The sequence below is a fragment of the Companilactobacillus metriopterae genome (assembly GCF_002762335.1).
Lineage (GTDB): Bacteria > Bacillota > Bacilli > Lactobacillales > Lactobacillaceae > Companilactobacillus > Companilactobacillus metriopterae.
The window spans coordinates 865071-980413 of the sequence record NZ_CP024610.1 but is presented as its reverse complement, the minus strand read 5'-3'; the positions used below and the strand labels follow the sequence as shown (position 1 = coordinate 980413).

General features: G+C 32.8%; 118 protein-coding genes, 1 pseudogene and 2 riboswitches (2 of these 121 cut by a window edge). Of the genes and pseudogenes, 15 read left to right on the top strand and 104 right to left on the bottom strand.

Annotated features, from left to right (window positions below; all coding sequences use genetic code 11):
• The 5 genes from ylqF to CS873_RS04800 form a co-directional block, all read right to left on the bottom strand.
• Positions 1-48 carry the 5' end (the start) of a ribosome biogenesis GTPase YlqF gene (gene ylqF, locus CS873_RS04820; RefSeq protein ID WP_099974742.1) on the bottom strand. Its footprint begins 807 nt before the window's first position, so 48 of the gene's 855 nt are visible here — the first part of the coding sequence; the start codon lies at positions 46-48; its stop codon lies off the left edge, out of view.
• 107 nt (positions 49-155) lie between these two features.
• The gene (locus CS873_RS04815; RefSeq protein ID WP_099974741.1) at positions 156-380 is read right to left on the bottom strand and encodes a YozE family protein; all 225 of its coding nucleotides are present in this window, start codon (positions 378-380) and stop codon (positions 156-158) included.
• 8 nt (positions 381-388) lie between these two features.
• The gene (locus CS873_RS04810) at positions 389-982 is read right to left on the bottom strand and encodes a YpmS family protein (RefSeq protein ID WP_099974740.1); all 594 of its coding nucleotides are present in this window, start codon (positions 980-982) and stop codon (positions 389-391) included.
• Positions 983-1837 (bottom strand): DUF459 domain-containing protein, encoded by an 855-nt coding sequence (locus CS873_RS04805; RefSeq protein WP_099974739.1) that lies wholly within the window; start codon positions 1835-1837, stop codon positions 983-985.
• Positions 1838-1882: 45 nt separating this feature from the next.
• Positions 1883-2725: a fatty acid kinase binding subunit FakB gene (locus CS873_RS04800; RefSeq protein ID WP_099974738.1), complete on the bottom strand. Its 843-nt coding sequence runs from the start codon at positions 2723-2725 to the stop codon at positions 1883-1885.
• A 124-nt stretch (positions 2726-2849) separates the two neighbouring features.
• Here CS873_RS04800 and trhA point away from each other — a divergent pair, with 124 nt between their 5' ends.
• Complete coding sequence (gene trhA / locus CS873_RS04795) at positions 2850-3527, top strand: PAQR family membrane homeostasis protein TrhA (RefSeq protein WP_245823044.1); 678 nt, start codon at positions 2850-2852, stop codon at positions 3525-3527.
• Here the strand turns inward: trhA and CS873_RS04790 are convergent.
• The 20 genes from CS873_RS04790 to dnaE form a co-directional block, all read right to left on the bottom strand.
• Positions 3520-4011 (bottom strand): dihydrofolate reductase, encoded by a 492-nt coding sequence (locus CS873_RS04790; RefSeq protein WP_099974737.1) that lies wholly within the window; start codon positions 4009-4011, stop codon positions 3520-3522. The two genes, trhA and CS873_RS04790, sit on opposite strands and share 8 nt — an antisense overlap.
• An 11-nt stretch (positions 4012-4022) precedes the next feature.
• Positions 4023-4973, bottom strand: a complete 951-nt coding sequence (locus CS873_RS04785; RefSeq protein WP_099974736.1) for a thymidylate synthase — start codon at positions 4971-4973, stop codon at positions 4023-4025.
• 9 nt (positions 4974-4982) lie between these two features.
• Positions 4983-6863, bottom strand: a complete 1881-nt coding sequence (locus tag CS873_RS04780; RefSeq protein WP_099974735.1) for an ABC-F family ATP-binding cassette domain-containing protein — start codon at positions 6861-6863, stop codon at positions 4983-4985.
• 82 nt (positions 6864-6945) lie between these two features.
• Positions 6946-7410 (bottom strand): hypothetical protein, encoded by a 465-nt coding sequence (locus CS873_RS04775; RefSeq protein WP_099974734.1) that lies wholly within the window; start codon positions 7408-7410, stop codon positions 6946-6948.
• A 65-nt stretch (positions 7411-7475) separates the two neighbouring features.
• On the bottom strand, positions 7476-8678 hold the full coding sequence (locus tag CS873_RS04770; protein WP_099974733.1) for a CCA tRNA nucleotidyltransferase: 1203 nt from the start codon (positions 8676-8678) through the stop codon (positions 7476-7478).
• Positions 8679-8693: 15 nt separating this feature from the next.
• Positions 8694-9941 carry a tetratricopeptide repeat protein gene (locus CS873_RS04765; protein WP_099974732.1) on the bottom strand — a complete coding sequence of 416 codons (1248 nt, stop codon included), beginning with the start codon at positions 9939-9941 and terminating at the stop codon, positions 8694-8696.
• Positions 9942-10005: 64 nt separating this feature from the next.
• Positions 10006-10281 (bottom strand): non-specific DNA-binding protein Hbs, encoded by a 276-nt coding sequence (locus CS873_RS04760; RefSeq protein ID WP_099974731.1) that lies wholly within the window; start codon positions 10279-10281, stop codon positions 10006-10008.
• Positions 10282-10466: 185 nt separating this feature from the next.
• Entirely contained in the window at positions 10467-11780 is a 1314-nt protein-coding gene (gene der, locus CS873_RS04755) for a ribosome biogenesis GTPase Der (RefSeq protein WP_099974730.1), read from the bottom strand.
• A gap of 11 nt (positions 11781-11791) precedes the next feature.
• The gene (cmk, locus tag CS873_RS04750; protein WP_099974729.1) at positions 11792-12451 is read right to left on the bottom strand and encodes a (d)CMP kinase; all 660 of its coding nucleotides are present in this window, start codon (positions 12449-12451) and stop codon (positions 11792-11794) included.
• A gap of 71 nt (positions 12452-12522) precedes the next feature.
• Positions 12523-13449 (bottom strand): LysM peptidoglycan-binding domain-containing protein, encoded by a 927-nt coding sequence (locus CS873_RS04745; RefSeq protein ID WP_099974728.1) that lies wholly within the window; start codon positions 13447-13449, stop codon positions 12523-12525.
• Between the two features lie 100 nt (positions 13450-13549).
• Complete coding sequence (locus CS873_RS04740; RefSeq protein WP_099974727.1) at positions 13550-14107, bottom strand: ECF transporter S component; 558 nt, start codon at positions 14105-14107, stop codon at positions 13550-13552.
• Between the two features lie 67 nt (positions 14108-14174).
• Positions 14175-14295, bottom strand: a riboswitch (FMN riboswitch).
• Between the two features lie 30 nt (positions 14296-14325).
• On the bottom strand, positions 14326-15051 hold the full coding sequence (locus tag CS873_RS04735) for a pseudouridine synthase (protein ID WP_099974726.1): 726 nt from the start codon (positions 15049-15051) through the stop codon (positions 14326-14328).
• Positions 15038-15595, bottom strand: a complete 558-nt coding sequence (scpB, locus tag CS873_RS04730; RefSeq protein WP_099974725.1) for an SMC-Scp complex subunit ScpB — start codon at positions 15593-15595, stop codon at positions 15038-15040. The genes CS873_RS04735 and scpB overlap by 14 nt, the downstream gene beginning before the upstream one ends.
• A gap of 2 nt (positions 15596-15597) precedes the next feature.
• Positions 15598-16320 carry a segregation and condensation protein A gene (locus tag CS873_RS04725; protein WP_099974724.1) on the bottom strand — a complete coding sequence of 241 codons (723 nt, stop codon included), beginning with the start codon at positions 16318-16320 and terminating at the stop codon, positions 15598-15600.
• On the bottom strand, positions 16320-16706 hold the full coding sequence (locus CS873_RS04720; RefSeq protein ID WP_099974723.1) for a RibT protein: 387 nt from the start codon (positions 16704-16706) through the stop codon (positions 16320-16322). The genes CS873_RS04725 and CS873_RS04720 overlap by 1 nt, the downstream gene beginning before the upstream one ends.
• Before the next feature lie 12 nt (positions 16707-16718).
• Positions 16719-17606, bottom strand: coding sequence for a site-specific tyrosine recombinase XerD (gene xerD / locus CS873_RS04715; RefSeq protein WP_099975344.1), 888 nt, complete (start codon positions 17604-17606; stop codon positions 16719-16721).
• A gap of 45 nt (positions 17607-17651) precedes the next feature.
• Positions 17652-18512: a CvfB family protein gene (locus CS873_RS04710; protein ID WP_099974722.1), complete on the bottom strand. Its 861-nt coding sequence runs from the start codon at positions 18510-18512 to the stop codon at positions 17652-17654.
• Between the two features lie 140 nt (positions 18513-18652).
• Positions 18653-20422: a pyruvate kinase gene (gene pyk / locus CS873_RS04705; RefSeq protein ID WP_099974721.1), complete on the bottom strand. Its 1770-nt coding sequence runs from the start codon at positions 20420-20422 to the stop codon at positions 18653-18655.
• Between the two features lie 30 nt (positions 20423-20452).
• Positions 20453-21412, bottom strand: a complete 960-nt coding sequence (gene pfkA, locus CS873_RS04700) for a 6-phosphofructokinase (RefSeq protein ID WP_099974720.1) — start codon at positions 21410-21412, stop codon at positions 20453-20455.
• Positions 21413-21510: 98 nt separating this feature from the next.
• A complete protein-coding gene (dnaE, locus tag CS873_RS04695; protein WP_099974719.1) occupies positions 21511-24840 on the bottom strand; it encodes a DNA polymerase III subunit alpha in 3330 nt (1109 codons plus the stop codon).
• Positions 24841-24948: 108 nt separating this feature from the next.
• Between dnaE and CS873_RS04690 the strand changes: the two genes are divergently transcribed.
• Positions 24949-25128, top strand: coding sequence for a YjzD family protein (locus CS873_RS04690; RefSeq protein ID WP_099974718.1), 180 nt, complete (start codon positions 24949-24951; stop codon positions 25126-25128).
• Between the two features lie 27 nt (positions 25129-25155).
• Here the strand turns inward: CS873_RS04690 and CS873_RS04685 are convergent, their stop codons facing one another.
• The 7 genes from CS873_RS04685 to obgE all read right to left on the bottom strand — a co-directional run bounded on the left by CS873_RS04685 (position 25156) and on the right by obgE (position 31528).
• A complete protein-coding gene (locus tag CS873_RS04685; protein WP_099974717.1) occupies positions 25156-25881 on the bottom strand; it encodes a hypothetical protein in 726 nt (241 codons plus the stop codon).
• Positions 25882-25939: 58 nt separating this feature from the next.
• A complete protein-coding gene (rpmF, locus tag CS873_RS04680; protein ID WP_099974716.1) occupies positions 25940-26122 on the bottom strand; it encodes a 50S ribosomal protein L32 in 183 nt (60 codons plus the stop codon).
• 104 nt (positions 26123-26226) lie between these two features.
• On the bottom strand, positions 26227-26565 hold the full coding sequence (locus tag CS873_RS04675; protein ID WP_099974715.1) for a LapA family protein: 339 nt from the start codon (positions 26563-26565) through the stop codon (positions 26227-26229).
• A gap of 12 nt (positions 26566-26577) precedes the next feature.
• A complete protein-coding gene (locus tag CS873_RS04670; RefSeq protein ID WP_099974714.1) occupies positions 26578-27375 on the bottom strand; it encodes an SDR family NAD(P)-dependent oxidoreductase in 798 nt (265 codons plus the stop codon).
• A gap of 9 nt (positions 27376-27384) precedes the next feature.
• Positions 27385-28311, bottom strand: a complete 927-nt coding sequence (gene rnz, locus CS873_RS04665) for a ribonuclease Z (protein ID WP_099974713.1) — start codon at positions 28309-28311, stop codon at positions 27385-27387.
• Positions 28312-28323: 12 nt separating this feature from the next.
• Entirely contained in the window at positions 28324-30237 is a 1914-nt protein-coding gene (locus CS873_RS04660; RefSeq protein ID WP_099974712.1) for an acyltransferase family protein, read from the bottom strand.
• 13 nt (positions 30238-30250) lie between these two features.
• Positions 30251-31528: a GTPase ObgE gene (obgE, locus tag CS873_RS04655; protein ID WP_099974711.1), complete on the bottom strand. Its 1278-nt coding sequence runs from the start codon at positions 31526-31528 to the stop codon at positions 30251-30253.
• Positions 31529-31707: 179 nt separating this feature from the next.
• On the opposite strand from obgE, the gene CS873_RS04650 reads away from it, so the two are divergent.
• From CS873_RS04650 to CS873_RS04640, 3 genes are read left to right on the top strand one after another with little or no spacing between them, the layout of a single operon-like run.
• A complete protein-coding gene (locus CS873_RS04650) occupies positions 31708-32460 on the top strand; it encodes a DeoR/GlpR family DNA-binding transcription regulator (protein WP_099974710.1) in 753 nt (250 codons plus the stop codon).
• A 1-nt stretch (position 32461) separates the two neighbouring features.
• Complete coding sequence (gene pfkB, locus CS873_RS04645; RefSeq protein WP_099974709.1) at positions 32462-33385, top strand: 1-phosphofructokinase; 924 nt, start codon at positions 32462-32464, stop codon at positions 33383-33385.
• An 11-nt stretch (positions 33386-33396) separates the two neighbouring features.
• On the top strand, positions 33397-35322 hold the full coding sequence (locus CS873_RS04640) for a PTS fructose transporter subunit IIABC (protein ID WP_099974708.1): 1926 nt from the start codon (positions 33397-33399) through the stop codon (positions 35320-35322).
• A 372-nt stretch (positions 35323-35694) separates the two neighbouring features.
• Here CS873_RS04640 and CS873_RS04635 read toward each other — a convergent pair whose 3' ends face one another.
• Positions 35695-35895 carry a TMEM175 family protein gene (locus tag CS873_RS04635; RefSeq protein ID WP_099974707.1) on the bottom strand — a complete coding sequence of 67 codons (201 nt, stop codon included), beginning with the start codon at positions 35893-35895 and terminating at the stop codon, positions 35695-35697.
• 10 nt (positions 35896-35905) lie between these two features.
• Positions 35906-37723: an excinuclease ABC subunit UvrC gene (uvrC, locus tag CS873_RS04630; RefSeq protein ID WP_099974706.1), complete on the bottom strand. Its 1818-nt coding sequence runs from the start codon at positions 37721-37723 to the stop codon at positions 35906-35908.
• A gap of 138 nt (positions 37724-37861) precedes the next feature.
• Between uvrC and CS873_RS08125 the strand changes: the two genes are divergently transcribed.
• Positions 37862-38014, top strand: a complete 153-nt coding sequence (locus CS873_RS08125; protein WP_169922452.1) for an SPJ_0845 family protein — start codon at positions 37862-37864, stop codon at positions 38012-38014.
• A 53-nt stretch (positions 38015-38067) separates the two neighbouring features.
• Here the strand turns inward: CS873_RS08125 and CS873_RS04625 are convergent, their stop codons facing one another.
• The 3 genes from CS873_RS04625 to CS873_RS04615 all read right to left on the bottom strand — a co-directional run bounded on the left by CS873_RS04625 (position 38068) and on the right by CS873_RS04615 (position 39789).
• Entirely contained in the window at positions 38068-38517 is a 450-nt protein-coding gene (locus tag CS873_RS04625) for a low molecular weight protein-tyrosine-phosphatase (protein WP_099974705.1), read from the bottom strand.
• 1 nt (position 38518) lies between these two features.
• On the bottom strand, positions 38519-38827 hold the full coding sequence (locus tag CS873_RS04620) for a helix-turn-helix domain-containing protein (RefSeq protein ID WP_099974704.1): 309 nt from the start codon (positions 38825-38827) through the stop codon (positions 38519-38521).
• An 89-nt stretch (positions 38828-38916) separates the two neighbouring features.
• On the bottom strand, positions 38917-39789 hold the full coding sequence (locus CS873_RS04615) for a LysR family transcriptional regulator (RefSeq protein ID WP_099974703.1): 873 nt from the start codon (positions 39787-39789) through the stop codon (positions 38917-38919).
• Positions 39790-39887: 98 nt separating this feature from the next.
• On the opposite strand from CS873_RS04615, the gene CS873_RS04610 reads away from it, so the two are divergent.
• The 3 genes from CS873_RS04610 (at position 39888) to CS873_RS04600 (ending at position 43298) form a co-directional block, all read left to right on the top strand.
• Positions 39888-41510: a malolactic enzyme gene (locus CS873_RS04610; protein WP_099974702.1), complete on the top strand. Its 1623-nt coding sequence runs from the start codon at positions 39888-39890 to the stop codon at positions 41508-41510.
• Between the two features lie 21 nt (positions 41511-41531).
• A complete protein-coding gene (locus CS873_RS04605; protein ID WP_099974701.1) occupies positions 41532-42494 on the top strand; it encodes an AEC family transporter in 963 nt (320 codons plus the stop codon).
• Between the two features lie 75 nt (positions 42495-42569).
• Positions 42570-43298, top strand: coding sequence for an alpha/beta hydrolase (locus CS873_RS04600; protein ID WP_099974700.1), 729 nt, complete (start codon positions 42570-42572; stop codon positions 43296-43298).
• A gap of 38 nt (positions 43299-43336) precedes the next feature.
• Here the strand turns inward: CS873_RS04600 and CS873_RS04595 are convergent, their stop codons facing one another.
• The 18 genes from CS873_RS04595 to rpsO form a co-directional block, all read right to left on the bottom strand.
• Complete coding sequence (locus CS873_RS04595) at positions 43337-44539, bottom strand: NupC/NupG family nucleoside CNT transporter (RefSeq protein WP_099974699.1); 1203 nt, start codon at positions 44537-44539, stop codon at positions 43337-43339.
• Between the two features lie 236 nt (positions 44540-44775).
• Entirely contained in the window at positions 44776-46074 is a 1299-nt protein-coding gene (locus tag CS873_RS04590; RefSeq protein WP_169922451.1) for a 3-phosphoshikimate 1-carboxyvinyltransferase, read from the bottom strand.
• Positions 46075-46182: 108 nt separating this feature from the next.
• Positions 46183-47691, bottom strand: coding sequence for a YfcC family protein (locus CS873_RS04585; protein ID WP_099974697.1), 1509 nt, complete (start codon positions 47689-47691; stop codon positions 46183-46185).
• 62 nt (positions 47692-47753) lie between these two features.
• Entirely contained in the window at positions 47754-48248 is a 495-nt protein-coding gene (locus CS873_RS04580) for an acyl-CoA thioesterase (RefSeq protein ID WP_099974696.1), read from the bottom strand.
• Positions 48241-49626, bottom strand: a complete 1386-nt coding sequence (gene nhaC, locus CS873_RS04575) for a Na+/H+ antiporter NhaC (protein ID WP_099974695.1) — start codon at positions 49624-49626, stop codon at positions 48241-48243. The genes CS873_RS04580 and nhaC overlap by 8 nt, the downstream gene beginning before the upstream one ends.
• Before the next feature lie 19 nt (positions 49627-49645).
• On the bottom strand, positions 49646-50890 hold the full coding sequence (gene tyrS, locus CS873_RS04570; RefSeq protein ID WP_099974694.1) for a tyrosine--tRNA ligase: 1245 nt from the start codon (positions 50888-50890) through the stop codon (positions 49646-49648).
• A gap of 292 nt (positions 50891-51182) precedes the next feature.
• Entirely contained in the window at positions 51183-51767 is a 585-nt protein-coding gene (gene yihA / locus CS873_RS04565; protein WP_099974693.1) for a ribosome biogenesis GTP-binding protein YihA/YsxC, read from the bottom strand.
• A 57-nt stretch (positions 51768-51824) separates the two neighbouring features.
• The gene (locus tag CS873_RS04560) at positions 51825-52823 is read right to left on the bottom strand and encodes a quinone-dependent dihydroorotate dehydrogenase (RefSeq protein WP_099974692.1); all 999 of its coding nucleotides are present in this window, start codon (positions 52821-52823) and stop codon (positions 51825-51827) included.
• Complete coding sequence (gene pyrE / locus CS873_RS04555; RefSeq protein WP_099974691.1) at positions 52820-53461, bottom strand: orotate phosphoribosyltransferase; 642 nt, start codon at positions 53459-53461, stop codon at positions 52820-52822. Before pyrE ends, CS873_RS04560 begins: the two co-directional genes overlap by 4 nt.
• Entirely contained in the window at positions 53454-54158 is a 705-nt protein-coding gene (gene pyrF, locus CS873_RS04550; RefSeq protein WP_099974690.1) for an orotidine-5'-phosphate decarboxylase, read from the bottom strand. Before pyrF ends, pyrE begins: the two co-directional genes overlap by 8 nt.
• Complete coding sequence (locus CS873_RS04545) at positions 54151-55368, bottom strand: dihydroorotase (RefSeq protein WP_099974689.1); 1218 nt, start codon at positions 55366-55368, stop codon at positions 54151-54153. The genes pyrF and CS873_RS04545 overlap by 8 nt, the downstream gene beginning before the upstream one ends.
• Entirely contained in the window at positions 55328-56269 is a 942-nt protein-coding gene (locus CS873_RS04540; RefSeq protein ID WP_099974688.1) for an aspartate carbamoyltransferase catalytic subunit, read from the bottom strand. The genes CS873_RS04545 and CS873_RS04540 overlap by 41 nt, the downstream gene beginning before the upstream one ends.
• Before the next feature lie 287 nt (positions 56270-56556).
• Positions 56557-57801, bottom strand: coding sequence for an ATP-dependent Clp protease ATP-binding subunit ClpX (gene clpX, locus CS873_RS04535; RefSeq protein ID WP_099974687.1), 1245 nt, complete (start codon positions 57799-57801; stop codon positions 56557-56559).
• 109 nt (positions 57802-57910) lie between these two features.
• Complete coding sequence (gene tig, locus CS873_RS04530) at positions 57911-59197, bottom strand: trigger factor (protein WP_099974686.1); 1287 nt, start codon at positions 59195-59197, stop codon at positions 57911-57913.
• A 150-nt stretch (positions 59198-59347) separates the two neighbouring features.
• Positions 59348-60538: an elongation factor Tu gene (gene tuf, locus CS873_RS04525; protein WP_099974685.1), complete on the bottom strand. Its 1191-nt coding sequence runs from the start codon at positions 60536-60538 to the stop codon at positions 59348-59350.
• Positions 60539-60737: 199 nt separating this feature from the next.
• Positions 60738-61685 (bottom strand): tetratricopeptide repeat protein, encoded by a 948-nt coding sequence (locus CS873_RS04520; protein WP_099974684.1) that lies wholly within the window; start codon positions 61683-61685, stop codon positions 60738-60740.
• A 22-nt stretch (positions 61686-61707) separates the two neighbouring features.
• The gene (locus tag CS873_RS04515) at positions 61708-63405 is read right to left on the bottom strand and encodes a ribonuclease J (RefSeq protein ID WP_099974683.1); all 1698 of its coding nucleotides are present in this window, start codon (positions 63403-63405) and stop codon (positions 61708-61710) included.
• A gap of 181 nt (positions 63406-63586) precedes the next feature.
• Positions 63587-63856 carry a 30S ribosomal protein S15 gene (gene rpsO, locus CS873_RS04510; RefSeq protein WP_099974682.1) on the bottom strand — a complete coding sequence of 90 codons (270 nt, stop codon included), beginning with the start codon at positions 63854-63856 and terminating at the stop codon, positions 63587-63589.
• Between the two features lie 215 nt (positions 63857-64071).
• Between rpsO and rpsT the strand changes: the two genes are divergently transcribed.
• Positions 64072-64320: a 30S ribosomal protein S20 gene (gene rpsT, locus CS873_RS04505; protein ID WP_099974681.1), complete on the top strand. Its 249-nt coding sequence runs from the start codon at positions 64072-64074 to the stop codon at positions 64318-64320.
• 69 nt (positions 64321-64389) lie between these two features.
• Here the strand turns inward: rpsT and holA are convergent, their stop codons facing one another.
• From holA to CS873_RS04410, 18 genes and pseudogenes are all read right to left on the bottom strand, one after another.
• Complete coding sequence (gene holA / locus CS873_RS04500; protein ID WP_099974680.1) at positions 64390-65403, bottom strand: DNA polymerase III subunit delta; 1014 nt, start codon at positions 65401-65403, stop codon at positions 64390-64392.
• A gap of 4 nt (positions 65404-65407) precedes the next feature.
• Positions 65408-67555, bottom strand: a complete 2148-nt coding sequence (locus CS873_RS04495; RefSeq protein WP_169922450.1) for a DNA internalization-related competence protein ComEC/Rec2 — start codon at positions 67553-67555, stop codon at positions 65408-65410.
• Between the two features lie 80 nt (positions 67556-67635).
• Positions 67636-68250 (bottom strand): annotated as a pseudogene (locus tag CS873_RS04485) (ComEA family DNA-binding protein).
• A 48-nt stretch (positions 68251-68298) separates the two neighbouring features.
• On the bottom strand, positions 68299-69345 hold the full coding sequence (locus CS873_RS04480; protein ID WP_099974676.1) for a SepM family pheromone-processing serine protease: 1047 nt from the start codon (positions 69343-69345) through the stop codon (positions 68299-68301).
• Complete coding sequence (gene coaD, locus CS873_RS04475; protein WP_099974675.1) at positions 69335-69838, bottom strand: pantetheine-phosphate adenylyltransferase; 504 nt, start codon at positions 69836-69838, stop codon at positions 69335-69337. Before coaD ends, CS873_RS04480 begins: the two co-directional genes overlap by 11 nt.
• A 6-nt stretch (positions 69839-69844) precedes the next feature.
• Positions 69845-70396 (bottom strand): 16S rRNA (guanine(966)-N(2))-methyltransferase RsmD, encoded by a 552-nt coding sequence (rsmD, locus tag CS873_RS04470; RefSeq protein WP_099974674.1) that lies wholly within the window; start codon positions 70394-70396, stop codon positions 69845-69847.
• A gap of 2 nt (positions 70397-70398) precedes the next feature.
• The gene (locus CS873_RS04465) at positions 70399-70665 is read right to left on the bottom strand and encodes a DUF2129 domain-containing protein (RefSeq protein ID WP_099974673.1); all 267 of its coding nucleotides are present in this window, start codon (positions 70663-70665) and stop codon (positions 70399-70401) included.
• Positions 70666-70673: 8 nt separating this feature from the next.
• Complete coding sequence (locus CS873_RS04460; RefSeq protein ID WP_099974672.1) at positions 70674-71840, bottom strand: FtsW/RodA/SpoVE family cell cycle protein; 1167 nt, start codon at positions 71838-71840, stop codon at positions 70674-70676.
• Between the two features lie 102 nt (positions 71841-71942).
• Positions 71943-73784, bottom strand: coding sequence for a translational GTPase TypA (gene typA / locus CS873_RS04455; protein ID WP_099974671.1), 1842 nt, complete (start codon positions 73782-73784; stop codon positions 71943-71945).
• Between the two features lie 64 nt (positions 73785-73848).
• The gene (locus CS873_RS04450; RefSeq protein WP_099974670.1) at positions 73849-74631 is read right to left on the bottom strand and encodes an inositol monophosphatase family protein; all 783 of its coding nucleotides are present in this window, start codon (positions 74629-74631) and stop codon (positions 73849-73851) included.
• Positions 74631-74909: a UPF0223 family protein gene (locus CS873_RS04445; RefSeq protein ID WP_099974669.1), complete on the bottom strand. Its 279-nt coding sequence runs from the start codon at positions 74907-74909 to the stop codon at positions 74631-74633. The genes CS873_RS04450 and CS873_RS04445 overlap by 1 nt, the downstream gene beginning before the upstream one ends.
• Before the next feature lie 70 nt (positions 74910-74979).
• Positions 74980-76407 carry a dihydrolipoyl dehydrogenase gene (gene lpdA / locus CS873_RS04440; RefSeq protein WP_099974668.1) on the bottom strand — a complete coding sequence of 476 codons (1428 nt, stop codon included), beginning with the start codon at positions 76405-76407 and terminating at the stop codon, positions 74980-74982.
• A 7-nt stretch (positions 76408-76414) separates the two neighbouring features.
• The gene (locus tag CS873_RS04435) at positions 76415-77704 is read right to left on the bottom strand and encodes a 2-oxo acid dehydrogenase subunit E2 (protein ID WP_099974667.1); all 1290 of its coding nucleotides are present in this window, start codon (positions 77702-77704) and stop codon (positions 76415-76417) included.
• Positions 77705-77736: 32 nt separating this feature from the next.
• Entirely contained in the window at positions 77737-78714 is a 978-nt protein-coding gene (locus tag CS873_RS04430; protein ID WP_099974666.1) for an alpha-ketoacid dehydrogenase subunit beta, read from the bottom strand.
• A gap of 2 nt (positions 78715-78716) precedes the next feature.
• Positions 78717-79817 carry a pyruvate dehydrogenase (acetyl-transferring) E1 component subunit alpha gene (pdhA, locus tag CS873_RS04425; protein WP_099974665.1) on the bottom strand — a complete coding sequence of 367 codons (1101 nt, stop codon included), beginning with the start codon at positions 79815-79817 and terminating at the stop codon, positions 78717-78719.
• 154 nt (positions 79818-79971) lie between these two features.
• A complete protein-coding gene (locus tag CS873_RS04420; protein ID WP_099974664.1) occupies positions 79972-80964 on the bottom strand; it encodes a D-2-hydroxyacid dehydrogenase in 993 nt (330 codons plus the stop codon).
• A gap of 18 nt (positions 80965-80982) precedes the next feature.
• A complete protein-coding gene (locus tag CS873_RS04415; protein WP_099974663.1) occupies positions 80983-81729 on the bottom strand; it encodes an LrgB family protein in 747 nt (248 codons plus the stop codon).
• Positions 81713-82153, bottom strand: coding sequence for a CidA/LrgA family protein (locus CS873_RS04410; RefSeq protein WP_218924897.1), 441 nt, complete (start codon positions 82151-82153; stop codon positions 81713-81715). The genes CS873_RS04415 and CS873_RS04410 overlap by 17 nt, the downstream gene beginning before the upstream one ends.
• Before the next feature lie 169 nt (positions 82154-82322).
• Here CS873_RS04410 and def point away from each other — a divergent pair, with 169 nt between their 5' ends.
• From def to CS873_RS04390, 4 genes are all read left to right on the top strand, one after another.
• A complete protein-coding gene (gene def, locus CS873_RS04405) occupies positions 82323-82889 on the top strand; it encodes a peptide deformylase (protein ID WP_099974661.1) in 567 nt (188 codons plus the stop codon).
• Positions 82890-83026: 137 nt separating this feature from the next.
• A complete protein-coding gene (locus CS873_RS04400) occupies positions 83027-83239 on the top strand; it encodes a DNA-directed RNA polymerase subunit epsilon (RefSeq protein WP_099974660.1) in 213 nt (70 codons plus the stop codon).
• A 3-nt stretch (positions 83240-83242) separates the two neighbouring features.
• Positions 83243-84934 (top strand): ribonuclease J1, encoded by a 1692-nt coding sequence (gene rnjA / locus CS873_RS04395; RefSeq protein ID WP_099974659.1) that lies wholly within the window; start codon positions 83243-83245, stop codon positions 84932-84934.
• 66 nt (positions 84935-85000) lie between these two features.
• Complete coding sequence (locus tag CS873_RS04390) at positions 85001-85960, top strand: diacylglycerol/lipid kinase family protein (protein WP_099974658.1); 960 nt, start codon at positions 85001-85003, stop codon at positions 85958-85960.
• Here CS873_RS04390 and recD2 read toward each other — a convergent pair.
• The 25 genes from recD2 to mraZ all read right to left on the bottom strand — a co-directional run bounded on the left by recD2 (position 85957) and on the right by mraZ (position 110413).
• Positions 85957-88338 (bottom strand): SF1B family DNA helicase RecD2, encoded by a 2382-nt coding sequence (recD2, locus tag CS873_RS04385; RefSeq protein ID WP_099974657.1) that lies wholly within the window; start codon positions 88336-88338, stop codon positions 85957-85959. The two genes, CS873_RS04390 and recD2, sit on opposite strands and share 4 nt — an antisense overlap.
• Positions 88331-88996, bottom strand: a complete 666-nt coding sequence (locus CS873_RS04380; protein WP_245823042.1) for a tetratricopeptide repeat protein — start codon at positions 88994-88996, stop codon at positions 88331-88333. The genes recD2 and CS873_RS04380 overlap by 8 nt, the downstream gene beginning before the upstream one ends.
• A gap of 7 nt (positions 88997-89003) precedes the next feature.
• On the bottom strand, positions 89004-89660 hold the full coding sequence (locus CS873_RS04375) for a histidine phosphatase family protein (protein ID WP_099974655.1): 657 nt from the start codon (positions 89658-89660) through the stop codon (positions 89004-89006).
• Between the two features lie 91 nt (positions 89661-89751).
• Positions 89752-90873, bottom strand: coding sequence for a tRNA 2-thiouridine(34) synthase MnmA (gene mnmA, locus CS873_RS04370; RefSeq protein WP_099974654.1), 1122 nt, complete (start codon positions 90871-90873; stop codon positions 89752-89754).
• An 11-nt stretch (positions 90874-90884) separates the two neighbouring features.
• Positions 90885-91223 (bottom strand): hypothetical protein, encoded by a 339-nt coding sequence (locus CS873_RS04365; RefSeq protein WP_099974653.1) that lies wholly within the window; start codon positions 91221-91223, stop codon positions 90885-90887.
• Positions 91224-91250: 27 nt separating this feature from the next.
• Positions 91251-92405 carry a cysteine desulfurase family protein gene (locus CS873_RS04360; RefSeq protein WP_099974652.1) on the bottom strand — a complete coding sequence of 385 codons (1155 nt, stop codon included), beginning with the start codon at positions 92403-92405 and terminating at the stop codon, positions 91251-91253.
• 22 nt (positions 92406-92427) lie between these two features.
• On the bottom strand, positions 92428-93117 hold the full coding sequence (locus CS873_RS04355) for a 5'-methylthioadenosine/adenosylhomocysteine nucleosidase (RefSeq protein WP_099974651.1): 690 nt from the start codon (positions 93115-93117) through the stop codon (positions 92428-92430).
• Between the two features lie 20 nt (positions 93118-93137).
• On the bottom strand, positions 93138-93434 hold the full coding sequence (locus CS873_RS04350) for a hypothetical protein (protein WP_099974650.1): 297 nt from the start codon (positions 93432-93434) through the stop codon (positions 93138-93140).
• Positions 93427-93993, bottom strand: a complete 567-nt coding sequence (locus CS873_RS04345) for an NUDIX hydrolase (RefSeq protein ID WP_099974649.1) — start codon at positions 93991-93993, stop codon at positions 93427-93429. The genes CS873_RS04350 and CS873_RS04345 overlap by 8 nt, the downstream gene beginning before the upstream one ends.
• Positions 93994-94090: 97 nt before the next feature.
• Positions 94091-94330, bottom strand: a complete 240-nt coding sequence (locus tag CS873_RS04340) for a cold-shock protein (protein ID WP_099974648.1) — start codon at positions 94328-94330, stop codon at positions 94091-94093.
• Positions 94330-97110 carry an isoleucine--tRNA ligase gene (gene ileS, locus CS873_RS04335; RefSeq protein WP_099974647.1) on the bottom strand — a complete coding sequence of 927 codons (2781 nt, stop codon included), beginning with the start codon at positions 97108-97110 and terminating at the stop codon, positions 94330-94332. Before ileS ends, CS873_RS04340 begins: the two co-directional genes overlap by 1 nt.
• Before the next feature lie 178 nt (positions 97111-97288).
• The gene (locus CS873_RS04330) at positions 97289-98068 is read right to left on the bottom strand and encodes a DivIVA domain-containing protein (RefSeq protein WP_099974646.1); all 780 of its coding nucleotides are present in this window, start codon (positions 98066-98068) and stop codon (positions 97289-97291) included.
• 10 nt (positions 98069-98078) lie between these two features.
• Positions 98079-98867, bottom strand: a complete 789-nt coding sequence (locus tag CS873_RS04325) for a YlmH family RNA-binding protein (RefSeq protein WP_099974645.1) — start codon at positions 98865-98867, stop codon at positions 98079-98081.
• Positions 98867-99133 carry a YggT family protein gene (locus tag CS873_RS04320; RefSeq protein WP_099974644.1) on the bottom strand — a complete coding sequence of 89 codons (267 nt, stop codon included), beginning with the start codon at positions 99131-99133 and terminating at the stop codon, positions 98867-98869. Before CS873_RS04320 ends, CS873_RS04325 begins: the two co-directional genes overlap by 1 nt.
• A gap of 17 nt (positions 99134-99150) precedes the next feature.
• Positions 99151-99540, bottom strand: coding sequence for a cell division protein SepF (locus tag CS873_RS04315; RefSeq protein WP_099974643.1), 390 nt, complete (start codon positions 99538-99540; stop codon positions 99151-99153).
• 18 nt (positions 99541-99558) lie between these two features.
• Positions 99559-100797, bottom strand: coding sequence for a cell division protein FtsZ (gene ftsZ / locus CS873_RS04310; protein ID WP_099975343.1), 1239 nt, complete (start codon positions 100795-100797; stop codon positions 99559-99561).
• A 45-nt stretch (positions 100798-100842) separates the two neighbouring features.
• Positions 100843-102195, bottom strand: a complete 1353-nt coding sequence (gene ftsA, locus CS873_RS04305) for a cell division protein FtsA (RefSeq protein WP_099974642.1) — start codon at positions 102193-102195, stop codon at positions 100843-100845.
• An 81-nt stretch (positions 102196-102276) separates the two neighbouring features.
• Positions 102277-102975 (bottom strand): cell division protein FtsQ/DivIB, encoded by a 699-nt coding sequence (locus tag CS873_RS04300; RefSeq protein ID WP_099974641.1) that lies wholly within the window; start codon positions 102973-102975, stop codon positions 102277-102279.
• Between the two features lie 18 nt (positions 102976-102993).
• On the bottom strand, positions 102994-104091 hold the full coding sequence (gene murG, locus CS873_RS04295) for an undecaprenyldiphospho-muramoylpentapeptide beta-N-acetylglucosaminyltransferase (RefSeq protein WP_099975342.1): 1098 nt from the start codon (positions 104089-104091) through the stop codon (positions 102994-102996).
• A gap of 10 nt (positions 104092-104101) precedes the next feature.
• Positions 104102-105466, bottom strand: a complete 1365-nt coding sequence (murD, locus tag CS873_RS04290) for a UDP-N-acetylmuramoyl-L-alanine--D-glutamate ligase (RefSeq protein ID WP_099974640.1) — start codon at positions 105464-105466, stop codon at positions 104102-104104.
• Between the two features lie 16 nt (positions 105467-105482).
• Positions 105483-106448: a phospho-N-acetylmuramoyl-pentapeptide-transferase gene (mraY, locus tag CS873_RS04285; protein WP_099974639.1), complete on the bottom strand. Its 966-nt coding sequence runs from the start codon at positions 106446-106448 to the stop codon at positions 105483-105485.
• A 17-nt stretch (positions 106449-106465) separates the two neighbouring features.
• Positions 106466-108652 (bottom strand): penicillin-binding transpeptidase domain-containing protein, encoded by a 2187-nt coding sequence (locus tag CS873_RS04280; RefSeq protein WP_099974638.1) that lies wholly within the window; start codon positions 108650-108652, stop codon positions 106466-106468.
• On the bottom strand, positions 108649-109020 hold the full coding sequence (gene ftsL, locus CS873_RS04275; protein ID WP_099974637.1) for a cell division protein FtsL: 372 nt from the start codon (positions 109018-109020) through the stop codon (positions 108649-108651). The genes CS873_RS04280 and ftsL overlap by 4 nt, the downstream gene beginning before the upstream one ends.
• A gap of 21 nt (positions 109021-109041) precedes the next feature.
• A complete protein-coding gene (gene rsmH, locus CS873_RS04270) occupies positions 109042-109992 on the bottom strand; it encodes a 16S rRNA (cytosine(1402)-N(4))-methyltransferase RsmH (protein ID WP_099974636.1) in 951 nt (316 codons plus the stop codon).
• Positions 109982-110413: a division/cell wall cluster transcriptional repressor MraZ gene (gene mraZ / locus CS873_RS04265; RefSeq protein ID WP_099974635.1), complete on the bottom strand. Its 432-nt coding sequence runs from the start codon at positions 110411-110413 to the stop codon at positions 109982-109984. The genes rsmH and mraZ overlap by 11 nt, the downstream gene beginning before the upstream one ends.
• 197 nt (positions 110414-110610) lie before the next feature.
• Between mraZ and CS873_RS04260 the strand changes: the two genes are divergently transcribed.
• Positions 110611-110733: a DUF4044 domain-containing protein gene (locus CS873_RS04260; protein ID WP_099974634.1), complete on the top strand. Its 123-nt coding sequence runs from the start codon at positions 110611-110613 to the stop codon at positions 110731-110733.
• A 43-nt stretch (positions 110734-110776) separates the two neighbouring features.
• On the opposite strand, the gene thiT is transcribed toward CS873_RS04260, so the two are convergent.
• The 6 genes from thiT to CS873_RS04230 all read right to left on the bottom strand — a co-directional run.
• On the bottom strand, positions 110777-111343 hold the full coding sequence (thiT, locus tag CS873_RS04255; RefSeq protein ID WP_099974633.1) for an energy-coupled thiamine transporter ThiT: 567 nt from the start codon (positions 111341-111343) through the stop codon (positions 110777-110779).
• Positions 111344-111401: 58 nt separating this feature from the next.
• Positions 111402-111502: riboswitch (TPP riboswitch) on the bottom strand.
• 30 nt (positions 111503-111532) lie between these two features.
• Positions 111533-112333, bottom strand: coding sequence for a septum site-determining protein MinD (minD, locus tag CS873_RS04250; RefSeq protein WP_099974632.1), 801 nt, complete (start codon positions 112331-112333; stop codon positions 111533-111535).
• Between the two features lie 22 nt (positions 112334-112355).
• Positions 112356-112985: a septum site-determining protein MinC gene (locus tag CS873_RS04245; protein ID WP_099974631.1), complete on the bottom strand. Its 630-nt coding sequence runs from the start codon at positions 112983-112985 to the stop codon at positions 112356-112358.
• Positions 112982-113524: a rod shape-determining protein MreD gene (gene mreD, locus CS873_RS04240; RefSeq protein ID WP_099974630.1), complete on the bottom strand. Its 543-nt coding sequence runs from the start codon at positions 113522-113524 to the stop codon at positions 112982-112984. The genes CS873_RS04245 and mreD overlap by 4 nt, the downstream gene beginning before the upstream one ends.
• A gap of 2 nt (positions 113525-113526) precedes the next feature.
• A complete protein-coding gene (gene mreC / locus CS873_RS04235) occupies positions 113527-114381 on the bottom strand; it encodes a rod shape-determining protein MreC (protein WP_099974629.1) in 855 nt (284 codons plus the stop codon).
• A gap of 44 nt (positions 114382-114425) precedes the next feature.
• Positions 114426-115343: the 3' portion of a rod shape-determining protein gene (locus CS873_RS04230; RefSeq protein ID WP_099974628.1), read on the bottom strand. The gene runs 84 nt beyond the window's last position; the window shows 918 of its 1002 coding nt (coding positions 85-1002); the start codon falls outside the window, past its right edge; its stop codon occupies positions 114426-114428.

Below are 115343 nucleotides of genomic sequence, written 5' to 3'. Positions count from 1 at the left end.
TTGATTTTTTGCTTTATTCATATGACCTGGATACCACTGTAAAACCATAAAGTCTACCTCCTTAAACTTGTAAAAATATTCTTAATTTAATTATAACTATGTTGGACCTATCATACCAATATTTCTAAAAAATAAACTACTGCATATGCAGTAGTCTATTTTTTATCATTTTCTTTATACTTTTCAAAAACTTCATCAAATATACTCATACTTGGTAAATAGTTAGCATTCAATTCCAAGTACTCTGAAATTTTTTCATAATTTTGTTCTTGCTTTGGGAAAGAATGATCATAGAAGGCATTGTTAGCAAATTCTGCTTCTGGCTCGACACTCTCAGCATTTCTCAAAGTCATTAAGTAAGTATAAAAACTTCTTCTCATAAAATCACCTAGTTTCCTGTAATTTTAGAATTAAACATATCAAATTTTAAAACATCGTTCTTTAAGTCTATTTTCTTGGCTCTAATACCATATCCATCTTTTGTTTTATATTCAGTAAATTTCATTAAGATAGTCTTATCCTTAGAATTAATTGATACCCAATCTGGGATATTATACATGTTATTTACATAGTTTAGAACAAATGATATTGGAAGTGATATATCACCCAATTTAATTTTTGTAGCTTTTAATAGCACGTCACCATTTGTCTTTGCATATGGTTTTAGTTCAATAACAAAGTGAATTTTAGAGCCCAAGAAATCAGCATCACCACTTAATTCAGCATCGTCTTTTACCTTAAACTGATATTCGGTTTTTCCATTATTTAAAGTGTTCTTCAAATAATACTCAGCCATCTGATTGGCTTGTTTCTTGTTCATTGTAACTTTAAAAACTTCAGAATTTTCATTTTGAATTTTAGAAGTTACTTCATATTTTTCACTTGGTGAACTAAATATTTTAGTCCCTAAAAACAATAGAAAAATTACTAGAACACTTACTAAAGTTATAAAAGCATACATCCAATAATTTCTTTTTTTCATTTACTTATCAATCCATTCTTTATCAGTTTTCTTGGCTTCTTTAAATATTTTATTTGTCATCATATCATATCCAATAGAATTTGGGTGAAAATGATCTTCGTCAAATAAGTAAGGATTAGAACCGGTCTTCTTAGTTACATTTATCGCATACTTACTTGCATACACTTTATTGATATCAACAAAGTGTACATTTGACATATCTTTTGTAACATTTTCAGAAGACTCATTCCACTTTTTAAATGCAGATGTAGCACCTGTAACATTAGATAAATAAATACTAAATGGATTGTATATTCCTATAAGATAAATGGGGGCATTCTTGTTGTAAGTTCTCAAGTCATCTAATAACTTTACAAGACGTTTATCAAAATTGCCTTCTTCAGTAGATATATCTTTTGAAGTCAAATCAAGCCCTTTTTTTTGTAACAAATGCATGAAATCATTTCCACCTACAGTAACTGTAATTATATCTGCATTTTTCAAATCGCTATGCATCTTATCATTATTATCAATTCTTTTCATAATTTGAGTACTTGTATCACCTGAAACACCATAATTATGTGTAGAGGTTTTAACTTTGTACTTCTTTGAGATCTTTTTGCTTAAGCGAGTTACATAACCCTCTCCATTTTTGCTAGTATCACCAACTCCTTGTGTCAAGGAATCACCAACTGCAACTATAGAAACACTAGTTTTTTTGGCAACTTTTTCACTCTTTTTAGTAGTTTTATTTTTTGATTTAGTGATTTGCTGTGTTTCTTGATTCTGTTGTTGGTAATAAAAATATCCACCAATACCACAACCAATTAAAACGATAACTATTGCAGATATAATATATATAGTTTTCTTTTTCATAAACTTTCCATTCCTCAAAAAAAAACTGATGAAAGTTCACCAGTTTTAGTCAGTATAAAATTCTATAGCAAACGCTCCACGTCCAGCGTGTGTTGCAATTACAGGACTTGTAACTCTAATCAAGATTGGAAGATCTGGGTGAACTTCTTTAATTTTTTCTTGAAGTTCATTAACAAAATCCATGTTATCTACATATGAAATTCCAATAGATTTGATATTATCTAGTCCCTTAATTTCATCAATCACACCCTTAAGGTAATTATCAATGACTTTGCGACCACGTCCACGTTTAGCAATATCCAAACTATTATTCTTCAGAGTTAATACTAAATTGATATTAAGAAGTGATGATAAGGTACCAGCAAATCTACTTAGTCTTCCACCTTTTAAGATGTTTTCAATTGTAGTAACACCCATGTATAAACGAGTATTAGCACGAATTTCATCTAATCTAGCTGTAATCTCTTCAAGACTCTTACCTGCTTCAGACATTTTAGCAGCTTCAATAACTTGAAACGACATTGCTCTATCAGTGAAATTTGTATCAATAACTGTCATTTTCTTGTCAGTCATTTCTATAACTTGTTTTGCTGCATTAACTGTACCGCTGATAGATTCTGTCATATTCAAAGATAATATTTCAGTATATTCATCAGAAATATTATCAATCACATCCATAAATGTTCCAATTGAAGGTTGTGATGTTGTAGGCAAATCTTTTGAAGCATGCATTTTTTGAACAAATTCTTCATGAGAAATGTCAACTCCATCTACAAAGGTTTCATCATCGATTGTAATTGTTAGAGGAACTACACCGATATTATTTTCTTTAATTTCTTCATCAGTAAGTTGTGCTGATGAATCTGTGATAATTTTTACCTTACCCATTTTTTCCAACTTTCGTTCATGTTTATTACTTTTTATAAATTATAACAGATTTACAAAAAAAAAATCTAATTTTAGAGTAAACTATATGTATTAACATTCTATTTAAAGAAGGTAAATTAATAATTTGAGTGAAAAAAATAATCAATTGAAAAATAATAATAATAGTTTTTCCAAAACTTATATAATCACTAATGAAGTTTTTAGTGCAGTAACCCATGGGATAGGAATTATCCTTGCAATAATTGCATCTGTTTTCATTATCATAAAAGGTGCAAAAATGCATGATCCCTTAGCAATAACTGCTTTTTCAATCTACGCATTCACTTTATTCTTTTTATATTTAAGTTCTACATTATTTCATAGTTTGTACTTCACAAAAGCTAAACCTGTTTTCCAGATTTTTGACCATAGTTCTATATTTTTAATGATTGCAGGGACATATACACCTTATTGTTTGATTGGTTTACGTGGTACTGCATTTGGTATTATTTTACTTTCAATCATCTGGTTGCTAGCCATCTGTGGAATTTTATACAAGATATTTAACGTTGGAAAATATCAATTTATTGAAACAATGTTATATGTACTTATGGGATGGGCCATAGTTGTCGCAATGCACCCTCTATTTATTTCTATAGGTGCTACGGGAATTTATCTATTAATAGCTGGTGGAATTGCTTTCACACTAGGTGCGTGTGTTTATCTTATTAAAAATCTAAAGTATGTCCACGTAATCTGGCATATTTTTGTTCTTATTGGAACAGCATTTATGTACTTCTCAGTTTATCTATATGTTAGTTAATACGTTTATAAGTTTCGAAGGTATGTTGGTAATGATTTTTATCATCAACAATACCTTCTTTTTTTTCGACTAATTCAAACTTAGAATAGTCTATCGGGATCATTTTTACGTCACCTTCAAATGAATGATCTATTTTTGTGACATATAAGTAATCCACATCGCCTTTAAACAACTCAAATACACCTCTACCACCAATTACCATGATCTTATCATCCAAGTTCACATGGTGGAACAATTCTTCTTTAGAATGAACCACAATAGCTTCAGAGTCGGCAGAATAATTAGAATCTCTGGAAAGTATAATATTTTTGCGATTAGGTAATGAACCATTGGGAAAACTCTCGTACGTCTTACGTCCCATTAATATTACATTCCCTGTTGTTAAATCTTTGAATCTTTTCATATCATCTGGGAGAACCCAAGGGAGATGTCCCTGATTACCAATAATATGATTAATATCCTCTGCCCAAACAAATCCTATCATTACAATATCTCCTATACTGCCACTACAGCTTTAATAGCTGGTTGTGGGTCATAATTCACCAACTCAATATCTGTTACATCAAGATCAAATATGCTCTTGTCACCATTAATTTTCAATTGAGGTTTTAATGAAGATGGTGTTCTGCTCAATTGTTCCTTAACTTGTTCTATGTGGTTGGAATAAATATGTGCATCTCCAATTGTATGGACAAATTCTCCAACTTGTAGTCCACATTCACGTGCAATCAAATGTGTAAGAAGTGCATAGCTTGCAATATTAAATGGAATACCTAAAAATAGATCCCCACTTCGCTGATAAAGCTGACAAGATAATTTTCCATTATTTACATAGAACTGAAACAATGAATGACATGGTGGAAGTGCCATGGTTGGAACATCTTCAGGATTCCAAGCACTGACAATTAATCTTCTAGAATCAGGAGTTTTTTTAATTTGATCAATAACATTAGCAATTTGGTCTATAAATCCACCATCACGTTTTTGCCAATGTCGCCATTGAGCTCCATAAACAAATCCTAAATCACCATATTTTTTAGCAAATGAATCATCATTTAAAATTTTTTCGTCAAATAAATTCATCTGATTGTGATATTCTTCAGCAAATATGGGATCTTTTTGAGATCTTATACCAAAATCAGTCATATCTGGACCAGTATAATCTGAACTTTCAACATATTTTTTAAATGCCCACTCGTCCCATATGTGATTTTTATGCTCTAGTAAATATTTAATATTAGTATCACCATGTAAAAACCATAATAATTCACTTTTAATCAAACCGAAGGGAACTTTTTTTGTCGTCAAAATAGGAAATGATTCATTTAAATCAAATCTCATCTGGTAACCAAATTTACTGATAGTTCCTGTACCTGTACGGTCTGTTTTCTTATCACCGGTTTCAAGAACACTTCTTAAAAGCGTCAAATATTGATCTTCATTCATAAGACTCTCCTATGCAAACTCACTAAGATATTCCCAGCGTTCCATCAGTTCATCTGCTTCTTTAGATTTTTCATCGTATTGCTTTTGATAATCCATTAATTCCTGATAGCCATTGTCTGAGTTTTCTAGTTCTAATTTTAAATTCGTTAATTCTTCATCAATTTTTTCAATTTTTGGTTCTAATTTTTCTAATTCAATTTTTTCTGCATACGTCAACTTAGTTTTTTCTTTTGATTCATCAGTATCTGATTTTACATTTTCAGTTACCACAGCTTTATCTTTTTGTTTTGTTTTAATTTCTGCGAGATACTCAGAATAACTCAAGTAACTCTCAGAAATTTTACCATTACCTTCAAAAATTAGTAGTTTATCTGCAACCTTATCTAAGAAGTAGCGATCATGAGATACTGCCAAAATTGTTCCTTCAAAATTATCAAGATAGTTTTCCAAAATAGTTAGAGTACCAATATCTAAGTTATTTGTTGGTTCATCAAGTAATAGAACATTTGGTTGTTGAATAAGAATTGCCAATAAGTAAAGCCTTCTTTTCTCTCCACCTGATAACTCTCTAATATAAGCACCCTGCATCTTATGATCAAACTTAAAGGTGTCCAGCAATTGAGAAGCGGACATTGAATATCCACTTGTATTTTTAACACCTTGACCAATACTTTCAAGATATCTAATAACACGTTTTTCTGGATCCATTTTCTCTGTATGTTGTGTGTAGTAACCAATACTTACTGTTTGACCAATTTTAAAAATTCCAGAGTCTAATTGATTTCTGCCAGCTAAGATATTTAAAAATGATGTTTTACCAGATCCATTAGAACCAGTAATTCCTATACGATCACCATTATTTATTAAATAACTAAAATCACTAACTATCTTGTGTCCATCTACTTCATAATTAGCATCTTTGATCTCAAAAACATCATTTCCAAGTCTCTTTTGAGCAATATCGATTGACATTTCCTTTTGAGAACCTGGTTGATTTGAAAGGTCATCCTTTAAATTTTTAAATCTATCCACTCTGGCCTGTTGTCTAGTTCCCCTAGCCTTAACACCTGCCCTCATCCATTCTAATTCTTTTTTAAATAGTTGAGTTTTGTGTTGTTGTTCAGCAGCACTAATCTCTTCATTTGCTGCTTTTTGTTGTAAATATTTTTCGTAATTCCCATCATATTCAATGATATGTTGATTTTCTAACTCTAAAATTCTAGTTGTCACTTTATTCAAGAAATAACGATCATGAGTAACAAATAAAAGAGAACCCTGAAATTTATTCAAGTATGATTCTAGCCACTCAATAACTTCGTAATCTAAGTGGTTAGTTGGCTCATCTAATATCAGTAAATCAGCATCAGAAATTAACGTTTGTGCTAAAGCAACTCTTCTTTGTTGACCACCTGAAAGATTTTTTATGATAGTACCTAGTTCAGTAATACCAAGTTTGTTCAAGATTGTTTTTACATCAGATTCTATCTGCCAAGCATCCTTAGCATTCATTTCTTCTTGTAATTTAAAAAATTCATCTTGAACTTTTTTATTCTCAGAATTTTTGTTAAATTCGTCTAAAGCTAATTCATATTGTTTGATTAATCTAAAATTCTCGTTATCTCCTTCAAATACAGCATCAATCACAGAATGCTCTTCATTCAACTCTGGTTGTTGTTTTAAATAATTAATTTTATAGTTTTTAGGTTTTTCAATATTTATAGTATTCAATGATGAACTATCAACAATTCCATCTAATAACGTTGTTTTACCCTGACCATTTAATCCTAAAAGACCAATTCTATCGTGTTCATTTATCGTAAATGAAACATCAGAAAATAAGGTTCTATCTCCAAAAGACTTTGATGCATTTGTTATATTTAAGGTTTTCACATTTTCACCACTTTATTTAATTATTAAATACTATTTTAAGTTACTGAATGCATAAAAAAAAGCCCCATTGGGCTTCTTATTTTTAGAGTTGTCCTTTATAGACATCCAAAACTGTTTCTTCAGCATCAATCACTATGTAAAGTTTACCATTTTCTTTTGAAATAGCAGACGTTTGATAAACGTTATCAATTTCTTCAGCGTCTTTTGCTTTGAATGGGAAATAAATTTCCATAGGTTCTTTATCTTTTTCATCTTCAAAAACGATTTCGCATTTTTCAATATCTTGATACTTAATTACACGGTTGAACATTCCATCTACCATAGCAGCAGTTGAAACATCCGCGTCCTTAATATAATCAGCTTCAGGAAGAATTTCAATCTTAAAACTCTTACATGGATGTATCTCTTGCATACGTCCACCTGAAATACGTCCATAACTAGTTGTAACACGTGAAATCCATACATCACTCATTTCTGCGTGATCGACAGTCCATGTATCATCATTTCTAAAATAAAATTTTAGTTCTTTAAATACGTGCTTTGACATAATATTCATCCTTTCAAATAAAAAATACTTTCTTTAATTATAATAACACAGCAAGTACTTTATGATTAACGAATTGATAACAAAAAATCACGTATTTCATCATGATTATTTCCTATCGTACCAGATATGATAGCCTTTTCAATATTTAGCATGTAATTACCAATTTGAGGTCCTGGTTTTATCTCTAATACAGTCATTATATCTTGACCAGTAAAATTGATATCATTTGAATTTTTTATTGAAATTTTATTAATTTCATCACTCAACTCATCCAAATTAGTTTCAATGGATAGATAGTTTTTGAATTTTTTAACTCGTTCATAATTAGATATGTCTAACTTATAAAAATCATATGTGTCTAATTGATTTTCCTCAATCAGCTTCAACATTTTAAAACTATTAACACTAGCTTCACGTATTTTATTGGATACTTTCCAACTTCTTAAAAGTTTATTGAGTCCACTTGAATTTAATTCAAGTACATAACCAAGCCCCATCCAAATAGATTCTTCGTCTTCAAATAACAGTTCATCAAAATTCAACAATGATCTTAACTTTGAACTATTACCCTTAAATTCTGGGCAGTACTCAGATAGTTCCATTTCAATCATATCTTTAAATCCTTTTTGCCAATGATTACTTAACATCATCTTAATGAATTCTTCACGGATACGTTCCACAGCAATTTTTTCTAAAAGCTCAGAATTTGATTCAATTGCTTTAATTGTTTCTTCTTCAATCTCAAAATTTAATTGTGATTGAAATCTCACTGCTCTCATCATGCGAAGTGCATCTTCATGAAACCTTTCAGAGGCTACGCCTACTGCTTTAATCATCTTATTATCTAAATCTTGAATACCATTAAACTTATCGATTACATTACCCATTCTATCAACAGCTAATGCGTTTATTGTAAAATCTCGACGTTTAAGATCATCTTCTAAAGATCTGACGAAAGTTACCTTATCAGGTCTTCTAAAGTCCTGATAACCGCTCTCTGTTCTAAATGTGGTTAGTTCATACGGAATTTTATTGTATAAAACAGTTACTGTCCCATGCTGAATTCCGGTATCAATAGTATGAGTAAAAACCTGCTTGATCTCCTCAGGATAAGCACTGGTTGCAATATCAACGTCATGAATTGGTAAATCCAAAATGTGATCTCTGACACTACCTCCAACAAAATAAGCCTCAAAATTAGCATTTTCAAGCTCTTCTAAAATTGGCAGTGCTGTCTTAAAGTCTTCTGGTAATTGAGTGATTTTCATAATTCATAAACCTCATTAATTCAATTGTTCCCAAAGATCATTCATTACTTCGTTATCAGGATTAATTTTTATGTAGAGTTGCAAAGCAACTTTTAATAAATCATTATCCCCTGTTGACTGTAATATTTGAACCAAATCAGTTAAATAATCTAAATTGTCTTTATAATCTTCTAACACGGTAACAATGAATTCCTTAGACTTCTTAATATCGCCCAGTTCAAAATAAGATTTTGCCAAATTCCAAATTAATTTAGGGTTATTATTTAGTTCACTGTTTTCCAATAAATCAAGATTTAACTGATATCTTCCATGAGAAATATAATAATCACTTAAACTGATAATCAGTGGTAATGGATTTTCTACTGTTTCTATACCCTTAGTGATTATAGATAATGCCTCGTCTGGATTTTCGTTAATACCTGATTCAAATGCTATACGATATAAATTTTCGTCTAACTCATTTAAATTTAATCCTAATTGGGCATATCTAAATGCTTCTTGATTATCCTTTAAATTAAGATAATCATCCGCTAATGTCGCATATGCCGTAGGGTAGTCTTTATTTGTATCTAAAAGACTTTCTAACGTGGAGATAGACTTAGAATAATCTTTAACTTGATTATACAAGAAACCTAATTGGTATTGAGAGTCCTCGTTTAATTCTAGAGCATTAAGTTTGTTGTATTCTTCAATGGCTTCCTCATATTCACCGATACCTGACAAAGCACTAGCTTTTCTCATTGTGATAGAAATACCTGAATAAGTTTTGATATCCTCGTCCAAAAGAAAATCATAATAAGTTATAGCACTACTGAATTTATTTTCATCAAAATATAATTCTGCTAATGCAAACTTAAATACCTCTTCATCTGGGAACATTCTAATCCCCTCTAAGAGCTTTTGTTCACTCACCTCATACAATCCTTGTGCCTGATATATATCAGCTGATACAAGGAGATTTTGGGCATAGGCTTCAGAACCTGGTGTGATTTCTGATATATAACCCAAAGCCTCATCCATATTATCTTCAGAAATTGATATTTCCGCTAATCTTGATAATATTTGTCCCTCAGTCGGATACAGTTCATTTAAGTGCTCATATATAATTTTTGCCTGTACGGTAAATCCAATACTCATCAATGTTTCAGCTAGAGAATATTGTGTCTGTTCATCGTCTTGTTGAATTGATTCTAAAATTTTAACTTCGATATCAGAGTAATCTCCTGAATCGATACTTTCCATGACTTCCTCTGCTTTGCTCATAAATATTTCTCCATTTAATTAAATTGAAAAAAGAGCGGTCATAAGACCACTCTTTAAAGGTAAATTATTTAACTGAATCTTTCAAAGCTTTACCTGGTTTGAATGCAGGTACTTTGCTTGCAGGAATTTTGATTTCTTCACCAGTTTGTGGGTTACGGCCTTTACGGGCTGCACGATCACGAACTTCAAAGTTACCAAAGCCGATTAGTTGTACTTTTTCACCTTTTGTTAGATTTTCTTGAATTGAAGCAAATACAGCGTCTACTGCTGAAGTTGCGTCTTTCTTTGTCAAGCCTGTTTTGCTTGCTACACTATCGATAAGTTCTGCTTTGTTAGCCATACTTTAAATTCCTCCGGAATAGGTTTGTTTAGAATAAATGAACGATGAACTCATTACATATCATTCTTACTAAAAATTAACATAGTGAAACGCCTATTTCAAGCGTTTTAAAGGGTTTCCCATTAAAATAAGTTGTTTTTTAACCAAAAAATTAATAAATAGTAAAATTTTAAATTATATTTTTACTATTTTCTGGTTCTAGGCAATATTTTAATAGGTGTTCCCTCAAAATCAAATGTTTCACGTAATTGATTAATTAAAAATCTTTCATAAGAAAAATGCAGTAATTCACTATCATTAACAAATACTACGAAAGTTGGCGGTCCTACTGCAACTTGTGTCATATAGTAAATACGTAATCTCTTACCTTTTACTACTGGCGCAGGTGCAATAGATGTTGCTCTTAATAACAGATCATTTAGAATTGCTGAAGGTATTCTACGTTCCCTATTCTCATTTACTCTAACAACAAGTTCAGGTATTTTGTCTAATCTTTGATTTTTTACAGCAGATGTAAAAATTATTGGTGAATATGACAAATATTGAAATTCTCGACGAATTTCATCTTCGAAATCTTTCATAGTATGAGTATCTTTTTTCAAAGTATCCCATTTATTTACTAAAATGATTACACCCTTACCGGCATTATGCGCATAACCTGCAACTTTTTTGTCTTGCTCTCTTATGCCTTCTTCAGCATTTAGAACAACACAAACGACATCAGATTTATCAATTGCACTTAAAGCTCTTAGAACTGAGTACTTTTCAGTATTTTCGTATACTTTTCCTCTTTTTCTAATACCAGCAGTGTCAATGATTGTAAAATCTTCATCAAGCAAATCATCATGATACTTTGTATCTATTGCATCTCTGGTAGTACCTTGCATATCTGAAACGATTACTCTGTCATCGCCCAAAATAGCGTTAACTAAAGAAGATTTACCTACATTTGGTCGACCAATAAATGAAAACTTAATTGTGTCATCTTCTTCACGTTCGTTATCTGTTGGGAATGATTTAACAATTTCATCTAATAAGTCACCAATACCTGTACCTTGTGAACCAGATATTGGATTAGGTTCTCCAAAACCTAATGAATAAAAATCATATATATCTTGACGTTGTTCAGGATTATCAGCTTTATTGATAGCTAATACCACTGGTTTATTGGTTTTATATAGAATCTTAGCGACATCTTCATCTTGTTTAGTAACGCCTGTTTGGCCGTTAACGATAAATACGATAACATCCGCTTCATCAATCGCAATTTCAGCTTGATTTTTAATTTGAACGGTCATTGGTTCATCACTCATATCAATACCACCGGTATCAATAAGTCTAAACTCTCTACCTAACCAACTGGCACTTGAGTATATTCTATCTCGTGTGACACCTGGTGTATCTTCAACAATAGACAATCTTTCATTTATTATACGATTGAATATCGTTGATTTACCTACATTTGGTCGCCCAACAAGGGCAACAACAGGAACTGGCATATTTTGTTCTCCTATTTTTTATTTTCTATAATATTTAATATATCATCTACTACTTGATCAATAGTTAAATTAGATGTGTCTAATTCTATAGCATCATCAGCTTTTCTAAGCGGTGAAACTTCGCGGTGAGAATCTTTGTAATCTCTTGCTTCAATTTCATCTTCAAGAACTGACAGAGGTGTATCTATTCCGCGTTCTTGATTTTCTTTAAATCTTCTTTCCGCTCTAACTTTAACACTAGCAATCAAAAATATTTTTATCTCAGCATCAGGTAATACGGTAGTACCAATATCTCGTCCATCCATAACAATGCTATGGTCCTTTGACAAATCTCTTTGCATGCTAACTAATTTTTTACGCACTTCTTTTATCGCTGAAACTTGCGAAACATTATTTGTTATTTCTGGTGTTCTAATTTCTTCAGATACATCCTGATCATCAATAAATATACGTTGTCCAGACAAGTCATTGACGAAATGAATTTTATGAGTATTCATTAAATCAATAATTTTAGATGTATCACCATAGTCTACGCCATTATCCCTAGCTAATAAAGTAACAGCACGATACATTGCACCTGTATCACAATATACAAAATTGAGTCTTTTGGCAATAATTTTAGCAATAGTACTTTTACCAGCTGAAGCTGGTCCATCAATAGCAATTTGCATTATCTTCTTCTCCCTGACAATAAAAGGGCCTAGACATTAATTAATGTCAAAGACCCTCAATCAATTATTATTTATTTTACACGAATTGTAGTACCTGGTGTTAGTGTTGTTGCTCCACCATTTAATGCTTGCAATTGTGCTGTTGTCATTCCATGGTTATAAGCAATTCTATACCAGTTATCACCGGCTTTTACGGTGTAAAAAGATGATGATGTATCTGTAGCAGTAGAACTACTTGATGAAGTACCTGCATTTGCAGAAGAATTCGATTGAGAACTATTATTTGTAGATGCTGCTTCTGATCCTGTAGTATCTGTAGCACTAGTTGAATCAGTATTACTTGATGTATCTATACTGTTATCAGTTGTTTCTTTTGCTTTTGATTTCTTCTTGCTTGGAGTTGACTTCTTTTTATTTGAAGTACTTGATGTATCTTTAGACTTATTTGAACTAGAATCTTGAGATTTTGCTGTCTGTGTTGAGTCCAAGTTACTGTTGTTGTTACTATTCAACGCCTTGATAACAACTGGTGTGAACATACATACAATAAGCAAAATAACTAAAGTAGCAATTAATGTTTTATTACCACGTTTCTTTTCATTACTTACTGCTCTTGATATGTGTCCTTCTTCATCAGTATCTGAATCGAAGCTATTTTCCCAAGGTTTTTGTTCGTCAACATTTGCGTCTGCTTTCACTTCATCAGGTGAAGGTACTGGATCGACTGCTGATGTCATCATAGGACGAGTAAAGTCATTTTCTGGTGCAGAATCTGCCTTAGCTTCATCAGTATCGTTAAATGATGGTACGTCATTAAATGCCGAATCATTATTTTGACCGACTACTGTGTTACCATTTGCAGGAATATTTTGTTCATTTTTTGCTGAACCAAGATTATATTTTACAAGATCTTCGGGCGAAACTGACCCGTCGATTCCTGATGTTGTCTTAGGGATTTTTGATCCGCCAAAAAAATTATTATTATCGTTATTGGCCATTAAAACCAACCTCCTAATTATTATCCTCTAAAGGATATCACATATCAGGTATTGTCATGGAGCAATTTAATAGAATATTAAGAAGATTTAATATTTACAACTACGCATTTCTCCATTTTGTCAAAAAGTTTCTCATTCTTGGATAAATTAAAATAACCGCAATATTTATTATTAATGCCTTAATTATATTGAATGGTATTACGCCAGTTAAAATATATTTTCCTAAGCTCATTCCTAGCTGCATACCGACAACATTCATATATAGTGGCATAACTACAAAGTAATTTAATAACGACATAATTACGGTCATTGAAATTGTACTGCTGATGACTGCCATAACTTTTTTATCTCTATTCCAAAAATAATAAAATGGCAACATTAATGAAACTGATCCTACAAATCCTGAGAAGTTACCAATTACCCCTGCCACTCCTGAACCGCTAATAATCAGATGTATTAGTGATCTAATAAATGCTATTAAAGTTCCACCTATTGGTCCATATACGAATGCACCAATTATTGTTACCACATCACTAAGATCAACTTTTAAAAAGGGGAACCAAAATAACACAGGGAATTCAAAAAATAATAGTATTGCTCCTAATGCTGAAAAAATAGAAATTCCTATCAAATTTCTAAATCGTTTTTCATTTCTCATAGTATCAACCTTTCGAGTTGATTTCCAAATAAAAAGAGTCTACTTTGGGCACACCAAAACAGACTCCATCTGTTTTCTTTCATCTAGACTTTAACTATCGGTATGGGAATTACACCCATTCAGCCAATAAAAATTGGGTCGCGGACTTTACCGCCGGTCGGGAATCTCACCCTGCCCTGAAAACCAACTATGATATTTTATTTTTATAATATAACAGACTAATTAAGATCCTTCAACATGGCAACTTCTTGTCTTGTTAGTTCTCGATATTTTCCAGATACCAATCCGTCTAATGTGAGGAAAGCGTATTTTTCACGAGATAACTTCACAACAGGATGACCAACTTCTTTAAACATATTCTTTACTTGATGATTCTTACCTTCATGAATTGTAATGCGCACAATCGAAGTATTTTTTTTCTTATCTTGTGATACCACTTTTACTTTTGCAGGTGCTGCCTTGAATCCCTTTATCCTAATTCCACTTTGAAGTTTTTTAATTGCCTCAACTTCAAGAGATCCTTCAATTTTAGCCAAATATGTTTTATCAATCCTATACTTGGGATGCATCAACTTATTTGCAAAATCTCCATCATTTGTTAAAAGTAATAATCCTGAAGTATCGTAATCAAGTCGTCCAATTGGATATAATCTTTCTGATATTTTTTCATCATCTAAAAGATCCGTAACTACTTTTCGATTTTTATCGTCTTTTGCAGCAGAAATTACACCTCTAGGTTTATACATCAAGATATATCTCTTTTTTTCACCTTGAAGAGGCATTCCGTCTACTTCGATGTTATCAGATGAATCTACTTTAATTCCCATTTCACGAACTGTTTTACCATTAACAGTGACGTGGCCATTAGCTATTAATTCTTCAGATTTTCTTCGTGAAGCTACACCAGCATCTGCCATAGCTTTTTGCAATCTAATTTTCTCCATCAGCTAAATTTTCCTCATTTTCATAAATATCTATATTTTCAAAACTATCAAAATCTGGTAATTCTTTTATATCTCTAATTCCAAAATAATCAAAAAAATGTTCAGATACTACATATAAATTAGGATGACCTGGAACGTCTTTTTTACCCTTTTCTTTTATTAAATCTCTTGCTATCAAGGTATTCATGCTTCCTGAACTTTGAACACCTCTAATCTCATCTACTTCAACTCTTGTTATAGGTTGTCGGTATGCAACGATAGAAAGAACTTCCAGAGCTGCCTGACTTAACTTAGTTCCCAAACCACTTTCAAAAAAGCTATTTAAAATATCACTATACTCACTCTTTGTTACTAATTTGTAGGTGGAATTGAATTTGGCTAATCTAAAACCCAATCTTTCATCACTATCAAAACTGATTTCTAATTCAGATAATAGATATTTGAGAGTTTTCTTGTCGATATCTAATAAACTCAAAAGTTCTTTTTCACTAATTCCTTGATCACCAGCAACAAAAAGTAACGCTGTAATTTCTGCTTGATACAATTTTAATTCCTCAATTCAATGTATATATCTTCATTATAAGATTTTTGTTGTACAACTATTTCCTGCTTACTTATTAGCTCTAAAATTGCCATAAAATTAGTGACAATTTCCTCAATATTAGAATTCAAAGTTAACAAAGACTTAAATGAACTTTTTCCTGCACTGTATAACTTGTCTAAAATACTTGTTTTTGCATCTTCAATTGATATAGTTTCTTGTTCAATAATCTCAGAAGGTATTCTAGAATCTTTATGTCTTTTTAATAGTTCGCTAAATGCCTTGGACAAATCAGATGCGACAACTGTTCCAGGTTCTAAGAATTGTGCAATTTCATCTTCAGGTAAGCTCATATCTTTATCATGAAAAGTCCTACGATCATTCTCTTTACTTTCAAAATAAGCTGCTGCTTCTTTAAATGCTTGATAAGTTAAAATTTGAGAAACTAATTCTTCTTCAGGATTTTCAAAATCATCATCGTCTTCTTCTACTGGAGATTTAGGTAACAAACTTCTACTTTTTATCGACATTAAAGTAGCAGCCATAACCAGATAATCACCAGCAATATCTAATTCTAGTACTTTCATACTGTTTAAGTAATCAATGTACTGTTCTGCAATTTGTGCAATGGGAACATTATATATATCTATTTTCGATTCTCTAATTAAATGAAGCAGCAAATCAATAGGACCTTCAAAGTCAGTCAACACTAATTTTAATTTTTCCATTAATCAGTCTCTACTTCTTCATTATCTATCAATAATTTTTGTTTTTCCCAATCTCTAATAGAATTAACTAATTTTCTATTACCAAGAACAATCTTATCAGGATATATTGCTTTTAATTCATCATAAATTAAAAATTCATTACTCTGAGATCTAAACGAAGGATTTAATGAAAAATACTCAATATAAATACAGTTTGATTCTATAGAAATTGCAACAACTCCTGCATAGTCTGCAAATTCACTTTTCCATAAATACAGTTGTCTAGTATCATCATTCTCAAAAAGATCAATTTCTCTTTCAAGATTTGAGAGTTCTTTTAAATCAGAAATATATGATAAAAATCCCATTGCTACTTTTCTATTATCATTACTATATTTAATTAGCATCTTCTATCCCTTCTATGCTCTTGGATGAGCATTATCATAGACTTGTTTCATTCTTGTTTGATTAATATGAGTGTAAATTTGGGTCGTAGTTATATCTGAATGGCCTAGCAGCTCTTGAACCACTCTCAAATCTGCTCCATTTTCCAATAGGCTAGTTGCAAACGAATGACGTAATGTATGTGGAGTCACGTCTTTTTTGATACCAGCCTGCTGAATATATTTTTTAATCATCCGCCATATAGACTGTCTAGTGAGTTTCTGACCTCGAAAATTCAGAAAAACTTCTTTTGAGTTACCATATTTGGATACCAGATCATTTCTAGTTTCCTCAAAATATTTTCTCAACCATGTTATTGCTGTATCTCCTATGGGCAGAAGTCTTTCTTTATCTCCCTTTCCAAGAGTTTTTATTAAACTCAATTCCAAATGAAGATCTTCCATTTTTAAATTTACCAATTCACTAACACGCAATCCTGTGGCATACATCACTTCAAATATTGCTCTGTCTCTAACACCTAAAGGTGTTGAAGTGTCAGGTGTTTCAATTAATCTATCTATTTCTTTGCTAGACAAAACAACAGGTAAATGACTACCTTTTTTGGGAGAATCCATCTCATCCATAGGATTAAACTGAATTTTTCCTATTATTTCTTGCCATTGATAAAATTTCCTCATCGATGAAAACATTCTTATCTCTGAATTTTTAGATTTCCCCTTTTTATCTTGATTAGCAAAAAAATTTGTTATCTGAAAAGTATCTAAAGGATATTCATTTGTATTATTTTCTTCTAAATAATAACTGTATTCCATCAAATCTTGCTGATAGGAAATTATTGTATTTCTTGATAATCCTCTATCTAATTTAAGATATCTACCATAATCTTCAATAGTATCAATCATCATCTGATTTTTTATAACAATTTTTTCTGGCAAAAAATCACCTACTTATTTCAAAAATGTGTATCCATCTTTTTGCTCAATCTTACCTTGCTTCATCAGATTACCTAAAGCACGCTTAAAACTTGCCTTACTGATACCAAAATATTCACGGATATCATCTGGATCACTCTTATCTGTATAAGGCATCTTATTTTCTCTAGCATGTTCTAAAACAGCCATAATCATCTGTGCATCGGGTGTTATTTCTTCAAAAGCACGAGGTTTCATAGATATATTTAAACGTCTATGACTAGATCCTATTGCTCGTGCTTCGACTTTTTGTCCGATATGCAATGGTTCAACTTGTTCTTCTTTGTGTAAAAATGCTAAATAATATTCTGTTGTAAAAACAAAAGCTCCCGAATTTCTGATAGCTATAACATTACCAGTTATATTTTTATTTTTTAAATCATCATTAGCACTTCTAGCCAGTTGTGTGTACACATTTATATCTGCCATATCTGCCCATAAACGACCTTTATGATCAATTTTTAATTTTACTAATAATTGATCATCTTTTTTAGGCCATTCACTATGTTCCAATGGCAAATCGTCAAGTGAAATTACAATATCCTTATCAGTTATACCTATATCTACAAATACCCCCAGATCGGTACGAGAATCGATAACTTTGACATAACCCCAGACACCCTCCATGACTGAAGGAATATTGAGTGTCATCTTATTTTTGTGATTTCTATTTTCATATGCAAAACCAGATACTTCATCACCCAGTTCTGGTGTTTCTTCAAATTCTTCTAGATCCATGGCAAAAGTTACACCTTCTACCTGAACAAAAACTTCTGTTTGATTTAAATCAGTCACTGTACCAGATACTACATGACCATAAACGTCTTCTAATTCCATTTTTTCTCCTGAAATAATTATTTTCTCTCTAATTTTACCAGTTAAACACTATCTTTTCATGATTTTAAGCTATTTTATGTAATCTTAATTTAGAATAATAAAAAAAGCTAACCTAAAAGGTTAGCTTTTAAAATTAAAAATTAGATTGAGCGTGAAGCACCTTTGTATACTACACCACGTCTTGAATCAACAGTGATAGTTTCACCATTTCCAATTAGTTTTGTAGCATCTTCAGCACCAACAACAACTGGTAGACCCATTGCAATACCAACAACAGCAGCATGTGATGTTAATCCACCATTTTCAACGATTACAGCACTAGCTTTTTCAAGAGCTGGCATGTAATCTTTGTCAGTTGTAGCTGTAACAAGGATGTCACCTGCTTGAACTTTTTCGTTAGCTTCAGCAGCTGAGTTAGCAACAACAGCATTACCAATAACTGATTCTTCACCGACACCTTGACCCTTAACAAGTCTTGAACCGATAAGTTGTAATTTCATAACGTTAGTTGTTCCTGATTCACCAACTGGAACACCAGCAACAACAAGAATTAGTTCACCTTCTTTAGCAAATCCTAATTCTTCAGCTTTTTTAGCAGCTAATTCAAACATTTCATCAGTGTTACCTGGTTTTTCAGCGATAATTGGTTGAACACCCCAGTTAACTGTTAGTGAGCGTTGAACTTCTTCATCAAATGTAATTGCTAGAATATCAGCACTTGGACGATATTTAGAAATCATACGAGCTGTATAACCTGATTTAGTAGCAGTAACAATTGTACTGATGTTTAGTTCTTCAGCAGTTCTAACAACTGATTCACCAATTGATTCTGTAACATTTGAACCCTTGTAATCTTCAAAACGTTGTAGAGAAAGTTGATTACTTTCTTGAAGAGCACGTTCTGTACGTTGGTCAATTGTTGCCATAGCAGCAACTGATTCAACTGGATAGTCACCATTAGCACTTTCACCAGAAAGCATTGTTGCATCTGTACCATCAAGAACAGAGTTAGCAACGTCAGTAACTTCGGCACGTGTAGGACGTGGGTTTTCTTGCATTGAATCTAGCATTTGTGTAGCAGTAATTACTGGCTTACCAAGTGCATTACATTTTTTAATAAGTGATTTTTGAACAAATGGAACGTTTTCAAATGGAATTTCTACACCCATGTCACCACGAGCAATCATAAGTCCATCAGAAACTTTCATAATAGAATCGATATTGTCGATACCTTCTTGTGATTCAATCTTAGGGAAGATTTGGATGTTATCTGCACCCTTTTCTTCAAGGATTTCACGAATATCAAGAACATCTTGAGCTTTACGAACAAATGAAGCTGAAATAAAGTTAACTTTATTATCACAACCAAAACGGATATCATCAGCATCTTTTTCTGTGATACCTGGTAGGCGGATTTCAACACCAGGTGCATTAACACCCTTCTTAGAACCAATCTTACCTTCGTTTTGAACTTCAGTAACTAGTTCGCGGTTAGCGTCATCTTTTTCTGTAATCTTAAGATCAACAAGACCATCATCGATTAAAACATGTCCACCAACGTGAGTATCATCAAATAGTCCTGGGTATGTAACAGCAATCTTAGATGGGTTACCTACAAGATTAGAATCCATTGAGATACGAATAACATCACCGATCTTGGCAATGAATTTTCCACCTTCTTGATCAGTTGTACGGATTTCAGCACCCTTTGTATCAAGAACGATACCTACTGTCTTACCAGTGATTTTTTCAGCTTCACGAACCATATCCATACGTGATTGGTGTTCTTCATGGTCACCATGTGAGAAGTTAAAACGGAATACGTTAGCACCAGCTTCAATTAATTTAACAATTGTATCAATATCATTACTGGCAGGTCCTAGTGTACTTACAATTTTAGTTCTTTTCATTAAAAATTCCTCATTTCATTTTTTAAAAAATTATCTACTTAGTGATTGGTTCAAATCATATAGTGAAAGATCAGCTTGATGTTTGCCATCAAATAAATCTAACATGTCATGATGAGTTAACTTGTTATCTTGAATACCAACAGCAACTCCACCCTTACCTTCAAGAAGAAGGTCAACAGCGTAAGCTCCCATTTGGCTAGCCATAACTCTATCTCTAGCAGTAGGTGATCCACCACGTTGCATATGACCCAAGATAGAAGCTCTAACTTGGAAATCACCATAAGCATTAAGCTCATCTGCAAACTCTGTAGCTGACATAACACCTTCAGCAAGAACAATAATAATATGCTTCTTACCTTTTTCGCGAGCTCTCTTAACTCTGTCTGCAACTTGAGCAATGTCAAATTCATGTTCAGGGATGATAATTTCCTCAGCACCACCTGCAACACCAGACCATAGAGCAATATCTCCAGCTCCACGTCCCATTACTTCAACAACGAAAGTTCTTTCGTGAGAAGTAGCAGTATCTCTAATTTTATCAATAGCATCTAATGCTGTTGTAACAGCAGTATCAAAACCAATTGTAAAATCAGTGTATGGAATATCATTATCAATTGTTCCTGGCAAACCAACTGCATTGTAACCATGTTCAGTTAAACGCAAAGCTCCGTGATAAGAGCCATCTCCACCAATAACAACTAGTGCATCAATTCCAAATTTCTTAAGTTGTTCGATACCTTTAAGTTGTCCTTCTACTTGGGCAAACTCTGGATATCTTGCAGAATACAAGAATGTTCCACCGCGCTGTATACGGTCAGAAACATCTGATGCTGTCATAGGGAAAATATCCCCTGCAACTAATCCTGCATAACCATAGTTAATTCCGTATACTTCAAGTCCTTTATCAAGGGCTCTACGTGTGACTGCTCTAATAGCAGCATTCATACCAGGGGCATCTCCACCACTAGTTAAAATACCTATACGCTTCATTTGTTCACACTCCATAATTATTTGTTCAAAATAAATACCTTATAAAATATAACATTTTTAAAGGATACTTTGTAGCATTGAAAACGTTTTACAAAAAATTATTCTCTATTTTTTACTATAATGTTGCTTTTACCTACTAAATCTTGAAGATTTTTTTGTAATTCGTCAGTTATTTTAACTCTCTGATCGTTTTTCAATTCATAATTTGTGTGATTTTGCTCATTTACAATGATTACAGGAACATTTCCAGGATTATCTTTGATAATTTGTTCAATTTTTGAATAAGCAAATTTCAAATCAATTTTATTATCTAACCTTATGTAGAGATTTTGTTTAGAAACTGTTTTTTTACTTAGATCATTATCAATAATATCGGCGATTATTTCCAAACTTCCTCGTTGACTCTTCTGCAATTTTCCCTTAATGATAGTCATCTTATTTAAAAGATCCATATTTGAAAGTTTACTGTAAAGTTGTGGAAATACTGTTACTGATATTTCACCTGTTTCATCTGTCAAAGTTAAAAATTCCATCTGTTGACCTTTTTTGGTTCTAATAACTCTTTGCGAAGATACTTGACCAAAGATAGTGACATTATTATTAAGATTAGCTTCTAACTCATTAATCAACGTGAAATTATCTGCAATATTTTCTCGGTATTTTGCTACTGGATGACCACTAACAAAAGTTCCTAAATATTCTTTTTCTTGATTCAATCTTTCAACCAAAGTAAAGTCATCTACTTGATTTTGTTTAGGGTCTAATAAATCATTTAAAAATAGGTTGGTCCCAGCTAATCCTATACTTTCAATCTGGTCCCTAATATCTAGTAATAATTCACGTCTATTAGGATTAAAATTATCCAATGCACCAGAAAATACCAGTGGTTCAATATATTCTTTCTTTAAATATCTAGATTCTATTCGTTTTAACAGTTGAGAAATGTTTTGATAAGGTTCCTCAGATCTATTTTCTATAATGTTATTTGCCAAATCTTTTCTAACACCCTTTATATCAAGCAATCCAAAATAAATATTTCCATCTATAATAGAAAATTCTGCTTCACTTTTATTAATATCAGGTTTATTGACTATAACTTTCCTTTTTTTAGCCTCACTAACAAAGGCTGGGATTTTTACAGAATCATTTTTAACACTATTTAGTAAGCAAGTATAAAATGCTGCTGGGAAATGCACTTTAATATATGCTAACCAAAAAGCCAACATAGAATAAGCTACAGAATGGGATTTATTGAATCCATAATTACCAAATGTTTGAATATAATCAAATACCTTCTCTGCATTTTCTCTAGAACTTCCCTTCTCTATAGCACCATTAACAAATTTAATCCTATTCTCATTCATCAATTTTTCATTTTTTTTACTAATTGCTCGACGTAACAAGTCAGCATCTGCCAATGAATATCCTGCCATCTCAGAAGAAACTTGCATTACTTGCTCTTGATAAACGATTATTCCATACGTACTTTTTAAAATGTCTTCTAATTTAGAATCGGGATAAACTATCTGTTCTTTTCCGTGTTTTCTATCGATAAAAGATTGTATATTATCCATTGGACCCGGACGGTATAAGGCATTTGTGGCAACAATATCATCAAATGATGTCGGTTTTAATCGTCTAAGTACTGCTCTAATTCCATCACTTTCAAACTGGAATACTCCACTTGTATCACCTCTTTGAAAAAGTTCCAATGTTGCAGGATCGTTTAGATCAATATCTTCAACACGGAATTCTGAATCAAATTCTTGTCTAATAATACTTGTTGCACTATCTAGAATGGATAAATTCCTTAATCCAAGAAAATCCATTTTAAGCAATCCCAACTTTTCAACATTATTCTTGCTCTGCTGAGTTAAATTAATTCCATCTTCTTCAAGTTGAACGGAGACAGTTTCTTCAAGTGGACTTTGACTAAGAACTATACCTGCTGCATGCTTAGAATAATGTCTGGGAATACCTTCTAATCTATGTGCAATCTTAAAAATTAATTTATTTTCTGGTGTCTCATCGATTAAATCTCTTAAATCTGAAGATTTTTCAAGTGCCTCGGATAGACTAACATTTATAACTTGCGGTATACGTGGTATTGCCGATGACCATCTACTTTGCTGATGTGTAGTTTGGTTGAATGTTCGTGATACATCTCTCAGTGACATTTTTGCTGCCATAGTTCCGTATGTAATTATTTGCGCCATATGGTCAGTTCCATATTTATCATGCATGTAACGCACCAATTCATCACGTCTATTATCAGGAATATCCAAATCAATATCTGGCATATTAACTCTTTGAGGATTTAAAAATCTTTCAAATAGTAAATCATATTTAATTGGATCTACTTGTGTTATTCCTAATGAGTAGGATACTAACGAACCAGCGGCTGACCCACGACCTGGACCTGTCTTAATACTCACACTATGAGAATATTTAATAACGTCCCAAATAATTAAGAAGTAATCAGCAAATCCCATTTTATCAATCACTTCTAATTCATAATTCAGTCTTTCAGCGTATTCTTTTGTAACATTGGAGTTACATCTCTTTTCAAGTCCTCTATGCGCAAGTACAGACAAAAATTCTGTAGATGAAACATTGTCAGGAGTTTTATATTTAGGTAGCTGTGGTTGTTTAAATTCAATTTCAACATTGCACTGACCGGCTATAAGATCAGCGTTAATGAGTGCTGATCCAAAATCGTATTTCTTGAATTCGTCATCTATTTCTTTAGGTGTTTTTAAATAATTTTCACCAACTGCAGATTGTAAATCAGATACTGAATTGCTTTTTTCCCCACTCTGTAAAAGCTGTAATGTCTTGTAAGCTGGGTAGTCTTCTTTGTTTAAATATCTAACATCACCTAAAGCTACTGTGGGGATTCTAGTTTGCTGAGATATCTTACTTAATCTGCTAGAACTATCAAGTTCATCTGGATTGCTGGTTACACCTATAAAAAATGATTTTTCATCAAGATAGTTTTGAATTTTGTTTAAATATAAATCAACCTCATCGATATCCAACAGTTCATTTTTTTCTACTGTAGAAATAACAAATAAATCTGATAAAAAGTTTTGAATATCATCTATTGAATAATCATCTTTACCTGAATTGACAATACTTGTGACTTTCAACAAATTTTGATATCCAATATTATTTTTTGCCAAAATTACCAAGGGGTAATTTTCAGAATCATTGAGTAGCCCTTTTATTTCTATAGTTACACCAATGATTGGTTTGATACCTGCTTTTTTTGAAGCATTATAAAAATCAATGGACCCGTAAAGATTGTTGATATCTGTTAAAGCTAATGATGTATATCCATATTCCTTAGCTGATGCAACTAATTCATTAATTTTAAGAGGGCTGTGTAACAAGCTATAACTACTAATAACTTGAAGTTGTGTCTTCATATTTGATTCCCTCCTAAATGTATTTACTTATATAAATTATTATAGCAAAACTTTATTGGGTAAATTTCTATTTTATGATAAACTAACCAAGAAAGTGAGATGGAAAATATGAGATATGTTGCCGTATTCTTTTGGGCTATAATATTAGGACAAATTGCTGGATTTATCGGTGGTGCACTTAATCAACAAACATACAACTTTAATCAAACAATTTATGTTAGTTTAATTTTTGCCGTTATCTTCACTTTTGTTCCATTGTTATTAAAAGATAAGAAAAGTACAAAATAAAAAGAGACTACTTTAGGTAGCCTCTTTTTATTTTGTCATATAGATATATATTCCACTTGTGGAATAGTTAACATTATAAATTATACCTTTTGATTTCACAGCATCGATGGTAGTTGTATTTCCATCTTGAACATCTTTAAATTCTTTACTTAATTTTTTAAGAACCTTCTGTCCATCGGAACCAACCAGTTGAGATGAGATGGCTAGTTCTTGTGCAAAATTCTTTGCTCCATCTTTACTCTTCAATGTTTTCATAGGTACTTTAATAGAAATTCCCATCAGTGAACCATTTTGAACATTAAATCTATAGGTTAATCCGTCATTGTAATTAACCTTATGTATACCATCTGAAAAAATCAATGGAAGTTGTGAATTCTCACTACCACTTTGAAGTAACATATAGTTATAACTTTGTGCATAGGTAGTGTAATCTGTCATCGGTTTAGCCTTTTTTACAGTTACTGAAGTAGAACTAGTATTACTTCCATCTTTTGCAGTTATTTTTACTGTTTGGTCATTACTTGATACGGGAACAGAAAAAACAAATTTATTAGATGTAACATTAGTAGACTTTGTTTTACCATTTTGAGTATAACTAACTTTGGAATATCCTTTCGCATTTCCTTTAACAACAGCAACAAGACCGTCAGCTGAATACTCATTTTTTGTAGTTGTAATATTTTTACTACTACAACCGGCTAAAAAAAGAAATAAAAATGGAATAAACAATAGATACTTTATTTTATTCTTCATGAATAGATTTCCTCATTAATTTTATAAAAAAAAAAGCCAAGAACATTCTTGACTTTAATTATGCTTCTTTTTTGTCTTCGATAACTTGTTCACCCTTGTACATACCTGATGGTGAAACATGGTGACTTAAACGGTATTCACCAGTTGTAACATCGAATTGCATGTTAGGAGCAGTAAGTTTGATGTGTCCACGTCTTTGACGCTTTTTTTGTTTTGATGTTTTTCTTGCTGGAACTGCCATAAGTAAAAACTCCTTTAAAATATATTATTTAATAATTCTTATTAATTAAAAAACTATAACGTATATATGATACTATCGCGAACCAATAATATCAAGCATATTTGTTATTTTGTTTCGTTATTATTAGTATTACTTTGATTATTCTTAAGTGCATTTGCTATTTGATTGTCATCTGCCATTTTAACTTCAGAAAGTTGCTTTTTTGCACCTTTGTTAAAAGTAACATCTTTTCGTGATGACTTACCCATACTTGCTAGTAGAACAGTAATAACTGATCCCAATAACAAAGTAACTATAATCAAAACAATCAATGGTAACTTGATATGTGTAAATCCAAAACTAATTGTAACTGGTTCAACATTCAAAACTGCAAAGATTACAACTATCAATGTGATAATTAAACCAATAATAAATTTCAATTGATTATTATTTTTTTCTTTCATTGTTAGAAACCCCTATTTTTTATTTCCTAATGAAGATGTTAGAATATCTCCCAACTTAGGAGAAGTCTTATATAAAATAGACACTACATTCATAAAACGTGGTCTATTGATCTCACGCTTATTTCCATTAAAACTTTTTACTATATCTTTTGCAAGTTTATCTGGTTTTAACATCAATAATTGAACACTCTTTTGATAACTTCCATCGTGATCTGCAATTTCAAAGAAATTAGTATCAACAGGTCCTGGATTAACTGTAGTCACCTTAACACCAAGAGGTTTTAATTCCATTCTTAAAGAATCTGAAAATGCTATAACTGCTGCTTTAGTGGCTGAATATGCAGCACTCTTAGGTGTAGGTATCTTACCTGCCATAGATCCCAAGTTAATAATGTGACCTTTATGGTTGTTAATCATTGAACTAGCAATAGATCTTGTTAAATACATCAAACCGAAAACATTCACTTTGAACATAGACTCAATTATAGCCATGTCGTTGTCAACTAACAGTGAAAAATCACCAAATCCAGCTGCGTTTACTAGAATATCTATCGTTTCGTTATTTGATTCCAAATCGTCAACTAATTTATCAATTGAAGAGTAATCACTAACGTCGACAATATAATGTTGATTAAAAGAATTTTCATGCCCTAATCGGCTACATTCATTTTTCACTTCAATTAATCTGTCTTCATTTCTTGCTACTAGAATCAAATTAGCTCCAGCAATTGCGGCATTAATAGCAATTTGTCGTCCAATTCCTGATGACGCTCCTGTAATTAAAACATTCTGTCCAGATAAATTTTTCATATTTTAACCTCAATTAAATGGAATTGTATAAATATCAAAATCCCTCACTAGATGTGTATTAGGGAAAATTGATTTTGCTTCATTTTCAAGTTGCTTGGCACTTTTACCAATAAATCTAGATGAAATATGTGTTAATAATAAACCTTTTACATTATTTGCTCTAGCTACTTCAGCGGCTTGTGTAGATGTGGAATGGAAATAGTTTACTGCCATTCTCTTTTCAGTACTAGAAAAAGTAGATTCATGAACTAAAACATCCGCATCCTTAGCAAGTACATCTATCTCACGAGTATACTTCGTATCTAGAATAAAAGTAACAATTGTGGCAGGTTTTTCTGGACCAATAAAATCATTACCATTAATGACAGTCCCGTCATCTAGAGTAATAGTTTTTCCCGCCTTAAGTTGACCAAATATAGGTCCATTTGGAATATTATATTGTTTTAATTCATCTACTAATAGCTCGCCTACTCGAGGTTTTTCAACTACTCTAAAGCCAAAGCATTCTATTCGATGATTTAATTTACCGGCGTATACTTCATAGGTTTTGTCTTCAAAAATTTTTGTAGTTTCATTGAGCTCAATATATTCAATAGAATAATTTAATTTACTACCTGTAACTTTCAATGATGTTTCTACAAAATCCTCGATACCTTTAGGCCCATATATTTCTACAGTAGACTCTCCACCTTGATTTGCTCTTGTAGATAATAACCCTGGTAATCCAAAAATATGATCTCCATGTAAATGAGAAATAAATATTTTTGTTATTTTCCTTGGACGAATGTTCGTTTTTAAAATTTGATGTTGTGTTGCTTCTCCTACATCAAATAACCAAACTTCATTCCGTTCATCAAGCATTTTTAAAGCAATACTTGATACATTTCTTGATTTGGAAGGCACTCCTGCACCTGTCCCTAAAAACTCTAGTTCCATATATTATCAACCTTACTTTTTATCTAAATCTTTTAAAATTTCCTTAGCAACAAAAGATGTGTAATACATAGAACCATCAGGATTAGGATGAACATTGTCATCATAGAACCAATCTTGATGTCCTTCAGAATAATCATACCAGTCAATAACTGTCAAATTCTTATATTTCTTGTCTGAAGTTGCTAAAACACTATTAACCGTTTTTTCCCACGGTCTTGTAGGAACGTGGACATTGATCCAGAATACTTGACGATTTTTACCAGCAATTTGCATAATTTGATCCACTTGATCGGAAGAAATTGGTCCATTAGTACCTAATCCAATTAGGATATTAGGTGCTAATATTCCCTTATCTTTATAACCATTTAAGATATTAACTGATGCTTCTAATTGACGACTAACAGCTGCATCGATTAAAGCATTTTTACTATTGAATAACTTCATAAAATTATCATAGCCATCAGCCATAACTGAATCTCCAACTCCAGTTAACTGAACATCTTGTAGTCTTTGTAGGTCAAATTGTGTCAAACCATATTTTTCAAATTCTTTATTTACTGGTTTTTCTTTGGCACCTTTTTTGTATTTAGCTATTTCTGCACTTGTTAATTTACTTGTTGAGCTAGGGTTTTTCTTAAAATTCTTTATAGCTTCTTTTTTATCAGAACTAGCTTTCTTTTCATTCTTGTTAATATTATTAGCTAATTGATTATGATTAGCAGCAGGTTTAGGAGCATTGACTGCTTGAACCACACTGACTGATCCCATAACTAAAATTGCAGCAATAACTGTTGCAATAACTTTTTGGTACATCTTTGATACCGTGAAAAATGATTTTACATCTGACCATTTTGCTTTAGCTATAGGCTGTTCAACAAATCTATATAAAAATTCGGATATTAAGACAATAATTATTACTTCAATGATGGGATAAAGTATCGGATGATCCGCAATATTTTTGAATTTAGATTCAAAAAAGATCATAACTGGAAATTGATATAAGTATAATCCGTAACTTCTACTTCCAATATAACTGAATACTCTATTACTTAACACTCTGTTCCACACAGAGTCTGGATGTGCAATAACACCGACAAATATAGTAGTTATTAATGTGAATAAGAACATTCCACCTCTATATAGGAAAGGATCATTATCTTTAATAGAGAAAATCATGTAGATCATACCTGCAAATAAGAAAAGACCTAGTATATTTAATCTATTTCTATCACCCTTTGCAATTCCGGTCCTCAATCGTTCAGCTGGCCAGATCATTGCTAACGCACAACCTAATAAAATACCAAACATTCTTGTATCTGTACCATAATATATTCTACTTGGATCTACTCCTGGTTTAAACTGTATTGCCATCCAAACAGCAGATATCAATGCTAGAGAAATCGTGAAGATAAAAATTTTACCTTTATTCCAACCTAGTCTTAGAAGTAGCAATAAAATTAGTGGCCAAAATATATAAAATTGTCCTTCAATTGAAAGTGTCCACAAATGCGTGAATGGTGATTCATTGTTAGCAAATCTTTCAAAATAAGATTGACCATTTGAAATTTGCCACCAGTTATAGACATTTAAAATATTTGTAATAAATATCTGGTTTAGGTTATATAGTAGATCCTTCAAGAAGAAGAAAATGTATGCTCCTGACCCCAAAATAACAAATATCATTCCCGGGTATATTCGCTTAATCCTCTTCCAATAGAAGTTTCCTAAGTCAAATCCCTTACCACTTTCCTGGTTATTAAAAAAGTGATCAGTTATCAGATATCCTGATATAGTGAAGAAAATTAATACTCCTAAATATCCACCAGAAAAAGAGTTTGGATTTAGATGGTACATAATAACACCAATAACTGCCAGTGTTCTTAATCCATCAAATCCAGTAATATATCGTCTTTTTTGCTTATCCATATCCTTTATGCCCCTAGATAAATTCAAATGTAAAGTCTGAAATAGTTACAGAATCACCTGATTCTGCTCCTGCATCAATAAGTGCGTCATCAATTCCCATACCCTTAAGTTGTCTTGCAAATCGCATAACTCCATCTTGATGATCCAAGTTACTTCTCGCAAAGAGTCTTTCAACTGCTTCACCAGTTATTATAAAGCTATGTTCATCTTCTCTAACAATTTCAAATTTCTTCTCATTAGATTCAAAGTTATACTCTTTAGTCTCATCTTGAACTTCTGTTTCAAAATGAATAGGTGCTGTTTTAGAAAGTACTTCACTTGTGTGGTTCATTAGATCTTTTACACCTTTGTGGCTAATACTTGAAATGGGATAAATATCTACATCAGAATTCAATTTCTTTTTAAACTCTGCTAATCTTTCGTCAGAACCTTCAATGTCCAGTTTTGATGGAACAACTATTTCAGGTCTTGAAAGAATTTTTTCGTCATAATTTCCAAGTTCTTTTCGAATAGAAATATAGTCTTCATAAGGATCACGTCCATTATTAGGATCCATATCAACAAGATGTAGTAATACTCTTGTTCGCTCTACATGTCGTAAAAATTGTATTCCCAATCCGATACCAGTTGAAGCTCCTTCGATAAGTCCTGGCAAATCGGCAATAGCAAAATCTTGACCATTATCTAGTTGTACCATACCTAAATTAGGTGCCAAAGTTGTAAATTGATATTCTGCAATTTTAGGTCTGGCAGATGTCGCTACTGATAATAGAGTTGATTTCCCAACAGATGGGAATCCAACTAACCCAACATCAGCAATAACACGCAATTCCAATTTTATTTCTAACTCTTGACCAGGTTCACCATTTTCAGCAATTTCTGGAGCTCTATTTTTGGAACTGGCAAAATGAATATTTCCTCGTCCACCTGCTCCACCTTTAGCAACTACTAACTCTTGACCATCTTCGACTAAATCACCGATTAGTTTATTAGAGTTGGCGTCAAAAACTGATGTACCAGCAGGAACTGCTATATAAACCGGCTCAGCTTTTCTTCCATACATACCCTTAATTTGACCGTTTTGTCCAGGTTTTGCTTTAAAAATTCTCTTATATCTAAAATCCATTAAGGTATTCATGCCCTCATCGGCTTTCAAAATAACGTCGCCACCACGACCACCATCACCACCAGCAGGACCTCCTAATGGAACATATTTTTCATGTCTAAAAGAAACAGCGCCATCGCCACCTTTTCCCGACTTTACGGTGATTTTCACGTTATCAACAAACATAAATTATCCCCACTTTCCCAATTTATAATCGTTATTAAAGTTTATCATAAAATCACTTGAATTATATGATTTAGCAATTTTATTTTTCAGAAAATTTGAACGGTTTTGAACTTTTTTGACAAAAAGTGGTTGATTTTGATCGAATATAGATTATTATATAAATCAGGAGGTGAATGTAAGTGCTTACCGAAGAGAGATATCAAATTATTTTAGATCAATTAAAAAAACATGGAATTGTTAAAATTAAAGATTTAGTTTCTATAACACATTCATCTACTTCAACTCTTAGAAGAGATATGCAAGATTTGGAAAATCAAAACTTGCTAGTTAGAATTCATGGTGGCGCAAAAGCATTCAATTCTCTTAAATCCGAAGAGGCAGTTTTTCAGAAGGAAAATATTAATGTTGATAAAAAAACATTAATTGGTAAAGCAGCAGCCGAAACTGTACATGACAATGATGTTCTTTTCTTAGATGCCGGGACAACAGTTAAATCTATGATTCCCTTTCTTAGGGATAAAAATGAGATTTTAGTGGTTACAAATAGTATTGATAATGCAATGTTACTTTCAGATAGTAATATCGAAACGTTTGTAATTGGCGGACAATTGAAGATATCGACTCATGCATTAATTGGATCCTCAACGATAAATGAAATAAAAAAATATAATTTTGATAAATCGTTTATCGGTACAAATGGATTCGACATCGACTCTGGCTTTACAACCCCTGACCCTGAGGAATCCTCAATCAAACGGTTGGCAATTCAGAAATCCAAAGAAGCTTACGTATTAGCCGATAACAGCAAATATAAAAAAAGAAGCTTCTGCCAATTTGGAACTATCAATGATTGCTCAATTATATCAAGCGGTTTAAATACAGCTGATATCAATCTAATTAAAAAGGAAACTAATATATTGGAGGCAAATTAATTTGATTTATACAATTACCGCTAATCCCTCAATTGATTATGTATTACAACTAGATCAATTAAAAACTGGAGAAGTGAATCGCTCTACTAATGATGTTAAATTACCTGGAGGTAAAGGAATAAATGTATCTAGAATTTTGAAAGAACTTTCTATTGATACAACTTCTCTAGGTTTTGTTGGTGGAGCTACAGGAGAGATGTTCAAAAATCTTTTAGCAACTCATAACCTAAAAACTTCATTTACAAATGTTAAAGATGATACACGTATCAATGTAAAAATAAACGCAGTTAAGCAAGATATTGAAACTGAGGTTAACGGAACTGGCCCAAGTATATCTTTAGAAGAAAAAGATAGTTTTATGAATCAACTTAGGGTTGTTGGCGATGGAGATGTCATTATAATGGCAGGTAGCCTACCCAAACAATTACCTGACACTTTCTACCTAGATATTGCCAAGACAATTCAAAAACAAGGTGCCGAATTCATAATTGATACAACCGGTCAGGCTTTACTTGATACATTGAGCTCTCACCCTTTGGTGGTTAAACCTAATCATCATGAACTTGCCGAACTATTCGACGTAGAATTCAAAAATGAATCAGAAATCGTTGAATATGCACGTAAATTATTAGACTTAGGTGCTAAACATGTCATGATTTCTATGGCCGGTGATGGTGCTTTATTGGTTAGCAAAGATCATGCATACAAGGCCAACGCACCTAAAGGTACAGTTATCAATTCTGTTGGTGCTGGAGATTCAATGATTGCAGGATTTGTTGGAGCTTTTATGGAAACTGGTGATCCTATCGAAAGTTTCCATATTGGGGCTGCTTGTGGTTCTGCGACTGCATTTAGTCAAGATATAGCTGTTAAAGAAAAAATTGATCAAGTGTACAACGATATAACAATCACAAACATAGATTAGGAGAATGTATTATGGATCTTAAACAATTATTATCCAAAGATGCCATGATCATGGACTTAAAAGCTACTAACAAAGAAGAAGCTATTGATGAAATGATCAACAAGTACTACGAAGTTGGAGTTATCAATGATAAGGAAATTTATAAAGAAGACATTCTAAAAAGAGAAGCACAGTCTAGTACTGGTATTGGCGACGGAATTGCTATGCCACATGCTCGTGACAAAGCTGTACAACGTGCAACTGTTCTTTTTGCAAAGAGTGAAAAAGGTATCGACTATGACTCATTAGACGGTAAACCAGCTTACCTATTCTTTATGATTGCTGCTCCAGATGGAGCTGATAATCTACATCTTCAAGCTCTTGCTAGTCTTTCTTCCCTACTAATTAATCCTACATTAGTAGAAAATCTTAAAAAAGCACAAACTCCGGATGAAGTTCAAAATTTATTTGATTCAGCCATGAAGGATAAAGAAGAAAAAGAACGTTTGGAAGAAGAGAAAGAACAAGCTAAGAAAGATAGTGCTTCTGAGAACAATTCAGACAAACCATATATTGTTGCAGTTACCGCCTGTCCTACTGGTATAGCACATACTTATATGGCAGAGGCAGCTTTGAAAGAAACTGCAGAAAAAATGGGCGTTGATATCAAGGTTGAAACTAATGGATCTGAAGGTGTTAAACACCTACTAACGTCTGATGAAATTAGCCGAGCTGCTGGTGTTATTGTTGCCGCAGATAAAAAAGTTGATATGCCAAGATTTGATGGTAAACATCTAGTAAATAGACCCGTTAGTGATGGTATCAACAAACCTGAAGAATTGATTCAATTAGCTATTGATCAAAAAGCTCCTATTTTTCATTCAGATTCAGCAGCTACTGAGGAAGACAGTGGTGACACTAAATCATTTGGATCAAAAATTTATGCTGATTTAATGAATGGTATTAGTAATATGCTACCTTTCGTTGTTGGTGGTGGTATATTAATGGCTATTTCTTTCTTAGTTGAAAGATTTGTCGGTTCTGAATCACAATGGTTCATCTTCTTTAACAATGTCGGAAATTATGCATTTAGCTTTTTAATCCCTGTTCTTGCTGCTTACATTGCGGTATCAATTGGTGATCGACCTGCATTGCTACCAGGTTTTGTTGGTGGTTATATGGCCAGTCTAGCAGCAGCCTCTGTTGTTAAATCTGATAGCCCTGCCGGATTCCTTGGTGGTTTACTTGCTGGTTTCATCGCTGGTCTTGTAATTGTTTGGCTTAAAAAAGTTCTTAAAGTCTTACCTAACTCACTTGATGGTTTAAAAACTATTTTGATATATCCTGTACTTGGTTTACTAATAACTGGTGCTATCATGTACTTTGCAATTGATCCAGTATTTGCTGTTATAAACAAAGCTATCACAGCATTCCTTAACAATATGGATACAGGTAATGCAATTATTTTAGGTACACTACTTGGAGCTATGATGTCTATCGATATGGGTGGTCCATTTAATAAAGCTGCCTATACATTTGCAATTGGTTCATTTACAGCTACAAACTCTGGTACTTTAATGGCAGCAGTTATGGTTGGTGGTATGGTTCCACCACTAGCAATTGCTATTGCAACTACTTTCTGGAAGAATAAATTTACAGAAAGTGAAAGACAAGCTGGTATTTCCAACTATGTTCTAGGTCTTTCATTCATCACAGAAGGTGCAATTCCATTTGCAGCCGGTGATCCATTACGCGTTATTGTTTCTTGTGTTATTGGTTCAGCTATTGGTGGTGGACTAACTCAACTATGGAAAATCAATGTCCCTGCTCCTCATGGTGGAATTTTCGTATTACCATTAGCAAATCACCCAGCTCTATACTTAGCAGCAGTTGTAATTGGTGCTGTAGTATCTGGTGTTATCTATGGTATATGGAAACCAGCTCTAGCAAAAAAATAAAATAAAAAAATCCTCGAAAATTCGAGGATTTTTTTTATGGTTTTAAAGGGAAAAAGACTGTAAATAATACTATTATTGCTAAGAAAAATATTCCTGAAATTGGTAAAAAAATTGTTCCTAATAACGATACAACATATGTACTATAAATCAAAATTCTTCTCTTAACGTGAGTATTTAATTGCGGATTGATTCGTCCCAAATAATTTGTCATTAATTTAAAAAAGATTGAAGCAATAATATAAACACTTATAAAAACAAATTCTGGCTGCCAGTGATATGGATACTCTACTACCCAAGATAATGTATATGGCAAAAAACTTAATGACAATACCCATAATGCATTTAACCAAAATGAAATTCTGTCTACATTATCTATTTTTGAAATAAATTATGATGGTTTAACCATATTGCTACTATCCCAACAAATGTAATTACATAAACCAAAACCATTCTCCAGTTAGAAAATAGTGCCTCCATTGTAAAACCTTTTGGAGATGGCAATTCTAATACCAGAAGTGTTATAAGAACTGCAATAATTGCATCCGTGAACGCTTCTATACGATTCTTGTTCATAATAAAATTTCTACATCTTTCTATACTTTTTAGATAAATCAGTACTTGCAAGTGTGATTTTCAATGTCTGAGCAGTAGTCTTAGAAATTCCTAAATCTATGAAGTCATCAACACTAGCTTCTTTTATTTTTTTAATAGATCCAAACTTCTTCAGAAGCTTATTTCTTGTTTTGGGACCTACCCCTTGGATTCCATCCAACTGTGATGAAAGTGCTGTCTTGCTTCGTGTTTTACGATGGAATGTTATTGCAAATCTATGAACTTCATCTTGTATTCTTTGCAATAAATAAAATCCTTGGCTTTTTCGATCTAGGTCAACTACTTGACCATTTTCTCCATAAATCAAATGTGATGTATTATGATGATCATCTTTAACCATACCAGCAATAGGAATATCTATCCCTAATTCATTATTAAGAACATCAATAGCAGCTCGTAATTCTATAATTCCACCATCCATTAGGATTAAGTCTGGCAAACTTTTATTTTCTTTAAGCAATCTAGAATACCTTCGATAAATAACCTCTCTGGTATTGGCAGCTTCATCACTACCTTTTTGATGCTCTAATTCACCCTTAATTTTATATTTACGATATTCACTTTTTTCAGGTCTTCCATCTTTGAATACGATCATCGCTGATACCGGATTTGTTCCTTGAATGTGAGAATGATCAAATGATTCAATAATATGACCGTATGGTAGCCCTAAGGCATCAAAGATTTGTTCTTGTGCCCCAAATGTTTGTCTATTATCTAATTCCATTAATCTAAATTTCTCTTGAAGAACTAGCTTAGCATTCTCCCCCGCCATTTCCATAAGATCACGCTTTTGTCCACGCTGAGGTGTTCTAAATGGCACATTTAAAACTTGCGATAGTGTTTCTTTGTCTAGTGATTCAGGTACTAGTATCTCTTTAGGTAACAACTGATTTTTTCTATTATAAAATTGCAAAATATATGTTGATAGCTCTTCCTCAGGTGTATTAATACATGCAAAAGTTTTCTTTTCGCGTTTCATCAGTCTAGCTTGACGTATAAAGAACACTTGAATAGAAATCCAACCTTTTTCAACATAGAAATTAAAAATATCTCGAGGAAGTCCATCATTAGAGATAATTTTTTGTTTTTCAACAGTGGCTTCAATATATTGAATTTGATCGCGATAATCAGCTGCGCGTTCATATTCTCTTTTTTCAGCTGATTCTTTCATTTTATTATTTAAATCACGTTTTATTTCAGCAACATTTCCACCTAAAAAACTCTTTATCTTGTCAATTTGATTATTGTATTCAGATTCAGGTACTTCCTTGAAACAAGCTCCTAAGCATTGTCCCATATGGTAATAAAGACATGGTCGCCCTAAATGACCTTGACATCTTCTTAGAGGATAGGCTTTTTGAAGGAAATTTAATGTGTTTTGAGCTGCATAGACATTAGGATAAGGTCCAAAATAATAACCCTTGTCATTTTTAACTTGGCCAGTTATTTCCATTTTAGGATCGCGCTCGTTAGTAATTTTTATATAAGGATAACCTGTTCCCTTCTTTAATTTGATATTAAAGTAAGGCTGATGTTTTTGAATTAATGTTATTTCTAATAAAAAAGCTTCTTTATCATTTGAAGTAACAATAGTTTCAAAATCTCTGATTTCAGAAACAAGTCTTTCTGTTTTACCTTCATGAGAGCTCTTAAAATAAGACCTAACACGATTTTTCAGGTTTTTTGCCTTTCCAACATATATAATCTTGGAATTAATATCTTTCATCATGTAACAACCCGGTTTATCAGGTAGTAACATTAACTTTTTTTCTAAATATTCAGTCGCCAAGTTATATCTCCTTAAATAAATTTAACTATATTAATTTTAAACATTATTTATATAGTTGCAAGAATTGCGCTTTCTTCCGAAACGTTCTATAATGTAGTTAGTAAATAATATTATACCTCTAGAAAGGGGCTGATACCGATGGGATTAACAGTGAAACGTGAAAGTAATTTTGGTAGTCTATTCGATCAATTTGCTTCTTTGCCAGATGATGTAAAAAAGAACGTTGATAGAGTAAATGAAGCAGATAAAAAATCTTCAAAGAAAGAATCAAAATCCGAAGATAAAGAGTAATATTTAAGAAAATTACTTGTAAAAAGACACTCACAAAGAATGCGAGTGTCTTTTTATTTATACTCTTCTAAAATTGCAGGTATTATCTCACTTAATTGATTATAAGTCCTATCAAATTTATGATCATACCAAGGATCTTCTATAATTTTATCCTCACCTATCATGTTATAGGCAAGTTTAATTTTGTCTATATTACCTGCTGAAGATATCTCTTTCAAATCTTCAATATTTTGATAATCCATACCTATAACCAAGTCTGCACTGTCTATATCTTGTTCAGTAATTTGTTTTGCCTTATGAGAAATAATTGGAATAGATTGTCTTTTTAATTCAGCAATAGCACCTTCATGTGGTGGGTTTCCAATTTCATATGTCGAAGTAGCCCGAGAACTTATATAAAAACTATCTTCTAATCCTCTATTGGCAACCATTTCTTTCATAATCATCTCTGCCATAGGTGATCTACAGATATTTCCTAAACAAACATAAATTATTTTTGTCATATTAGATTAAACCCAGTCTTTTCTTTACTTCTTCTAATTGAGCTTCTAAAAATGGATCTTTTCTGCTGAGAACGTCTAGAGTTTTACGCTCTTCAGCTTGTCTTTTTGGTTCTTTAGAAATATTTTTTCCAGAAGATGATTTTTTAGATTCCTTCATACCATCATCAGTTAATGTTGATTCAAATTTTCGAACCCAAGCTCCCACTTGTTGATAAGAAACAGCATACTTTTCTGCAGCTAATTTACAGTTTCTATCATTTTGAAGTGTATATTTTACAATTTCAATTTGTTCTTTTTCTGAATACTTCATAAAATCTCCTAATTTTTAAGTATTTTAAGTATATCATATGCATTTACGGTATTAATTATTGCAAACATAACTTAACTTCAATTTAAAAATTAGGAATTATTTCGAAAAATATCAATAAATTCTTGTATATAATCTGTCATTTCCATCGTTCTTCTGTATGCAATTGCTATATGAAATTTAGGAATTTCCACGTCAGTTATATCAATAGAGCGAACTCCTTCAATATTATCCAACGCAATTTCTGCTATAAAACTAATTCCTCTATTCTCCTTAACTAAGTTCAATAGTAAATTGTAATCATTTGTAGAATAAATAGTATTTGGCAAAAAATTATATTGTCTTATCATATTTTGAAAAACTTGATTATGAATTGATTGTTCATCTAGTAGAATGAATGTTTCATCCTTTATGTCCGAGATAGATACCTTATCGGACATTTTTTTGTCAAAAGAAGTTATAACTTTAAAATCCTTTATATCAATTTCTTCATATATTAAATCTGGATCATCCGGTTGATTTGTATACCCTAAAAGAGATATATCTACATCACCATTTTTAAGCTTATAAACTAATTCTTTGGATCCATCTTGCACTGAAATGATTCTTGATAAAATACCACTCTCATTTAGAGCAACAAATTTTTTAGGAAATAAGTAATTGGTAATTATTGGTGGCATACCTACTCTAAATTTTTGTGAATTTAACTTTTGCACCTCTTTCTTCGAAATTTCATTCTCTGAAATAATTCTCTGAGCATGTGTCAAAACTTGTAATCCAGATAATGTTAAATAAAATGAATTAGCATAACTCTTCCGCTCAATTAGTTTTGCATTATACTCATCTTCAAGTCTTTTAAGAGAATAAGTTATTGTTGGTTGACTCACATGAAAGTATTTAGCTGTGTCTGAAAAATTTTTAAATTGGTTTAATTTTACAAAGTATTGATAGTCTTTAATATTCATAATTCACCTATAATATTTTTTTATCAATGATACCATATTTGACTATATATTTTATTGAGAACTATTATTATGTCATAAATTAATTGGAGGAACCAAAAATGACATATTCTGGATTGAACTTAATAAATAATCCCTACCTTAACAAAGGTACTGCCTTTACAAAGGAAGAAAGAAAGGAAAATAATATTGAAGGTTTATTGCCTCCATTTGTTCAGACACTAGATCAACAAGTAGAACAGACTTACCTTCAATATCAATCAAAAGTTAACTCTCTAGAAAAAAGAATTTTCCTAATGGAAATTTTTAACGAAAATAGAGTTTTATATTACAAACTATTCAGTCAACACATAAACGAATTTATGCCAATCGTTTATGATCCTACTATTGCTGACACAATTGAAAACTATAGTCGTCTATTCATTGATCCTCAAAATGCTACATACTTATCAATTGACGATCCAGATTCTATGAAACAATCACTTATAAACGGTGCAGATGGACGTAACATCAAGCTTATCGTTGTGACTGATGGTGAAGGAATTCTTGGTATTGGCGACTGGGGCGTTCAAGGTGTTGATATCTCAGTTGGTAAACTTATGGTTTATACCGCAGCAGCTGGTATTGATCCAAGTTCCGTTCTCCCTGTAGTTCTTGATGTAGGAACAAATAACCAATCACTACTTGATGATGATTTATACATAGGTAATCATCACAAACGTGTAACTGGAGAAAAATACTACCAATTTGTTGATCAATTTGTTGAAACTGCGGAAGATCTTTTCCCAAATATGTATCTTCATTTTGAAGATTTTGGAAGAGATAATGCAGCAAACATACTTAACAAATATAAAAATGATATTTTAACCTTTAATGATGATATTCAAGGAACAGGAATTATCACACTTGCTGGTATTCTTGGTGCTCTTAATATCTCAAAACAAAAATTGACAGATCAAATTTATGTATCCTTTGGTGCAGGTACAGCTGGTGCTGGTATTGTAAGAAGAATCTACGATGCAATGGTTGAAGCAGGTCTTTCTGAAGAAGAAGCAAAAAAACACTTCTATCTTGTTGATAGACAAGGTCTTTTATTCTCAGATACTGAAGGATTAACACCTGAACAAGAACCATTTACAAGAGAAAGATCTGAATTTTCAAATGCTGATGAACTTACAACTTTGGAAGCTGTTGTAAAAGAAGTACACCCTACAATTCTAGTAGGAACTTCAACTCAACCTGGTACATTTACTGAAAGTATTATTAAAGAAATGGCAAGTCACACAGAACGACCAATTATTTTCCCACTTTCAAATCCTACTAAGCTTGCTGAAGCTAAAGCTGAAGATTTGCTTGCATGGACTGATGGAAAAGCTCTGATTGCTACAGGGATTCCTGTTGAACCAATTGACTATAAAGGAACAACATATCATATTGGACAAGCTAACAATGCACTTGTCTACCCTGGATTGGGACTAGGCACATTGGCTGTTAATTCCAAATTACTTAGCGAAGGAATGATTAACAAAGCCGCACGTTCACTTGGCGGAATTGTGGATACTACACAACCAGGTGCAGCTGTTCTTCCTCCTGTATCTAAACTAGATGAATTCAGTATGACAGTTGCTACAGGTGTAGCACAAGAAGCTATTAATGAAGAACTTACAGATGCAACAGACGCTAAAAAAGCTGTTGAATCAATAAAATGGGAACCAAAATATTAATATATTAAGAGGGAATAAATTATGGCAGCTTTTATTACATCATTAGAAAGTGTTGCAGAAATTGTTATTGTCATTGCACTTGGTTTTTGGCTAAGAAATTCTGGACGCTTAGCAGATTCATTTAAAGGTAATATCTCATTTATTATTATGAATATTGCCCTACCCGCATCAATTTTTGTTTCAGTTTTAAAGTATTTAACTAGAGATAAATTGGCAAGTCTTTCAGGTGGTTTGATTTTTGCCTTTGCATCTTTTGCATGTAGTTATTTACTAGCTTGGATTTTGACTAAAGTTTTAAAAATTAGACCAGGTCGTCGAGGAACATTTATTAATATGTTTGCCAATGCCAATACTATTTTTATTGGTTTGCCACTTAACATGGCACTATTTGGAACAAAAAGTTTACCCTACTTCCTTGTTTACTATGTTATGAATACTATTTCTACTTGGGCAATCGGAGTTTTCTTTATTTCAAATGATGATCCAACAAAAGAAAAGGGTACAAAACAAGATTTTAACTGGCGAAAATTATTACCAGCTCCACTTGTTGGTTTCTTAGTTTCCTTAGTATTCCTACTACTAGCTATTCCTATTCCAGAATGGATTGATAAAACTTTAGACATGGTTGGTGGTATCGTTACTCCAATGTCACTTATCTATATTGGTATTATTCTGGCAGATGCTGGATTAAAATCAATCAGATTTGATCATGACACAATCTGGGCACTTCTTGGTAGATTTGTATTTGCTCCAGCTATTATGATTGGATTTGTCACTTTAGGTGCTTCAATAGGACATGGATTACCAGCTCTAGAAAGTAGCACTCTAATTATCCAAGCTGCAGCTCCCGGACTAGCTGTTTTACCTATCTTAGTTGGACAGTCACATGGGGATATCGAATATGCAACAAATGTTGTTACAACATCTACAGTTCTATTCGTTGTTGTAGTTCCAATTTTAATGCAAGTTATTAACTTTATTTAAAAATTTGTCATATACTGAAATCAGTATATGACTATTTTTTTACAAAATATTTTTACTTTTATAAAGGAGTTTCTAATGGCACTGAATAACTTAAGTTTTAGAACTAACTATTTGCACACTTATTTCAACTCTGTCGTCATTATTCCTGATGATTATCAGCCTGACTATCCTGTTGTTTGGTTATTGGCTGGATATACAAGTGATGAGACAACATATGTTAGACATGTTAATTTGGAAAAAATTGCTCGTGAATACAAATGCGCGATAATAATGCCCGAAACAAGAAATGCATTTTATACAGATTCAGATTTCATTCCTTACTACTCATTTTTTATTAATGAATATATGAAAAGAATTCAAAATATTTTCCCGATATCTAAAGATAGAGAAAACAATTATATTGTTGGTTCTAGCATGGGTGGTTATGGTGCTCTGAAGATCGCATTTAAAAATAGCACTCTATTTTCAAAAGTTGTTGGACTCTCACCTATCGCCGATATTTTAAAATTTAGAAATAATCCTAAATGTCCAATGCCGAAAGAAGCTTTCGATAATATATTCAAAACAAATAATAAAATTAAAGAAAATCAATTAATTAATATTTTCGATGAATATAAACCTGACATTGATATCTTAACCATCTGTGGTGATCAAGATTTTATGTACGAAGATAATGTTGAATTAGCAAATTTCCTTAAAAAGAAAACTTCCAAATATAGTTGGAAAGAAGTAACTGGTGATCATTCTTGGGAAACTTGGAGCTCAAATATCGATTATGTTTTTGACTGGATTTTTAACAAATAAAAAAAGAGTACCAGTTAATTAACTGATACTCTTTTTTATTACCAAACGAAAAGTCCTACAAATGCTGCTGATAGCAATGAAACTAATACACCTGAAAGTAACATGTATCCAACATTTTTAGAAATTAAATCATTCTTTTCACGATCAACAATACCCTTAAAACATCCAATAATCATACCGACTGTTGAGAAGTTGGCAAATGATGTAATGAATACTGTAAGTACTGCTTTAAAGTGAGGAGCAAAACTATTGATACTACCTGTAACCTTACCCATAACAACAAATTCGTTAGTTACAAGCTTTGTTCCCATGTATTGAGCCATTTGGAATGAGTCATGACTATTAAGTCCCAATAGCCAAGCAAATGGATACATAATAACACCAAGAATATGTTCTAGTGTCAACCAAGGGTTAGCTAGTTGAAGAACTTTATCAATAAGAGCAGCTAAGGCAACGAATGCAATAACGTTAGCTGTAATGATAAGAATTAATCTACCAGCTCCTAAGATAGAATCTCCAAGGAATGAGAAGAATGGTTCTTTCTTTCCTTCCCCTTGTCCCTTGATTTTTGCAATTGTATCCTCTTCAGCTGGAACATCAACTGGGTTAAGCATACTTGTAACGATAATAGCATTGATAATATTAATTGGAATAGCTGTCAAAATATACTGACCTGGCATCATTTGTATATAAGCTCCAATAATTGAAGCAGTAACACAACTCATCGACATCATTGCAAGAGTCAAGTTTCTCTTTGCACTCATCTCTTTTAGTTGGATACTTGAAACAGCTAAAGCCTCAGTATTTCCTAAGAACATCATCTCAACAGCAAAGAATGATTCAAACTTAGGTTGTCCTGTAATAAATGAAAGTCCCTTACCGATCCATTTGATAATGAATGGTAAAACTCCAATATAAGTTAAAATATCGAACAAAGGAACAATCATTAGGATGGGTAGCAATGCACTGGTAACAAAATCCATTTGTTTTACATGAACCCAACTTGGAAGTGCAAATGCGATACCAGTATATGAAACTTGGACCAACCAGTCAAAACCAGTTGCGGCACCAGATATGATATCACGACCTGCTTGTGAACCTGTCAAAAACCAAGCCAGTAGCAAGTTTACAACAACCATAATTCCTATAGATTTCCAGTGGATAGATTTTTTATCCTTGGAAAACATAAATCCTATAGCTAAGAAAACAACCAAACCTATAATGTTAGTTATTAAATACATTATTCTCCCTATTCCCTTCACAAATATACAATTTTCGTAACAATTAAATAATATCATTTGGTTTTGATATTTTAAAATTTAATTTACTGACTTTTTCTGTTTAAAATTCCCAATGTTGGGAATTTAGTAGTAAATATAAGAAATTAGTTTGTGAAATATAAAATAAAAATTCTGTATTTCCTATTAAGTTTAAATTACGCAAAAATAAAAAAGAATCTAATAAAAGATTAGATTCTTTAGACAATAATTTTCTTTATATCATTTAGAAGATTAGGATAAGACACATCGATAACTTCAATGTTTTTAATCTGTAGAGATTGATCAATCAAATTAGCAGCTACTATCAACATCATCGCTATTCTATGATCGTAATGGCTATCTAGAATACCTTTTACAGTAATTTTTTGATTACCTTTTATGATAACTTTATCACCGTCATTTTTTATCTTAATGTTTAATTTTTCAAGTTCTTCTTTCATAACTTTTAATCGCTCATGTATTTGAACCATGGCATCACTAATATCTTCTATAACTGTATCCCCATCAGCTTGAGATGCCATCAAAACAATTAGGGGTAACTCATCAATAATAAGTGGCAAAATTTTCCCAGGGATAACCGTTCCACTTAGTTTTTGACTTTTTACAATTAAATCTCCATAAGGTTCAACTTTGTCTACAGATAAATTTTCCAATTCATATGTTCCGTTCATACTTTCAAGAACAGTAAGCAATCCAGTTCTTGTGCTATTAAGACAAATATTTTTTACTTTAATTTCGCTATCTTTAGATAAAATAGCGCAAACAATATAAATTGCTGCTGAAGAAAAATCACCAGGTATGAATATGTCTTTTCCTTGTAAATTTTGTTCAAGAGGATTAATAGTTATCAAATCAGGTGTTGTTTTTATATCCGCACCAAAATAATTAGCTAAATTCTCTGTATGATTTCTAGTTACATATTTTCTATGGATTCTTGTAGGACTATTTCCATATATTCCAGATAAAACTAAGCTACTTTTTACCTGTGCATTGGATATATCTTGAGTGTAATCAATTCCTTTTAGGGAATCAGTTCCTGTTATTTCAACAGGTAACTTGCTCTGTCCCAAGTAATTTACTTTTAAACCCATTTTTTGCAAAGGATCTAAGACATCATCTCTTAACCTATTTTCTAAAAAAGCTCCACCAGTAACTGTATAAGGATTATCAATGGATGCTAGGAATCCATATAGTAATCCTTGTAGTTCCCCTACATTACGAACATTAAGTGGCTTATCAATTGGTGAAAATCGATGATTAGTACCTTTTATTATTAAATCTTTAGAAAATGGTTCAAAATTTATTTTTGCACCTAAAGATTTAAAAACATCTATAGTGGTTAAAAGATCATCGGAGATTGTAAAATTAGTAATTTGAGTTACACCTTTGGCCTGTGAACCGAACATTATTGCGCGGTGTGAAATACTTTTATCACCTGGAAGTGTAACTTCGCCTACTAATCTGTACCTCTGTGATGGTGTATTATAACTAAACACAATAAGTTCTCCTTTCACATTTTAATAAGTTCACCCTTAATTATATCTATCTTTGCAAAACTAGGCTATTTAAAAGCATTAAAAAAAGCATACTACTGTTAGTATGCTCTAAATATATGTACAAATTACCAAGAATAAAATTGAGACAACAAATAAAATTATCATTAATTTCCAAATATATTTCCACCATTTAACAATGTCTACATGTCCTATGGCTAAAGCTCCCATAACCACACCTGATGTAGGTGTAATTACATTTACCCATCCAGAAGCTGCCTGATATGCAGTAACTACTAGTGAAGGACTAACATTTGAAAACTTACCCAACGGTCCCATTATTCCCATAGTTGCTGCTGCCAATCCTGATGTTGAAGGAATCAAAAATGACATTGGAATATAAAAAATATACGTTAATGTTATAAAAATTCCTGATGATAAATGGCTTAATCCTTGTTCACCAGCATGTAAAACTGTTGCTGTAATAAATCCATTGTTCATTACTACCTGAATTCCTCTTGCAACTGCAACGATTATTGCAACACTCAAGAAGTCATTCATTCCACCAATAAAGGCATCAATAAATGTGCTTTCTTTCATGTGGTAAACAAACATTATTACAACTGACATTATCAAGAATAAAGTTGTTATTTCAGTAAAATACCATGTTCCAAGTGGTGCAACGTCATGTCCTATAAAATTACCTAAAAATGGAACTTTAGAAATATTTTTAGTCGTTGTTTCAAATACAGTCCATCCAGGATTCAAACTTGTCCATGGAATCAACCCTGCGATCATTATGACAAATGATAATAAAAATAGAACTAAAACCCATTTTTGATTTTTTGAAAGGTTTACATCAATTTCAGAATCTGAAATTGAAAATTCTTTCATATCTTGTTCTCTTCGATCATATACATAAGATTTTTTAGGATCATTTTTTACTTTTTTGGCATAATACATTACGTAACCAATACTTATTGCTGTAACCAGTACTAACAATACTACTCGAGATAATAAACCATCACCTGGTGAGATATTCAAAGTCTGTGACGCTACACCGGTAGCAAAAGGATTGACCGTTGAGGCTAAGCATCCAACTTGTGACCCGATCAAGGCAATGGAAATAGCTGTAATAGAATCAAATCCCACACTAATCATAACTGGTATAAGAATTGGATAAAATGCAATTGTCTCCTCGCCCATACCATATGTAGAACCACCAATAGCAAATAAAATCATTAACACTGGGATCATTATCATTTCTTTCCCAGCAAATTTTTTGACCGTGGTACTAATACCGTCATCTAAAGCTCTAGTTTTATTGACTACCCCTAAAAATCCACCAATAACTAATATAAATAATGAAACAGATATTGACCCTTCAGTAGTTGAAGTTCCAACCATACCTTCGATTGGAGCTTTGAAAATATCCCAAAGACCTTGCGGATGCGCTGGTAAAGACTTATATGTTCCAGCGATGATATTACCCGCTTTATCTGTATTATATTGTCCCGAAGGAATCAACCAAGTTAATATTGCTACAAAAATTATTAAAAAAAACAGGATGGTGAATGCAGATGGCATTGACCATTTTTTTCTTTGCTTTAAAGTATCCATAGTTTTGTCCCCTTTTACAATACTCATTATAGCAATAAAAAAAACAGATTTTTCAATCTGTTTTAAATATCTATATTCTTTAAGAATTCAGGTAACTTTGAACGTTCATCTTTTCGACTCAAGTATCTTTGTTCAAATCCTGCCATTAATGCTTTTTCTTCTTCTGTTTCAGCAATTACCTCAGGCAATTCAAAATCAGAATCACCTGGTAATGTTACAAGTGTACAAAAACTAGTAAATGCTAATTCTTTTTCTTTAGTATGTAAATCTTCAGTAATAAATTTTGTAAATACCTCAATAGATCTACCTCTAGTCCCAGTAACAAATGAAACAGCTTTGAGACCTTGTCCAACTTTCATCGGTTTCAAAAAATAAAGATTATCGTAACTAGCAGTCGCAATTGGTATATTTACCAGCTTATAAGCAGCTAATCCTGCATTTTTATCCAAAATCTCTAAAGTTCTACCACCAAAAAGTGTTTTCTTTTCATTTAATTCATTATTAAAAATGATTTCTTCAAAAATTGTTTTTGTAGCTGAACAAGTGATTTTATTCAATATTCTTTCCCGCCTTAAACAAACGATTTTGGAATATAAATCCAAATAGAATTGCTAATATAGGATTAAGCCATGTATAAAATGTGTATGGTAAGTAATGTATTGTATTGACTCCTAAAGTACCTGCAATAAATACACCACTAACACTCCATGGAACCAGTGCGTTGATATCAGCACCAGCAGTTGCAAGAGTTCTAGATAGATATCTAGGTGCAATTTTTAATTTCTCAAAGTCTTTTTTGAATGTTGTACCTGGCAAAATAATTGATAAGTATTGTTCACCAACTAAAACATTTACTCCTATACCACCAATACCTGTTGCTAAAATCAACTTACCTGGAGTATTAACGTGTGCTTCCATTTTGCTAATCAAACTATCAATTACACCCAATTCTAGTAAAATTCCACCTAGAGCTAGAGCACAGATAATAAGTGAAATACTGCCTAACATATTGCTGATTCCACCACCTGATACTATTTGATTAATTTCTGGTGTAGATTTAGTAAAATGAAATCCATTCATAATTTCATCACTTACAGTTTTCAAAGATACACCATTAATAATCATATTCATAATTATTGCAGTTATTGCACCAGATAATAATGTTGGAATAGCAGGTACTTGACGAATTGCCAAGATCAATAGAACAAGAATTGGTAATAACATTATAGGTGAAACTACAAAATTAGATTTCAAAATATTTTCGATATGATGAACACTTGAAAGATTGACCTGCTTGTTGCTTTGACCAATTATGAAAAATATTACTGCACTTATTCCTGCAGCAATCAGAGAAGTATGTGACATAAGTTTTATATGAGAAGAAAGGTTTTTTACACCTGCGATACCAGTTGTTAAATTAGTTGTATCAGATAATGGAGACATATTATTACCAAAGAATGCCCCAGATACTACAGCACCAACAGTCATAGCTGAATCTATTCCCATAACTTGACTAATTCCTATAAAAACCAAACCCATTGTAGAAATAGTAGTAAATGCACTACCGACAATTATTCCTACTAAACAGCAACTAATAAAGACTGTTAAAAGGAAGAAATTAGGGTTCATAACTTCTAATCCATAAACCATGATTGTTGGAATTACTCCTGCACTAAGCCATGATGCTACTAATACTCCAATCATAATAAATATTATCATAGGTATAATACCTGGCTTGATACCGTTAATTATTCCTTCATGGAGACTATCCCAAGAGAATTTACGAAACTTACCATATGCTAGTAATAAAGTAAAAGTTAATAATAAAGGTATTTGTGGTGCTATTTCTAATTTTATAATCATAAAACCTAGTATTACAAACATCAAAATTATGATTATTAGTGATTCTACAAATGAAAGTTTTTTATTTTCCATAAAACTTCCCCCCAACAGTTTATTTAATTGTTGCTAAGAAATACTTCTTTTTACCTCTGCGAATCACAATATATTTACCATCAAATGAACTCTTAGGATCAATTTCAGCAGTTGTTTCTGTTATTTTTTCACCATTTATTCTAATAGCACCATTTTGTACATCTTCACGAGCTTGACGCTTAGAACTATCGACTTTGGCTTCAATTAATAAGTCCACAATATTGATAACATCAGAAGAAATTTCAGCACTTGGAACTCCATTAAATGCTTGAGAAACTTCATCTGTTGTTAATTCCTGAATTTCACCAGAGAAAAGTACATCAGTGATCTTTTTAGCTGTTTCTAGTGCTTCCTCACCATGGACAAATTTGGTTACTTCTTCAGCTAGAGTTTTTTGTGCTTCACGTTTTTCTGGTTGTGTCTTTATCTTTTCTTCTAAATCTGAAATTTCTTCACGAGAAAGGAAAGTAAATTTCTTAAGCAAGTTAACTACATCTGCGTCATCTTGATTGAACCAGAATTGATAAAATTCATACGGTGAAGTTTTTGCAGCATCTAGCCAAATTGCTCCACCAGCTGTTTTACCAAATTTTTGTCCATCTGATTTCAGTAGTAAAGGTATTGTCAAAGCATATACTTTAGCATCAGAACCTTCTTTTTTATGAATTAAATCTAGACCTGCAGTTAGATTTCCCCACTGATCAGCTCCACCAACTTGAAGTTGAACATTTTTATTTCTGTAAAGTGTTAGGAAATCTAGTGATTGAAGAATTTGATATGTAAATTCTGTAAATGAAATACCACTTTCAAGACGACTAGAAACAATTTCTTTATTTAACATTGTGTTAACACTAAATGATTTTCCATAGTCTCTTAAGAAATCCAAAATACTAATTGGAGATGTCCAATCGTAGTTGTTAACTGACTCAAAATTAGGGAAAATACGACTTGCCTGATTACTTAGAGCCTTCACATTAGCATTTACTTGTTCCATTGTTTGCATTGGTCGTTCTGCATTTTTACCACTCGGATCACCGATGGAACCAGTTGCTCCACCAATTACTATTATTGGATGATGACCTTCTTCAGCAAATCTATTTAGTGTCATAAATGGTAACAAGTGACCTATGTGCATTGAATCTCCAGTCGGATCCATTCCACAATATAGACTAATTTTACTTTCTGATAATAGCTCAGTTAAACCTTCCTCATCTGATTGTTGATTAACTAAACCTCTCCATTTTAAATCTTCTAAAATATTCATTCCTTTTCTCCTTTTTTAATATATTGTAAGAGACAAAAAAAGAGCATCTCTGCATAAATGCAGGGACGCTCCTTTGCGCGGTACCACCCTAGTTCAGATAATTAAATATAACTATCCACTCTTACTCCTGTATCGTAGGAAACGATAAAAGAAAAACCTAGTATTTGGTTAAAACATCCTGCTTGGCTCGCACCTACCGCCAATTCTCTGAACACTGAGATGTCTAACTACTTCTGGTTAGATTTAACTTGTTAAAGATATGATAACAAACAAATTTCAAATTACAACATTTTTATTTCATGTGGTCTTCAATCCATTCCCAAACTTCATCTTTTCCATATTTAGTTTCTGAACTAAATAATTGTAAACTATCAGTTTGGTTGATATTCAATGCACTATTTACCTGACTAATTGTCTTATTCCATTGATTCTTTTTAACTTTATCCATCTTGGTCGCAACAATTAATGTTGGAATATGGTAATAGCTAATGAATTGATACATTGAAATGTCGTCTTCACTTGGTGCATGACGACCGTCCACCAAAATAACAGCACCCTTTAAAACATTACGTGTAGTCAGATATTCTTCAATCATAACTCCAAATTCTTCACGTTGTTTTTTAGATACTTTAGCAAATCCATATCCAGGAACATCTACAAGATACAACAAATCTTCAACATTATAAAAATTCAAAGTTTGTGTTTTACCTGGTGTACTGGAAGTTCTAGCAAAATTCTTACGATTAATTAGAGTATTAATCAGCGATGATTTACCCACATTAGAACGTCCCAATAAAGCAATTTCTGGATATCCTTCATCTGGATAATGTGCAGAACTAACTGCACTTAAATTCATAGAAACGTTATTAACTTGCATACTGCACCTCACATAAATAACATCTTAACATATTTCAAGACAATAAAAAAAACAAGATTATTTCACCTTGCTTTCATAAAGATACTTATTAATTTTTCTAATCAAAAATGGTCCTTCATAGATAATACCTGTATATAGCTGAACTAAATCAGCACCATTTTTTAAGGCAAGCTCTGCTTCTGATTCCGAGAAAACTCCGCCTGAAAAGATAATTTTCTTATCTGGAAACTTTTGATGAATCAATTTTGTTAATTTTAAAGATTTTGAGAATAGTGTTCGCCCACTTAATCCACCATGTTCAAATTTGTTCTTTGAGGTCAAATTTTCTCTGCTATTACTGGTATTAGTGAGAATTACTCCGGTAACTTTATTAGTTAATTGAGAACAAATATTTACTAACTCCTGCTCACTCAAATCGTGACCTAATTTACAGAAAATTGAAACCGAAAAATCATATTTTTCTAGTGCCCATGTAAGTTTTGAGATATTTTCTTTTGACTGGAGTTTCATTATTCCTTCTTGATTTGGGCAACTCATATTAATAGCAACATAATCACAATAATTTTGAGAATATTTTATGTCCTCAATAATTTGAGATACCATCTCTTCTTCAGGCGTATCATGATTTGTAGCTATACTAAGTCCAATCTTGGTAGTTGGTGCTACCTTCTTCAATCTTTTCACAACTGTCTTTAAACCATCATTATTTAGGCCCATTCTATTAATAATAGCTTCATCTTGTGCCAGTCTAAAAATTCTCTTTTTAGGATTACCTGCTTGTTTTCTTCTTGTTACGCTACCAATTTCAACAAATCCCGCGCCCAATGCACCTAGACTATTATAAAATTGTCCATTTTTATCAAACCCTGCCGCAATACCAATAGGACTATCAAACTTTATGCCAGCAACTTCTGTATTATTTTTTTCACTTGCTACAATATTCCTAATTACTTGTGGATTCTTATTAAACAGTTTAAGAAGAAATGATACCAAATGATGGTCTGTTTCTGGATCTATACTAAAAATAACAGGTCTGATTAATTTATATAGATTCATTTTTGTCCCCACTCATATGGATTCTTTTGCCACTCGTTCAGTAAATATAGATCGTCTGAACTAATTAATTTTTTCTCTTCAGCTACAGTTATCAAATCTTGATAATTGGTGAGTGTAACTAGTTCTAAAGACTTATCAGCAAAATTCTTATTCCCAACTTCTAATGAATATGAAAATATGGCGGCCGATCCAATAACATTCCCACCCTCTGCTTTGATATTATCAACTGCTTTTAAAAGACTGCCACCGGTTGAAATTAAATCATCGATGATAACTATCCTATCTCCAGATTCACATCTTCCTTCGATTAAGGATTTAGTACCATGATCTTTTGCTGAAGATCTAACATAATTCATAACTAAATTTAAATTATTTGCTACTCCAGTAGCATGTGGAATTCCAGCAGTGGCAACTCCACTAATAACGTCAATATTGCTATATCTAACAAATATTTTGTGTGATAAATATCTAACAATTTTTTGTCGTACTTCAGGATATGCAATTGTCATTCTATTGTCAGTATAAATTGGTGATTTGATTCCACTCGCCCAAGTATAAGGTTCTTGAACATTCAATGAGACAGCACCTATTTCTAGTAAATCATTTGCAATTTCCATTGAAATTTTCTTATCATCCATTTGAATTTACCCAACTTTCATAGAATTTTTTATAAGCTTTATTCCTGTCATCAGATTGTGTTATTGGTCGTCCAACCACAATGCCATTACTACCCAATTCCTTTGCCATCATGGGTGTAACAACACGTTTTTGATCTTCATTCTCAGAATTTTCAACTCTAATTCCAGGTGTTATACAGATAAAGGAATTATTTGTCGCCTCTTTTATGATTGGAACTTCTAGGGCCGACGATATTACCCCATCTGCATTATTTTTATATGCTAGCTCGGCTAACTTACGTACATAGTCTTGGGAGGTTAAATTTACCTGTAGTTCATCAGATAGATTTTTATCATCTAACGATGTTAATTGTGTAACAGCAAGTAATTTTGTGTCACTGCCTTCCAATCCTTTTTTTGCTGCGAGAATCATTTCAGAACCACCTGTAGCATGGACCGTTATCATCTGAATATTCCATTCTGAAATCATCTTGCAAGTTCTTTCAACAGTGTTAGGAATATCATGCAACTTAATATCCAAAAATATCTTATATCCTAAGTTCTGTATTTTTTGTATAAACGGATAACCATATTTACAAAACATTTCTAAGCCAATTTTTAAATATGTATTATCCTTATCTATTTCGATACTATCTATAAAAGATATCGCTTCTTCATCTGTTGAAAAATCTAATGCCAATATTAATGGATTAATCAAATGAGTACACTTCCTCTCCTTTATAGTAAGTTTTCAAAACTCGTCCGTTAACTAATTCACCATCAAACGGAGTATTAATACCCTTTGAAAGAAAATCTTTCTTAGAAATTTTGTAAATTGTTGATAGGTCAATTACCGTAAAATTTTTATAGATATCACTTTCAATATTAAAAATTCTGCTAGGATTTACTGACATTAACTGGACTAATTTTTCTAAAGTAATAAGTTCATTAACTACAAGATGTGTGTACATTAATGAAAATGATGTTTCAATACCAGTGATTCCAAAAGCACTGTTAACGAATCCCTTATCTTTTTCGGATATCGCATGAGGTGCATGATCTGTGGCAATCATATCAATTGTGCCATCAATAATTCCTTCAATCATCGCTTGCTGATCTGATTTGGATCGTAGTGGAGGATTCATCTTAAATTGCGCATCATCTTTAACAATATCTTCTTCATTCAAAATAATATGATGTGGCGCCACTTCACAAGTTACATTTATTCCTGCATCTTTAGCTATTCTTATTAGATTAAGTTCTTGTCTAGTAGAGATATGACAGACATGATAATGTACATTTGACTCTTTTGCCAAAATTAAATCTCTAGCTAATTGTGAAGATGTTGCGCAGCTTTCAATATATGGAATTCCTAAACGCAATCCTGCACTTTTTGAAATATATCCGCTGTTCATCAAGTTCTTATCTTCAACATGAGCACACAGATGGCTGTCCATTTGCGCAATTTGATTCATAGCGTCTAGCATCGTTTTAGCATTCATAACACCATGACCGTCATTTGAAAATGCAAATGCCCCTGATCTGGATAATCCTTCGATATCTACCAATTCATCAGAAGTTTCATCAAATGTAATCGGTGCGTATTGAAGTGTATTTATTTGAGAATTTTGGTGATTCAACTCAATTTGATTTTTAAATTTTTCCACTGTGTCAGGAACTGGAGTTACGTTGGGCATTGCAGCTACTGTAGTGAATCCTCCATGTGCAGATGCCATGCTACCTGTTTTAATGGTTTCCTTGTGAGTTTGTCCAGGTTCACGGAAGTGAACATGCATGTCCACCAGACCAGGTAACACAGCAGTATTATCAAAATTGATAACTTTAGATTTTTCAGATTCAACATTGAAGTCAGTTTGTATAAATTTATTATTTTGAAATAACTTTGTATTCAGAATTGATAAGGTCATTTACTTTGTCCCCTTCTAAAACTGCTTCAATCATGGCCATTCTCATATAGACTCCATTTGTCATTTGTTGGAAAATAACTGATTTATCACACTCCACTACATCTGAAGCTATTTCGACATCTCTATTTACAGGAGCTGGATGCATTATGATGGCTTCATCTTTCATCAGTTCGACACGTCTAGTATTTATTCCATACTCTTGTGCATATTCTTCTTTTTTAAATTTTTTGCTCTCGTTACTTGTTAATCTTTCGTGTTGGACTCTTAATAACATAATTACGTCCATTTCACGGCATAATTGGTCCACATCTTTGTGGTCTCCAATTTCAGCAAATTCATCGCTATACCATTCGTCTATTCCACCAAAGCTTACTTCAGAACCCAATCTAGTTAATATTTCAGCATTGGAATGTGCAACTCGAGAGTGTCTCAAATCTCCAATTATCCCTACTTTAAGACCTTCAAATTTACCGAATTTTTCATAAATCGTCATTAAATCTAAAAGTGATTGTGAGGGATGTTGTCCTGTTCCATCTCCCCCATTAATGATATGTATGTTCATATCATCGTTAATTAATTCATCGTAATATCTGTCTTTACTATGGCGAATAACAGCCACACTCGCACCGATACTTTCTAATGTTTTTACGGTATCGTAAAGTGATTCTCCTTTGGAAATTGAGGATGTAGATGCTTCAAAATTTATTTCTTTCATACCAACATTCATTTCTGCCACTTGGAAACTCGATTTAGTTCTTGTACTATTTTCAAAAAACAAGTTAACTGCAAATTTGTCTTTACCTATACTAGTTTTTTGACCTGATTTATAAGACATTGCTGATTTAATAAGTTGGTACACTTCTTCGTTTGAAAGATCTGACATTGATAAAATATTTTGCATTGTTTTCCTCCATATAAAAAGACGCTGAAATTAGTTTTCCAGCGTCCAAAAAAGAAGGAGTATATCTCCAAAATTACTTTTTCAGATCTCTCTGGATCTAATTAAAAAGTCTTATTTTATTGTAATAAAAAAACTTTCTACCCAAAAAGAATAGAAAGTATCCAATAGTCGCCTATATAATTAGATAACTTTCTAAGCCTCTCTGGACTTAGTTAAAAGTTTTATTGTTAATAACAATAGCGGGATTAACATATAAAGTCAAGAACAAAATAAAAAAGGTAGCAAAATTATGCTACCTCTCCATTAATCAAAATTACTTCTGGCTTTTTATCCTTTTTAACAGCGTCTTTTGTAACTTTAACTGTTTTTACGTCTTTACGTCCAGGAATTTCAAACATAGTATCTAACATTGTTTCTTCGACAATTGATCTCAAACCACGAGCCCCTGTATTTCTTTCAATTGCTAGTTTAGCAATTTCTTTCAGAGCTCCATTTGTGAACTCTAGATCTACGTCATCTAGTGCTAGAAGTGCCTTATATTGTTTTACTAGCGCATTTTTTGGCTTAGTCAATATGTTTACTAGGTCTTCTTCATCTAGTTTGTCCAACGCTGTAACAATCGGAATACGACCGATAAATTCTGGAATAATACCAAATTTCATTAAATCTTCCGGAATAATTTTTTGCATTAAACTTTCAGTTTCATCAACCGTTTCATTTTCTGAACCAAAACCAATTGTTTTATCACCAAGACGATTCTTGACAATTGTTTCAATTCCATCAAATGCTCCACCAACAATAAATAGAATATTAGTTGTATCTATTTGAATTAATTCTTGTTGAGGATGCTTTCTGCCACCTTGTGGTGGTACTGAGGCAATAGTACCTTCAAGTATTTTTAGAAGTGCTTGTTGAACACCTTCACCCGAAACATCTCGAGTTATTGAAACATTTTCACTTTTCTTAGAAATTTTATCTATTTCATCGATATAGATAATTCCATGTTCAGCTTTTTCTACATCAAAATCAGCATTTTGAAGAAGCTTTAATAGAATATTTTCAACATCCTCACCAACATAACCTGCTTCAGTCAATGTTGTTGCATCAGCAATTGCAAATGGCACTTTTAAAATACGCGCAAGTGATTGTGCTAGGAAAGTCTTACCAGAACCAGTTGGTCCTATTAGAGCAATGTTACTCTTTTGAAGTTCAGTATCACCTTCATCAGAATTTTCCATTTTATTAATACGTTTATAGTGATTGTAAACTGCAACAGATAATGCACGTTTTGCAGCTGATTGACCAATCACATACTGATCTAAAATTTCTTTAATTTGTATAGGTGTTGGAATATCACCCAAATTTAAATCAACAGAAGATACAAGTTCTTCATCAATAATTTCCTTACACAAATCAATACATTCATTACAAATGTAAACACCTGGTCCAGCAACTATTTTTTTAACTTGATCTTGAGTTTTTCCACAAAAAGAACAACTAATTGTTCCCGTAGTTTCTGTACTATCAAACATATATAAATCTCCTTAAGGGCTTAAGTACATAGACGATAACACTATACCCTTTTTGAGTAAAGTATTTAGTATTTATATTAAAAAAAGAGCCTTTCGGCTCTTACATTAATTATTTTTCTTCAGCAGAATCAACAACTAATTCAATTGCTTTTTTAGCAGCAATATCATGTGAAAGCATGTCATCTGTAAGAGCTCCTCTAACAGCTTCTTCTTCCATGTTGTATTCGTCAGCCAATGATTTTATTTCGTCTTTAATTTCAGCCTCAGTTGCTTTCAAACCTTCTTTAGCAACAATAGCTTCAATTATTAAATCAGTTTTAACACGTTCTTCAGCGTCTTTTTTGAATTGATTTCTTAAATCTTCTTCAGAAGTACCAGTCATTTGGTAGTACAAGTCTGGTTCAATTCCTTGACGTCTTAAGTTAGCTAAATATTGATTCATTTGGTTAGAAACTTCTGTTTCCACCATTACATCAGGGATACCATCGATTTTTGCGTTCTTAACAGCTGTAGAAATTGCTTCTTCTTGAATGTTTTCTTCGGCAGTTTGACGCTTTTCTTCTTTAATATCAGCGTGAATTTTCTTCTTAAGTTCATCAAGTGTTTCTACTGAGTCATCAACATCTTTTGCAAAATCATCATCCAATTCTGGAAGTTCTTTTGTTTTAACTTCATGAACAGTAGTTGAGAATACAGCATCTTTTCCTGCAAGTTCTTCAGCTTGGTATTCTTCTGGGAATGTTACCTTAACTTCAACCTTGTCCCCTGCTTTAGATCCAACAAGTTGGTCTTCGAATCCAGGAATAAATGAGCCTGAACCTAGTTCTAGTGAGTAGTTTTGTGCACTTCCACCATCGAATTCAACTCCATCAACAGTACCAACGTAATCGATGACAACAGTATCGCCTTCTTCAGCTTTACCATCTTTTAATACTAGTTCAGCTTGTTGAGCTTGCATACTCTCTAGACGTTTTTCAACATCTGTCTTCATTACATTACGTTTTTGCTTTTTAACTGTAAGGCCTTTATAATCACCAAGTTCAACATCTGGTTTCAATGAAATGGTAGCAGTAATAGACCAAGGTTTGCCTTTTTCCATTGAATCAACTGTGATTTGAGGTTGATCAATAGGTTCTACACCTGTTTCATCAACAGCTTGTTGATATGAAAATGGTAGCATTGCATTTAGAGCATCTTCATAAAGTGCTTCTTCTCCGTACATTCTTTCAAAGATTGGACGTGAAACTTTTCCCTTACGAAAACCAGGTACGTTCAAATTTTTTCTTACACGGTTAAATGCAGTATCAAGACCTTTTTTAATAGTATCTTGATCAATTTCAAATTTTAGTTCACCTGTATTATTTTCTTTTTTTGTATATTTAGCCTTAGCAGACATTATATTCCTCCGGTATTTCAAATATCATACGTTAAATATTACCTTAAAATGCTGATATTGTAAACAATTGTATGTATTTTATAATTCCTTATAACTACAAAAAAAAGACAAGACTAAAAGTCTTGTCTTTAAAACTAATAATTTTAGATATTAGTCTAAGATTTCAGTAACAACACCGGCACCAACAGTACGTCCACCTTCACGAACAGTGAATTTTGTACCTTGTTCGATAGCTACTGGAGCAATCAAGTCAACTTCAAAAGTAACTTGGTCACCAGGCATAACCATTTCTACACCAGATGGTAGTTCAATAACACCTGTAACATCGGTTGTGTGGAAATAGAATTGTGGTCTATAGTTTGAGAAGAATGGAGTATGACGTCCACCTTCTTCTTTAGAAAGGATATAAACTTCACCCTTGAATTTGTTGTGAGTTTGGATTGAACCTGGCTTAGCAAGAACTTGTCCACGTTCGATTTCATCACGGTTAACACCACGAAGAAGAACACCAACGTTATCTCCGGCTTCACCTTTATCAAGAGTCTTTCTAAACATTTCTAGTCCTGTAACTGTTGACTTAGCGATTTCTGGTTTCAAACCAACGATATCAACTTCGTCACCAACTTCAACGACACCACGATCGATACGTCCTGAAGCAACAGTACCACGACCAGTGATTGTAAATACGTCTTCGACAGGCATCAAGAATGGCTTGTCGTTTTCACGATCTGGAGTTGGGATATATTCATCAATTGTGTCTAGCAATTCTTGAACAGCTGCAACATTTTCAGGATCACCTTCAAGTGCTTTAAGAGCTGAACCACGAATAACTGGAATATCATCACCAGGATAATCGTATTCTGAAAGTAATTCACGAACTTCCATCTCAACTAGATCTGTTAGTTCAGGGTCATCAACAAGGTCAGTCTTGTTCAAGAAGACAACGATGTAATCAACACCAACTTGGTGAGCTAGTAGGATATGTTCACGTGTTTGTGGCATAGGACCATCAGTTGCGGCAACAACAAGGATGGCACCATCCATTTGTGCAGCACCAGTGATCATGTTCTTAACGTAATCAGCATGTCCTGGAGCGTCGATATGAGCATAGTGACGAGCTTTTGTTTCATATTCAACGTGGGCAGTATTGATTGTAATACCACGTTCTTTTTCTTCTGGAGCTGAATCGATAGTAGAGTAATCTTCAGCTTTAGCTAGACCTTGGTCAGCCAAAACTTTTGTGATTGCTGCTGTAAGTGTAGTTTTACCGTGGTCAACGTGACCAATTGTCCCAATATTTACATGGGGTTTTGTTCTCTCATAATGTTCTTTTTCTGCCATTATAAAGGATCCTCCTAAAATTTCATTTCATAAGATTATCCAAAGACTTGCTTTAGATGACTCTTTACTGAAGAATTATACTACTTTCAGAGGCGAAAGCAAAGCAATAGAGCAAATCGACCACTAAAAATATACTCTTCGAATTATACGTATCCGCAGTGGGATTGTAAATACTTTAGTCGAAAAAAATACTATTTAATTACTGAAATTGACTCATTAAGCTTTCAAATCTTTCTAACCACTGATTTATGTTCTTAATATCATCATTTCCGACCACTTTATCTTCCGATATTAAATCATAATTTGCAAGTATTTCTTTGACCCACATTGATGGATCTTTAATTATTTCTTCCCCATATGGATACACGAGTGCAACATACAAAGATAACTCTGAATTGATGTTCTCAATTTGAGAAGCATTCCCACTATCAGATAATTGTTTCTCCACTTCTTTGACCATGTCATCGAATATTTTAGATGCAAGTATTGGATACAAATTGACTGGATTTATCTTTCGATATTCGCCATAAAAAGAAAAATTAATTTCTTCATCTAATCCTAGTTTGTAAACATTCTCTAAAATTTCATTTTTCAATAACGGATGTAGGAGTGGATTTTGAAGTAACTCTTTAGATAGTTTGATGTAATTTCCCTTATCTAACTCCCGAAGCCCACGAAGCATCTGTATCTGATCATTCATAGGCATAGTAACTATAGATGAAACTCTATCTTTCAGCCTATCTAATTGTGGTTTATACGCTCTGATATGTCTTTCTTCAGATATGCGAATTTTGTTCTCAAACTTTTCAATTTGTTCTTTAGGTATGTTATTTGCTGGATTTCTTTTATAAAAATTTAGCGACTGATTTGCTAAAAGATAATCATTATTTTCTATAATAATGTCAAAAGCCAATTTAGATGCATTGGGACTTCCTAGGTATTTATTAAAAAAATCAAGGATTACAACCTCAGCTTCATCTGCCCTATTCAGGTTCAGAAGAGCTTCAGCTAATCCTTGATTAATTTCAAAATTCTGTTCGATAGAATATGCTTGTGTATATAAATCAGCAGATTCTTCCCAATTTCCTTTTTCTAAGGCATCTTCGGCTTTTTCCAAAATTTGGTTTAAATTTTCAGAATCGTCCATAAGTTACTGAGAGATAATATTTCTATCTCTTTGCCTTTCTATGTCTATTTTGATTTACTTCCATAATTACTGGAAGAATTACTGGGTGTCTACTTGTTTGATCATAAAGATATTTACTTAATTTATCTCTAACACCTTGCTTTAGATCAGACCAATCAAATTCTTTGCTGTTTTCTAGATAGTTAACAATATTTTGTTCTATTATCTCTGAACTTTCGTTTAGAAGATCACGACTAGTTCTCATGTATACAAAACCGCGTGCTGTTATTTTTGGCTTGGCAACAACTTTTTTCTTTTTACGATCAATTGTAACTACAGCAACAAAAACACCATCTTCTGCCAATAACTCACGGTCACGAAGAACAATGCTTCCAATGTCGCCCACACCAATACCATCTATCATAGTATCACCAGCTGTTACACCTTTTCCACGATAAAATTGACCATTTTCGTAGTTAAGAACGTCACCCTTTTTAGTAATAAAAATATTCTGGTAAGGCATGCCTGTTTGATTAGCAATTCTAGAATGTGAATCAAGTAAACGATATTCACCTTGAACTGGAATTAAATTTTGAGGATTAAGTAAATTAATCATCAATTGTAAATCATTTCTATTTGCGTGACCTGAAGGATTTAATTTATCTCCTAGCGCTTTGATATCGGCACCAGCTCTATAGATAGCATCTCTAGTTCTAGCAAAAGCTGTATCCATGGCATGTGAAGGAGTAGTTGCAACAAAGACCAAGTCTCCTTCTTTAATTTGAAATTCTGTTTTTGTTGTTGGGTCTGCCATACGTTGAAGTAACTTAATAGGTTCACCCATTCGGCCTGTTTCAATTATAACTAGTTCGGTGTCATCAGTTTCATTAAGCTTTGAACTGTCAATAATTAAATCATCACTAGGAACATGCAAATATTCCAACTTCATAGCTGTTTTTAAAATTTTATGTGCATCATGACCTGTAAGATAAACCTTTTTACCAGTCTTATATGCTGCATCCAAAACTTCTTGCATTCTTTGAATATTTGAAGCTACTTGGGCTACTATTATTCTGCCGTTGTGGTATTCAAAAGTATCCAAAATATGGTCAAATACTTCACGTTCATTTGAGGTTTCTGCAACTGTTTCTGCATTAGCAGAATCACTCAATAGAGCAATAACGTTTTCAGTACCTATTTTTGCTATTTTGCTGTAATCAGTTTTATATGTAGGTAAAGCTGATTGGTCAAATTTGAAATCTCCAGTATAAACAATCTGTCCTTCGCCTGTGTTAATTGCAATTCCTAATGATCCAGGGATTGAATGTGTAGTTCTGAAAAATGAAATTGTTGCCTCTTCAAAATCAATTTCAGTATTTCCATCAATAACATGAAAATTACTGAATTTTTTGCTACGCTTGTCATTTGAAACTACAATCTTAGCAAGCTCAATAGTCATTTCTGATCCAAACACTGGGACATCATACTCACTAATCAAATATGGTAATGCACCGATGGCATCTGAATGTCCATGAGTAAGAAATACTCCAACAACTTTATCAATGTTTTCTTTAACGTAAGTCATATCTGGAACAACCATGTCTATTCCGTATAAATCATTATCAGGATATTGTAATCCTATATCTAAAATATAAATTTCGTCATTTACTTCAACAGCGTACATGTTTTTTCCGTTTTCACGTACCCCGCTTAAAATATCTATTTTAATTTGTTTGCTCATTAATTTTCTCTCATTTCAATTTAAGTTAAATTCTATCGATATTGTTCCATGTTTTTATCTTCTAAAAATACAAAGACTACGTATATTATACCTAGCGAATATTTTAACATAACAATGAATAAAAAGAACTAACAAAGCAACAAAAAAGGGAAGCTCATATGAGCTTCCCTTTATAAAAGTATTAACGACGTAGACCAAGTGATTGAATAAGTTCACGGTAACGTTGAACATCTTTATTTCTTAGATAAGAAAGAAGATTACGACGGTGACCAATTTTCTTTAGAAGACCAACATATGAATGGTGATCTTTCTTATTAACTTTCAAGTGATCGTTTAATGAGTTAATTTCAAATGTCAATACAGCAACTTGTACTTCTGGAGAACCAGTGTCCCCTTCTTTACGTGCGTATTGCTTAATGATTTCATTTTTTTGCGCTTTAGAAATAGCCATTTTATTTCCACCTTTATTTTTATATTTAGCCTAACTATGCAAAGCGTTGGTGAATCGCAAAACAGAGCAAGGTTATTACAAGTAATTAATTTACTATATTTTAAATCAATGTGCAAGTTAGAAATTAATACGAAATTCATTGCAATCATAGAAAAATTATGTATAATTTTAAATATTGAGTTTATTGATACAAACAGTACTCGGAGGTGAAAACAATGCCACAAATTAAATCAGCAATTAAACGTGTAAAGACAGCTCAAACAGCTAACGAACGTAACTCTGCTCAAAAGAGTGCAATGCGTTCAACAATCAAGAAATTTGAAAAAGCTGTTGCTTCAAACGCTGACAATACAGAAGATATGTTCAGATCTGCTGTTCGCGCAATTGATATGGCTAAATCTAAAGGACTTATCAAGGCTAACAAAGCTGCTAGAGACAAGTCAAGACTTGCAAAAATGAAATAATTAGTAAACAACCTTTTAGGTTGTTTTTTTTGTTTTAAAAAGAGGACTCCTATATTAGGGGTCCTCTTTTTATGCATTCTTTAAAATAAATAAGTCCAATAAAACTTCTTTATCATTCTGACCAGTCTTTATTTGAAAATCTGCATCAACTAATTCTGAATACATTTTATTAAGTCTCTCCATGGAGATTTCTCTATTTTGTTGTAATATCATTTTTAATCTATACGGATTTAACTTCAACTCTTTTTGAATTGTACCTTCCGTTAAACCACGTTCGCTCAATATTTTGACTTGTAATAAGCTTCTTATCTGACCAATTAATATCGCAATTAAAAATATCGGATCGATTTTTTGTAGTAGAAATTGCTGTAACAAATCATCAGCCCTTAAAACATCTTTCTTTAGAATTGCATTAGACAGATCAAAAACATTCTCTTCTAAATTATTAGGAACTAACAACTTCACAGATTCTTCTGTAATTTTCTTTGTATCTATTGCATACAATTTTAATTTATCTAATTGATTAATAGTATTGGAATAATTATTGTCAGTTTTGTTCAACAACAGTTGAAGTGCACCATTATCGATAGAATATCCATCATCATTAAGAGTTTCATTGATTTGCTTAAATAAATATTTGCTATCTAGTTTTGATGCATCAACTTCAACTGACAATTTCTTCAATTGTTTTACAATTTTTTTTCGAGAATCTAATTTTGGATAATCAGCGAAAATGACTAAAGATGTTGTCGGTGAAGGATTATCTATGTAACTAACCAATGAATCTGTATTTTGATCAATAGAGCCTTTTGGCTGCTGAGTAGAAACAAAATATGGATGTAATGCAAATATTAATCTTCTTTCACCAAAGAATGGTGCTGACATTGCTTCATTCAATAGATCTTCTATAGACTCATTCTCTAGGTCAAAACTAGAAAAGTTCATTTCTAGTTCTTGTGGATCAAATAGAGATTTAAATTTACTCTGTAATTCTTGAATAAATGCTTCTTCATCACCACTGACAAAATATACAGGAGCAATGTTATCTTTATTTAAATTTTTTATTAGTTCTGAATATTTCAAATAACTACTCCTGAATAAATGTTTTTATATAATCTTTACCCGTAAATGGATAATGATACCAGCTAATCATACCACATTCAGCAGTATTCAAAAAAGGGATATCCAAGCTATTGAACGTTTCTATTGTTTCTTTATTTGGATGTCCGTATCGATTATTCACACCTGAAGAAATTAAAGATAATTCTAGATTTATTTTCTTTATGAATTCGTAGTCACTTGCTGTTTTAGAGCCATGATGCCCTACTTTCAAATAATCTACTTTATTTATACTTAATTGTTTTTCATGTTCTTTATCCAAATCACCAGTGAATAACCATATTTTTTTATTCAGATTGGTCCTCAGTGTTAGTGAATCACCATTCTCTCCCTTAGAGGGTCTACCAGGCCATAAAACATCGATCATTAAATTAGAATCAGAAATCCGATCCCCTTTAAGTACTGATTCAAATTCAATATCTTTGTGATTATTCTTTATATTTTTAATTAATTTATTCTCATCCAACCCCTGACCATATATAACTTTAGAAACTTTGAATTTATTTAGTAAAATATTCAGATCACCAATATGATCAACATCTTTATGCGATAAAAATACAGCATCCACCTTTGATATCCCTTGTGATTTTAAAAATGGAATTGTAGAAGTCTCAACTCGTGATTTGTAATCGCCTACTTGCCATTTTTCGTTATTAAAATTAAGCTTCCCTCCCGTATCGATCATATATGTTTTTCTTTTAAATGGCGTAGTTATTACTATGCTGTCACCCTGACCAATATCAATCATATGAACTGATCCGAACATAGGCAATTTATTAAAAATAATTACTCCTGAAAAAATTAAAGAATACAGATAGAATTTTTTTAAAAAAATTATCTTAGACTCCACAATAAGTAAAGCTAATGATATTAAGATCAAAACCACAAAATATGGAATACTACCTGTAATAATAGTTAAAAATTTAAAGCTAGCAGCTTTGTCAAAAAGATAATATATATATCCAAATAATTTATCTATAGAATTCCATATTTTCCAATGTAATCCTGCTGTAAGTCCTGCAATGACAGTGATTGGTAAAATAAAATAAGTGAACATTGGTATGAATATAAAATTATAAACCAAGACTAATGTTTTTAATTCATATGTGTAACTAGTAATTACAGGTGATGATACAAGATTCAGCCTAAAGATGGTTTTAAATAAATTATCTCCTTCGTATATAAACAATATTGCAAATGATACTAAAAAACTTAGTTGCCCACCCATTGTTTGTAAAGAATAAGGACTAATGAATAAACATATTATTACAGTCAAGCTAAACTGGTAAAGTTTGTTTACCTGTATATTGAACTTTTTGAATAAAATTCCTACTATTGCCAAGCATATTGCTCGTTGAATTCCCGTTCCTAAACCTGCTAAAATTCCATAAAATGGGAGAACTAAGAGTAAAATAAAATCTAAGGTTTCAACTTCAATCAATATAACTGAACTAATCTTTTTGAGAAATTTTATCAAAATTAATACGTGCATTCCAGACAAACTGAATAAATGTATCACTCCAATGGTACTTAATAAGGTTTTCCACCCTTGAACATCTATATCACTGTAACCTATTAGGAGACTAGTTGAGTGAATTCTTAACCAATGCGGCAGAGAAGATAAATATTTTATTATATGTATTCGTAAAACTTTTATTTTAAAATAAATACTATTGCTTTCGTAATTAATTATTTTACTAATACTCTTTATTTTTACATTTTGATATATCTTTTTAGATTTAAAGTAGTTTTGATAATTGTATTCACCAATATTTCTATTTCTTTGTATTTTTTCAATTTGATAATCCTCAATTGATAATTTGACAGGATTATCGATATTTTTCCAATATTTCTGTTCTTTCTTACTGTGAACATAGTAACTGAATAAAAATTTACTGTTATCTGATTCAGCAATGCCTGATATTCTTGCTCCGTTTACTTTGATATCATCAGGATAAACAACAACACTTTCCAGATTGCTAATTTGATTTGATTGATCTTTATTAGATTGAACAAGTCTAGCTGTGAACAATGGTAATAGGACTAATGCTAATACTATTATTTTATAATTTTTTATTTTTATTAAATACAAAAGAAAAATTACTACTAATACCACTAACAAATAAACCCAGCTAGAATTGAATACATTTATAAAAATCACAATTAATAGAGCTAGATAAATAATGTGATTATTCATTAAACAGTAATTTGATCTTTCAAGGACTCTAAGGTTTTGTCACCTATTCCAGAGACATTTTTCAATTCTTCAACAGTCTTAAACATCCCTTTATCTTAACGATAAGATATTATCTTTTGAGCTTTCATAGGAACAATTCCTGAAATAGTTTGTAATTCTTCCAGTGTTGCACTTTTTATATTAACAATTTTAGAATTACCATTATCTGTTGATAATGATCCAGCGTTACCCGTCCCCTCCTCGCCAAACCTAGGTACATATATTTGCATCTGATCTGATACACTTTGAGCCTGATTGATTTGGCGGACGTCAGCATTTTCCAACATTCCACCAGCTAAATTCACTGCTTGTTGGATAATAGCCCCCTTCTTTAATCTATATACACCTGGATATTGAACAGCACCTTGAATATCAACATTAAAATACTCCTTTTTTACATTACTAGTACTTTTTGGTTTGACTACCTTGTTATGTGAAGTTCTGTTTACTGCAACAGAACTATTCTTATGCAAACCATTATCCTTAAATAAAAATGTACCTCCTAAGATAAGCGCTAATGTAACTATTGCAACAGTCTTAAAATTATCTTTGATTAATTCAACAACATTCTTCATTTATTCACCTCTTAAAAAATTACGAAAAAAAAATAACCTCATATGAGGTTATTTTGTCTTATTCAAATAGTTAATCGCGTCATCTAACGTTTTTACGGGAACTATTTTCATCTTAGTATTTAATTTTTTTGCTGCCTGTTTTGCTAAGTTATAGTTATTTACATAGTTAGGATCGTACTTCTTAATATCTTTTGTAACTGGATCATCTGGAGCAAAGAAGATTGTTGCACCTTGATGAGAAGCTGCATATACCTTTTTATCTATTCCTCCGATTGGACCAACGTTACCATCACTATCAATTGTTCCTGTTCCGGCAATTGTTCTGCCATCTTTCAAATCTACATTAGCAATTTGTGAATATACTTGTAATGTGAACATTAATCCAGCAGATGGTCCACCAATATCTCCAGCGTCTATTTTAGTAGGAGGTGTTGCAGTAACCTTTGTGTTATCCGTTAAAGTTATACCTACTCCATAACGTTTGGTACCCTCTAACTTCACTAAACCACCCTTAGCTGTTTTGGTCTTACCATCTCGAGTATATTTGATAGTAACTTTATCATTCTTATCTAGTTTTTTTACGTAATTAATGAACTTTTCAGAACTGTTAAAGTGATATCCATTTACTTCTGTTACTGTATCTCCAATTTTAAGTTTATTCTTAAAATCAGAATTTTCAGCAACTTCCATTATGTATACTCCCAAGTACTCACTCTTGTATGGTTTTCCTGCTTTGGAATATGCAGCCGCAACTGCAGCGTTTGTTGCTGATTGCATATAGTACTGTTGTATTTGATTGTACTCTGCGTTGGATTCATTACCCATCAGTTCCTCTTTAGGAGTAATAGTTTCAAAATCATCCCCCATTGCTTTGAGTAAAAAGAATGGTGTCGCAGGTCTTATAGCCACAGTAGTTAGAAGTAAGTTACCTTTCTTCTTATCTGCTTTTCCATCTACTTTTACAAAATTTGATGTTGGTTCAGCTGTACCGGGACCTTCCAAATAAAAATTTGGACGTCCAAATACAAAGGCAACCATCATTATAAAAATAAAGATTCCACCAATTGTCTTATTACGGGCTCGATTAAATTTCATTGGTTTTATCCCCCAATTTTATTTTTATTTGCTCCGCAACCTTAGTTGGAACAAGTTCACTTATATCTGCTCCAAACAATGCAACTTCTTTTATCATTGATGAAGATATGTTGGCATATTTTTGATCAGCTATTAAAAAGACTGTTTCAATATCTGGATCCAATATTTTATTCACTGATGATATACCAGATTCATAACCAAAATCATCTGAATTGCGCATTGAGCGTACAAGAAACTGAGCTTTATATTCATTAGCTAACTCTGTAGTAAGTTGACTCTTGCCGTCTACTACTTCTACGTTAGAAATGTTTTTAATCTCTTCTTGAATAAATGACTTCTTTTCTTCGTAAGAGAACATATATTTTTTGGATGTATTTGTCATAGTAGCAACAATTAATTTATCAAACATTTTTGCAGAACGTTTTATTATTTCTATGTGACCATTTGTCACTGGATCAAAACTACCAGCATAAATTGCTATTTTATCTGTCATCAGTTCCTAGCCTCCGTATTGATAAATTGCTACTTTTGTATCTTTATAATCCTTCATTTTGATTAAACTTAATTTTTCAATACCTTCAATGGTAACTTCATAGTCTGTTTCAACTACAAATATTCCACCTTCTTCGATCATTTCTTGTTCAATCATATCTTTAACAATTTGTTCAGTTATTTTCATTCTGTATGGTGGATCTAAAAATACTAGATCAAATTTTACACCATCACTGTGTAATTTATTCAATGCTTCAGTCGCTGAAGATTTAATGATTTGAAATTGGTCTCTAGAATTAGTTTTTTCAACATTTTCTTTTATAGTACTAATTGCCTTATATGCTTTATCTACTAAATAAGATTTCTCATAACCGCGTGAAACTGATTCTATACCAAGACTACCAGTACCTGCAAAAAGATCTAATGAGTTCCCATATTGTAAATATGGCCCTATCATACTGAATACTGCTTCTTTGACCTTGGCAGAAGTTGGTCTCGTATCATTACCTGGAACTGCCTTTAAGTTTAATCCACCAAATTTACCAGATACTATTTTCAATCTTAATCAACCTTTTCTTCTTTTTCTTCAGCATTAAAAGTAAAATGTGCATCTAATTCTTGACGATATGACATAGCAATCCGTCTAACAAATTTTTGCTTCTGTAGCTCATTTTTTACTTCTGCTGCTTTATCTTTATTTACATAAATTAGAACGTACTTCATCTTCGGAGAGTCATAATAAACTGTTCCATACTTTTGAAGTCTCTTTTTCCATTTCATTGAGTACAACCAAACATACATGGCTTGTCTCTCAGGTCTTTGATACATTTAATCACCTATTTTCGACTAAATTTTTCTGTTGCATCTAGATTAAGCACAATCCCGAGTGCCAAGGACAGAATCATCATACTTGATCCACCGTAACTTATAAATGGTAAAGTAACACCAGTTAGTGGTACTAGACCTAATAATCCACCTACGTTAAGTACAATCTGTGTTAAGAACATTGTAGCAATACCATAACAAATTAACGATACATAATTCTCTGAAGATGTGATTCCAATCTTAATAATACGAATTATGATTATTAGTAATAATGCTAGAACCAAGACAACACCTATAAGTCCTAATTCTTCACTAATTATAGACAAAATAAAATCAGTTTGAGGTTCGGGTAAATAGCCACGTTTTTGAATACTATTTCCTAATCCTGCTCCAAACAATCCACCATTACTAATTGCATAATAAGAATTAGACAACTGGGCTCCGGATGTTCTTTCCAGTTTAAATGGATGTTGCATTGCTAAAAATCGTTGATATTGGTATGTTTTACCAAATCCAAATGGTTTTACAGTTAAAAGGAATGTCAATGCAGACCCTAATACTGCTGCTATAAGAACAGTCAATGAACCTGTTATCCTACCTGGAATAGTAGAAGTTGCCAGTATTATTGCTGTAATAATGAAAAGAATCAAAGCACCACCGGTATCAGGTTCAATAAATACAAGGCCAATAATGGCAATTACTATAATAAAAGGTGTCTTCATCTCCTGGTATATTCCAGACCAACTAGAGTCCATCAAACGATCTTCTTTATTGGTTAAGACAAGTGCCAAATATAAAACTAGAGAAACCTTGGCTAATTCTAGAGGTTGGAAGTTCATAAATCCAAGATTAATCCAGGCTGCTGCACCATTGACCTTTGTTGAAGGTTTTATAATCCCAATTATCAAAACTAATAACAGTGCAAAAATCGTTCCAAATATGAGTACGCTGATAACTCTTTGACTCCAAAAAAACTTTGCTTTCATCATAAAAGTTAGTGTACATATTGTAAGTCCCATGACCGCATATATAAGCTGTTTTATGAAATAAAAGTCAGTTGTCCCACCGGCCATCATTATATTATAAAAACTTGCTGAATAAACCATTACTATTCCAATACCTAAAAGTAATAGATATGGAACAACTATCCACCAGTCTATTTGACTAAATTTTCTCAACTTACCACTCCTAGAATCTAATATTCAAATTATACCACCCTTGAAATTTAATCTCAGCATAAAAAAAGATCGATGTACTATTATACACCGATCTTTTTAAAATTATTTAGTATTTTTCTTTTGTTTATCGAATTTCTTACGTTCGTTTGTTCCAAGAATCTTCTTACGTAAACGTACGCTTTCTGGTGTTACTTCACACAATTCATCATCATTCAAGAACTCGATAGATTGTTCAAGTGACAAATCACGAGGTGTCTTGATTGCAGCAGAGTGATCTTTACCAGATGCACGGGTATTTGTAAGTTTCTTACCCTTTGTAACGTTAACGGCAATATCATCATCACGACTACTTTGTCCAACGATCATACCTTCGTATACATCAACACCGGCACCTAAGAATAGGACACCACGATCTTCAACAGATTGTAAACTATATGTTGTTGTAGGACCTTGGTTGATAGAAACTAAAGCACCGTTTCTTCTACCTGGTTCCCAATTTTTAACTACTGGTTTGTATGTATCAAAAGTATGGTTCATGATACCGTAACCACCAGTCATTGAAAGGAATTCAGTTGAATATCCAATCAAACCACGTGAAGGTGCTGAGAATGTAAGTCTTGTTTGACCATTTCCAGTACTTTCCATGTTTTGCATATCACCTTTTCTTTGTGACATTGAATCAATGATTGATCCAACATATTCATCAGGTGTATCGATGATAACTTCTTCAAAAGGTTCTGATTTTTGACCATCAACGTCTTTGAAAATAACTTCTGGTCTTGAAAGTTGTAATTCAAATCCTTCACGACGCATTTCTTCAACAAGGATAGAAAGGTGCAATTCACCACGTCCAGAAACAATCCATGAACCTGCTTTTTCACCATCTTCAACTTTTAGAGAAACATCTGTATGTAGTTGTCTTCTTAGACGTTCGTCAATTTTACTTGCAGTAACTTCTGAACCTTCTCTACCAGCAAATGGTGAATCATTTTGTAAGAACATCATTTGTAGTGTTGGTTCGTCAATATGTAGAATTGGCAATGCTTCTTGATTATCAGATGGAGTTACTGTTTCACCAACATAAATATCATCCATACCTGACAAGGCAATCAAATCACCTGCTCTTGCTTCATCGACCTCTTCTTTTTGAAGTCCAAAGAAACCATAAATCTTAGTTACACGGAAGTTTTTAGCTGATCCATCAAGTTTGATAACAGAAACACTATCACCAACTTTGATCTTTCCACGGAAAATACGTCCAATACCAATACGACCAAGAAAATCATTATAATCAAGCATAGCAACTTGGAATTGCAATGGTTCATCAGAGTTGTCAATTGGTGCAGGAATTGTATCAATAATAGTATCAAATACTGGTTTCATAGTATGTTCTTGATCTTCAGGATCATCGCTCATACTTGAAGTACCATTGATTGCTGATGCGTATACAACTGGGAATTCTAGTTGATCTTCATCAGCTCCTAGTTCGATGAATAGTTCCAAGACTTCATCAACAACTTCAGCTGGTCTAGCACCTGGTCTATCAATTTTATTGATAACAACGATAGGTGTTAAATGTTGTTCTAGAGCTTTCTTAAGAACAAAACGTGTTTGTGGCATTGTTCCTTCATAAGCATCAACAACTAATAGCACACCATCAACCATTCGCATAATACGTTCAACTTCTCCACCGAAGTCAGCATGTCCTGGTGTATCTAGAATATTAATTTTTGTATCTTTATATTGAACAGCAGTATTCTTTGAAAGAATTGTAATACCACGTTCCTTTTCAATATCATTTGAATCAAGAGCTCTATCTTGAATTTCAAAATGTGATTCTAGTGTATCTGATTGTTTTAGTAATTCGTTAACTAGTGTAGTTTTACCGTGGTCAACGTGGGCAATAATAGCGATATTTCTAATATCATCTCTAGTTTTTGTCAAAATTTTTCTTCCTTCCGTATCTGAACTAAAAATTGTTCAAAGCAATAAAAAAGCTGTGACATAATCACAGTTTTTTCGCACTCTTAACTGTATCTAGCACCTCATTTTTTGCATTTGAAGTACTAACTATTACGACTTGTGATTTTAGCATATTTAGAGGTGCTTCGTCAACACGGCAAACACTCATTCCAAGTGTTTCTATTAGTACTCGCCCTGCTGCAAGATCCCAAGGAGCCAGTCTTGACATATACACAATTTCTTTTCCCTCAAGGATATGTGAAAAAATAATCCCTGCACTTCCGTATATTCTTAATCCATTACTTTTTTTAACTATTTCAATTGCATTGTATGAATTAGACAAAACTAACCAAGATGCTAAATTAACCAAGCCATCAGATAAATGCTTATCCTCAGGGTTTTCTAACAATTCAGTGTTTTTTCTTACACCAATACCTTTTCCACCATGAAAAATATTGTTATTCATAACGTCAATAATGGCACCAACATAAGGTTCTCCATCCAAATAAACACCTATCATCGAAGCAAAATCTGACTTGCGTTTTACGTAATTCATAGTTCCGTCAATAGGATCTACTAGAAAAACTAAGCCATCCATATTTTTAGGAGCATCACCAAAACCCTCTTCACTGATGATTTGTGATTCTGGATAATGTTCTTTTATTTGACTAACAATATATTTTTCTGTGTTTTTGTCGTAGTTAGTCACTAAATCATTACGACCATTTTTAGTATCAACTTCTTTTTGGTTATTAATCGTTTCACGTAAATTTTTACCAACAACATCTAATGTTTGGACTAAAAAATCATCAATTTCTTTTTTATTCATTATTTCATCCTAAATTTACCCTTTCCATCGAAAGAACTAATCGCCTTAAAAGTTCGGTAGATTGAATAACATGATTGTAGTTCAAATTCACTATCAATATTCTTTTGATCCATCTTCATAGGAACAATTTTTTGAAACAGTCTGTATTTTTCTAAGAAATCATCCCTATTTATCCCGGATTCATTAGCTAATTCCACAGCATTATAAAATGAAATGATTTCTGCTATCTCACTATGGCTCCATTCAGGATCTAACGGGTAATTATAATTTTCTTGCATAGTTTTAACCTCTTTATTTGCTTCTCTTTACTATACAAAAAAAGCAATGCATTTGCATTGCTTTTTAATATTAAATATCTGTTGGGAATCCAGATAGAATATCTGAAGCTTCCATGATTGTTTCTCCAAGAGTTGGATGTGGATGAATTGTTAACTCAATATCTTCATAGTTTAATTGGCAATTAACTGCCACACTAAGTTCTGAAATCAAGTCACTTGCACCAGGTCCAACAATTTGTCCACCAAGAAGTGTTCCAGTTTCCTTATCAGCAACCAAACGAACAAATCCTTCAGCTGAATCTAGAGAAACTGCACGTGCATTAGCAGCAAATGGGAACTTAGCAACTGTTGTTTCGATACCTTTTTCTTTAGCTTCATCTTTTGTTAATCCGACAACAGCTAATTCTGGATCTGTAAAACAAACAGCAGGAACTCCAATATAATCATTGGCAGTATTTTCACCAGATATTGCTCCAGCAACTGTTTTAGCCTCAAATGAAGCTTTGTGTGCAAGAGCAGGACCTGCAGTAATATCACCAATAGCATAGATGTTAGGAACGGATGTACGACCTTGTGAATCAATTTCTACAAGACCATGATCTGACAATTTAACAGAAGTCATTTCTAATCCAAAATTATCTGTATTAGGACGACGTCCAACTGTAACCATACAATAATCTGCATCGATTGTTTCAGGTTTTCCGTCAACTTCATAAGTGACCATAACACCATCTGCTGATTCTTCACCTTTTTTAGCCATAGCATTTGTAACAATTGTTACACCTTTAGCTTTAAGGTTCTTTTCAACAATACTTACCATATCTTTTTCAAAGTTAGGAATAATACTTGGTGAACCTTCAAGGATAGTTACATGTGATCCTAGATTAGCATAAGCTCCAGCTAATTCTGTACCAACATAACCTCCACCAATAATAACAAATTCCTTTGGAATTGATGTTAAGTTTAAACCACCTGTTGAATCGATAATACGCTCGTTGAATTTAAATCCACGTATTTCAATTGGACGACTACCAGTTGCCAAAATTAAGTTTTTAAACTTAATAGTTTGACCTCCACCATTATCCATGAATTGACGAGGTCCACTAGGCATAACACGTAATTGTGTATCACTATCAAGGTATGCTTCACCTTGAATTACTTCAACTTTGTGTTTCTTAAAAAGCATGTTAACTCCATCAGTCATACGTTTAACAACTTTTTCATCTTTCCATGCTTGAGTTTTTGTAAAGTCGATTTTTGCATCTGCTGTAGTAATACCATAAACTGATGAATCTATAGATTCTTGTAAACGGTGTCCTGCTGTAATCAGTGCTTTAGAAGGTACACAACCAACGTTCAAACAAACTCCACCTAATGTGGGTTCTTTTTCAATAACAGTCACATCTTGACCCAATTCAGCTGCACGAATTGCTGCAACATATCCACCAGGTCCAGATCCAATGATAACTGTATCTTTTTCTACAATATTTTCAGCCATTTTAAAATTAGCCCTCCATTAGTAACATGTCAGGATCATGTAATAATTTCTTCAATAGATTTAGTGCATTTTGAGCTAATGCTCCATCAATTAGTCGGTGATCATAACTCAATGAAAGTTTCAACATGTTACCTACTTGAATGTTTCCTTCTTCATCAACGTATGGTTCTTTAGCTATTTTACCAACACCCAAAATAGCAACTTCCGGATGATTTATAACTGGTGTGAACCATCCACCACCGATAGAACCAACATTACTGATCGTGATGGAACCACCTGTCATCATGTCAGATGATACTTTGTTATCATAAGCAGCTTGAGTATTCTCAGATATTTCCTTAGCAATTTGGAACATACCTTTAGAATCAACATTCTTAATATTTGGAACATAAAGTCCATGTTCAGTATTAGTAGCAATACCAATATTGTAATAGTGTTTATATACAATTTCTTGAGCTGCGTCATCAATTGATGCATTCAATTCAGGATATGCTTTCAATACTGCAACAAGAGCTTTGGCAATATATGGTAAGAATGTTAGCTTGATATCTTGTTCTGCTGCAACTTCCTTATACTTCTTACGGTTAGCCATAAGAGCACTAACTTCGACTTCATCAAAACTAGTTACGTGAGGAGCTGTATGTTTACTATTAACCATTGCCTTAGCGATAGCTTTTCTAGTAAGACTTAGTGGCTCTCTTGTTTCCATTTCTGGAGTTGAAGACTTGTAAGGTGTTACTGATGCAGGTTCTGCTGGAGCAGCTGCAGGTTGAGCTGTATTAGCTGCAGCCACAGGTGCCACAGTACCATCGAATGAATCAACGTCTGCTTTAGTAATTTGTCCATGTTTACCAGAAGGTGTTACTTGTGATAGGTCTACGCCCTTATCACGAGCATATTTACGTACTGATGGCATAGCCAAATAGTTTGTTGTTGCTGAACCTATTGATTGTGCGAGTACAGCAGGTGCTGCTGTAGGTGCTTGAGCTGCTGGACTAGCTGGTGCTTCTGTTTTAGCAGCAGGTGCTGCGACTTCTTCATCATCGACATCGTCTGCTGATCCATCATCAATAACAATCAATGTTTGACCAATTTCTACTGTTTCGCCTTCTTGTGCAACAATTTGTTTTACTGTACCTGAAACAGGTGTAGGTAATTCTTCAACTGACTTATCATTTTGGATTTCAACAATTGAATCGTCTTCTTTAACTGTGTCGCCTTCTTTAACAAGCCAACTAGCAATTTCACCTTCGTGCATACCTTCTCCAAGTTCAGGTAGTTTGAATTTATATGCCATTATAAGATCCCTTTCTTTCTATAGCCTATTGTTTAGTAGCCAAGAATTTCGTTAATTTTTTCTTCAATTTCGTCTGCTCCTGGAATCCAAATATCTTCACCTAAAGCGAATGGATATACTGAATCTGGTGCGGCTACTCTTCCGATTGGAGCGTCAAGTGACATAATTGCATTTTCAGAAATTGCTGAGGCAACTGTTGCACCTACACCAGCCATTTTTTGAGCTTCTTGTACAATAACAACTTTATGTGTTTTTTCAATTGATTTGAAAATTGTACCTGTATCAATTGGTGAAACTGTTCTTAGATCAACAACTTCAACAGAAACATTCTTCTCTGCTAATTTGTCAGCAACCTTAAGAGCTTCATTTACTTCAGCTCCGTATGCGACAACAGTGATATCTGTTCCTTCACGAACAACATTAGCTTTATCTAAAGGAACAGTATATTTTGTATCAGGAATATCATCTTTCATTGAACGATATAATTTTAAGTTTTCCATAAATAGAACTGGATCATTATTTTCTACCGCAGAAATTAGTAGTCCCTTTGCATCATAAGGATTACTTGGCATTACAACACGTAATCCTGGTGTACCTGTGAAATAATTTTCCAAGTTATCAGCATGCATTTCAGCTGTATGTGTTCCTCCACCATAAGGTGTACGAATAACTACTGGAGCTGTTTTTTCTCCATCAAATCTAAATCTCATTCTTGCAAGTTGTCCAACGATTTGATCAACAGCTTCAAATGAAAATCCCATAAATTGAATTTCTGGAATTGGTCGCCAACCTGTTAAGCCAAGACCTGTAGCAAGTCCAATGATTCCAGATTCAGCCAATGGTGTATCAAATACACGATCTTCACCATATTTGTCTTGTAGACCTTGAGTTGTTCTGAAAACACCACCGTTTTTACCAACATCTTCACCAAAAACAAGTGTTTTAGGATCGTCTTCTAGAACAATATCAAGAGCATCTGTAATTGCTTGAATATATGTTTTTTTAGCCATTGTTATTTAGACTCCTTTGCCTTGAATATTTCGATTTGTTTCTTAACTTCTGGAGTTGGGATTTCAAATGTACGTTGTAGCATATCTGAAACCTTATCTGCAGGAACTGCATCTGCTTCTTTGATTGCATCTTTGAATGAAGCTTTGTAGTCTTCAACCATTTGATCTTCTTTTTCTTCGCTCCAAAGTCCTTTGTCTTCAAGAACTTTTCTCAAACGAACAAGTGGATCTTTCTTAATCCATACTTCTTCATCTTCCTTAGTTCTGTAACGTTTAGGATCATCCCCAGCACTTGAGTGAGCACCATAACGATATGTTAATGTTTCAATCATAACTGGACCATTTCCAGCAAGAATATATTCACGTGCAGCTTTGGCTACAGCATAGCAAGCTAGTACGTCCATACCATCAACTTGAATACTTGGAATACCTGCAGCTACGGCTTTTTGAGCAAGTGTCTTAGCAGCAGTTTGCTTGTTACGAGGAGTTGAAATGGCAAATCCATTATTTTGAACAATAAACAATGCTGGAAGTTGGAATGCACCTGCAAAGTTCATACCTTCATAACTATCACCTTGTGAAGTACCACCATCACCTGTATATGTGAATGCTATAGCATCTTCATTATTCTTCTTAAGACCCATAGCAACACCAGCTGTTTCTACATAAGCAGCACCGATAATGATTTGAGGCATCATTGATCTTGCCTTAAATTTATTACCGACAACATGACCTCTAGACCATAGGTATGCTTCTGTAACAGTAGCTCCATGTTGGATTAATTGAGGAACATCACGATAAGCTGGTAATAGATAATCATTATTTTCCATTGCCAGTACTGTACCCATTTCTGACGCTTCTTCACCAGATGTAGGAGCATAGAATCCCATACGTCCTTGACGAGAGAAGTTCATTGTTTGATCGTGCAATGCACGCTCCCAAACCATCTTCCCCATAAAGTTTAATAATTCGTCATCAGAGAAAGAATCAAAAATTTCTTTATCTATAACTTTTGAATTTTCATCCAAAACTTGAACTGGTTTCTTTACTTCATCTAAACCGTTCTTAATTGCTCCGAAATCAACTATTGGTTTTTGTGCCATTTTTTTACACTATCCTTTCTATTAGTAACATCTAAAACAAACTAAAATTGTAAGGGCTTTCACATTAATAATTTTATCATTCTTTTGTGAAAACACAAGATGAAAACTTATTGTTTCTAAGAAAAATTTACAACAATTTGTGAATAATTTGTCATTATCCTAGGTCAATTTCATTTTGTGACTTACCGTCTTTTAATTCTTCAAGCATAGAATTCAATGAAATTGTCGCCATATTCTTGACTGCTCTGGTTGTATAGAAGGCAATATGAGGAGATAGAATGAATTTTGGATTATTGATAATTTTTTCCAAAAGTTTGTCCGGTAAATCTTGTCCTGTTCTATCTGTATTGAAAATACCTACTTCATTTTCATAAACATCCATAACTGCACCGTACAGTTTACCTGACTCTACTGCATCGTATAAGTCCTGTGTATTGATCAAATCTCCACGACCAGTATTTATTACAATTGCATCGTCTTTCATTTCAGATATTGTTTCTTTATTAATAACTGTATGACCTTTGCCCAAGCTTGGAAGATGCAAAGTTACAACATCAGATTGTTTTAATAGTTCATCTAATGTATCAACATACATTGATTGATCTAAATCTGGATTACGATATTTATCATATGCAATAACTTTACAGCCAAATCCTTGATAGATTTTAATTGCTGCATGCCCGATTCTACCCGTTCCTGCAACTCCTACTGTAAGACCATTCAATTCTCTACCAATATCAGGTGCCCATCTCAAATCATGTTTATCAACTTTTCTGATAACTTGCTTCATCTGACGCAATAACATCATCAATCCTGTTACTGAATATTCTGCAATTGCAGTTGGTGAGTAACTAGGTACGTTAGTAAGTTTAATATTATTTTTCTTCAATGAATCAAAAGGAACGTTGTCAACACCAACATTTCTAAGTGATATAACCTTAATTCCAAAATCATTCATTCGATCAAAAATCTCTGGATCGTATGGTAACTGTTGAAATGCAACAACTCCATCGTAACCGTCGGCTAATTCGATAGTATCTTTTGTTAGTAAATCTGAAATAATTTTGACTTCTATTTGATTTTCTTTTGACCACTCTTCTATATAAGGACGCTCATCATCACGAACTCCATAATCAATTAATTTCATAGTAAATTACCTCCCATATCATTTAAGTCCAACAAGATTAGCAAAAATAGGAACAACCAAATTAGTTGCTACACCAACGATTACAACAGCAATTGAAGCCATAGCTCCTTGAATAGAACCAAGCTCTACAGCTTTAACTGATCCCATTGTATGACCAGATGATCCTAGTCCTAATCCAACACCAATTGGATCTGATCCTAGTCTGAACAATTTGATTATTTGATCTCCTAAAGCCATTACAATAACAGCGTTTAAAATTACTGTCATAGCTGTAATTGCTGGCACTCCACCAATACTTTCTGAAAGTGGTAGAGCAATTGCGGTTGTTGCTGATTGTGGCAACAATGATGCAATTTCATTTTTAGGAAGACCTAGTGCTATACATACAAAGTAAATTATTGTTAATGAAATAAATAATCCAATTATCAAAGATAACAGAATTTCTACCCAGTATTTCTTAACAATGTCATTTCTCTTATATAAAGGAACAGCAAAAGCAATTGTAGCTGGTGATAAGAACCAGAACAGTAAGTTAGCACCTATCATGTTCTCCTTACCACCATTCCAATATGCACTAAACACAGCATCAGAAGTTGCACCAGTTACTTGTTGGATTAAAACAAGTACTGCAATTCCTAAAACCATACCTACAAATAGAGGTTGGAATAAGAAAAAGTTATTAGTTTTTTTGAACAAATATTGTCCAATTAAGTAAACAATAACCGTTAGAAAAATTCCGAAGAACATATTATTCAGATACTCCATCGTTACTATCCTCCTTACGAATTTTCTTACCTATGGCAATTAAAATTCTAGCTGTAAAAGCTATAACAATAAGTAAAACAATTGTGGAAATAATAATAGCAATCATTAATTTCACACCATCATTTGCTAAAAGATCTAAACTCTTATACATCTGGATACCTGATGGAACAAATAGGAATCCCATTATTCCAATCAAAAATTTAGAAGTCTGCTCCACTTGATGCAGCTTTATAACATTTGTTGTTAATAACACATAAAGTATTATTAGTCCCCATACTGGAACTGGTACTGGGAACGAAGCAGGCATAAAGTGTGACAAAATATTTGATAAAAATAATATTCCACTATAAATAAATATTTGAATCAATATATTGGATGGTTCTTTTTTCGCCTCAACATTAGGGCTTTCTTTCTCATTTTTCATCATATTCTCCCATCTTTATGAAAACGTATTCACTTATACAATGAAACTCTAACACAGGCAAAAAAATATGTAAAATATATACTTATATGGACTTATAAATACTTTTTTATGATATTTATGTGCAATTTATTCTATAATATAGTTACTTATAAAAATCTGGAGGCAAAAAATGTATTTAATGAAAGATATTGTCAAAGATGGAGACCCTATCCTAAGAAAAGTTGGGGAAAAAGTTACCCTTCCATTAAGTGATGATGATAAAAAACTTGCTGAAAAAATGATGGAATATCTTATCAATAGTCAAGATGAAGAAATTGCTGAAAAATATCAGTTACGTGCCGGCGTTGGACTAGCTGCTCCACAAGTAGGTCAATCAAAAATGATGACAGCTGTCTTGATCCCTAATGATGACGAAGAAAGTGATGAAGAGTACATTTTAAAAGATGTGCTTATTAATCCTGTAATTACTCGTAGTTCTGTACAAAAAGTCGCCCTCTCTGAAGGTGAAGGTTGCCTAAGTGTTCCAAAAGATATACCCGGTTACGTTCCTCGTTCTAACAAGGTCACAATTGAATATGACAATGTAGATGGTGAACACAAAACTCTAAAGTTAAAGGGATATCCTGCAATTGTTTGTCAACATGAAATAGATCACTTAAATGGACATTTATATTACGATAAAATAAACAAAGAAAATCCATTCGATATCGATCCAGATACACTACTTATTTCTTAAAAACCACAAATTTTGATTTGTATACTATATATATGAAATATGTTAAAATACCAATATCTGTATTGCACACTAATTAATGTTTTGGAAGCATTAAATATAAAGTACAAATTTTAATAAAATACTGAGGAGATATCATATTGATTTATAAAGTCCTATATCACGAAAGCGAACAAGATAACCCCCGTCGCGAATACACAGAAGCAATCTACGTTGAAAGCGACTCAAGCATCAACGTTAGAGAACAAGTTGAAAATAACACAGAATACAACATTGAATATATTCAAGCACTTGATGAAAAACACCTTGAATATGAGAAAAATAGCCCTAATTTCAAGTTGACGGAGTTTTAATTAATGTCAGTTAACGTTAAAGATAACGAAGTTGCTGTTTTTGCCATTGGGGGCCTTGGCGAAATCGGTAAAAATATGTATGGAATTGAATACCACGACGAGATTGTGGTGGTAGATGCAGGTATTAAATTCCCTGAAGATGACCTTCTAGGTATTGACTACGTAATTTCTGATTACAGTTATTTAATAGAAAACCAAGAAAAAATCAAAGGATTATTTATTACTCACGGTCACGAAGATCACATTGGTGGTATTCCTTTCCTACTTCAACAATTACCAAATATTACAATCTATGCAGGTCCACTTGCTAGTGCGCTTATCAAAGGTAAATTAGAAGAACATGGTTTAGTAAAAACAACTAAAATCATAGAAATCAGCGAAGAATCTGAATTTACATTTCCAGAACTTAGTGTTGATTTCTTCAGAACTACCCACTCTATTCCAGATACATTAGGTATTGCAGTACATACAGAACCTGGAGTTATCGTTGTTACAGGTGACTTCAAATTTGATTTAACACCCGTCGCAGGTTTACCTGCTCCAAATCTTCAAAAAATGGCAAAATTAGGTAGTGAAGGAGTACTTTGTTTATTATCTGATAGTACTAATGCCGAAATACCAACTTTCTCTAAGTCTGAAAGATCTGTTGGTAAGACTATCCACCAAATATTTGAAACTATCGAAGGTCGTATTATATTTGCTACCTTTGCTTCAAATATTTATCGTGTTTCTCAAGCTGTCGACGCTGCTTTAGAACAAAACAGAAAAATTGCTGTCTTTGGTCGTAGTATGGAAACTGCTATTGTGAACGGTCGCGAATTGGGTTATTTGAATATCCCTGATGATATGATCGTTGATGCTAGTGAATTAAATTCTCTACCCGCAAACGAAACATTGATTTTATGTACTGGTTCTCAAGGTGAACCACTTGCTGCTCTTAGTCGTATTGCAAATGGTACTCACCGTCAGATAAGTATCCAACCTGGAGATACAGTTATTTTTTCAAGTAACCCTATTCCAGGAAATACTATCAGTGTAAATCATCTAATCAACGACCTTTCTGAAGCTGGTGCAGAAGTTATTCACGGTAAAGTAAATAACATTCACGCATCTGGTCATGGTGGTCAAACTGAACAAGAATTGATGCTTAGACTTATGAAGCCTAAATTCTTTGTTCCTGTCCACGGTGAATACAGAATGCTTAAACTACACACTGAACTTGCTGAAATGTGTGATGTTCCAATGGAAAATTCATTTGTAATGAAAAACGGTGATGTACTGGCTCTTACTTCTGAGACTGCTAGACGTGCTGGACATTTCCCTGCTGGTGACGTTTATGTTGACGGTAAAGGTATTGGTGATATCGGCAACGTTGTCATCCATGATAGAAGATTGCTTTCTGAAGAAGGTATGGTTGTTGTTGTTGCAACTATTGATTACAAGAAAAAAATTGTTCTTGCTGGTCCTGATATACTATCTCGTGGTTTCGTCTATATGAGAGAATCCGGTGAATTGATTAATCAGGCACAAAAACGAGTATTCCATGTTATCAAGAATGCCTTTGATAAAGAAGACGACAAAGTAACAGAAGCTGAACTAAAGAAATTAATAATTGATAATTTGCAAGACTTCCTATACAAACGAACAGCTAGAAATCCTGTAATTTTACCTATGATAATTTCAGCTTCAATTTAAATATAATAAAAAAAGACAGATTAAATTTAATCTGTCTTTTTTGTTTTCTAAGGATATAATTGTAATATGAATAATTCAATTACATTAGAAATAATATTAAATAAACATGCTGGAAATGGCCAATCAATTAAAAATTGGAAAAAAGCAAAAGATTATCTAGAGGATGAAAAAGTTGATTACAACGTGCACCTTACCGATAAAAAATTCGGTGCTAGGAAAATTGCAACTAAATTAGCCAATTCATTAACTGATAATAAAAAAATATTAGTACTAGGTGGCGATGGGACTTTAAATCAAGTTCTAAATGGCGTGAAAAATTCTAAAAATCCTGAAGCCCCTATAGCCTATCTGCCTGCAGGATCTGGTAATGATTTTAGTCGTGGAATTAAAATCAAAAATTTAGATACTATTGATGCCTTACAACAAATTATTAAAATGGATAAGCCTTTAAAGATTGACATCGGCAAAGCTTCATCTAAAGATAGCGTAAACTACTTCTTGAATAATATTGGTATTGGATTTGATGCTCGTACTGTTTTCTATACAAACAACTCCAAAAGAAAATCATTTTTTAACAGGTTAAACATCGGTAGTTTAGCTTATGTTTCTAGTTTACTCAGAGTTTTAAAAAATCAAAAGGGGTTCTCTATCGTAGTCAAGGATTCTAATAACAATGATATCGAGTTCAACAACGCTTATATAGTAACAGCTACAAATCATCCTTATTTTGGAGGAGGCATTGCAATTGATCCCAAAGCCTCTCCTTTTGATCAAAAATTAGATTTAGTAGTTGTTAATAAGATTTCTGGATTAACTTTTGTTAGATTATTTAGAAAACTCCTAACTAACGGTTCTCACCTTGATGATGAAAATGTCTGGTTATTGCAAGAAAACACTTTTACACTCAAAAATAATCAAAAACAATACGGACAAATGGATGGAGAAGAACTTGGTAATAAAAATTTTGATTTAAAGTTTGAAGTTAGCTCACACCATTTCTGGATACCTATCAAAAAAGAAGCCTAAATATTTAGGCTTCTTTTTTTTTGAAAATCATATGGTGTAATATCTTCCATTCCAATCATAGGATCAATCGATTGTGACATTACCATTTCTACAGTAAGTTCTGTTGATTTTATTTCAGGTGTTTCTTTTTGAGTTTTTGATTTTTTGGATAGTTTAAATACTTCTATTATTTTATCTAATAACGCTGTATTTCTACGAGCAGATTGATCAACAATTGCTCGTTCAAATGCACTACGATTACCTACCATAACTAATAATCTTTTAGCACGTGTAACAGCTGTATAAAGTAGATTCCTCTTCAACATTCGCTCTTCTTCATTAACAAGTGGCAAAATTACCATCTCAAATTCAGAACCTTGAGCTTTATGAATTGAAGTACAGTAAGCTAGCGTAATATTTATCCAATCTTTGCGAGATAGAATTATTTCATTTCCATCAAAATCAATTACTAATTGATCAACTTTATCTACATTTTCTTTAGCAAGAATAATTCCTTTTATCTCACCTATTTCACCGTTGAACACATTTTCATCAGGAGTATTAACTAAATAAACAACTTTGTCACCTATTCTGTAGTTAATATTACCCATTTTGACTTCTTTTTTCTTGGGTGTTAAAGGATTTAAGACGTTTTGAATTGTTTCGTTCAAGTTATCAATTCCAGCATTACCACGATACATTGGAGCCAAAATCTGCACATCAGTGGTATCAAATCCTCGATCAGATGATCGTTTAATTATCTGCGAAACAACTTCAGGAATATCTCTACTATTACAATCAATAAATGATCTATCAGATTGATTAGCAAATATATCTTCAGACACCTTACCAACATTTATTTCGTGAGCAAGTTCAATAATTGTTGAATCATCATTTTGACGGTGAATGTTCTCTAATCTTGTGGTCTTAAAGCCGTTACTATCAATAAGGTCTGTGAATACTTGACCAGCTCCAACAGAAGGCAGCTGATCCATATCCCCTACCAAAACCACTTGTGTACCTGGCTGAACTGCATGAATTAAAGTTTTAAATAATAATGTATCAACCATGGACATTTCGTCTATGATTAATAATTTGCAATCAAGTGAAGGTTCTGCAAATTCATCGTCTGCAGTTCCGGTTAATCCTAGCAATCTATGAATTGTCATTGCTGGTAACCCTGTAGATTCAGTCAGTTTTTTAGCAGCTCTTCCTGTAGGAGCAGCTAAGGCTATAGAATATTTGTCAGAAGAAGGATCCAGCGTTTCATCATTTAATTTAGAATACGTGGCAACTATTCCATTAATTATGGTAGTTTTCCCTGTTCCTGGACCACCGGTTAGAATGAAAATTGGACTTTTTAGAGATTGTTCAATTGCTTCTAACTGTGAATCATCATATTTTACTTTGAAATTATCCTGTACTTCAGTAATTTCTGTTTGAAAATCTTTATCTTTCCAAGAAACTCCTTTGAAAGAACCATTGATCATCTTCAATGTTTCTACTATTGACCATTCCGCATTATATAAATTTTCTTGAAATACCCTGTCATCTTCCACAATCAAAACAGTTTCATTTACTAATTCAGTAATTGCATCGTCAATTTTTTGTTTCATTTCAGATAAATTTTGCGCGTTAGCTAAGATGTTTTGTGCCATCTGTTTCAAATCATTTATTAGAAGATAGGTATCCCCTGTTGAATTACCAACTTGAGCCATTATTTGGATAATAGCGCCTTTCACTCTACGAGGATCATCATCTTCAATATTTAATTTTTTAGCTAATTCATCAGCTTTTTGAAACCCAATACCCTTTATATCCAATACTAATTGATAAGGATTTTCAGTTATTATTTGATTTGTTTTAGGCCCATATTTTTGAAAAATTCTCGTACTTAAAACATTACCAAAACCGTAATTATTCAGTTGAAATAATATTTGTTCAGTCTGATGATTTTTCTTGATTTGATCAATTATAAAATCTTTTTTATCTTCTTTAACATCCAAAAAGTCTAGCGAATTAGGATCATTCAAAATTTTATCAATTGCATTTTCGCCAAGTTCATCAACAATTTTTTCAGCTTTTTTCTTTCCTATACCTGGAAACTCTTCACTAGAGAAAAAATTGATCAAACCTTTTCTACCATTTGGACGACTTCTTTTATATGTTTTTGCCTGAAATTGCTTACCGTATTTAGGATGATCAACCATTTGACCAGTAAAACGATATTCCTCTTCTTCAACAATATTTCCAAAGCTTCCAGTAACTACAATATCTGTAGCAGTCCAATCGGTATTAGTTTCTTTGATATCGATCGTGAAAATTTTGAACATATTATCAGGGTTCTCATAAAAAATTGCTTTGACGATCCCTACAAAAAATTGTTCATCTTCACTCATGTTTTCCTTCAGTTTCCTTTAAATAATTTTGAATATTGGCTAATTTCTTTTCTTGTTTGTCAAAATAATCTGCATCTAGTTCACGTGACTTCTTCAAACTATTGTTGAATTCTTCACCTATATTCATCTGACAAATTGCCAAATTAAAATAATCTGCAGATTTTTCTTTAATTTTAAGAGCCTTTTGATAATATTGTTTTGCTTCTTCAAAATTACTGCTTTTCATTAAAATAGAAGCCAATAGTTCGTTAACTAATAAATCATCAGGTTGCATTTCTTGTGCCGTCAGCGCGTAAACTGTAGCCATCTGAGTGTTGTCCATTTCATCAAGTGTTTTAGATATCATATAAAATGCTTCGAATCCAAAATCACTGTTAATTAATTTTTGAAAGATCTCAGATGCTTTTTCATATTTACCAGCAGTAAAGTAAACATTCCCTAAATTATAGAGTAAGTTAGAATCATCTTCGTATATAGATAAACCCTTCGTCAATAATTCCTCAGCTTGCTCAACGTCACCAAGCTCCACTAGGTAAGATGACAACTGTAAGATTAAATCTAATTGATTATAATTCTCATTCAAACTTTCAACTAACAGATGAACTGCCTTTTCTTTATCATCATTTTGAAAAAGGCGTTCTGCTTCTTTATTCATCATAAATTCCTCAAAGAGTATCTGATTTATCTAATTCCTTATTCAAATAATCAGTTTCATTCCATTTAATTAATTTAAATTTCTTATTTTCTGCATCGTAATCAAGATGAGTCAAACTTGTGTTAGATAAGCCACCATAATCTCTAATTTCTGAAATAGATTTTCCTAACAACGACTGAATCATATCTACAGACGAAGCACCATGACCTACAATAACCAAACTATCATCAGGTTCATAATTAGCTACAATGTTATAGATAGCTTTTGTTGTTCTATCCGCAACATCTTCAAATGACTCACCTTTGATTTTTTTATAGTCATAATCCAATGGACTATATCTAAATGCGTGAACAACTTCCGGCATTTCAACTTCTAGGTCACTAAATTTTTGGCCTTCCATAATTCCTAAATTGAACTCTCTTAGGCCGTCTACAAGTGTAATAGGTATATCTTTACCTAAATCTTCAATAAGCACCTCAGAAGTCATTTTTGCACGTTTTAAGGGACTTGAATACACATGTTTGATATCGATATCACTTAATCTATTAGCTAATAACTTTATGTCAGCAATACTTTCTGGCAAAAGTGGTGAGTCCCCACTTCCCCCTTGGTATCTGCCCTCTAAGTTCCATTCTGTTTTTCCGTGTCTTACAAAGTATAGATCCATCTTATGTCTCTCTTTTTTATTTATAAACTTAATTATGTAGATTTTACTACTTATTTTCAAGTAAATAAAAAAAGCTCACTAATGTGAACTTTTAAATATATTGTAACTTTTCTGACTTCATATAAGCATTATCAATTGTTGCTCCACCTAGACACTCGTCGCCATTGTAGAAAACAACTTCTTGACCTGGTGTGATTGCTCTCACTGGTTCATCGAAATCAACGACAACTTTACCGTCTTCTTTCATATGAACAGTAACACCAGTATCTTGTTGACGATATCTAAACTTAGCTGTGCAGTGGAATTCTTCACCGTAATCCAAACCTGTAATGAACGAAAGATCACTGGCTTCTAATTGATCAGCGTAAAGTAATGGATTATCGAATCCTTGATCTACGTAAAGAATATTTTTATCCATATCCTTACCAACTACAAACCAAGGCTCATTTGACTTACCGTCTCCACCTATACCAAGACCAGATCTTTGTCCAATTGTGTAATACATAAGACCCATGTGATTTCCTTTGATTTCACCATCAGGTGTCATCATTTGACCACCTTGAGCAGGAAGAAATTCACCAAGAAACTTTCTAAAGTTTCTTTCACCAATGAAACATACACCAGTTGAATCTTTCTTTTTAGCTGTAGCTAATCCTGCCTCTTCAGCGATTTGGCGTACTTCTGACTTTTGCATACCACCAATTGGGAATAGAGCCTTTTGTAATTGCTCTTGTTGTACTGTACTCAAGAAGTATGTTTGATCCTTATTAGAATCTCCTCCTCTAAGTAAATGAACTACACCATCTTCATCACGATATGTTTGTGCATAGTGACCCATGGCAATATAATCAGCATTCAACTGATTTGCATAATCTAGGAATGCTTTAAATTTAACTTCCTTGTTACACATAACATCAGGATTTGGAGTTCTACCCTTGCGATACTCATCTAAAAAGTACTCAAATACACGATCCCAATATTCCTTTTGGAAATTAACAGAGTAATAAGGTATACCAATCTTGTTAGCAACCTTTGCTACATCTTCATAATCTTCTGTTGCTGTACATACGCCCGACTCATCATCAGCGTCATCCCAATTTTTCATAAATACACCGATAACGTCGTATCCTTGCTGCTTTAATAAGTAGGCAGTTACTGAAGAATCCACTCCTCCACTCATACCTACAACAACTCTCTTCTTAGAGTTATCCATCTTTTTTTCCTCTACTTCTTAATTAAAATATTTTTCTCAATCATAAATTCTGTTTGATAATGGAAATCTTGAATTTCAGGTTCTGAACCTTCCACTTTGAATATATCTAAATTATGTAAACCACTTTTATCAGTGATATCCATTTTTAAGGTAGTAAAATCCTTATCAATATTAACCTTCAATGTATATTTGGCATTGTATGGTGAATCACCTGAGATAGGACGTTCTAGTCTAAAATTCTTTTGTTTAGTTTCTCTGAAACCAACATCTAAAAGTGCATATTTTTTAATTTCTGGACTAATTTCGTATACGTCCTTATCACCTAATACTTGAGCTTGATTTTTTTCCATAATTCTTCCCCTTAATACATTTAAAAATTAATTTATATTATCCAAATCTATAACGATTTTGACAAGTGCTTCTGAAAAGTTTTTTATTTCTTCTTCATTATTGTATTTCCCAAAACTAATACGAATTGATTCATTTAATCTGGGACTGTCTTCTCCAAACATTGCAGAGATGACATGTGATGGTTCTAAACTGCCGGCTGTACAAGCAGAACCACCTGAAACACCATATCCATCGATATCCAATCTAGTTAATAGAATTCCTCGTTCAATACCTGGTAAATAAATATTTAAAATTTGATTTAGTGATTCTATTTTTGTCGAACCATTTACTTCAAACTTAATATCATTTTGTCTAAGTATATCAAAAATTATTTTTTTATATCCAAAGTACTTTTCTTGTATCTTTTGTTTATCCACATCTGAAATCAATTCAACAGCTTTTGCAAAGCCAGCTATTGCCGGTACATTTTCTGTTCCTGCACGGCGTTTTGTTTCTTGATCTCCACCCTTTAAATAAGATGGTATTACGATCCCATCCCTAATATATAGAAACCCAATAAATTTAGGACCATTAATTTTATGAGCTGAGGTTGACAAGAAGTCCACATGCAGGTCATTAACGTCTAAATCATAATTTCCATATGCTTGAACAGCATCCACATGAAATAAGGCCTGACTATCCTTTAATAATTCGCCAATTTCACAAATAGGGTTTATAGCACCAGTTTCATTATTACCATACATCACTGAAACAAGAATAGTTTCATCAGTTAATGAAGACTGAACTTGTTCTGAAGTTATTGATCCCTCTTCATTTGGTTTTAAATAAGTCACATCAAATCCAAGATTTTCAAGATATGCCATTGATTTCATTACCGCCTCGTGTTCGACGGCAGTAGTAATAATGTGTTTACCTTGCTCAGATCTAGAAAGTGCAGTAGAAATAATTGCTGTATTATCACTTTCTGTTCCACCACTAGTAAATACAATTTCCGTATCTTTGGCACCAATACTTTGCGCAATGGTATGGCGAGATGTCTCCAAAACACCCTTAGCTTGTCTACCATAAAAATTAGTAGATGATGCATTACCAAAAACATTAATCATTTTGTCATTAATTTCTTCAATTACTTCTTTAGCCATGGGAGTTGTCGCTGCATTATCTAAAAAAGTATAATTCAATTTTCTCGCCTCTTGACTTTAATTATTCTCTATCTAAAAAGTTGAGTAACATTTGTACAGAATTTTTACCTGCTTGGATAACAAATTCGTCAAAGTTTACATCAGCATTTTCGTCACCAACGTCACTCATAGCTCTAATAACTACAAATGGTGTTTTAAACTGTGTACATACTTGAGCTACAGCAGCACCTTCCATTTCAGAAGCTAACACATCTGGGAACATTTTTTTAATTTTATCAATTTTTTCTGAGCTGTCAATGAATTGATCTCCAGTAACAATCAATCCCGTATGGTAATTAAGATTTGATGCGACAGCTGCTTGTTCTATCTTTTTAACGTAAGAATCATCTGCTTCGAAATATAGTGGTTGATCTGGTAATTGACCTAATGCATATCCAAATGCAGTTGCATCAGCATCATGGTAAGCTAGTTTACTAGAAATCACTACATCACCAATACTTAATCCTGTACCAATCCCACCAGCAGAACCTGTGTTTATTAGTACATCTGGATTAAATTTATCATTGATAATAGTTGCAGTCATACCTGCTTGAACTTTACCTATTCCACATAGAGCTAAGTATAATTCGTGTCCATTATATTTACCTTGGGTAATCTCACGACCAGCAATAGTGTCTTTTTTTACGTCCTCTAGTGATTCTCTAATTAATTTGATTTCTTCTTCCATTGGGACAATTACGCCAATTTTCATAACTATATTCTCCTTTTAATTTAAATATAAAATAGGATCAAAACTACTAAAACCAATAAGCCAATTACGGTAATAATAGCTATATTCAGTCTATTCTTTAATCGTTTTATTTTGTATTCAGTTGCTTCATTTATTTCTTTTTTTATAACTTCCGGATGTTTTCGACTATACTCACGTTCTGCCTGCAAGCGTTCAGTATTCCTAATTTCAGCTTGTTTCTTTTCCAATTGATCAATTGGGACAGCAGCTCCACTTGTAGGAGTTTCTTTGTCACTGAATCCAAAAAAGTTTTTAAAACTATCTAAAAATTTATTCACCTTTTAACTCCATAAGTTCCCAATAATTTACAGCAAAAATAGTTTTTGCGTCACAAATGTATCCAAGTTCTATTTGTTGTTTAGCTTCTTCTAAAGTCAAAGCTTCCACATCTAAAAATTCATCATCATCTAATGAATCCTTGAACTCTAACTTTTTCAGATTAGTTGCTTTAAAAACTGTTAGCTTTTCATCGGAATAACCAGGACTTGGGAAAAAAGAAATAATTTTTTCAATATCTTCTGTAGTATATCCTAATTCTTCATTCATTTCTCGTTTTATTACTTCTAAAAGATCAGAACCTTCATCAGGGTTAATTTTACCAGCAGGTATCTCCAAAGTTTCTTGTTCTAGTGGTGTCCTATATTGTCTAACAAACATTACTTTGTCATCAATGAAAGGTAACACAGCAACTGCACCATTATGTCTTACTACTTCTCTGATAGCTGGAACTCCATTAGGTAAAATAACTTGTTCAACTTGAACGCCTATTACTTTTCCGCCAAATACATCTTTTGTTTCAATCACTTGTTCATAAAACTTAGAATCTTCTTTATTCATAATTATCTCCATTTTAAAATAGTCGATAAATAAAATATCTGTACGTTATATTGTAACACGCAATTTTTAAGATAAAAACAGTACAAAAAAAGCACTCCTAGAGAGTGCTTTCTTCATCTTCATTTTCTTCAAAAATTGTAATATTAATAGCTTGTGGTCCCTTAAAACCGGGAGCAACTTCAAATTCAACATCTAAATTAGTTTGAATAAAATAGTCATCTCGATTTAAAACTGAATCTGCAAAGAAAAAGATATCTTCATCATCTGCTTTAACAAATCCAAAACCACGATCTTTATTGAACCTTACAATTTTACCGACAAATTTATTTTCGTCCATTATGCTTCAAATCCTTCACTAATTGTTTCTGGATATTCTTCTCTAACAATCTTAGCACATCTTGCACAGAATTCAGGATAATCAGCATCAGATCCAACATCTGTCTTAACCATACGACAACGTGAACATACTTCTCCATCTGCTTTTTCAATAAGCACACTTGAATTTTCATATTTGTCTGCTGAATCAGGTGCAGCTTGATCACTGATTTCAAAATCAGAAACAATTAATAGTTGACCTAAATCACTATCCAAACCATTTAAAAGTTCTAATAATGCAGAACTTGGATAAATAGTTACCTTTGCTTCTAAAGATTTACCGATCAACTTGTTCTCACGAGCAATTTCCAATGATTTTTGAACATCATTTCTAAAGTCCATAAATTTAGACCATTGTTCTTTGATAGCGTCTTGACCCTCAAAGTTTTCAACAACAGGCATTTCTGACAGTTGTACAAAATCCTCCGACTCTTTCAAATACTTGAATACTTGTTCCATAGTATGCGGAAGAATTGGTGTTAGAAGCTTAGACAATTTAACCACAGTATCATAGATAACTGTTTGCATTGATCTTCTGGCATGAGAATTTTCAGCGTCGATGTAGACAACATCCTTAGCAAAATCTAAATAGAAAGATGACAATTCATTCACAATAAATAGTGAAGCTGATTTATTAACATCAGCAAAATCATAGTTTTCATAATCAGCAGTGATTTTTTCTACTAATTCATTTAATTTAACTACTAGATATTGATCAACTGGTCTTAAATCATTAAATTCAACACGATCTTTTGATGGATCAAAGTCATCTGTATTAGCAAGCATAAATCTCATTGTATTACGGATTTTACGGTATGCTTCAGAAACTTGCTTAAATGAATCAACTGTTACAGCTACATCTGAACTTGCATCAATTGAAGCAACCCATAATCTAATAATTTCTGCACCAAATTGACGTTCTATATCACTAGGAGCAATAACATTACCAAGAGATTTACTCATTTTTACACCATTTTTATCAAGCGTAAATCCTTGAGAGATAATCTTCTTGTAAGGTGCAACTCCATTAGCAGCAACAGAAGTTACTAATGTAGAGTTGAACCAACCACGATATTGGTCAGATCCTTCCAAAATTAGATCTGCTGGGAATCCTAAATTAGGTCTTGCTTGTGAAACACCTGCATGTGCAGTACCTGAATCAAACCAGACATCCATGATATCTGTTTCTTTGGTAAATTCACCATTTGGACTACTTGGATGTGTAAAACCTTCTGGTAGAAGATCCTTTGCATCTTTTTCAAACCAAACATTTGAACCATACTTACCAAATAATTCAGCAACGTGGTCAATTGTTTCTTTGGTCATAATTGGATCACCATTTTCTGCATAGAAAATTGGTAGTGGTACACCCCAGGCACGTTGACGTGAAATAACCCAGTCGCCACGATCTCTAATCATATTGTAAAGCCTTGTCTTACCCCATTCAGGAGAGAATTCTACTTTTTCAATTTCAGCAAGAATTTGATCTCTAAATTTATCAATTGAAGCAAACCATTGAGGTGTAGCTCTGAAAATAACCGGTTTTTTAGTTCTCCAATCATGTGGATAGCTATGTTCGAAGAATGACAAACTCAAAAGTGAGCCATTTTCTTTCATTCGATCAGCAACCATTTTATTTGCATCATCATAGAAAATACCTTCGTATTCAGGTACTTCATCTGTAAAACGTCCACGTGAATCAATTGGTGAGAACACTGGTAATTTATACTTCATACCAGCATTGTAATCATCTGCACCAAATCCAGGAGCTGTATGAACCAAACCTGTACCATCGTCTAAAGTAACATGATTTCCAAGGATCAATAATGATTCTCTATCATATAGTGGATGAGTAGCTGTTAAACCTTCTAATTCTGCACCTTTAAATGTCTTGATTGTTTCAACTTGCTTCCAATCAAGTTTTTCAGTCATGAAGTTGATACGTTCTTCAGCAACAACATATTTCTTACCATCTGCATTAATTAGAGCATAGTTATATGCAGGGTTAACACAAATAGCTAAATTTGCAGGTATTGTCCAAGGTGTTGTTGTCCAAATAATAAATGAAGTATCGTCTTCTAAAAGATCTTTGCCATCTCGTACTTTAAATGCAACAAAGATTGAAGGTGACTTAATATCTTTATATTCAATTTCAGCTTCAGCTAATGTTGACTCAGAAGATGGTGACCAATAAACTGGTTTTTTACCACGATAAATGTAACCTTTTTCTACCATCTCACCAAAAATTTTCACTTCTTGTTCTTCAAATTCTGGTTGATAAGTAATATAAGGATTGTCAAAATCAGCTGAAATACCTAGACGTTTAAAACCTTCTAGTTGTTTCTTAATTTCACCTTCAGCATAATCTTTACATAATTGACGGTATTCAATCATACCCATTTCTTTACGTTTAATACCTTTTTTGGCTAGTTGTTGTTCAATAGGTAGACCATGTGTATCCCATCCTGGTACAAATGGTGCTCTAAATCCACTCATAGATTTGTATCGAATGATAATATCTTTTGAAATTTTATTTAGTGCATGCCCCATGTGAATATCACCATTAGCAAATGGAGGACCATCCAAAAAATTAAAAGAAGGTTTCCCTTCATTTAATTTTTGACGTTGATTATATAAATCAGCATCGTCCCATTCTTTTTGCCACTCTACTTCTTTGGTAGGCAAGCCACCACGCATTGGAAATTCAGTTTTTCCTAAATTTAATGTATCTTTTACTTTCATCTCTTCACCCCATTATAAAATAAAAAGAACCCGCCCATTATAGGACGAGTTCTCGCTGTACCACCTATTGGTAAAATTAATTAAATTATGAAAAAAAGTGATATTTACAGGCATCCATTTACTAATCTCACACCAACATTAGCTCGCTTTAAATTTCACACCTATAAATGCGTCTTTTTTAATTATTCTCAGTATCTTGTGGTTGATCATCAGTTGATTCTTGATTCTCATTATCAACATACTGTGAATCTTGGTTATTAGCAAGTTCTTCATACTCTGAATCAGAATAATTGTCTTCAATGTATTCTGGATTGTCTGTATTTGGCTCCTGATAATATTGATTATCTTCTTGATAATTCATGTCGTTTTTTGACATATCATTATCATAATATGTTCCATCATCTTGTGCAAGCATTTCTGGAACTGAAGGACTAATCATTTGTTTTAAATTGCTCGAAGCAATCTCTGAAGTAAGATTTTCCCACTGCGGGCTTTGAATCATATCTAACTGTTGTTGAAGTAATTCTTGTAGATTTGCTCTCAAACGGTCAGTATTAGATTTCAAAAGATCACTTTCTGCAGAAACAGTTTGCGCTTTTTCAGATGCTTCTTGAAGTATTTGATTTGACTGTACTGTTGATTCATCAAGTATCTGACGTGCTTTTTTCTGTGCTTCATCAGACATGATTTGTGCTTCATTCTCAGCACCTAATTTTACATTTTCAGCCGCTTCTTGGGCAACTAATAGTGACTGATTCATTGCATCTTTTACTTCATTGAAGTATTGCAATTGGTCATTCATTTCTTTTAGTTGACCTTGTAGTTGATTGTTCTGTTGCAAAATAAGGTCATAATCGTTAACAATTTGATCTAAAAAAGAATCAACTTGGTCACGGTCATAGCCTCTAAATTTTTGGTCAAATGATTTATTATGAATTTCAATTGGTGATAATACCATAGTATTACTCCTAACTATTATGAATAATATTAACGAATAAAATAAACTTGTTATTTTTCGATTTACCCATTAAATCATTAATTTTAATTCTTCCAAAACCTCTAATACTAAGTGTATCACCTATTCCAACAAATGTACTTGGATTTGTATTACTAGTCCAATTTAACTGGACTCTATTGTGTTCCACAAGAGATTTTGCATTTTGACGAGACATGTCATATACAGTAGCTATGATTGTATCTATTCTTAATGATTGAACATTGATTACTTTATCATGAGATTCATTAATTGGAAGAATCATTTCGACAAACTTTTTTTCTCGAATGTGAACTTTAAAGGATCCAACTTTTGTTAATTGTTCTTTAAGGTACTCACCCATTTTATCAATTACAAAGAATTGCCACTTTTTACCATTGGTAATTATATCGCCAATCTTATCACGTTTAATTCCAGTTCCTGTCAGTGAACCCAATATTTGCCCATGACTCAAATTAGCAAAACGTTCAGGATATCTAATTTCATAAAGTGCAATCTTAAAATCATCATCATCTGGTTGATAGTAGTCCGGTGCTATTATGGCTCTAACACGTTCTGAATTATTGTATCCACCAAAATAATGAACATATATTCCTTCATATTGTCCAGACAAACTATCCAATATGGTTACTTCTCTTTGATTTAAAAAATCTGTTATCTGAGGAGAGTATGTAGTTTCAGCATTTAAAAGCAATTCACTCATGCGGTTTATAAAAGGCTTTTCCTCAGAACGGAAAAAGCCTCCACCAACATTATTATCCATTATAGAAATCTTAAAATTAAACCTGATATTATTTCCAGTATAATGAAAGCAATAACTGGAGAAATATCTAAAAAGCCTACTCTAGTAGGGATTATTCTTGAAATCAAATTTAAAAATGGTTGTACCATAGATCTAATAAATACCCCAAATGCTGAATTGTACAAAGCAGGGAAAAATGAAAGAACACAATATATAAGAATTATAAAACTATATATATTTATAATATTGGCTAAGAAAATAGGTAATCCATTAACTAGTCTGTCCATAAAATTACCTCATTATTTTATTCTGTTAAATCAGGAATACTTCCGTCAATTTCAAATTTTGGAGGTGTACACAAGAAAATCTTTTCTCCGACACGTTTTATCTCTCCATCAATTGCAAATACCGTTCCAGTTAAGAAATCTACAACACGTTTTGCTTGATCTTCATTTATATTGTTGAAATTTACAACTACTGCCTTATTTGATAATAACTGTTTAGCTACAGTTTTAGCATCAGAATAAACACGAGGTTGGAATATAGAGATTTTTGATGCTCCTGTATTTCTAACCTCAGTATTCATTGATACAACTTTATCATTTTCAGGCAATGTTTCTGTTTGTTCATATTGTTCAGAAGTTGTTTCTTCGTCGTTTATTCCAAAAAAGCTATTTAATTTCTCAAATGCCATAATGTAAAACTCCTTTGGTTATTTATTTCTACGTCTAAAAATTGGTGGTGTAGAATCATCTGAATCATCGTTTGTATCAAATGTTTCTGGTTTTTGGAAAATTTCAAAATCACTCTTTTCACCAGATGTAGATGTATTAGAAGATTCTGTATTAATATCCCAGTCTGCCAATGGGTCAACATTATTAGACTTAGATTGTGGTTGATTATCACCTCTATCAATAGTTATTGAATCAGTACCAGTTCCGCCAAAAACGGGTGGTTGTGGTTGAGGTCTTGAAGTGTTTCTTCTAGAAGGACGTTCTTGATCAACACCTGTAGCAATAACTGTAACTTTAACTTGATCACCAAGTGATTCATCAATAGAAGTACCAAATATGATGTTAACATCTGATGTAGCTTGATCTGTGACAATTTGAGCAGCATCTTGTGCTTCAAATAGTGATAGATCTGAACCACCAGTGATATTTAGAAGGACGTTCTTTGCACCATCAATTGAAACTTCTAGAAGTGGTGATGAAATTGCTTTATTTGTGGCTTCAGAAATTCTGTTTTCACCATTAGCCAAACCAACACCCATAAGTGCTGAACCTTGATCAGACATAACTGTCTTAACATCAGCAAAATCAAGATTAACAAATCCATTTGAAGTAATTAAGTCAGAAATACCTTGAACACCTTGTTTTAGAACATCATCAGCAACACTAAATGCTTCGTTCATTGGTGTGCTCTTGTCAACAATTTCAAGAATCTTACTGTTTGAAATTGATACCAATGTATCAACATTTTGCTTCAAGTTAGCGATTCCTTCTGCAGCAAATTTTGAGCGTTTAGGTCCTTCAAATACAAAAGGTCTTGTTACAACACCAACTGTAAGTGAACCACTTTCTTTTGCAATAGATGCGATTACAGGTGCAGCACCTGTACCTGTACCACCACCCATTCCGGCAGTAATAAAGATCATATCTGCTCCAGCAAGTGCTTCACGAATTGTTTCTTCACTTTCTTGTGCAGCTTTTTGGCCTACTTCTGGTGTAGAACCTGCACCAAGACCTTTTGTAAGTTTAGGTCCTAATTGAATTTTTGTTTGAGCTTTTGAGTGGTTCAAAGCTTGTAAATCAGTATTTGCTGCAATAAATTCAACACCTTGAATTCCAGCATCCACCATGCGATTTACGGCGTTTCCACCGGCTCCACCAACACCAATTACTTTTATTATTGCTCCAGATGAAGCATTTGAGTCTAATGAATATTCCATTGTCATTAAAGGATCCTCCAAGATCTTTATATCTGTTTTAGTTAATTAATCGAAAAATTTACTCCAAAAGTCTTTCAAGCCTGACAAGCGGTCACGTGAATCTGATTTCTTCTCACTTGATTTTTTCTCTTTAGGGGCAGATTTTTTAGTAGGTTGCTTCTTAGGTGTTTCCATCTTCTTAGGTTGTTGTTCAGGTTCATTTTGACGAACTCTGACATCAATATTGGAAACTACCGCACCATTGACAACATTGTCAGCGATGAATCCTACCTCACTTAAAGCTGCTGCATAAGTTACCAGTCCAAGACCTAATGAGTACGAAGGATACCTCATACCCATCTGTGCAGGAACATAACTTCTTACTTTAACACCAAAAATTTCTGAGGCTAATTTTTCTATATTAGGTGTAGCAGCAACTCCACCTGTTAGAACAATTCCACCAGGTAATGACAAAGCACCTGATGTTTCTAAAGGTGCTTTAATTCGATCAAAAATTTGTGCTATTCTTGCTTCGATTATTTCTGCTAAATCCTTTTCAGAAATATTTTGTGGTGTAGTTTCACCTACCACATCAACACTAATATTAGGATCTAGTGATGCTTCCAGTGAATCAGCATTTCCGTAATATAGTTTCAACTGGCTAGCATTTTCAATTGTTGTATTGAGAACTACTGATATATCATGTGTGATTAAATCTCCACCTTCAAAATCTGTAGTTGAAAGTTTTAATTTACGATCGTGAATTACAGACGCACTTGTCTGACCTGCACCCATATCCACTATTATTGCACCAAAATCAGATTCTCCTGAGTTAAGTACTACCTTACTCAAGGCCATTGGAGCAATGACTTTATGCTTGATATTTAATCCAGCCTGTTCTACTGCTTTCTTGGCATTGTGGATAATAGTCTTAGGAGCTGTATATGTAATACCATCCATCTCTAAGCGAACACCAATCATCCCACGTGGATCTTTAATATCCTTGAATCCGTCTACTGAAAAGCTAGAAGGAACCAATGATACAACTTCTCGCTCACTAGGTAAGTTTTGAGTCATTGCAGAAGACATCACTTGTCTAACATCATTCTCATTGATTTCTCTTGATTCAGAGTCAATTGCTAACATTCCCTGACATTGTTCGATTTGAATCATATTAGGCGAAATTCCTAAAACAACATCCTTAATAGTTATATTGGCTTGAGTTTCAGCTTTTTTTACTGCTTTTTGTATTGCACCTGAGGCCTTATCGATATCAACAATAACGCCTTTACTTACGCCTTCAGATCTTTCACTGCCGACACCAACAACATTTAGCTTATCACCGATAGCTTCACCAACTACTACTTTAATAGAGTTAGTTCCAATATCTAAGCCAACAAAAAACTTAGAATCATCCATAAGTTTATTCGCTTCCTCCTACCTAGTTTACAAAATATTTCACTTATCTAAAATTTTAACATAAAAAAGTTTAGATAAAAGTTATTTCTTTTCTTCAAACGGATACGAATAAGCACCAATTTGTAAATCAACAGTACCCTTTTCTTTCATTTGTGAAGCTATACCCGGATAATATTGCATTTTCTTCTGGAATGTTCGACTATCAGCAACAACTCGATTGCCGTCATTCATGTCAATTTTTATTCGGTAAGGGTTGAGTTTAGTGGCTGATTTATGTATTTCTGAAATGTTTGTTTTTACACTTTTTGGTAATTTTCCATATTTATTAGAAATATCCTTCAACTCACCTTTAGAAAATCCACTGTACAAAGGGTAATTTCCAATTGGTGACTTCATCTTTTTATCAACAATTTTCCCATCAGTTATTATCCGATAATAATATCCATTTTTTACAATGAATCCTAATGTTTCGGATTCTTTTACATTGATAGTCAGTTTATTGAAATGAGAAAAATTAAATGATAGTTCCTTTATTGAAGGTAATTCTTTTATAGTTTCATTCTTTATAGATTTTTCATGAAAAACAATACCTAAAATATTGCTGTTATCTTTAATTTTTGTTGCATCAATAACTTGTTGTTCGCCTAAGTCATTGACCCCTTTAACATCTATTTCTTTTAGTCTACTTAATGGTGAACCTAAGTAAGCAAAGAAAACAATGATTATTGCAACAACAAGAACAAAAATATTTCTAATTAGTTTCTTTCTTTTATTAGACATTTATTTTCCCCATAAAAACTAGTCAGTAAGTTTCTTCATTAAGTCAATCAATCTATCTGATGCATCTGGTACACCAATTTCTTTTGATTTTTCAGACATTTCTTTTTGTTTTGATTCATCAGTCATAATTCTGTTCACAGAATCAAACAAGCTTTGAGCATTCAAATCTGGTTCTTTCAATACAACTGCTGCACCATTTTTTGCAACTGATTGAGCATTAACTGTCTGATGATCATGTGTTACATATGGACTAGGTATAAAAATTGCAGGTATTCCTAGAGCTGTAATTTCTGCAATACTTGTAGCACCACTACGTCCAACTATAAGCTGAATATCTGGTAAAATCTCAGGCATATTTTCTATATATGGAACCACCGAAATATTATGATACCTATCCATTTTATCTCCCAATATTTCTGAAACATTGGCAAAATGAGCATTGCCAGTAACAAATAATACTTGATAGTTAGCATCAGAAAATTTGTCAAAATCTTGAACAAATGAATTGTTGATTGGAGTTGCTCCTCTAGAGCCTCCAAATACTAAAACTGTTGGTTCTTGAGGATTAAGATTAAAATCCTCTAATCGGTTATTTTTTTTAATACTTACAACTTCTTGAGCACGAGGATTTCCAGTAAAAACAATTTTCTTTTTCTCAGAAAATTGAGATCTAGCCTCTTCAAAAGCGATTGCAATATTATTAACAAAATGTCCCAAAAATTTATTTGTAACACCAGCAATTGTATTTTGCTCGTGAATTATCGTAGGAATATGCATTAAATGAGCAGCGTAAACAATGGCACTAGAGACGTATCCCCCAGTTCCAATGACAATATCTGGTTTAAATTCTTTGAGGATTTTTTTGGACTTACTGATACTAGATATAAATAAATTGACTGTTTTTATATTTTCTAGTGATAGCTTTCTTTTAAAACCTTGAATTTTAATTGTCTTGAATGGTATTCCATTTTCTTTAACAATCTTTTCTTCTAATCCTGTCTCAGTTCCAACATATAATATCTCATCAATTAAATCACGTTCTTTTAAACGATTTATTAATGCTAAAGCTGGATAAATGTGTCCGCCGGTTCCTCCACCAGAAACAACTACTCGCATTTTTGACATGCTATTCTCCTCTAAGTTTTTCAACTTCTTTAATGAATAAATCCCCACGTTGCTCAAATGTATCAAATTGATCCCAACTAGCTGCCGCAGGTGATAGTAAAACTACTGAACCCTTTTTGCTATTATCTTTTGCTAATTTTACTGCTTCAGGAAGTGTGTCCAGTACAAAAATATTTTTTATTCCTGCTTGTTCAGCAGCAACCTTCATTTTTGCTTTTGTTTCTCCATACAAATATATACTTACTACATTATTTAATTGTGGAACTAGTTCATCAAAACCATTCCCACGATCAAGACCACCTGCAATCAAATTTATTGGTTGCTTGAACGATTGCAAAGCCACTGTAGTTGCTTCAATATTTGTTGCTTTAGAATCATTATAATAACGAACATTGTCTATCTCATCGACAAACTGTATTCGATGCTTTACACCCTTAAATTCTTCTACAACTCGCACAATATCATCATTTTGAACATTAAATAATTTTGCTACGGTCACTGCCGCTAATATATTTTGAACATTATGTTCACCAGGAACTTTTATAGATTTTTCATCTAAAACTTTTTCGTTTTTCCAATAAATTGAACTGTCCTTAACGTAGGCGCCATTTTCCAAGACACTATTATCAGAGAAAGGAATAACTTTTGCTTTGGATATTTTTGATAAAATTTGCCACTCTGAATCATTCCAATTTACAATAAAATAATCTTCTTCAGTTTGATTCTTTGTGATATTCATTTTTGCTTTTACATAGTTATCACGATTACCATGAAAATCTAAATGAGCTGAATAAATGTTATTTAGTACTGCAACATGTGGGTGTAGATTAATTGTTCCTTCTAATTGAAAACTAGACAACTCAGTCACAATAACATCATCTTGAGTTGCTTTCTCTACAACATCAGATATTGGGATACCTATATTTCCGGCATAATAAGACTTCTTAAATTTAGATGATTTAGCTAGCATATCTCTAATTAAAGTAGTAACTGTTGTTTTACCATTTGAACCAGTAACTCCTACCATCGTTGCATCTGAAAAGGAATAAGCTACTTCAGGTTCTGTTATTACTGGAATATCTAAGCTGAGGGCACGTTCAACGATAGAATTAGTATATTTTATCCCAGGATTTTTCACTAAATAGTCAAAGCTAGAATCTATTAAATCAGGATTATTGGTACCTGTATGCACTTCGAATCCTCTTTTAATAAGCTTATTAGCCTCAATGTTGCCTTCCAAATCATTAGAATCAACAATAACTAATTTAGCATCCAATTTGTCCAATAGATTACTTACAGCGTAACCACTTTTGGCCAATCCTAATACCATTATCTTTTTACCGGAATAAATACTATCTAAATTCATTTAAATACCCCTTTTTTTAAATAAAGAACACGATATATAACAATGAGCACACTAAACCACAAATCCAGAATACAATATCAACCTGCCATTCACTCCAACCTAACATCTCAAAGTGATGGTGAATTGGTGTCATTTTGAAAACTCTTCTTTTAAATACTTTGAAAGAAAATACTTGAATCATTACACTCAAAGTTTCTACAACATAAACTAATCCTATTAATAGTAAAGACCAATATCTACCTAGCAAAATTGAGATAACTGCCAATCCTGCCCCTAATGCTAGTGATCCTACATCACCCATAAATATTTTGGCCGGCTTATGATTATAAACTAAAAATGCTAATAATCCACCTACCACAGATAAACAAACAATAGCGATATCAATTCTATCCTGCTTTAGAGCAATATATGCATAGGTAGCATATGAGATAGTACCCAGTCCACCTAAAAGTCCATCTAGCCCATCTGTTAGATTAGTAGCGTTAGAAAATCCAACAAGCCAGAATACTACAAATATTGAAAAGATGATTGATGAATTAATAGAAAATAAGCCAGGAATAGTAAAATTAACGGGCAATTTGTCATAGAAGTAGACTGAAAGAAAAATAAGACCAACTATAATCTGCAATGATAATTTCTGAAGCGCGGTTAATCCCATATTTCTCTTTTTGAATACTTTAATTGAATCATCAATATAACCGATACCAGCATATAAAATAATCACAAATGTTGTGATTAACAGAGCATGTGTAAGTTGATGCATCCATAATCCTACCCAGAGGTTAGTAATTGTCATCGCAATTACTATAATTAAGCCTCCCATAGTAGGTGTTCCTGATTTTTTCTCATGCCATTTTGGTCCTTCTTCGCGAATGGACTGACCTTCATTCCTAGAAATCAAATATCCTATAAAATAAGGCATCGCAATGGCTACTATAGCAAATGTACTAACTATATCTATAATTATTTTACTTAAAATCATATCTTTTCCCCAAAATATTAGTTTGCGTCTTTTAGTGTGATTACTATTTTAGTTTTATCTTCTAAAACTTTATCACTTTTAATTGATTGTTTTGTAACATATCCATCGCCCTTTGTTTGAACAGTTTTACCTGTGATTTCGGCAAATTTAAGTACGTCATTCTTGGACCATCCTGTTAAATCAGGCATAGTCATTGCTCCATTTGTCAACAATACAATTCTTTGACCACTCATAACCTTGTCGCCACTAGTTGGAATTTGTTGAACAATTTTATTACCAGTACCTATGATACCAGTTTGAAGTCCCAGCTTCTCTACTTCTTTTGATGCATCATCTACTGATTTATTAAGTAAATTAGGAACAGTTATATACTGACTTGATGCATTAGTTGATTCTATAGGTGTATCACCTTGATTAACCAATCTAGTTACAAGTGGGTTAAATATCTCAGAAATCATTTGTTCTGCACCTTCAGTCATTAACTGTGGTTGTTTCATCGTTATATAAACAATATATTTTGGATCTTTATAAGGAACCATTCCGGCGACTGAGAATATATAATTACTTGATCCAGTTAGATAACCACCCGTAGGTGAGGCAATCTGGGCAGTACCAGTTTTAACCCCCACTTCAACATCTGGAACATCATAAACGCGTCCAGTACCATAATCCGCTGTTACAACTTCACGCATAGCATTTCTAACTTGTTTGGCTGTTGAAGCCTTAATAGGTTTCCCAACTTCGTTTGTTTTAAATTTCTGTGTTGTTTTTCCTGTAGTTGGATCAACAACCTTTTTTACTATTTGTGGTTGAATCATCACACCATTATTAGCTATAGCTGATATTGCCTGAAGCATTTGAATAGCGTTAACGTTGACACTTTGTCCAAAGGATGTCATTGCTTGATCACTGGCGTGATCAAAAGAAATCATCCCCGGAACTTCTCCTGGAAGTTCAATGCCAGTTTTTTGACCCATATGAAAATCTTTCATATATTTTAGCCATGTTTTGGCACCCATTTCTTGTTCAAGAGTAACCATACCTACGTTAGATGATCTTGGAAAGGCTTGTGACAATGGTATAGAACCCCATCCAGCTTTATCCCAATCACTAATTTTACGACTTCCTATTTCCACTGATCCAGAATTGAAATACTCATTTGGATTGTAGTGTTCAGAATCAATTGAAGCTGATAGAGTCAAAATTTTCATTACTGAACCAGGTTCATATTGATCTTCAACCAAAGTATCTCTCCAACTATTCTCAAGACCCTTACCAGTTGAAGGATTGAATGTAGGACGTTGTGTAGCTGCCTCAATGGCACCTGTTTTAGCATTCATAACAATTACTTGTAAATTTTTAGGATCATACTTTTCTTCAACATTTTGGCTTAGAACTTCGACATACTGTTGGACTTTACTATTTAAAGTTAAGTACACATTTGAACCATTTTCTGATTGTTTACCAACAGTTTGTGAACCTGGCAAAATATTATTATTTGAATCTACTTTTGATACGGTTTCGCCGTCCTTACCAGATAATACCTTGTTAAAGTACTTTTCAATTCCCATGACACCAGAAATATTGCTACCAGTATCTGAACTCTTGGATTTAGTAATTCCAACTAAATTGGTTGCAAAAACACCATTAGGATATGAACGTGATGGCAATTCTGTAAACTGAATTCCTTGTAAATTTTTTGAGGCAATTTTTTTCTTAGCTTCAATAGAGATACCACGACCAGCTGAACCAAATTCAACTTGGTAGGCACCTTTATCTGAAGGATTTAAAAATTTCAAAGCCTGTTCTTTTGAGATAGCTAAATTATCACTTAAGACTTCAGCGACCTTTTCTTTGTTATTTACATAAGCAGGTTTGCCATTTTCATCAGTTGCTTTTTTTGATAAAACTGCATAAACGTTATAGATAGTTGATTCACCAGCTATTACATTACCTGTACTATCAAAAATATCTCCACGTTTGGCATTAACCTTTTGAACTTTTTGATATTTCAATTTTGTTCTATCAGAAAGGTTTATTCCATCTTTACTTTTTGTAATGGCAACGCTAGAAAATTGTCCTATGAATACAGAAAAAGACAAGATAGTGACCGCCCCAATTATTATTCCAACAATTGTAGCATTGCGTCTTTTCTTGTCTGATAAATTATTTTTTATTATTCTTCTGAAGTTTGAAAAATTCATTTTGAAACATTCCTTACATTTTCATTACTCATTTTCAAATTATGTTCAGCTGCAAATGCTGATAATTTATCATAACTTGTTAATTCTGAGATCTCTTGTTGTAAGTTTACATTATTTGTTGTAGTTTGTGATGCTTCTGTATTAATTTTATTTAATTTATTTTGAGAAGTAGTCATTGATGCTCGCAAAGTAACCAATGAAACCATAAGAATCATGGTAACAATAGCAACACCTATTATGGAAATAACTTCCATAGGAGAAATAGGAACTTTTCTAGTAATAACTTCAGTTGCTTTTACTACTGAAGGTTGTGGTTGTTCTACTGTTTGATATTGTTCTTGATTTCTAAATGCTGTACTTTCTCTCATAATTATTCTCCATAATAATAATTAAATTTTTTCTACAACTCTTAATTTGGCGCTATGCGAGCGGTTGTTTTGATCTAACTCTGATTCTGAAGGTAGAATCGGCTTTCTTGTAATCAATTTCAACTCAGGTTGTAAATCATCTGGTATAACTGGTAAGCCTCTAGGTACATCAACTTGAGCATTGACTTTAAAGATATTTTTTACAATTCTGTCTTCCTTGGACTGGAATGTAATAACACTGATACGTCCCTTAGGTGCTAATAACTCTATAGATCCTTCAAGCGATCTTTCAATTGATCCCAATTCATCATTTACAGCAATTCTAATAGCTTGAAAAACTCTTTTGGCAGGATGACCACCTGTTCTTCTTTTTGCTGCAGGAATGGAATTTTTAACGATATCAGCCAATTCCAATGTGGATGTAATTCTGTGATCTTCTCGAGTTTTTTCAATAGATCTGCCTATTTGTTTAGCAAATTTCTCATCACTATATTTGAAAAATATACTTACTAATTCATTGAATGACCATGTATTGACAATTTCTTCAGCATCCAAAGATTGGCGCTGATCCATTCTCATGTCTAATCTTGCTTCCTTCTTGTAACTAAAACCTCTTGTTGCATCGTCAAATTGTGGTGATGAAACACCAAGGTCATAGACAACACCATCAACTGACTCAACACCTAATTCATTTAATCGTGATTTGATATTTTCAAAGTTATCACGAATCATTATCAATTTATTTGTACCAACGATTTCAGAATTATTTTGAATATCTTCACCAACTTTTATGGCTTCTTCATCACGATCAAAAGCGTAGACAGTACTGTTATTTATTCTTTTTAACAATTCTGTTGTGTGTCCACCTCTTCCAAAAGTTGCATCCACAAATACTGAGTTATCTCGCGGATTAACTTCATCAATGGTTTCTTTTAGTAGAACTGTTGTATGATCAAAATTTTTAGAAGTCAAAATCAGTCATCTTCTCCGATATATCTTCAAAATTTTCTTCTGCTTGTTGGCTAAACTCTGTCCATTTGTCTTCATCCCAAATTTCAATGCGATCTGAAACTCCAACAATGACACAATTTTTTTCTAATTTAGCAAAATCTGTGAGTGGGTTTGAAATGTTAATTCTTCCTTGCTTATCAAATTCTGCTTCCATAGCAGCTGAATAGAAGAATCTAGTAAATGCACGTGCATCTTTCTTAGTTAGTGGAAGTTTATCAAGCTGATGTTCCAGCTTCTCCCACTCGCTCATTGGATATCCGAATAAGCAACCATCCATTCCACGAGTCAATACAAATCCATCTTCCATTTCTTTACGAAACTTAGCTGGAACGATAATACGTCCTTTTGCATCAATCGTATGATGGTACTCTCCCATGAACATCCAAATCACCTCTTTCTCACATATATAAATTTACCACAATCTACCACTATCCTCCACTTTTTATTCAGTTTTTATCATTTTTATTTATTAAGCCTGATAAATTAATATTTTAACTAGGTGGGGGATTATCCCACTTATTGCAAATATTCTTAATTTGAAGTAACATTCAATTATCAATTATCAGGTGGTGAAGATTAATGAATAATCAAAAACCGAAAAAAAGTGCAATTACTCGAATTACACAAGTCATTATTTGGTTGATGATCATTGTTACATTAGGTGGAGTTATTTTAGGAGCCGTCTTTAGTTTTATAAATTAAAAAAAGAGGTTCTCACAAAAGTGAGAACCTCTTTTTATTTTATTTAGACTTTAATTATTCTATTTATAAATCTATTTAAAAATACGAGAATTATCGACAGCATAATTAAGTTGGCTAGAAAACTTCCTCCATTGATGACTAGAGAATATATCCATGGATTCATATTTTTTGGTGCATACAATCCCCAATATATTCCACCAGCAATAAAATGTAAGAAATACTTTGCAAAAAATCCTATTGTGGAATAAATCAAGATTACAAAGAATGTACTTTTTCCTTCTTGTATTTTTTCTTTTACTCTTGTACTTCCTATTCCAGCTAATCCAATTGCTGCAAAGGCGATTGGATACTCTATAAATCCCTGTAAAGGATTTAAAAATCCTCCACTACTAAATCCTCTTAAAATTAAATCAAGAATCCCCCACACTAATCCAGCCGTCAATCCAGGTTTGAGACCCCTTCTCAGGGCAAATATAACCATAGGAACCAACCCATATACTACTTCAATTGATGATGCACCAACTGAATGTGGTATATAATTCAATGCCTGAGCTAAAGCTGTTATTATTGCTCCTTCTATTAAGATAATTAACCCATCTTTTTTTTCCATAAAAAAACTCCCTTATGATTTTTTGTCATCACAAGAGAGTTAGAATAGTCTAACGAATAGGCATCTAATAACACATTCCTACGCATGTACTAACATAACAGGTTTAAAGGGTCTGACATATTTGCCACTCTCAGCCATTCGGCTCCCCCTGTGTTGACATATTTAACTATTGTTACCATATCACAGAATTTAACGTCTACCAAACAATCTGCCGATAAATCCTTGTTTCTTTTCCTCGGCATCAAATAAATCTAAAGGAATTGTCTCACCCAACATACGCTTAGCTATATTTTTGTATCCTCGACCAGCTTCACTGTTTGGATCGTTAACAATTGTTTGTCCAGAGTTAGAAGCATAGATAACATCATCTTCATCAATAACTACACCAATAAGAGGAATTCCTAAGTGATCCACAATATCAGTTATATTCATTGAAGTTCCATTGTTAATCATATTTTTACGAATTCTATTAATAATTAAGTGAGGTGTCACTGGCATGTTTAATTCTTCTAGAATTCCAACCACACGATCTGAGTCACTTATCGATGATACTTCAGGGTTAGTTACAATAAGTGCACCATCTGCAACTGAGACAGCATTTTGGAATCCTTCTTCTATACCAGCAGGACAATCGATAATAACAAAATCAAATCTAGATTTTAGATATTCAACAATGCCACTAATAGATTCTTTGTCTAAAGCATATTTGTCTTCAAATTGAGAAGCAGCTAATAAATATAAATTATCGTCAAATCTTGGATCTCTAACTAGTGCTTGAGAAATAGCAACTCTTTGACTAGCAACATCCAAAACATCATAAACAATTCTATTGGTTAATCCTAATACGGAGTCAAGATTTCTCAACCCAATATCAAGATCAATCATACAAACTTTTTGATTCATACTTGCTAGAGCTGTACTTATATTTGCAGTAGTTGTAGTTTTACCTACACCACCCTTACCAGACGTTACTACAATTGAAATTCCCATTATCTAAAAAAGTCCTCTCAAATTAATTTTTGAAATTTTTAATATCGTCTACACTAATTGAATGTATATCATCTAGATAAGCATATTGATTATCTGTATATTTTTCTGAATTTCCATCAGCAACTATTTCAAAAGTATCCGCAATTCTCACTTGAGCTACCTTAGCCAAATTTCCAAGAATATTGGCTGAAGTATTATCGGGATAACCTGCTTGGACAATACCACTGACTTCTCCCAAAATATACACAGATCCTGTAGCTGAAATTTGTGCAGAAGGATGCAAAGTTCCTAAGAATATTAAATCACCTTGATACTCTCTTTTTTGCCCACTTCTGATAATTCCTGTCTCAATATTGATATTACTCTCTTCAATTTTCTCTTCGACATCGTCTTTTGATAGTACATCTGATTCCAAACTTTGAAGATCAATTTGTGGGTACTTTGACAGAATAGTTTTTATTTCCAGTAATCTTTCAGAAGAGAGTTGTCTGCTTCCAGTTTTAACAAAGAATTTTATTGATTTATCTTCTGCACCCAAATTTTGTTGCAAAATTAATTCTTTAAAATCTTTAATCGAATCTTCTAAATTAGCTTCATCATTGAAGGTTACAACGATACCTTCTTTATTCCCCTTAAAAACAACGTTGTTCATCGTGATTCCCTCCGATATTTCACTAACCAATCACATATCCTTGCCATAATTACATATAAAATAAAAAACATTACAATATTAAATAATAAAGTTGGTCCTAATGTAAAAGTTACATAATCCAAAAAATCAGTTGTTGTCTGTTGAAATAGTCTTTCTAACAGATATACAAAAGTTTGTAATACAACTAGTACAATAAAATAAACTGATATTTCATAAATGAAGTCTGAGCTTGCAAGTAAATATTTGTAATGGTCAATTCCATAAAGGATAACTGGTATCAAAACTGTATAGATTCCTATTAATCCTGAATAATAAAAATCGTATGACAAACCAAAAATCACGCCGTATATGATGATCAATCTGGTATCATCCATTCTTACACAAAGCATAGTTAGTGCCATCAGCATTAACTGTGGAACGACAAAAAATGTTCCTTTATTTATGTTGTCAAAAAAAGACCATTTGATTATCCCATCAAGGAAGAATGTGATAAAAAGAAAAATTACTTGAAAAGAAATCTTACGTCTTCTAATTTCCATTTTTAATCACCACTAACCTTTGACTTAATAACTGTAACAACAGTAAAGTCTCTTAAATCTGCAGATGGAGTTATGTAAACAGAATTTGTCATTCCGTAGTTGTCCTTCTTAATTCCATAAACTTTACCTACATAAAGACCTTTAGGAGTTCTACCACCCAATCCTGAGGTTACAACTCTTTGACCTTTTTTGATTCCATCTGTAGATTGAACATTTTCCATAACTAGTTTTCCAGTTGATGAATCATATTTACTAATGACTCCATCAATTGCATTTGTTCCTTGAATTTCAACAGCAAATTTATCACTAACTTCATTATTTGTTGAGATCAATTCTACTTTTGAACTAATCTTATTAACTTCAATAATTCTACCTATCAAACCATTTCCAGACATTACTGGCATGTTTTTCTTAAGACCACTGGTAGAACCGCGATTAATTGTAAGATAATTTTGCCAATTATTAGGTGATCTAGTTACTACTGAGGCAGTCTGGATATCATAGTCGGTTAACGTAGCATCTAGCTTCAATTCTTTTTTTAATTTAGAGTTTTCATCTTGAACAGTTTTTAAATCAGTTTTATTTTTATCTAATTCATCTATTCTAGATTTTAAGCGTTGATTTTCAGTATAAGTATTATAAAAACTAGCAAACTGTGAGTTCACATTTTTTGCTGCATTTACGGGATACGCAAAAACACCACCTACTAAACTGTATGTGTCATTTCCTATCTGTTGGACAAATGATGGTGTTTCATCGTTATCCCTAACGTTGACTGAAACTGCTAAAAGTCCAAATGTAACAATAATAATAATCATAAAAATTATGAACTTTTTATTTGAAAAAAATTTCTGCATAATTTTCTCCCACAATAATCAATAAAAAAAACGGGTTACCCCGTTTACTTTTGACGACGGATCACATCGATATTTTTAAGTGATTCACCAGTACCTGCGGCAACACAATCCAAAGGATCTTGCGCAATAAATACAGGAACACCAGTTGCTTCTGATATAACTTCTGGTAAGTGATGTAGTAGTGCTCCACCACCAGTAAGAACGATACCATGATCGATAACATCAGCAGCAATTTCTGGTGATGTTTCTTCTAGTGTTTCCTTAATAGCAATAATAATTTCTTCAACATCTTCGTGAATTGCTTTAGCAATGTCTTCACCAGTTAGTTGGATTGTTTTAGGTAATCCAGTAACAAGATCACGACCTCTAATTTGCATTGCTTCTAATTCAGTAGCTTTTTCAACTGAAGCTGAACCAACTTGAATTTTAACTTCTTCAGCAGTTCTTTCACCAATTTGTAAATTGAAATGTGCCTTGATATAAGTAGTGATTGATTCATCAAACTTATCTCCAGCCACTCTAATTGAACGTGAAGAAACAATTCCACCTAATGAAATTGTAGCAACATCAGTAGTACCACCACCGATATCAACAACCATGTTACCAGTTGGATCCATAACAGGTAGACCTGCACCAATAGCAGCAGCAAATGGTTCTTCAATAACATAAGCTTCTTTAGCACCAGCATGTTGAGTAGCTTCGATAACAGCTCTCTTTTCAACTTCTGTAACACCACTTGGTACACAAACCATCACTGATGGTTTAGAGTTACCGGCAGCTTTTGAAATGAAATATTTCATCATGGCAGCTGTTGTATCGTAATCAGCAATAACTCCATCCTTCATAGGACGAATTGCTGAAATACTACCTGGTGTACGTCCAATCATTTCACGGGCATCAGAACCTACAGCAACAACTTCACCTGTATTATTATTTTTAGCTACAACTGAAGGTTCGTTAAG

Coding starts and splice junctions, on each gene's coding strand:
- CS873_RS04815 (WP_099974741.1), bottom strand. CDS start 380: ATGAGAAGAAGTTTTTATACTTACTTAATGACTTTGAGAAATGCTGAG.
- CS873_RS04810 (WP_099974740.1), bottom strand. CDS start 982: ATGAAAAAAAGAAATTATTGGATGTATGCTTTTATAACTTTAGTAAGT.
- CS873_RS04805 (WP_099974739.1), bottom strand. CDS start 1,837: ATGAAAAAGAAAACTATATATATTATATCTGCAATAGTTATCGTTTTA.
- CS873_RS04800 (WP_099974738.1), bottom strand. CDS start 2,725: ATGGGTAAGGTAAAAATTATCACAGATTCATCAGCACAACTTACTGAT.
- CS873_RS04790 (WP_099974737.1), bottom strand. CDS start 4,011: ATGATAGGATTTGTTTGGGCAGAGGATATTAATCATATTATTGGTAAT.
- CS873_RS04785 (WP_099974736.1), bottom strand. CDS start 4,973: ATGAATGAAGATCAATATTTGACGCTTTTAAGAAGTGTTCTTGAAACC.
- CS873_RS04775 (WP_099974734.1), bottom strand. CDS start 7,410: ATGTCAAAGCACGTATTTAAAGAACTAAAATTTTATTTTAGAAATGAT.
- CS873_RS04770 (WP_099974733.1), bottom strand. CDS start 8,678: ATGAAAATCACTCAATTACCAGAAGACTTTAAGACAGCACTGCCAATT.
- CS873_RS04765 (WP_099974732.1), bottom strand. CDS start 9,941: ATGAGCAAAGCAGAGGAAGTCATGGAAAGTATCGATTCAGGAGATTAC.
- CS873_RS04760 (WP_099974731.1), bottom strand. CDS start 10,281: ATGGCTAACAAAGCAGAACTTATCGATAGTGTAGCAAGCAAAACAGGC.
- der (WP_099974730.1), bottom strand. CDS start 11,780: ATGCCAGTTCCTGTTGTTGCCCTTGTTGGGCGACCAAATGTAGGTAAA.
- cmk (WP_099974729.1), bottom strand. CDS start 12,451: ATGCAAATTGCTATTGATGGACCAGCTTCAGCTGGTAAAAGTACTATT.
- CS873_RS04745 (WP_099974728.1), bottom strand. CDS start 13,449: ATGGCCAATAACGATAATAATAATTTTTTTGGCGGATCAAAAATCCCT.
- CS873_RS04740 (WP_099974727.1), bottom strand. CDS start 14,107: ATGAGAAATGAAAAACGATTTAGAAATTTGATAGGAATTTCTATTTTT.
- CS873_RS04735 (WP_099974726.1), bottom strand. CDS start 15,051: ATGGAGAAAATTAGATTGCAAAAAGCTATGGCAGATGCTGGTGTAGCT.
- CS873_RS04725 (WP_099974724.1), bottom strand. CDS start 16,320: ATGGAAAAATTAAAATTAGTGTTGACTGACTTTGAAGGTCCTATTGAT.
- CS873_RS04720 (WP_099974723.1), bottom strand. CDS start 16,706: ATGCTAATTAAATATAGTAATGATAATAGAAAAGTAGCAATGGGATTT.
- xerD (WP_099975344.1), bottom strand. CDS start 17,606: ATGATTGATACTATTGAAGATTATGGTAGATATCTTAAATTAGATAGA.
- CS873_RS04710 (WP_099974722.1), bottom strand. CDS start 18,512: ATGGAATTAGAAGACGTTTATGGTCATGTAGTATCTGGTACAGTGACT.
- pyk (WP_099974721.1), bottom strand. CDS start 20,422: ATGAAAAGAACTAAAATTGTAAGTACACTAGGACCTGCCAGTAATGAT.
- pfkA (WP_099974720.1), bottom strand. CDS start 21,412: ATGAAGCGTATAGGTATTTTAACTAGTGGTGGAGATGCCCCTGGTATG.
- dnaE (WP_099974719.1), bottom strand. CDS start 24,840: ATGAAGACACAACTTCAAGTTATTAGTAGTTATAGCTTGTTACACAGC.
- CS873_RS04690 (WP_099974718.1), top strand. CDS start 24,949: ATGAGATATGTTGCCGTATTCTTTTGGGCTATAATATTAGGACAAATT.
- CS873_RS04685 (WP_099974717.1), bottom strand. CDS start 25,881: ATGAAGAATAAAATAAAGTATCTATTGTTTATTCCATTTTTATTTCTT.
- rpmF (WP_099974716.1), bottom strand. CDS start 26,122: ATGGCAGTTCCAGCAAGAAAAACATCAAAACAAAAAAAGCGTCAAAGA.
- CS873_RS04675 (WP_099974715.1), bottom strand. CDS start 26,565: ATGAAAGAAAAAAATAATAATCAATTGAAATTTATTATTGGTTTAATT.
- CS873_RS04670 (WP_099974714.1), bottom strand. CDS start 27,375: ATGAAAAATTTATCTGGACAGAATGTTTTAATTACAGGAGCGTCATCA.
- rnz (WP_099974713.1), bottom strand. CDS start 28,311: ATGGAACTAGAGTTTTTAGGGACAGGTGCAGGAGTGCCTTCCAAATCA.
- CS873_RS04660 (WP_099974712.1), bottom strand. CDS start 30,237: ATGGATAAGCAAAAAAGACGATATATTACTGGATTTGATGGATTAAGA.
- obgE (WP_099974711.1), bottom strand. CDS start 31,528: ATGTTTGTTGATAACGTGAAAATCACCGTAAAGTCGGGAAAAGGTGGC.
- CS873_RS04640 (WP_099974708.1), top strand. CDS start 33,397: ATGGATCTTAAACAATTATTATCCAAAGATGCCATGATCATGGACTTA.
- CS873_RS04635 (WP_099974707.1), bottom strand. CDS start 35,895: ATGAACAAGAATCGTATAGAAGCGTTCACGGATGCAATTATTGCAGTT.
- CS873_RS08125 (WP_169922452.1), top strand. CDS start 37,862: ATGGGATTAACAGTGAAACGTGAAAGTAATTTTGGTAGTCTATTCGAT.
- CS873_RS04625 (WP_099974705.1), bottom strand. CDS start 38,517: ATGACAAAAATAATTTATGTTTGTTTAGGAAATATCTGTAGATCACCT.
- CS873_RS04620 (WP_099974704.1), bottom strand. CDS start 38,827: ATGAAGTATTCAGAAAAAGAACAAATTGAAATTGTAAAATATACACTT.
- CS873_RS04615 (WP_099974703.1), bottom strand. CDS start 39,789: ATGAATATTAAAGACTATCAATACTTTGTAAAATTAAACCAATTTAAA.
- CS873_RS04610 (WP_099974702.1), top strand. CDS start 39,888: ATGACATATTCTGGATTGAACTTAATAAATAATCCCTACCTTAACAAA.
- CS873_RS04605 (WP_099974701.1), top strand. CDS start 41,532: ATGGCAGCTTTTATTACATCATTAGAAAGTGTTGCAGAAATTGTTATT.
- CS873_RS04600 (WP_099974700.1), top strand. CDS start 42,570: ATGGCACTGAATAACTTAAGTTTTAGAACTAACTATTTGCACACTTAT.
- CS873_RS04595 (WP_099974699.1), bottom strand. CDS start 44,539: ATGTATTTAATAACTAACATTATAGGTTTGGTTGTTTTCTTAGCTATA.
- CS873_RS04585 (WP_099974697.1), bottom strand. CDS start 47,691: ATGGATACTTTAAAGCAAAGAAAAAAATGGTCAATGCCATCTGCATTC.
- nhaC (WP_099974695.1), bottom strand. CDS start 49,626: ATGGAAAATAAAAAACTTTCATTTGTAGAATCACTAATAATCATAATT.
- tyrS (WP_099974694.1), bottom strand. CDS start 50,890: ATGAATATTTTAGAAGATTTAAAATGGAGAGGTTTAGTTAATCAACAA.
- yihA (WP_099974693.1), bottom strand. CDS start 51,767: ATGCAAGTTAATAACGTTTCTATGAATTTAAGTGCAGTTAGTTCTGCA.
- CS873_RS04560 (WP_099974692.1), bottom strand. CDS start 52,823: ATGAATCTATATAAATTAATCAGACCTGTTATTTTTAGTATAGATCCA.
- pyrE (WP_099974691.1), bottom strand. CDS start 53,461: ATGGATGATAAGAAAATTTCAATGGAAATTGCAAATGATTTACTAGAA.
- CS873_RS04545 (WP_099974689.1), bottom strand. CDS start 55,368: ATGACCTTATCAATTCTGAATACAAAGTTATTTCAAAATAATAAATTT.
- CS873_RS04540 (WP_099974688.1), bottom strand. CDS start 56,269: ATGCAAAATATTTTATCAATGTCAGATCTTTCAAACGAAGAAGTGTAC.
- clpX (WP_099974687.1), bottom strand. CDS start 57,801: ATGTTTGATAGTACAGAAACTACGGGAACAATTAGTTGTTCTTTTTGT.
- tig (WP_099974686.1), bottom strand. CDS start 59,197: ATGTCTGCTAAGGCTAAATATACAAAAAAAGAAAATAATACAGGTGAA.
- tuf (WP_099974685.1), bottom strand. CDS start 60,538: ATGGCAGAAAAAGAACATTATGAGAGAACAAAACCCCATGTAAATATT.
- CS873_RS04520 (WP_099974684.1), bottom strand. CDS start 61,685: ATGGACGATTCTGAAAATTTAAACCAAATTTTGGAAAAAGCCGAAGAT.
- CS873_RS04515 (WP_099974683.1), bottom strand. CDS start 63,405: ATGAGCAAACAAATTAAAATAGATATTTTAAGCGGGGTACGTGAAAAC.
- rpsO (WP_099974682.1), bottom strand. CDS start 63,856: ATGGCTATTTCTAAAGCGCAAAAAAATGAAATCATTAAGCAATACGCA.
- rpsT (WP_099974681.1), top strand. CDS start 64,072: ATGCCACAAATTAAATCAGCAATTAAACGTGTAAAGACAGCTCAAACA.
- CS873_RS04480 (WP_099974676.1), bottom strand. CDS start 69,345: ATGAAATTTAATCGAGCCCGTAATAAGACAATTGGTGGAATCTTTATT.
- coaD (WP_099974675.1), bottom strand. CDS start 69,838: ATGACAGATAAAATAGCAATTTATGCTGGTAGTTTTGATCCAGTGACA.
- CS873_RS04465 (WP_099974673.1), bottom strand. CDS start 70,665: ATGTATCAAAGACCTGAGAGACAAGCCATGTATGTTTGGTTGTACTCA.
- CS873_RS04450 (WP_099974670.1), bottom strand. CDS start 74,631: ATGAATAAAAAAGAAATTGATGATTTTTTAGTCCAAACATTAGATGTT.
- CS873_RS04445 (WP_099974669.1), bottom strand. CDS start 74,909: ATGCAAGAAAATTATAATTACCCGTTAGATCCTGAATGGAGCCATAGT.
- lpdA (WP_099974668.1), bottom strand. CDS start 76,407: ATGGCTGAAAATATTGTAGAAAAAGATACAGTTATCATTGGATCTGGA.
- CS873_RS04435 (WP_099974667.1), bottom strand. CDS start 77,704: ATGGCATATAAATTCAAACTACCTGAACTTGGAGAAGGTATGCACGAA.
- CS873_RS04430 (WP_099974666.1), bottom strand. CDS start 78,714: ATGGCTAAAAAAACATATATTCAAGCAATTACAGATGCTCTTGATATT.
- pdhA (WP_099974665.1), bottom strand. CDS start 79,817: ATGGCACAAAAACCAATAGTTGATTTCGGAGCAATTAAGAACGGTTTA.
- CS873_RS04420 (WP_099974664.1), bottom strand. CDS start 80,964: ATGAAATTAATTGATTATGGAGTTCGTGATGATGAGCGTCCTTATATA.
- CS873_RS04415 (WP_099974663.1), bottom strand. CDS start 81,729: ATGGAGTATCTGAATAATATGTTCTTCGGAATTTTTCTAACGGTTATT.
- CS873_RS04410 (WP_218924897.1), bottom strand. CDS start 82,153: ATGAAAAATGAGAAAGAAAGCCCTAATGTTGAGGCGAAAAAAGAACCA.
- def (WP_099974661.1), top strand. CDS start 82,323: ATGTATTTAATGAAAGATATTGTCAAAGATGGAGACCCTATCCTAAGA.
- rnjA (WP_099974659.1), top strand. CDS start 83,243: ATGTCAGTTAACGTTAAAGATAACGAAGTTGCTGTTTTTGCCATTGGG.
- CS873_RS04390 (WP_099974658.1), top strand. CDS start 85,001: ATGAATAATTCAATTACATTAGAAATAATATTAAATAAACATGCTGGA.
- recD2 (WP_099974657.1), bottom strand. CDS start 88,338: ATGAGTGAAGATGAACAATTTTTTGTAGGGATCGTCAAAGCAATTTTT.
- CS873_RS04380 (WP_245823042.1), bottom strand. CDS start 88,996: ATGATGAATAAAGAAGCAGAACGCCTTTTTCAAAATGATGATAAAGAA.
- CS873_RS04375 (WP_099974655.1), bottom strand. CDS start 89,660: ATGGATCTATACTTTGTAAGACACGGAAAAACAGAATGGAACTTAGAG.
- mnmA (WP_099974654.1), bottom strand. CDS start 90,873: ATGGATAACTCTAAGAAGAGAGTTGTTGTAGGTATGAGTGGAGGAGTG.
- CS873_RS04365 (WP_099974653.1), bottom strand. CDS start 91,223: ATGGAAAAAAATCAAGCTCAAGTATTAGGTGATAAGGACGTATACGAA.
- CS873_RS04355 (WP_099974651.1), bottom strand. CDS start 93,117: ATGAAAATTGGCGTAATTGTCCCAATGGAAGAAGAAATCAAATTAATT.
- CS873_RS04345 (WP_099974649.1), bottom strand. CDS start 93,993: ATGAATAAAGAAGATTCTAAGTTTTATGAACAAGTGATTGAAACAAAA.
- CS873_RS04340 (WP_099974648.1), bottom strand. CDS start 94,330: ATGGACGAAAATAAATTTGTCGGTAAAATTGTAAGGTTCAATAAAGAT.
- ileS (WP_099974647.1), bottom strand. CDS start 97,110: ATGAAAGTAAAAGATACATTAAATTTAGGAAAAACTGAATTTCCAATG.
- CS873_RS04330 (WP_099974646.1), bottom strand. CDS start 98,068: ATGGTATTATCACCAATTGAAATTCATAATAAATCATTTGACCAAAAA.
- CS873_RS04325 (WP_099974645.1), bottom strand. CDS start 98,867: ATGGATAATAATGTTGGTGGAGGCTTTTTCCGTTCTGAGGAAAAGCCT.
- CS873_RS04320 (WP_099974644.1), bottom strand. CDS start 99,133: ATGGACAGACTAGTTAATGGATTACCTATTTTCTTAGCCAATATTATA.
- CS873_RS04315 (WP_099974643.1), bottom strand. CDS start 99,540: ATGGCATTTGAGAAATTAAATAGCTTTTTTGGAATAAACGACGAAGAA.
- ftsZ (WP_099975343.1), bottom strand. CDS start 100,797: ATGGAATATTCATTAGACTCAAATGCTTCATCTGGAGCAATAATAAAA.
- ftsA (WP_099974642.1), bottom strand. CDS start 102,195: ATGGATGATTCTAAGTTTTTTGTTGGCTTAGATATTGGAACTAACTCT.
- CS873_RS04300 (WP_099974641.1), bottom strand. CDS start 102,975: ATGTCTAATAAAAGAAAGAAACTAATTAGAAATATTTTTGTTCTTGTT.
- murG (WP_099975342.1), bottom strand. CDS start 104,091: ATGCGAGTAGTTGTTTCTGGTGGAGGAACCGGCGGACACATTTATCCA.
- murD (WP_099974640.1), bottom strand. CDS start 105,466: ATGAATTTAGATAGTATTTATTCCGGTAAAAAGATAATGGTATTAGGA.
- mraY (WP_099974639.1), bottom strand. CDS start 106,448: ATGATTTTAAGTAAAATAATTATAGATATAGTTAGTACATTTGCTATA.
- CS873_RS04280 (WP_099974638.1), bottom strand. CDS start 108,652: ATGAATTTTTCAAACTTCAGAAGAATAATAAAAAATAATTTATCAGAC.
- ftsL (WP_099974637.1), bottom strand. CDS start 109,020: ATGAGAGAAAGTACAGCATTTAGAAATCAAGAACAATATCAAACAGTA.
- mraZ (WP_099974635.1), bottom strand. CDS start 110,413: ATGTTCATGGGAGAGTACCATCATACGATTGATGCAAAAGGACGTATT.
- CS873_RS04260 (WP_099974634.1), top strand. CDS start 110,611: ATGAATAATCAAAAACCGAAAAAAAGTGCAATTACTCGAATTACACAA.
- thiT (WP_099974633.1), bottom strand. CDS start 111,343: ATGGAAAAAAAAGATGGGTTAATTATCTTAATAGAAGGAGCAATAATA.
- minD (WP_099974632.1), bottom strand. CDS start 112,333: ATGGGAATTTCAATTGTAGTAACGTCTGGTAAGGGTGGTGTAGGTAAA.
- CS873_RS04245 (WP_099974631.1), bottom strand. CDS start 112,985: ATGAACAACGTTGTTTTTAAGGGGAATAAAGAAGGTATCGTTGTAACC.
- mreD (WP_099974630.1), bottom strand. CDS start 113,524: ATGGAAATTAGAAGACGTAAGATTTCTTTTCAAGTAATTTTTCTTTTT.
- mreC (WP_099974629.1), bottom strand. CDS start 114,381: ATGCAGAAATTTTTTTCAAATAAAAAGTTCATAATTTTTATGATTATT.